The organism is Rhodococcus sp. P4_F3_2, assembly GCF_056401335.1.
This window is the reverse complement of record NZ_JBFUJN010000005.1, coordinates 287,687-403,029: the sequence shown is the minus strand read 5'-3', so window position 1 is coordinate 403,029 and position 115,343 is coordinate 287,687. Positions and strand designations below refer to the sequence as shown.

The window sequence follows — 115,343 nt, the reverse complement described above, 5'->3', positions numbered from 1 at the left end:
CCGCCCCGGCGGTCCATCTGTCCACTACCGCTGCCAGAGCGGGGTCGGTGTGTGCAAAGTTCATCAGTGGTCAACGCCTTTCAGGGTGGAAACATCGGTCATGTTCGAGGAGCTCGTCGACTCCAGCCCTTGCGCGTGCAGCGCACTCCTGCGCAAAAGTGCCGTCATACAGACAAGGGAGAGAACGACATACACGAGCCCAAGAGCGACGACCGGCCAGATCGAGTTGGTTCGCGTCAGCAGATACTGGCTGACCATCGGGGCCGTTCCGGCAAATACGGCGGTCGACAATTGGTACGACAGAGAGATGCCGGTATACCGAACATTGGTGGGGAAAACCTGCGCCAGGATGCCGGCCAACGCGGCGTAATACATTGCGTGAGGCGCCGTCGCGAGGACCATACCCAGAATCGCCAAGGGCACGGAGCCCGTCTGAACCAGCACGAACATCAGTGGTAGGAGCACGATCTCCGGAAGCAGCATCCAACGGACCGCTTTCGACGGATCGATCCGCGTGGCCAGCACAGCACCGAAAGGCTGTACGAGCGCCTGGGCTACCAGTGCCACGGTGATCACGAGGAGGAAGTCACTACGCTCGAAGCCGAGATCCGTTGTCGCCCATGAGAGCGCAAAGGTTGTCTTGACGTACGTGATGGCAACACCGGCAACCACAGCGCCGACGCCGAGAGCAAGTTCGACGGGATGCGAACGCAACACTTCGACCAGCGGCATCCGTGTACGTTCCTGTGCCGCAACAGCCTTCTTCATCTCGGGTGTCTCGGAGATGTGCAGTCGGATGTAGAGAGCGACGATCACCAAAGCTGCGGATCCGAGGAACGGCAGACGCCAACCCCACGACTCGAACACGGAATCCGACATCAACGTCAGGCCGAGGAAGGCCAGCGTCGCGAGCAGGTTGCCGACCGGTGAACCCTGCTGCGCAAACGCACCGTAGAGCACCTTTTTCTTCGGGGGAGCGAACTCGGTGGCGATCAATACGGCGCCACCCCATTCGCCGCCCATGGCAATGCCCTGGAGAACACGCAGTGCCACAAGCAGTATCGGTGCCCAGATCCCGATCTGGGAGTACGTAGGGAGGAGACCGACACCGACAGTTCCCAACCCCATGAGCGCGAGGGTGATGATCACGGCGTTCTTGCGACCGAACTTGTCTCCGAAATGACCGAACACCACTCCGCCGACCGGACGAGCCACGAATCCCACGGCAAAAGTCGCGAAGGCTGCGAGTGTTCCCACCGCCGGCGACGCATCCGGGAAGAACAGCGGGCCGAGCACCAAGGCAGATGCGGTTCCGTAGATGTAGAAGTCGAACCACTCGATAGTCGTTCCGACAAACGCCGTGATTCCGGCCTTGCGTGCCTGTTTGGTGTTGTATTCAGGCGGATTGGTGTCTTGACCTGGGTGTTGATCCACGGTTCTCCCTGATTCTCGCGTCGGGCATCACCAAGGGATGCAATGTGAGGCGTGAATCACTATCGTCCGAAATCCATGTAGAGTCCAAGACTTAGTTCGACTCATTTATGTGGAAGAACCACATAATGAAACCCGGGAGGAGCGACATGGAATTGCGTCAGCTGCGCGCGTTTCTCGCAGTCGCCGACGAGCTTCATTTCGGCCGGGCCGCCGAGCGACTCCACATCGGGCAGTCCCCGCTCAGCCAGACCATTCGGGCGCTCGAGCGCGAACTCGGCACCGACCTGTTTGTCCGGACCACCAGATCAGTGCAATTGACCGCAGCCGGCGAAGCCTTGGTCACGCCCGCACGAATCATCGAAGCGCAGATCGCCGTCGTACGAGATATCGCATCAGCGGCGTCAACCGGGGAAACAGGCCGTGTCACGGTGGGTTTCGGCGGAACGGGCGGCTACACGGTGCTGTCGGCCCTCACACGATCGCTGGCCGACTCCCATCCGGGAATCGAACTGGACCTACGGCCGCAGATGTACTCGGGTGAGGTGCTCGACGCTCTCCGACGCGGAACACTCGACATGGGCATAGTCGGCCTGCCCATTCCGCGCGGATTCGAGACTCACACTGTGCGCGAGGAAACCTTGATGGTCGCGGTTCCGGCCAGGCATCACCTCAGTGCCCGGGACTCGGTGTCACCGGAAGACCTGGCAACCGAGCGATTCGTGATGTATCCCGCCGAGCACGGCTCGGTGGTGCGCGATGCGACGTTGTCCGTCTGCGCCACAGCAGGTTTCACGCCCACCGTCGCGCACGAAGCCCCCGATCCGTACAGCCTGTTGGCCATGGTCGGAGCGGGGGTCGGGATCGCCGTCGTCGTGGAGTCGACGGCGCATCTGTCCATGGACGGGGTCGTGTACCTGCCGATCGCCGGGGCCACGCCCACGCTGAAAATCGCGATGGCATGGCGGCCCAACAATCCGACGCCGGCAGTACACACCGTCACCAGGGTACTGAGGGAGCAGCCTTAGGCTCTCGCGAGAATTCCGGCGAAATCTGTTCCCACAGGCAGAGTTCCGTACTCGTGACCACGGTCGGCGCCGAGGCGAGCGGCAATGAACGCATCGGACGAAGCGGCCGGGGAGTGGCGCACCATGAGCGAAGCCTGCAGCGCCAACGCCATTGCCTCGACGACGGTCCGAGCGCGGAGCTGGGCGTCGGCGGGTGCCATCGTGGCGAGCTCACCGAGTTGGCGTCGTACCCGATCGAGGTGATGATCGAGGACCGGGTTGTTGCCGCGAGCGAGGTTGACCTCGTGGTCGAAGGCGGCAACGGAATCGGGTTCACGGGTCATAGCGCGCAGGACATCGAGCGCGATGACGTTGCCCGACCCCTCCCACACGGCCATGACGGGCTGCTCACGGTAGCGACGGGCAAGCGGGAAGTCCTCGGTGTAGCCGTTGCCGCCCAGGCACTCGAGTGCCTCGTAGGAGTGGTGCGGGCCGCGCTTGCAGATCCAGTACTTCGCAACAGCCGTTGCGAGTCGGCGGAACGCCTTTTCCTGCTCGTCCGCGTCCTCGTCCTGCGCGCGAGCCAATCGCAGTGCGGTGATGGTGGCAGCTTCGGATTCAAGAGCCAGATCGGCGAGCACCGACGTCATCGCCGGCTGATCTGCCAGGACGGCACCGAAAGCGCTTCGGTGCCGTGCGTGCCACACCGCTTCGGCGACCGACTGACGCATACCTGCCGTGCTGCCGAGGATGCAGTCGAGTCGCGTCTGGGACACCATTTCGATGATGGTCCGCACGCCACGACCCGGTTCGCCGATCATGGTGCCGACGGTGCCGTCGAGTTCGATCTCGGACGACGCATTGGACTTGTTGCCCAGCTTGTTCTTCAGACGCTGGATGCGGAAGACGTTGCGCGTGCCGTCAGGCAGGATGCGGGGGAGAAGGAAGCAGGAAAGCCCCTCACCGGCTGCACCTTCGGCCTGAGCAAGAACCAGGAACGCGTCGGACATCGGCGCGGAGCAGAACCACTTGTGTCCGGTGAGCAGGTAGTCCGCACCCGGACCGCCACGTCCGGCTGGCTTGGCGATGGTCGTGTTGGCTCGCACGTCGGAGCCGCCCTGCTTTTCCGTCATCGACATTCCGAATATCGCGGATGCCTTTCCGGGAGCATCCAACTCGGGGGTGTAACTCCGAGAAAGGGCTCGCGGCGTCCAGAGAGCGGCCACGTCCGGTTGCAGCTCGAGCGAGGGGATCACGGCGTGCGTCATGGAGATCGGGCACGCGTGGCCCGGTTCGACCTGAGAGAACAGCATGAATGCCGCGGCCCGAGCCACGTTGGCACCCGGCTTCGGGTCAGCCCAGGCAGAGGTGTGAGCACCGTGCGCAACGGCAGCAGAGATGATCCGGTGATACGACGGATGGTATTCGACCTCGTCGATGCGGTTTCCCCAGCGATCGAAGGTCTTCAATTCGGGGATCACCGTGTTGGCCAGCTCGGCGTCGTGCTGGAATCCAGCACTGCCAACCAGTTCACCAATATCGGTGAGTTCGCTTGTGGCCCAATCGGCGTCGTGGCGCGCGACGCCTTCGACCAGGACCGTATCGAGCAGGAACTCGTTGACGTCCGTGCGCGGTACCGACTGGTTGAGCACTGCATGGGTGCGATGCGGAGCCGGGTGGGTGACGGTCTTCTCGGAAATATCAGTCATGACAGGCCTTTCAGCTCGCTGCGCGGATGAGGTGCTTCTGGATCTTGCCGGTCGGTGTACGCGGAAGAATGGTCGCGAACACCACTTCACGCGGAATCTTGTAGCGCGCCAACTTGTCCGAGAGGTAGTCCTTGATGTCGTCGGCGCTGATGACATCCGGTTCACGCCAGACGACGTGCGCGACGACGGTCTCGCCCCATTCTTCGTTGGGTTTTCCGACAACGGCGACGTCGACGACGTCCGGGTGGCCGGAGATCACGTCCTCGACCTCCTTGGAGTAGACGTTCTCACCGCCCGTGATGATCATGTCCTTCGCGCGGTCGACGATGAAGAGGTAACCGTCCGCATCCTTGCGCGCCAGATCGCCGGTGCGGTACCAACCTCCGTCGGCAAAAGCAGCCTTCGTGGCAGCGGGGTCGTCGAGGTACCCCTGCATGACGGTGTCGGCGCGCAGCCAGATCTCACCGATCTGATCGGGCTCCGCGTCGGTGCCGTCATCGGCAACCAGGCGCAGGTCGACGCCGGCCAGCGCGACGCGGCCGATCGAGCCCGCCTTGCTCAACTGCTCCTCTGGGTACAGCACAGTGCCCACCGGCCCGGTCTCGGTCATGCCGTAGACCTGCCGGAATTCGGTGGTGCCGTACGACTCCACCAGTCGCCGAGCGACATCCGCGCCGATCGGTCCGCCGCCGTACAACCACGCACGAACGCTTCCGAGGTTGTAGTCGGCAAAGTTCGGCACGAGGTTGAGTGCAGTGGTGTAGATGACCGGCGGGCCGAAGCAGAGGGTAATACGTTGTTCCTGAACAGTTTCCAGGAATTTGACGGGATGGTACTCGCGCAGCAGCACGACGGTTCCGCCCATGTAGAGCGTGGACATGAACCAGTTGTTGAGCGGGGAAGCGTGCCAGATCGGGACGGCCATGAGCAGGCGCTCGTCCCGAGTCGTCGACACGGCGAGGGCCGCGGTGACGGCAACACCGACGACGTTACGGTGGCTGTGGACGCAGCCCTTGGGTGAGCCGGTAGTCCCCGAGGTGTAGAGGATTTCAGCCGGATCGTTCTCGTCGATGTCGATACCGTCAACGCCCTCCTGGCGGGTGATGGCGTCGTCGAAGAAGTCGAAACCGTCYGCGACAGAGTCCGTGCTGATCAGCTTGGCCGTTGTCTCCAGTCGACCGACAACCGGCGCCAACTCACCGTCGAAGACGCACACCGACACCTTCGCGTGTCCCAGCACGTAGGCAACTTCCGGAGTCTGCATCTTGTGGTTGATGGGGACCACGACGGCGCCCAAGCGCCAGGCACCGAGCATCGCGTACACGAATCCCGGAGTGTTGTAACACATCAGCGCGACGCGGTCGCCCGGCTGCACGCCCAGCGACTGCAAATAGCCTGCGGCGCGTCGACTTCCGTCCTGAACCTGGGAGTACGTGTGATCGTGACCGTCGAATATCAGGAAGGGTTTGTCCGGGGTCTTGGTGACGTTGCTGTCGAATACGCGAACGATGTTCATCGAAGTCCTTGTCGGAGAATCACGCTCGAAGAGAGTTCATTCCATCGAGCTGTTGAGTACGGCGTCGGGTATCTGGAGAGTGGCGAAGATGACGGCGACCGCCTCCTCGAGGGAGTAACCGAAGCTCTCGCCGGTGGCAGTTTTCTGAATGACGAGGCCGAAGATCGCAGACCAGAAGGCCTTGGATTCGACGTCGATGCCCGCGCGCAGCTGCCAGCCGGTGCGGATCAAGGTACGGAGGAGGGCTGTTTCACCCGAGGAATGCAGAGTGCGAAGCGTCTCGGAGATCAGATCGCGGAGTTCACCACGGCGACCCGTCATCATCATCGCTTCCACGAACAGTTCGACACTGGGAGCGCCCGAGCCGAGGAGTGATCCGACCAGCTTCTCGGTGTAGTCGCCCACGGTGTCGGCGTCGGCGGCATCGACCTCGGCACGCTTGCCTGCGCGCAGAACGGCTGCACACGCCACCTCGACGAAGAGCTTCTCTTTTGAGCCGTAGTAGTAGGTCACCTGGTTTGGATGGGCGCCGGCGGCGGTGCAGATCTGCGCGATGGACACGCTGTCGCCATGTTCGAGGAAGAGCTCGGTTGCAGCGTTGAACAGTGCCATGCGCGTCTGCTTGCCCGACTCACGCGTCGCGCGCGCTGCGGGAACTGACTCGGTGACCATCACGAACTCCTACTTGTTTGTATAACAAACAATAACTCGGCGTTGTTTGTATGGCAAACAATTTCTCCCGACGTGATGACATGTCGACTCCTATCGACATGTCCGATGTGCGGGATTACTCTCTGAACATCGAGCACCCGAGAACTTCGGCTTTTCTGCGAGGAGGCGCCCTGCAATGCTCGCGCGATCCGGCTTCTCCCTGCCCACACGCACGACTCTCACGGGCGACTGGGCAGATTTATTGCGTGAGCATTTTGTCGCGCTCGACGTATCCGATATCGAAGACGGCGATGGATTCAGCGGGGCCGTGCACTCGGCCCAACTCGCACACGTTCGGGTGTCCGCAGTTCAATCGATGGAACAACGAATAGTCCGTAGCAGCAGCCTGATCAAGAGCGACGGTGCGGACTATCTGCAAATCGGGATGATCCGCCGCGGTAGCGCGGTAGTGCGGCAAGACGACCGCGAATGCGTCCTGCGACGTGGCGACTACGTCCTGTACGACACCACGCGCCCCTTCGATTGGCAGATCGAGGGACACGCACACGACGGCATCTGGGGACTCGAGGTGTTCACCTGGCCACGGTCATACCTGTCACTCAGCGACGCGGAGGTCACGAGCTTGACCGCCATTGCCTTCGACGGACACGCGGGCCTGAGTGGCCTGCTGGGTCGCTTTCTTCACGATCTTGCCTCCGTCCGCATGACGTCCGACGCGAGCGGAGACGAGGAGGAAGTCGTCAACGAGATCGGCAGCCTGGTCAAGTCGGTTCTTCACGCAACCGCGCGTCCGATCGTCTCCCGGCGAACTGGCCTGTACGAATCCGCTCTGTCGGCCATAGACGCCCGCATCGCTGACCCGGCCCTGTCACCGGTGGACATCGCGGGATCAGTCAAAGTCTCCATTCGCCAGTTGCACCGAGCCTTCGCCGAACACGGCACAACGGTGTCGCGTTCGATTCGCAGCCGTCGACTCGACGGTTGCCGTCGTGAGATCGTGCAACGCCACGGCATAGAGCGGTCGCTGACCCAGATTTCTCACCGCTGGGGATTCACCGACCTGGCCGCCTTCAGTCGCGCATTCAAGGCGGAGTTCGGGATCAGCCCGCGGCAATACCGGTCGCAAGCAGTGGCCCCCACAAGTACTGCTCGCTGATCTGTAACATCCTCGGACACTTACCCATTCAACATGATGTTCAAAACGTTCTGTCGCCGACGCCTATCCACAATTCTCGGCGCGGTAGGCCAAGTATCGGGCGCTGACGGCCAAGTTTGCTCGGCCTCGCGGGCGTAGATTTTCGGCACGGCGTTGCCAAGTGCCAGGCACCCGATCCGACCACCTACATCACAGGGAGCACTCATGGAATCTGCAATCGGTGAACATCTTCAATGCCCGCGCACGCTGACCAGGCGCGTTCCGGATACCTATTCGCCACCATTTCCCATGTGGGTCGGGCGTGCGGACGACACATTGCACCAGGTCGCGATGGGCTATCTCGGCGTGCAGTTCCGCGGCGAGGATCAGCGCTCGGCAGCACTGCAGTCCATGCGGGATATCGTCGCCGGCTTCGACTTGCCGGACGGACCGGCACACCACGATCTGACCCACCACATCGACAACCAGGGCTACGAGAATCTGATCGTGGTCGGGTACTGGAAAGATGTTTCTTCCCAACATCGTTGGAGCACATCAGCTCCGGTGGCCTCCTGGTGGGAGTCCGAGGACCGCTTGTCCGACGGATTGGGGTTCTTCCGGGAGATCGTGGCCCCGAGAGCCGAACAATTCGAAACGCTCTACGCGTTCCAGGACGATCTCCCCGGAGTGGGAGCAGTCATGGACGGTGTCAGCGGCGAGATCAACGAGCACGGCTACTGGGGTTCGATGCGCGAGCGCTTTCCGATCTCTCAGACCGACTGGATGCAGGCCTCGGGCGAACTACGGGTCGTCGCCGGTGACCCCGTCGCAGGTGGACGCGTAGTAGTGCGGGGGCACGACAACATCGCACTGATCAGATCCGGGCAGGACTGGGCCGACGCGGAAGCGGACGAGCGCAGCCTCTACCTGGACGAAATCCTGCCCACTCTCCAATCGGGCATGGACTTCCTCCGCGACAACGGCCCGGCCGTCGGGTGCTACAGCAACCGTTTCGTACGCAATATCGACATCGACGGAAACTTCCTCGACCTGAGCTACAACATCGGTCACTGGGCCTCACTCGACCAACTCGAGCGGTGGTCGGAATYCCACCCGACCCATCTGCGGATCTTCACGACGTTCTTCCGGGTCGCCGAGGGCCTGTCGAAATTACGTCTCTACCATGAGGTCTCGGTATTCGATGCCGCCGATCAGCTGTACGAGTACATCAACTGCCATCCCGGGACCGGGATGCTGCGCGACGCGGTGACCACCGCGCCGCACTGACCGAAGCCACCGGAAATCTTCGGCCACGTTCTTTCCCTCGGAGGCAACTCGAGATATGTTGACGAGTGTCGACATATCTCAGTAGAGGCCATCGAGGAAGCGCGGGCAGCACACAGTGACTACTCAACGAAACGAAGAGTTGGCGTTTGCTGTGCTGGCCGACCAGGTGCGCCGACAGATTCTCGACACTCTGGCTACCCACGGCGAATGCAACGCAGGCTTCATCAGCGATCAAATTTCGACGGTCGGTCGCACCACGGTATCCACACATCTCAAGGCGCTGCGGCTGTCCGGAGTTATCGTCGAACGCCGTCAAGGACGTCATCGCTTGTTTTCGATCGATCCGTCTGGGCCCGCCAACGATGCACTCCAGTTCCTGCGCGACGTCCTCGGGCGAGCGCTGGAAGCAGGTTCGAATACCTCCGAGTTGCCGACCACGGCGACTGAGGATTCCGACGCGGCTTCGGTGCGTCGCCGGGCTTGAGGCCCTGTTTGAGCCCCAGCATCTATTTCAGGCAGGAAGTAGAACGTGCCAGGTCTCTCCGTAACGGCACAGATCGTGACGACGGACCCACCAGGGTCAGCCTTCGAGCGCTTCGAAACGGGGCAACTGCTCGAACTCGAATGTGAGCAACTGACGGTCGGGGCCGCCGTCGCCATCTCCCTTCCCGTCGGCGACGGCGCACGCGCAGATGTAGCCGGAATGCCGATCACTCTGTTGGGGTATGTCGCCGGCGTGAAGCGGGGCCGATCGGTCGTGATCGTGCACCACCAACCGTGGCGCGGCCGTCTGACGATCCGGTTCTTTCCCGACGGCACCGGCACCCGACTCGTTCTCGAGTCCAGCCTCGATCAGGACGGCATTTCCTGGCTTGCCAACAAGCGCGGATTTGCTCCACCCGAACCTCCGCGCTCCGACCGACATCGGATCGGACTGCTGGTCAGCAAATCCGGCTCGGCGGCTGTATTCGCCCAGGCCACAGAAACACTCGCTGCCCTGGCGGTCGAAGAGATCAATGCCGACGGCGGTGTCGGCGGCGTTCTCGTCGACTTGGTGATCGGCGATGACGCTTCCGACTCGGCGGCCGGAGCGGCGACCGCACTGCGATTGGCGAAAAGCGGATGTCGCGCCATTTTTGCGTGCGTGACGTCGTCGACCTTCAATGCCGCTGCATCTGCGTTGCAAAACACCGGTGTGTTGTTGGTGCACACAGTTCTCAACGAAGGAGGCCGATCGCGTCCGGGGATACTTCGATTGGGTGAGCGGCCACTCGACCAGACGCGAGCGGGCATACCGGCAATGATGTCCGAGACCGGTTCTCGCACTTGGTTCCTGGTCGGTCAGCAGTATTCGTGGTCGTTCGGAGCACATTGGGCGGCCCGGCGTGTGATCGCCGAATCCACAGGTTCGGTGGCCGGCGAAGTCTACGTACCGTTGGGAACAACCGACTTCTCACGGATCATCGAGTCGATAGCCGACTCCGGGGCCGAACTGATTCTTTCCACCCTGGTGGGGCATGACGAGGTTTTTTTCGAACGGCAATGCGCCCAGCACGGACTGCGGGCCACCACGCGGACGTTTGCGCTGGTCCTCGACGAGGCCACTCAGCAGCTCATCGGCAATTCCGATGCCGACGGAGTCTGGGCGGCCTTCGGCTACTTTCAATCCGCAGCCGGCGATCACGACCTCGAAAAACGATACAGCGCAAGCTCGAACGAACTCCTGCCTCCGCTCAGTTCCCTGTCGGAGACAACGTACGAAGCGATCGTCGCTTACGCACGCGCAGTCGAACGAACGTCGGCGGACGATCCGGAAACAGTACTCCGGCAGCTTGTCACAACGTCGAAAAGCTCGACGGACACCGGCGTTCCACTGCATCGGCCGATTCTGATCGCTGAATCACGCCATGGGCGCCTGTACCCCCGCTCTCTCTGAGCGCGCGTAACCCGAACTTAACGAGTCAATATGTCGATACCTATTGACGCAATTACTGATCCGGCCCTAGTCTGAAAGACAAGTGAAGCCGATCACATCAGGAGCACACTTCTCATGGCGACAATCCGACCTGACGACAATGCAATAGACACCGCTGCAAGGTATTACGGCATCACTCTCGACCAATCAGCCCGGCTCGAGTGGCCGGCACTGATCGACGGAGCACTGGGCTCCTACGACGTAGTCGACCAGTTGTACGCCGACGAGGCAACCCCGCCGACCACGTCACGCGAGCATGCGGTGCCAACTGCGAACGAAAATCCTTTGAGCGCTTGGTATGTGACCACAAGCATCCCGCCGACGTCGGACGGCGTCCTGACCGGCCGACGCGTGGCGATCAAGGACAACGTGACCGTGGCCGGAGTTCCGATGATGAACGGATCTCGGACGGTAGAGGGATTCACTCCGTCTCGCGACGCAACTGTGGTCACTCGACTACTGGCGGCCGGTGCAACCGTCGCAGGCAAAGCTGTGTGTGAGGACCTGTGTTTCTCCGGTTCGAGCTTCACACCGGCAAGCGGACCGGTCCGCAATCCATGGGACCCACAGCGTGAAGCAGGTGGATCATCCGGTGGCAGTGCAGCTCTCGTTGCAAACGGTGACGTCGATTTTGCCATCGGCGGAGATCAAGGCGGATCGATCCGGATCCCGGCGGCATTCTGCGGCGTCGTCGGACACAAGCCGACGTTCGGGCTCGTCCCGTATACCGGCGCATTTCCCATCGAGCGGACAATCGACCATCTCGGCCCGATCACACGCACGGTCCACGATGCCGCACTGATGCTCTCGGTCATCGCCGGTCGCGACGGTAACGACCCACGCCAAGCCGACTGCGTCGAAGCAGGTGACTATCTGTCCACCCTCGACTCCGATGTGGATGGTCTGCGAATCGGGATCGTTCGAGAAGGTTTCGGGCACGCGGTCTCACAGCCCGAGGTCGACGACGCAGTCCGCGCAGCGGCACACAGTCTGACCGAAATCGGTTGCACGGTAGAGGAAGTAAACATCCCGTGGCACCTGCATGCTTTCCACATCTGGAACGTGATCGCCACGGACGGTGGTGCCTACCAGATGTTGGACGGCAACGGATACGGCATGAACGCCGWAGGTTTGTACGATCCGGAACTGATGGCACACTTTGCTTCTCGACGCATTCAGCACGCCGACGCTCTGTCCGAAACCGTCAAACTAGTGGCCCTGACCGGCCACCACGGCATCACCACCCTCGGCGGCGCGAGCTACGGCAAAGCCCGGAACCTCGTACCGCTCGCCCGCGCCGCCTACGACACTGCCTTGAGACAATTCGACGTCCTGGTGATGCCCACACTGCCCTACGTCGCATCCGAATTGCCGGCGAAGGACGTGGATCGTGCAACCTTCATCACGAAGGCTCTCGGGATGATCGCCAACACGGCACCATTCGACGTGACCGGACATCCGTCCCTGTCCGTTCCGGCCGGCCTGGTAAACGGGCTTCCGGTCGGAATGATGATCACCGGCAAGACCTTCGACGATGCGACGGTCCTCCGAGTCGGGCGCGCATTCGAAAAGCTTCGCGGCGCGTTTCCGACGCCTGCCGACCACATCTCCGACTCTGCACCACAACTCAGCCTCACCTAGTCCTGTATCCGCACTTGCACAAAAAATTCCACCGATTCACACATGATCAGCCCGCATAGAAAAGGTGAACCAGATGTCAGTAACGATCGACCACACAACGGAGAACGCCGCACCGGCCCAGGCGCCGGTCTCCGATCGCGCGTGGGCCCTGTTCCGCGCACTCGACGGTAAGGGATTGGTACCCGACGGTTACGTCGAGGGATGGAAGAAGACCTTCGAGGAGGACTTCAGTCCAAGGCGCGGAGCGGAATTGGTCGCGCGGGCTTGGACCGACCCCGATTTCCGGCAACTGCTTCTCACCGACGGTACCGCCGCGGTTGCCCAGTACGGATATCTGGGCCCCCAGGGCGAATACATCGTGGCAGTCGAAGACACCCCGACCCTCAAGAACGTGATCGTGTGCTCGCTGTGTTCATGCACCGCGTGGCCCATCCTCGGTCTGCCGCCGACCTGGTACAAGAGTTTCGAATACCGTGCACGCGTGGTCCGCGAGCCACGGAAGGTTCTCTCCGAGATGGGAACCGAGATCGCGTCGGACGTCGAGATCCGCGTCTACGACACCACCGCCGAAACTCGGTACATGGTCCTACCGCAACGTCCCGCAGGCACCGAAGGCTGGAGCCAGGAACAACTGCAGGAAATCGTCACCAAGGACTGCCTGATCGGCGTCGCAGTCCCGCAGGTCACCACCGTCTGACCACCCCGACAAGAAAGAAGCACACCATGGATGGAGTACACGATCTTGCCGGAGTTCAAGGCTTCGGCAAAGTCCCGCATACCGTCAACGCCGACATCGGCCCCACCTTCCACGCCGAGTGGGAGCACCTGCCGTACAGCCTGATGTTCGCCGGTGTCGCCGAACTCGGGGCCTTCAGCGTCGACGAAGTTCGATACGTCGTCGAGCGGATGGAGCCCCGCCACTACATGATGACCCCGTACTACGAGCGGTACGTCATCGGCGTCGCGGCACTGATGGTCGAAAAGGGAATCCTGACGCAGGAGGAGCTCGAAAGCCTTGCAGGAGGACCGTTCCCACTCTCACGGCCCAGCGAATCCGAAGGCCGACCGGCTCGCATCGACACAACCACCTTCGAGGTCGGTCAGCGAGTACGTGTGCGAGACGAATACGTTCCCGGGCATATTCGAATGCCTGCTTACTGCCGAGGACGGGTGGGGACCATCGTTCACCGGACCACCGAGAAGTGGCCGTTCCCCGATGCAATCGGTCACGGCCGCAACGACGCCGGCGCACGCGATCGCAGCGGTTCGCGTGACCGCCGCCTGATCACAACGATTCACTCATTCGGAAGGACACTGGAAATCATGGTCGACACACGACTTCCGGTCACGGTGCTGTCAGGTTTCCTGGGCGCCGGGAAGACGACGCTACTCAACGAGATCCTGCGCAATCGGGAGGGCCGCCGGGTTGCGGTGATCGTCAACGACATGAGCGAAATCAACATCGACAGTGCAGAAGTCGAGCGTGAGATCTCGCTCAGTCGCTCCGAGGAGAAACTGGTCGAGATGACCAACGGCTGCATCTGCTGCACTCTGCGAGAGGATCTTCTCTCCGAGATAAGCGCCTTGGCCGCCGATGGCCGATTCGACTACCTTCTCATCGAATCTTCGGGCATCTCCGAACCTCTGCCCGTCGCGGAGACGTTCACCTTCATCGATACCGACGGCCATGCCCTGGCCGACGTCGCCCGACTCGACACCATGGTCACAGTCGTCGACGGCAACAGTTTTCTGCGCGACTACACGGCTGGAGGTCGCGTCGAAGCCGATGCCCCGGAAGATGAACGCGACATCGCGGATCTGCTTGTCGATCAGATCGAATTTGCCGATGTCATCCTGGTGAGCAAGGCCGATCTCGTCTCGCAACAGCACCTGATCGAATTGACCGCGGTCCTACGATCTTTGAACGCAACTGCTGCGATAGTTCCGATGGCTCTCGGCCGTATCCCACTCGACACGATTCTCGATACCGGCTTGTTCTCGCTCGAGAAAGCTGCTCAGGCCCCTGGATGGCTACAAGAACTCCAAGGTGAACACACCCCCGAAACCGAGGAGTACGGAATCGGTTCGGTGGTGTACCGCGAGCGCGCGCCCTTCCACCCACAACGCCTGCATGATTTCCTGAGCAGCGAGTGGACCAACGGAAAGTTACTTCGGGCCAAGGGCTACTACTGGAATGCCGGCCGGTTCACCGAGATCGGGAGTATTTCTCAGGCCGGTCATCTCATTCGCCACGGATACGTCGGCCGTTGGTGGAAGTTTCTACCCCGTGACGAGTGGCCGGCCGACGACTACCGTCGCGACGGAATCCTCGACAAGTGGGAAGAACCTGTCGGTGACTGCCGACAAGAACTCGTCTTCATCGGCCAATCCATCGACCCGTCTCGACTGCACCGAGAACTCGACGCGTGTCTACTCACCACAGCCGAGATCGAACTCGGGCCAGACGTGTGGACCAGCTGGAGCGACCCCCTGGGCGTCGGCTATACCGACCAGACCGTTTGATATTGGTCCGATTTGCCGTAAGTTGTGCGCAATGGGGCTATCACGCAACCGAACTCGGGCGTTGTTGATCGTCGCGGCAATCGCAGCCGGGACCGCTGCCGCGGCAATCGCAGCCGGGACCGCTGCCGCGGCAATCGCAGCCGGGACCGCTGCCGCGGCGACGCCGGCGGAGGCCACCTGGACAACCGCGCCGATGTGCGGCGATTGGCAGGTCGAGACCGTAGCCCAGGGGTTGGAACAGCTCGAAAACCTCGAGACCGATGACAACGGCGGGTTCTACCTCTCCGGCGAGTCGAAGATCTATCACGTCGACGCCGAAGGACAGGACGGCAAGCTGTGGCAACTGGACACCACGACGGATCAGCTGTCCGCACCCGCCGACTTCGCGGGCAACGGCTTGCTCCGACTTCCCGACGGCGATCTTCTGACGACGTGGGTCGGAACGGAGGGCGGCCCGTCGAAGGGCGTGTCGCGCTATCAACATGACTCCCGAACCGTCGTACCCAATTGGGCCGCAGTGCCACGTTCGGAGGGGCTCGCGCTCAGTCCGGATCATCGAGCCGTGTACACCGATGATCTGTTCACAGGTCAGATCATTCGAGTCCCTGTGGATACCCCTGATGCGTGGGCCGTTGTCGCAACCGTCCCGAGCCCGGTACCCGGTCTCGACGATCTGACCGTGTCGCGGGATGGGATGCTCTACGTCGCTGCTCACCTCGAGGGCGCGATCTATCGTGTAGATCCCGAGACCGGGCAGTCCTGCGTCGTCGCTTCGGGTCTGTCGGGTGGGTGGACCGGGCCGAGTTCAGTGCGTATCGGCCGGGACGGCGACGGCTGGGCGCTCTACGTCAGCGGCTTCGACGGGACACTGCGCCGCCTGGTACCTCCGGCGGGCGTCGAACTCGCACCGGTTCGGTAACTCCGTTCCCTTCGAGACGGGATTCTCCGACCTGGCGATACTTAAAATCACGCTGATTTGAAGGCATGCCCGCAGCGCAGCGGCCGCTTGTCCGAAAACTGTCAACAGTTCTACACGGAGAAATGGCTACCCTTAGGTTTACGCTGCTCGCATGTTTTCTTCCGTCGCAGCGAAGATCCGCCTGGTGGTGGCACTGCTCCTCACTACCCTCCTGGCGCTGACTCTGTCATCGTGCTCGAGTGGTTCGGATTCGTCGGCAGCCCCCACAGACCTGTGTGCGCCTCCAGGAGTGGGAGCCGCAACCGCGGCCCCCACAAACCTGGATGCGGCAGCGGGTGCGGGCGCCGAAGACCGCTACACCACGGCCACCGTCACCCCGGTCGATCGGATCGACACCTCGAAGCTGAACTTGATCAAACCCGGGGTCATCACGGTCGGCACGCTCGGTGACGCGCCCCCGAGCATCTGCGTCAACTCCGATAATCAGTACACCGGATACGACAACGAGCTGCTGAAGGCCGTCGCGGACAAGCTGGGCCTGAAGGTCGAGTTCGTCGGCACCGAGTTCGCCGGGCTCCTCGCCCAGGTTGCCGGTCGACGCTTCGACGTCGGCTCGTCGTCCATCACCACCACAGACGACCGTCGCAACACCGTCGGCTTCACCAACGGTTACGACTTCGGATACTTCTCCCTCGTCGTGCCTAACGGCAGCCCGATCACCGGCTTCGGAGACCTGGACGCATCAAAGCGCATCGGCGTCGTGCAGGGAACCGTGCAGGACGACTACGTCGTGAACACGCTCAAGCTCGATCCCGTGAAGTTTCCCGACTACGCCACGGCGTACGCGAACCTCAAATCCGGACAGATCGACGCCTGGGTAGCTCCGTCTCAGCAGGCCGAAGGCGCAATCGCTCCCGGTGACCCGACCTCGATCATCCAGAACACCTTCTCGGTCAACAACTTCGTCGGCTGGGCGGTGAACAAGGAAAACCAGCCGCTGATCGACGCCCTCAACTCCGGCCTCGACGCAGTCATCGACGACGGAACCTGGTCTCAGCTGTACGCCGACTGGGTACCGCGCCAACTCCCTGAAGGCTGGAAGCCCGGATCCAAGGCCGCGGCCACTCCGGAACTGCCCGACTTCGCAGCCATTGCGGCAGAAAACGCAGCAAACGGTGACGGTGGCGATACCGCGTCGTACCAACCGAAGTCGACGCTCGAACAGCTCAAGGACACGTTCTTCGACTGGGATCTGTACAAGAAGGCATTCCCCGATCTCCTCAAGACCGGTCTTCCCAACACCCTGATCCTTGCGCTCGCGTCTGGCATCATCGGCACGGTCCTCGGCATGCTGCTCGCTGTCGCCGGCATCTCGCGCACCCGTTGGCTGCGCTGGCCAGCCCGCGTCTACACCGATATCTTCCGTGGCCTGCCCGCCGTCGTCATCATCTTGATCATCGGGCTCGGCGTCGGACCGATCGTCAAGGGAATCACCGGCAGCAATCCGTACTGGCTGGGCGTCGCGGCGCTGTCACTGCTCGCGTCGGCGTACATCGGTGAGATCTTCAGATCCGGTATCCAGAGCGTCGAGTCCGGGCAGCTCGAGGCTTCACGCGCCCTCGGCTTCAGCTACCGCAAGTCCATGTCGCTTGTCGTCATCCCGCAGGGTGTACGACGCGTTCTGCCGGCGTTGATGAACCAGTTCATCTCGCTGATCAAGGACTCGTCGCTGATCTACTTCCTCGGTCTCCTCGTCACCCAGCGGGAACTCTTTGCCGTCGGACGTGATCTCAACGCCCAGACCGGCAGCCTGTCCCCGCTCGTTGCGGCAGGCTTGTTCTACCTTGCTCTGACCATCCCGCTGACGCACCTCGTCAACTACATCGACAACCGACTCCGGACCGGACGCGCCGACACCTCAGGCACGTTGGATCCGCTCGAGCAGGCCATCGTCGTGGAAAGGGGCTGAGGACATGACCACCAGCTCTCAACTGAAGTCCGTATCGCTCACCGGCAAGGACCTGCATCTGTCCTTCGGCACAAACAAGGTGCTTCGCGGCGTCAACCTGCACGTCGACGCCGGAAACACCGTCACCGTGATCGGGCCCTCCGGTTCGGGCAAGTCGACGCTCCTGCGCGTGCTGAACCGTCTGCACGAGCCTGAGCAGGGTGACGTGCTGCTCGACGGGAAGTCCGTCTTGAAGGACAACCCCGACGAGCTTCGCCAGCGAATCGGCATGGTGTTCCAGCACTTCAACCTGTTCCCACACAAGACCGTCGCCGAGAACATCGCGCTCGGGCCGAACAAGCTCAAGGGGTTGTCCAAGGAACAAGCTCGGGCGCTCGCGCTCGAGCAGCTGGATCTGGTGGGGCTCAAGGAGAAGGCGGACTCGCGGCCCGGCAACCTTTCCGGTGGTCAGCAGCAGCGCGTCGCCATTGCCCGCGCCTTGGCGATGAAGCCCGAGGTCATGTTCTTCGACGAGGCGACGTCAGCTCTCGACCCCGAACTGGTCAAGGGTGTTCTGGCGTTGATGGCCGATCTCGCGAAGTCCGGTATGACCATGGTCGTCGTGACGCACGAAATGGGCTTCGCGCGTTCCGTTTCCGACAAGGTGCTCTTCATGGACCGCGGCGCCGTTGTCGAAACCGGTACTCCGGAACAGCTTTTCGACGATCCCGAGACCGATCGACTGCAGGCGTTCCTGTCACAGGTTCTCTGACCCAGGACGCTTCAGAGATCGACGGGCGTTGATCCTCGACGCCTGAAGCATCAGATGGTCACGTTCGGCGAGGTTGGATGCCTTGTGCGCTGCATCGGCATACAACCTCGCCGCCGTCTCCAGGTCTCCGTCGCGTTCACGGAGATAGGCCTCGACTGCGGCATGGCGCGGAAGTGAATCGTCCAGCGCTGCAAGAGCTGCCAAGCCGGCGCGTGGCCCGTCCGCCTCGCCGACCGCCACCGCTCGGTTGAGCCGGACGATCGGGCTGTCGGTCAGGGCTGCGAGTTCGTCGTACCACTCCACGATCTGCACCCAATCGGTCTCGTCTGCTGTGAGAGCGTCGGCATGAAGTGCGGCAATCGCGGCCTGGGCTTGGAACTCACCCAGTCGGTCGCGAGCGAGGGCTCCCTGAAGGATCACGACCCCTTCCGCGATCGTCTCGGTGTCCCACCGTCCGCGGTCCTGCTCGGCAAGCGGAACCAGGCTGCCGTCTGCGGCAGTGCGCGCGGCGCGGCGAGCGTGATGAAGCAGCATCAGAGCGAGCAACCCCGCCACCTCGGGATGATCGATCGCAGCGGCGAGCTGCCGGGTGAGCCTGATGGCCTCGGCAGCCAGGTCGACGTCGCCGGAGTACCCCTCGTTGAAGACCAGATAAAGGACACGTAGAACGGTGGCGACATCGCCGGGTTGCTCGAACCGCACGCCGGAGACCGTGCGCTTGGCTCGGCTGATGCGCTGAGCCATCGTCGCCTCAGGCACCAGGTAAGCCTGCGCAATCTGGCGAGTGGTCAGCCCGCCGACAGCGCGCAGCGTAAGTGCAACGGCGGACGACGGCGTCAACGACGGGTGAGCGCACAGAAAGTAGAGCTGGAGTGTGTCGTCCACGCCCGGCACCGACCCGCTGACCGGCCGCTCGCCTGGCTGCTCGTCAACCAGAAACTCCCGCTTGCGACGAGCCGCATCCGACCGGATCCCGTCGAGGAACCGCCGCCAGGCCACTGTGACCAGCCAGCCCTTCGGGTCCCGCGGCGGGTTGTCCGGCCAGGTCCTGACCGCCTCGAGCAGAGCATCCTGCACGGCATCCTCGGCCGACGCGAAATCTGCTCCGCGGCGAACGAGGATGCCGAGCACGCTCGGAGTCAGACTTCGAAGCAGCGTGTCGTCCATGAGAGTCGTCAGTCCGTGATGGTCGGCGGCTCGGTCAGGAACGGGCGCAGTTCGAGCCATTCGTGAATCGGCTTCCCGCCTGCGCCGGGCGCGGCCGAGAGCTCCCCGGCCAATTCGACGGCTCGGTCGTAGTTGTCGACGTCGATCACCATCCAGCCGGCAATGAGGTCCTTGGTTTCCGCGAACGGACCGTCGGTGACCGGCGGGCGACCCTCACCGTCGTACCGGACAAAGGTGCCCTCAGGAGCGAGAGCCTGACCGTCGACGAACTCGCCCGCCTTCTCGAGCCGATCCGCGAAGTCCTGCATGTACTTCACGTGGGCCGTGATCTCTTCCGGTGTCCACTGGTCCATCGGCACGTCGTTGACTGCAGCCGGAGCGCCGCGGTAGTGCTTGAGCAGCAAGTACTTGGCCATCGTGAATCTCCTCTGTGTCGGTGCCACCCATTCTGGTCGCACGTCACTACAGGGACGAAGCAAGTCGGGGATTCTCGACATCGCAGGGCCTTCGGCCCTGTGCGCCTTTTTGGTAGTCCCCGCAACCAGAAAGGCGCACGGGGGCCGGAGGCCCTAAATCCACCCCTGCCGGCGGGCGATCACTGCAGCTTCGTGCCGATTGGCCGCACCGAGTTTGGTGACAGCTGACGACAAATAGTTTCGGGTGGTACCCGCAGACAGATGTGCCCGGGAAGCGATCTGCTCGATGGATGCCCCGTCGGCCGCGTATTCGAGTACGTCCGCCTCGCGCGGAGTAAGCGGTGAGTCGCCGGCGCCGATCGCCTCGGCAGCCAACGACGGGTCGACGTACCTCCCGCCGGCATGGACGCTGCGGACCACCTCGGCGAGCGTCGCCGCAGGCGTCGTCTTCGGTAGAAACCCGCGGACACCTGCTGACAGTGCCTTCTTCAGGTACCCAGGACGCCCGTGGCTCGTCACGATGATCGAGACGCACCCCGAGACCGTCTGCGCAATCTGTTGCGCCGTCTCGATGCCGTCGATACCCGCCATCTGAAGGTCGAGCACAGCTACGTCAGGTTGATGCTTTGCAGCAGCGATCACGGCATCCTCGCCGGATTCGGCTTCTGCCACGACAATGATGTCGTCCTCGAGCGACAACATCATGGCCAGAGCCGAGCGGATCAGGTTCTCGTCGTCGGCCAGCAGTACCTTGATCGGCTCGGTCACCGAGACTCCTTCGTTCGGGACGGAAAGTGGGCGGTGAGGGTGAAGCGATCTTCGTCCTGCGCGGTTTCGACAGTTCCTCCGACGGCGCCGACGCGCTCGCGTAAGCCGTTCAGGCCGGTTCCGTTGTTCGGCTCTGCGATCCGTGCGCCGTCGTTGGCAATCACGACGCCGTCCGCGGACACCTCGATGCTGCAATTCTCGGCACTGGAGTGCCGGAGAATGTTGGTCACGCCTTCACGGACGACCCACGCGGCGGCTTCGGCCAGTTCCACCGGCAGTTGATCTGCCGATCCACGTATCGCGGTGGAGATTCCGGCGGCCTCGAGCAGAGACTGCGCACCGGCCAGCTCCGATGCCAAGGCGATGGACCGGTATCCCCGAACCAACTCGCGCGCTTCGTCGAGAGAATCTTGCGCAAGTTCGCGTACTTCGTCCATCTGCGCGGCGGCACGATCGTCGCCGCGTCGTGAAAGAGTGGCTGCAAGTTCGCTTTTCACCGCAATTGCAGACAGTGCCCGCCCGACGACGTCATGGAGATCGCGCGAAAATCGCAATCGCTCCTCGGCGACGGACAGGGCAGCGGCAGCTCCGCGAGCCTCGTCCAATTCGGTGACCATGCGAAGCAGCCACACCGACATGTAGACGGTCAGCCCCATGAAGGCGGCGACGATTCCGACGGACACGCCGCTTTCCGGACCCGCAAGCAGTCCCAGTACAACCCCGGCGGCCACCGAGCCCACGATCAGCCAGCGCAACGACGTCAACCCAGCAAGGGGCACGACAAGGATTGCCGCGAGCCAGAAGTACGGGCCGTTCTCGCCATTGCTTCCCAAGGCGATTCCCGCCGAGCAGAACGCGGACAACGTCATCACGGCAAGAGGAATCTGGACGGGCTTGGCCACGACTCCGCCCAGATCTGACATCCGAGAGACGGCGATGCCGCACGCAACGGCACTGATTCCGAGGAAGACACCCGACAGGTACCGATCCGCAACGATCTCGGTGACCGCACCGAAGCCACCGAAAACCACTGCGACCATGATGAACGATTGCCGCGTGTAGAGGCGAACCTTGTCGACGTTCGACGCGGTTCGCCACGTCCGTCTCGGATTCCAGCGTCCGAAGTTCTGCGCGATCATGCCCACTACCTTCTCAGAGTTCTACGAACGCGGTTCCCAGCGGAAGTGGACGTTCGCGATCAGAACCGAACCGACGATCCACGCCAGCATGACCAACAGCGGTTGCCCAGCCGAACCGAAGGTGTCGACGAATCCGGCCGCCGCACCGGGCGCATCGCCCAGATCAGCCAGTTCGCCAGTGGTCCGCCCCAGCCATCCGAGATTGAGAAGGTCGACTACTGCGGCCAGCGGAGTGAAATCGAGAATGCGAGCAATGTTGTCCGGCACGACATTCCTGATCGAAGACATACCTGCCGTCGCCAGAATCAGAATCGGCATGCAGGTGATCTGCGCCGCCTCTGCATTTCGCGTGACAGCCGAAGTGATCAACGCCAGCGCCGTGAAGAGCGCGGCGCCGCCGATCACCGCGAGCAGCACCAGCACCGGATTGACCGGGGCACTGCCGCCCAGAACCATCACGGCGATTCCGATGACCACCGTCAACAGTGCGGTGAGAACCCACGACGGCACTGCCGGGCCCGCCAGGATCTCGGCGTCGCTGCATTCCCCGGTCCGTAGTCGCTTGAGAACCAACTCGTCACGGCGCGTCGCGTACACCGACAGCAAGTTGTAGAAGACCACGAAGACGAGAAGGAAGAGCGCAAATACCTCGAGGCCTGCGGACACCGACTTGTCCGACAGCCCGCCGTCTCGCGACAGGTACAGCATTCCCACGGGAAAGATCAGCGGGAGGACGATTGCATTGAAGAGCAACAGTCGATTTCGTCCCAGGAGCGTGAACTCCGAACGAGACAGGGTTGCTATGCGGTTCATGCCGACGCTCCTTCGAGAGTTGCGTGATGATCGAATTGGTCTGCAATGGAGAGGAATACTGTCTCCAGGGACGCCGCTCGGGCATCCAAGCCGGTCAGCAAGACATCATTGTGCTGCGCCCACAGCAGCAGTTCCGTCAGCGTCTCCTGGACGGTGCGAGTGGTGATCAGCACCAGATCATTTTCGACGCGCACCTCGGCGCCGGCCAGCGCTGGGAGCGGAAGACCTGGGCGGTGCAGTTTGATCTGGGCGGGATGATCTGCGACGACGTCCGCCACGGTTCCGCTGCGCACGACCGATCCACGGTGCATGATCGCCAATTGGTCGCACAAGGATTCAGCTTCGTCCAGGTAGTGCGTCGTCAACATGATGGTGACGCCCGACGCTTTCAAGTCAGCGATCAATTGCCAAGTGTTACGACGACTTTCGGGATCCAATCCAGTAGTCGGTTCGTCGAGGAACAGTACGAGTGGCCGGCCGATGATCGCGCACGCCAGATCCAGTCGGCGTGCTTCACCGCCCGAGAGGAACTTCACGCGGGTATCGCCACGGTCGCGCATGTCCACGCGCTCGAGCACCTCGTCGACGGGAAGCGGATTCGAGCACGTTCCGGCCCACATCGCCAAACTCTCACGAGCAGTCAGGTCTTGGGGAAGCCCACCCTTCTGGAGCATGATGCCAAGCGACGGTCGAATCTGCTTGCGGTTGCGCACCGGATCCATTCCCAGAACGCGCACCGTACCGGCGCTGGCTCGTGAAAGGCCCTGAATCACTTCGAGAGTGGATGTCTTGCCGGCACCGTTTGTTCCCAGGAGGCCGAACAGCTCGCCTTCCTGAACACTCAGATCCAGATTGCGAACAGCATCGAACGCCTCCTTGCCGGAGCCGTAGCGCCGCGACATTCCGACTACGTCGATCACGGGATCGCCCTTCATCGCTGCGCCTCCTCTCGGTTCCAGCTGCGCAGTCCAATCGCCAATCGAATGCCCGCGTAGACCGCGAGAGCGGCAACAAGAATCCAGGACACCGGATTGGAGCCGATGATCGCGAATACCCCTCCGATGATCGCGATGTTCACCACGATCACAACAAGTTCGCGGCCCATCGTGGGTGCGGGTCCGATGTCCATCAGGTCCGTCAGGAGGCTTCCCTCATGTGGTTCTCTCATGCCTCCAAGCCTCGCGGGAAGTCCGCGACGAAAACAGTGCACAGCGTCATCACCTGCGGTGACACCGTCATGGATCGGCGATGACAAATGTCATGCGACGTCCCCGCGGGGACGCGTCGTAAATTGCAGGTAAGGGTCGCCTCGTTGTTTTGCCGTTCATTTTTACGTTCCTTTACCCTCGCTTAGAGCTTCTACGGTTCCCGAAGTCCGTACATCGAATCTCGGGAGTTCACGGTGGCTATCAAGCCTTTGGCCTTGTTCGTCAAACACGACGGCGTGTCTGCACGCGCGTCGATCACCTGCCAGTACAAGTGCGGAAACGCGTGCTCTCATGAGGTCCCCAACACCTCGGGCGGCGAATACTTCCGCGATATCGCACGCACGGCACTGACTCGTCGCGGCATGCTCCGGGGCAGCGGCATGGCAGTGCTCGCGGTGGGAGCGGGCAGCGCCCTCGTCGCGTGTTCGGACGAATCCGCAAGTGCCGAACCGGGAACCGGATCAACGAGCGGCAGCAGCGGCGGAACCACACCAGCGGGGACGAACTTCAGCGCTGTCGCTCCCAACAAAGAAGACAAGGTCACCGTCCCTGACGGATACGATCAGGCCGTCGTCATCCGTTGGGGTGACGCCGTTCTCGCCGGAGCCCCGGCATTCGACTTCGACAAGCAGACTGCGGCAGCACAGGAACTGCAGTTCGGATTCAACAACGACTTCGCCGGATTGCTCCCGGTCGACGGGCAGCCCAACACCTACCTCCTCGTGGTCAATCACGAATACTCCACCGAACCGGCGATGTTCCGCGGCTACGATGCGGAGAACCCGACCGAGGAGCAGTTCAAGATCGGCCTGGCCAGCCACGGACTGTCGGTCGTCCAGGTCAAGGGCGAATCCGACAACGGCAAGCTGGTACCGGAGATCGGATCGAACAACCGCCGCATCACCGGAACCACGGAGTTTGTCGTGACCGGCCCCGCTGCAGGTAGCGACTTCCTCAAGACGAGTGCCGATCCCACGGGAACCAAAGTGCTCGGCACCCTCAACAATTGCGCTGGCGGCGTCACACCCTGGGGCACAGTGCTTTCCGGCGAAGAGAACTTCAACCAGTACTTCGCGAACGCCGAGGGTGTCACCGATCCCACGGTGGCAGCCCGGCTGAAGCGCTACGGTCTGGCCGGAGCCGCTTCCGAGCGCAAGTGGGAACGCTTCGACAAGCGGTTCGATCTGGTCGCAGAACCCAACGAGGTCAACCGATTCGGATACGTCGTCGAGATCGATCCCTGGGATCCGTCGTCGACTCCGATCAAGCACACAGCGCTCGGACGTTTCAAGCACGAAGCCGCCACCATTTACATCACGTCGGACGGCACCGTCGTTGCATACAGCGGTGACGACGAGCGCTTCGACTACATGTACAAGTTCGTCTCGAGCCGAAAGATGCAGGACGGCAAGAGTCAGGCAGCCATGCGCCACAACATGACTCTGCTCGACGCCGGAACACTGTACGTTGCAAAGCTCAGCGGAAACTCCGCCGGCGAGATCGACGGAACCGGCAAACTCCCGTCGGACGGCAAGTTCGACGGAACCGGCGAGTGGGTAGCCATCCTGCGCACCGGCGAAGACGGCAAGGGCGAATCGCTGGTAGACGGTATGAGCGCCGAAGAGGTCGCCGTCTTCACCCGCCAGGCCGGTGACAAGGTCGGGGCAACGAAGATGGATCGCCCCGAGGACTTCGAGGCAAACCCGAAGAGCGGCAAGGTTTACGTCGCACTGACCAACAACACCAAGCGCGGAGTCGACGGTGGTGCCGCGGCCGACGAGGCGAACCCGAGGAACAACAACAAGAACGGCCAGGTCCTCGAAATCACCGATGACCACGCCGGCACCACCTTCGGCTGGAATCTTCTTCTCGTCTGCGGAGATCCGGCCACAGCCGATACTTACTTCGGCGGGTTCGACAAGAGCAAGGTCAGCCCCATCTCATGCCCGGACAACCTTGCCTTCGACCCGCACGGCAACCTGTGGATCTCCACCGACGGCAACGCACTCAAATCCAACGACGGACTGTTCAGTGTTGTCCTCGAAGGCGAAAACCGCGGTGAAACAAAGCAGTTCCTCACCGTTCCCGTCGGCGCCGAAACCTGCGGCCCCATCGTGGACGAGAAGCGCGTCATCGTCTGCGTCCAGCACCCCGGCGAGACCGACGACGCCAGCATCGAAAGCCCCGCATCCCATTGGCCCGACGGTGGTTCCGCCCAGCCTCCTCTGCGATCTGCCCCACGTCGTTTACCTCAGATTCTCAAGAGAATCAGTTGTCACCATCCTCGCGACGCTTACGCGTCAGGAGAACAACACCCGTTCCCAGCGCCAGCAGCAGAACCAAACCGCCTGCCGCGAGCAACCCGGTGTTCACGCCACTCTCACCAGCGCCACCACCCGAGTTGATCGTTCCACCCTGAGGAGCAGACGTCGGCGGCTTCGGCTGACCCGGCTGACCCGGGTTTGCTGTCGGCGGCTTCGGCTGTCCCGGAACCGTGCTCGGAACCGGCTGACCCGGAACCGTCGGCGGTACGACGATCGGAGGCACAACGACGATCGGGGGAATGATGATCGTCGGTGTAACCGGCACCGTCGTGTTCGGAACCGTCGTGGTCGGCGGAACTGTCGTGACCGGCGGCGTTGTCGTCGGCGGCGTCGTTGTCGTCACGCCACACGGATCCACAATCTCCTCCGCGACAACTTCTTCTGTCGTGGTCTCCTCTGTGGGGGTCTCCTCCGTGGTGGTGGATTCCTCCGTACCGGTCACATCAGCGTCACCGGCAGTGGTCGCGCTAGCCGTCGTCGTCGCAGCCGTTGTGGTCGGAACCATCCGCGTGGTCGTCGTCGTCGGAGGAACACAGGGCTCCGTCGTGACCGGCGGCGTCGTGGTGGTCGTCGGAGGCACCGTGGTGGTGGTCTCCGGCGGGTCCACCGGGTGTTCGGTGCAGAGAGCGTCGCCCGGAACACAGTCCACCGGCGGGTTCTCGCCACCAACCACCAGGTAGTTGTTCAGGACGCCCGGAGTGAATCCGGGACCTGACAACGTTCCGATCTCAGGATTGACCTTGACGGTGTACGTCACCGTCGCGCTCTCACCCTTGGCCAGCTTTCCGGTGACCGTGAAGACGCTGTCGACGACACCCGAAACAACCAGCGTGGAAGTAGTAGCCGGATTCTTCGTCATTACTGCATCGTCGAGAACATCGGTCAGATCGTCGTAGAAGCTGATCTCACCATCCGCGGTGCCCACATTCTTGAACGTGAGCGTGTACGTGATCTCCTGGCCGCCAACCACACGGTTCGTGGTGGACGGGTCAGAGGACTTCAGTACCTCGATTGCGGGAGTGCCATCAACCGGGTGTTCGGTCGTCACCGGCGGAGGRGTGATCTCCGGACCGGTCGGCGGCTTCGCWGTACCGSTGACCTTGTTGTTGACCAGAACGCCGCCGGCAACACCGTCGTTGATCTTCACCTGRTAGGTCAGAACAACCGACTTACCGGCCTCCCTTGAGCGAACCGTCCACCAACGCGGCGTTGTCGAGAACCTTCGACAGATCATCGGTCAACACCACCGGATCAAGGGTCGTGTTACCCGTGTTCGCACCGGTCACCGTGTACGTGATCGTCTGACCAGCAGCAACATTGGTACCCGAGACCGGATCCGCAGTCTTCGCGACCGTGAACCCCGGAACCTGAACCGGATGCGTCGTGCACAGCTGCGTCGCCGGATCACACACCTCCGGAGGATCAACCGGAGGAGTCGTACCCGGAACAACGAAGTTGAGCACCGTGTTGTCGGCATTCGCCGCAACGCGATCGGCATCAGCCTTGACCGTGACGGTGTACGTCACCGTCTTCGTTTCGCCGGCCGCCAGGGTTCCCGTCACCGAGAAACCATCCGTGCCGACCATCGTCGCAGCCAACGGAGCATCAGCACTCAAGCTGCCCGCAACCAGATCAGCATCGTCGAGCAGACCACGCAGATCATCGAAGTGCGCGACCTCACCCGCACCGTTACCGGTGTTCGAGAACGTGAGCGTGTACTTGATGTCCTGACCGGCAACAACATTCGAACCCGACACCGGATCAGAGGACTTCACCACAGCGATCTTCGGAGACACCACCGGATGCGTCGTGCACAGCTGMGTCGCCGGATCACACACCTCCGGAGGATCAACCGGCGGAGTCGTACCCGGAACAACGAAGTTGTTCACGAACACCCCACCGACCACATCGGCATTGACCTTCACCGAATACGTCACCGTCTTCGTTTCGCCGGCCGCCAAGGTCCCCGTCACCGAGAAACCATCSSTGCCGACCATCGTCGCAGCCAACGGAGCATCAGCAGTCAAACCACTCAATGCACCCTTGTCCACAACCTGACGCAGATCGTCGAAGTACGCGACCTCACCCGCACCGTTACCGGTGTTCGAGAACGTGAGCGTGTACTTGATGTCCTGACCGGCAACAACATTCGAACCCGACACCGGATCAGAGGACTTCACCACAGCGATCTTCGGAGACACCACCGGGTGTTCGGTCGTCACCGGCGGAGGAGTGATCTCCGGACCGGTCGGCGGCTTCGCAGTACCGGTGACCTTGTTGCCTTGAGCGAACCGTCCACCAACGCGGCGTTGTCGAGAACCTTCGACAGATCATCGGTCAACACCACCGGATCAAGGGTCGTGTTACCCGTGTTCGCACCGGTCACCGTGTACGTGATCGTCTGACCAGCAGCAACATTGGTACCCGAGGCCGGATCCGCAGTCTTCGCGACCGTGAAACCCGGAACCAAGTGATTCGTCTCCACAGAAGGAGGAGTGATCTCCGGACCGGTCGGCGGCTTCGCAGTACCGGTGACCTTGTTGTTCAAGACTGTGCCCGCGGCAACGCCGTCGTTGACCTTCACCTCATAGGTGAGAACGACGGACTTACCGGCTTCGAGAAAACCAGTCCACGAAAGGGTGGTGCCCGACAGAGTCGGATCAGCAGCAGGAGCACCGTCGACGGTCGCCTTCAGCGAACCGGGAACGACAGCGGCGTTATTGAGAACCGCACCCAGATCATCGTTGATCTTTACCGGATCGAGCTTCGTCTTACCGGTGTTGGTTCCGGTGACGGTGTACTTGATCGACTCGCCGGCCTGAACCGTTGAACCGGAAATCGGATCAGCAGTCTTCTCCAGTTTGAAGCCGGGAACCGAGTGATTCGTCTCCACCGTAGGAGGAGTGATGTCCGGACCGGTGGGTGGCTTCGCAGTACCGGTGACCTTGTTGTTCAGAACCGTGCCCGCGGCAACGCCGGCATTGACCTTCACCTGGTAGGTCAGAACAACAGACTTACCAGCCTGGAGATTGGCGGACCACGACAAAATGCTGCCCGACAGGGTCGGAGCAGCGACAGCAGCACCGTCGACGGTCGCCTTCAGCGAGCCCGGAACGACAGCAGCATTGTTGAGAACCGCACTCAGATCGTCTTTGATCGTCGCGGGAGTTAGGGCGGTCTTGCCGGTGTTAGCACCGGTGACCGTGTACGTAATGGTATCGCCGGCCTGAACCGTCGAACCTGTCGCGGGCACAGCGGTCTTCGCGACCGTGAACCCGGGCATGGGATGCGTCGTGCAGAGATTGGTTGCAGGATCACATGTTGTGGGAGGAGTTGTTGTCCCCGGAACGAGGTAGTTGTTCAGGACTTTGTTACCACCGTCTTTGACCGTGACGGTGTAGGTGACAGTCCCTTTGCCGCCGGCTGGCAATGTGCCCCCGACTTTGATCTTGTCGGTGCCATTCAATGCAGCGGTGAGTCCGCCTGTAGCAGCACCGACCGCAACCGTTCCGTCATCAATGACGTCGGCAAGGAAGTCCGTGTAGTCGATCGTTGCCGGCGCAGTGCCGGGATTCTCGAAATTCAGAGTGTAGGTGATTGTTTGGCCGATATTGACCGTCTCACCGGTAGGTGGTGACGACGACTTCTTCACGAGAACCGGGGTATTGATGATCTTGCAGTACGCGTTGTCACCAGGTGCTAATGCTGTCTGCGCAACTCCACCAGCTTGAAGATTCTTGGCCACACCATTGACCTGGCAGTCCCACTTCGTCGCGTAGTTCGCGGTCTTGGTCGCCGAAGTAGTGGGCTTCTCCCAGAACGTGACGGGGGTAGGCGTCGTGTCAGCGAGGAGCATCCGCCAACCGGTGGACGCGGTGGTATCCGTAGCTCCGGTATCGGTGGTCTTGAGCACCTGTCCGCTCGCGGCATTTGCATCGGCGAAAGTACCGGTGCTTGTTCCGATGGTGAAGTCGTCGCCAGGACTGACTCGCGTAAGTTCCTTGTCGATCTTGACCCTCGGCAACAAGATGCCGAACGCAACACCCTGTCGGGACGTTGAATCCGTGGTGTTTCCGAAAGTGCCCGCGAAGGAAGTCGGCGCTGTCGCAGCCAGTACTACCGCTCCAGGTGAGTAATTCTTGCTGAAATCGTTGTCCCACCACGAGTCGCACCGAACCGAGTTCGTTCCCAACCCGGTCAGTCCATCGGCACCCCCGACCGTGCCGTTGCAGGCCCGAATCGGCGGCCATCCGGCAGTTCCGGGTATACCCATGGTGCGATCGATCTGACGGAAGCTCTTGTCCGACTGGAACGACAGGAATTCCTTGTTGTTTGCGGCAACAGGGTCCGTCGATTCGGCATCCGCCACGACAAGCCCGTAGTTGTTGACGGCTCCGTTGGGCCCATTCATCACGATATTGTCGAGCTTGACTGTTCCGCCGGACTGGACCCTCGTCGACCCGTTCATGTCCGGAACCGTTTGGTACAAAGCAGGCTTGACTGTGTTGGGAACACCCGTATACGCGACAGTGCCGAGCGACGAGAATTTCGCCTCGGCAGGCAAGGGACGCGCAGTGACGCCCGTATGCGGCTTTGTCGTGGATCCGTCGATCGAGTTGACCAGCTTGGCATTGAAGCTGATGGAGTAGATATCCGTCAGCTTGACCGTCATCGGCTGTCCAGCTGCTGAGGTTGCGGCAGCCTGGTTGAACGTCGACATATCGATCCAGCAGATGTTCTGCGAGAGATTGCCGGTGTTGGGCGCACTGAACGCACAGCCCGTGGGCGGTTGCTCGTCCGGCAGGACAGCAGCACGAGCCGGCGTCTGAGCCTGAACGGGACCGCCGAGCGTCGCGGCCGGCTGCGCTGATGCAGCTACTGCCGTCGCGCCGGAGAGGCCGAGAATCATCGCGATGGCGGTCCACACCACCGTCCACGCTCGCACCCAGGGCGGGAGCCCTGCGGTGAATAAGGCCGACCTTGTCGGCGGTATGTCGTTAGGCATTTCTTACTCCCCAGGATGTGCCTGATCGATGTTCGGTGGACGGAGATGCGAGAGCGCTGGCGCGAACTCCCGATTGATCGGTTGGTTCGGGTCGATCCGCCTGTTTTCGGCTGATCGACCTCACACCGGACGCTGTTGCCGGTCCTGTCATTCGAGCTCCTCTTCGGAAACACCTGCGTGTTGGAAGAGCCGCCCTGAACAGGACCTTGGCCCTCGAAATCCGTGCAAATCGAGAGCAACCTTCCAGTTATCTGGTTCAAGATAACAGATAACCGGGAGCTTGCCCATCGAAAGTCAGACAAAGCAGACCGATCGACGTTTTTGTTCGTAGATCGGACAAGCTTCGAGGAGCAGCGTTGTTCAAGCGAACAATTCAGCCCTCGGCGCACGGCACTGCGCCGGACGCGATGGCATTCAGCGTTTCCGCTGACCAGATCGGGTGACGACCAACTTCGAGGCGACCAGGAATCTGGACGAATGCCCAATATGGATAAGGCCTGTTGGATGCGCCACAGCCCCTCGAACCATGAACGGAAACTCCGTACTGAATGGAGTCCAATCGCCCGTGCAAGCACGTAGAAATTTATCGAATTGGTCCAGACCGCACCCGGCGACGGCTGCCGGTAACGAAGCACTCCGGCGCTCCGATAATTGGGTTGCGAGGCGCCATCTTCGACCGAAACCGGGTCGGCGCCTTCGATCCAGACCCAACTTCAAGTCCGTTTTGTAGCTTTTCGGTTGGAGCAGTCCTGCTCATTTTCTGCCATAGCTATTTTCTGATCCTGCTCAGCTAGTCGAAAGTTCAGCGACCGTGGCTACCACTCGGCAGAATTCTCGTAACTGACGAGCAACAACCGGACTAACCAGCCAAGCGTCACAAGAGTGCCAAAAAGGGCCCTTCCGCGTGCCTCGAGGCAAATGCATCGAGGGCGAAAGGGCCCGAACCGGGCACCACGGAGCCAAGGGCCCCCGCCGCAAACTAGCTGCTGCCGAACCCCACACTGTTGGCGTAGCGATCGAAATCGCCCTGCGCCCCGCTGTAAACGTTGATATCAGTGTTTCCGGTGATCCCGGGGATGCGTCCGGTGCTGGTGTACTGCCAGAAGGTCCAGTTGGACCAACCGCCGGGCAGCGGGCCCGGAGCGTTCTGCCCGTTGTAATCGGCGATCCACAGCGGGTAGTGGTTGAACTCGGTGGTGTTGGCCATCTGAGTGCGCCAGAAGTTGGGATACGTGTAAATGATTGGCTGCCGCCCGGTCAGTGCCTGGACTGTATTCAGGTAGCGATGAGTCCAGTCGATGACCTGACCGGCGGGCAGTCCCTTCGCGTCCTCGAGATCCAGGACGGGCGGCAGGTCACCAGGTCCGTTGATACCCAGGACGATCGCCGAATAGAAGGCGGCCTGGGCTTCGGGGGACTGGCGAACATCTGCGTAGTGGTAGGCCCCGCGCGAGACGCCGGCGGCGCGCATGACCAGGCAATCCTGGATGAAGTACGGATTGACGTAGTTGAGCGACTCGGTGGCCTTGACCATCGCGAACTCGTGCCCTGACGCCTTGACCTGGAACCAGTCGATTCCGGTTCCGTCCACGTGCTGCCACGACGAGACGTCCGGGCCGCGGGGAGCGTCGGCAGCGGCGAGGCCAGGTGCCGTGATCGCGATGGCAGCTGCCATCGCGATCGGGGTGAGCTTGCCCAGTGTCCTGACGATCCGTCGCTCGACCATTTCCCGAGAGTAAGGTCGACTAGTCCGTTTTGTCCGCTAATTCAGGGAATGTTCACTCAACCGAGCCAATCGAGAACAGCCGCCGCGGTCCACGACTGTTGCATGCTGCCCAGCGGCTCACCGGTGAAAGGCTCGTAGTATTCGGCAAAGCTGCCATCACTGGCCTGCCGCAACCCCTCCGAACGCAAGACGTGCGATCGCTCGGCCCACCCCCGACGCGCGAACGCCCACGAGAACAACCACGTGATCACCGGCCACACCGGGCCACGCCAATACTCCCGAGGACGGAAATCGCCGGAAACCGGCGACGTCGACGGTGGGACGGCAAATCGCATGTCCGGGTGACCACAGAATTTGGGCCCCTCGAAAGTGCGCAACAGCGCGCGCTCGGCATCACGGCTCAGGCCGCCGCACAGCAACGGCGCAAACATCGCGATGGTCTCGGTATGAACCCATCGTCCGGTGCGAAGATCGAAATCCTTTGCTGCACCCGATCGTTCATCGGTGGTGGCAATTACGCCCTGCCGGAATCGATCTGCCCAACCGCGCAGATCACGGACGTCGGAGTTTGGTCGCGAATGCTCCTCACCGATAGTTGCCAAAACGTCACATGCCATCGAGAAAACCGCACTGACAAACACGTCCTCCACGGCAAAACTCATGGCAGTGGCGAGTTGAGAATCCTCGTACCTCACGGCCTTCATCTCTTCGAGAAGCCAAAGGTAGCGGTCGTATTCGTGATCCGTGGGTCGCTGAGACAAGTCGGTCACCACAGCGAGATCAGCGCGCTGATACGCAGGCACTTGTCCCGCAACAACATTCGCGTACGCCAGATCCCATCGCGGAGAATTGTCCATCCCCGATTCCCACCCGTGATAGAGCGCGATGCGGCCGTTGCCGTCGAGATCGCGGGCCTCCGCCAACCAGCGGTGCCACCGAACCAGATCACTCCAGCGCCGGTCGAGGAACTCTTCCGCGACCGCACGCGTCGTACGTCCGTGCCGACGCGAATGATCGAGAATCCGCTGCACCGCAATCGCGTGAACGGGGGGTTGGGTGATTCCCGACGTAGCGGTACCCAAAGGAGCATGCGCTGCCAACGCATTGACATCCCAACGCGTCGGGCCGGGGAAGTAGCCGTCGACACCGTTCGCGAACACGATGTGCGGAATCATTCCGTTCTTCCACTGAGCCGAAAGCAAGGTATCGAGCTCTACTACCGCCCGTTCGACGCTGAGCGGCGCCAAACCTACCGCGACGAACGCGGCGTCCCAGCTCCACATGTGGGGATACAGCTTCGGGGCAGCGCTGGTCATCGTGCCCAGGTCGTTTCCGCGCAGCAGGTAGGCAGCTCGGGCGGCGAGCTGAGTCGGGGTAAATCCGCGGTCGGCCATAGATGTCTATTTTGCGACGCGCGGCGCCTTTGCGCTCATCGAGCACGAATCGGGCGCCGTAACCGCGATAATGTGGCAACACCGTCAGGCGATCTCGAAGTGGAGGGCTTGTGCGCGAGAAGATCAAAGCACTGCTGTTCGACGTCCAGGGCACAGCGACCGATTTTCACAGCACCCTGTGCCGCGAGGCCCGTCGGATCACCGACGCCGACGTCGACTGGCCAAGATTCGTCAATCTCTGGCGCGCTGAGTACTTCGCGAACACCTCCGAGGCCGACGACTCCACAGGCGAATGGGTGACAGTACATTCGGTGTACCGCGAGGCTCTGCGCAAGCTGTTGGCCCGCGAGAGCATCGAACTTTCCGATGCCGAACAGGAAGAACTCACCACCGCCTGGAAATTCCTGGACCCGTGGCCGGACACCGTCGCAGGCCTGACAACCCTGCGCCAGCAGTACACAATCGCTGCCTTGTCCAACGCCGATGTGAATGCCGCAGTCAGCATCTCCCGGCACGGAAATCTGCCATGGCATGCCGTCTTCACCGCCGAAATGGCCGGTGTCTTCAAACCAGATCCGAAGATCTACCACCTGGCTGCTCGATACCTCGGGTTCGACACGGCCGAGATCATGATGGTTGCCAGCCACAAATATGACATCCGGGCGGCCAAAGCTCTCGGGTTCCGCACAGCCTTCATAGCCCGACCACTCGAATTCGGAGCCAGGGGCAATCCCGATGTGTCATTCTCCGACGAGTTCGACATCAACGCCGAGGACTTTCTCGATCTGGCAGCGCAATTGGTCCACTGATGCCGTGCCTGCGCGTCGTTGCTGGTATTCCTACGTGAAGGAATATCGAAACGGACAGGCGGTTTGGATTTCATGGGCACCAAGGAAGACAGCGCTACCCGCGAACGCAAGGCTCTGCGGTACTCGCTCGTGGTCGCAACGGCGTTGGCTGTGCTCGCCGCATTCTGGGGCTGGATCTCTCAGTCCCAGGTGATCCTGCTCGACGGTGTGTGCGCCCTCATCGGAATGGTGTTGACGGCGCTGTCGCTGCGGGTCTCGCGGGTAGCCGACTCGGGCCCCACCGCACGCTTCCCGTTCGGTAAGGAGGCATTGATCCCGGTAGTCATCGCTGTCCAGGGCATGGCACTACTGGCGACACTCGCGTACGCCGCAGTCGAGGCAGTTCGTGTCATTCTCGCGGGCGGGGCCGACGTCACCGCGGGGTCGCTGGTGGCATACGGCGCTGTCAGCGCAGTGGTGTCGATCATCATCTGGCGCTACGTCGGACAAGTCGACCGCACATCTGATCTGCTCGTCGCCGAAGCCAGGCAATGGGGAGCGTCGGCTGCCTTCAGTGCGCTGGTCGCAGTCGGTGCTGTCGTCGCAATGATCCTGGGCCGCACCGATTTCTCCGACGCCGACCGATATGTCGACTCCGTCTTGGTCCTCCTCGGCTGCGCGATGCTGGTCCCGCAACCGTACGCACTCCTGCGAACCGCACTGATCGAACTCCTCGAAGGTGCTCCCGGCGAAAACGTTCAGGCCCGCGTGCGCGAAGCCATCACCGCAGTCCGCGACGAATTCGGCTTGGACGAACCGACTCTCACCATGAGCAAGGTGGGTCGCAAGCTGTATATCGAAGCGACGTTCATGGTCGCGCCACACAGCTGGGACATCGACGGTGAAGACGCAGTACGACGCTCGTTCGCCACCAGCCTCGCCGATCTCCCCTACGAACCGTGGCTGAACATCGAACTGACTACAGATCCGGCGCTGATGCTCTAGAGGCGGAATCTCCTCTCGAACAATAGAATCGCGACGGCAGGCTCAGCCTCACCTTCCCCCCAAAAAAACCCTTGACTCGAAAGTATGTTCGAGTATGATGGAAGGTGGAACGGGGGGTTCTCATGACGATCGACATCACCGACGACGCTGTCACTGCCGTGGTCAACAGCTCCGCTGTGGGTGTGCGCGGACGATTGTGGCGGCTGCACCCCACCGACGTCCGCGAGATCGCCATCACCGCGTCAGCGGAAATCCTTCGCCTGGAAGCCATTCGAGTGGCCGCCGTCGACACCCTGACGTTGAACCCGGACGAACAAGTACTCTGCTACCGCGGCACCGGACAATGGCTCGCGAACCACACCATGCTGCAAATCTCCACCGGCAGAAGAATCGCAGCCCTGGGAAAAGCCCTACGGTCATTCCCCGAGATCGAAGACCAATTCGACTCCGGCGACCTCACTTTCGAGCACGCGGCACTGATCGTGGCGTTCTGCGAATCCCCACCCAAAACAATGCCCGACGCCGCGCTACCGTACTGCCGCGACACACTCCTCGCCGCAGCATCCGGCGTCGAAGCAACCACCGTCAAACTGCGCTACGCCATCAGCGTCCTCGAGCACATGTTCGAATCCGACGACATACCACCAAGCGAAGACACCGATCGCAACGAACTGCGCATCTCCCCGACCCTCAACGGAAGAGTGGCCGTCCGAGGCGATTTCGACGGAGTGACCGGCGAGATGCTTCTCTCCGCCCTCTCCAGCCTCTCGATGCCCACCCCCGCCAAGGACGGCACACCCGACAAACGACCCGCCGCCACACGCAACGCAGACGCCATGGCAGAACTCATCCGGCGCTACCTCGACAACGCTGCCACCGGTATCGACGGCGGCCAACGCCCACACCTGAACGTGCACATCAACGCCAAAGACCTGGCCTACCACCGTGAATGCGCCTCCACCGCAGGCGACTCAACAGGCCGCACCACGACTACCGACCCGTCCGACCGTGACGACCTCGACACCCTGGACCTTGGCATGCCGGATCTCGACAAACAAGATCTCGATGTCGGCCACATGCCCTGGATGGGACCACTGAGCGTCGGCCGCACCCGCATGATCGCCTGCGACTGCATGCTCGGCGCCGTCCTCCTCGACGAAAACGGTGCCCCACTCGACGTCACCCCACTCAAAAGGCTTGTCACCGCGGCACAACGCACCGCCCTGATCGCCCGCGACAAAGGATGCGCCTTCCCCGGCTGCGACTGCGTCCCTGCCTGGACCGACGCCCACCACATCAAACACTGGGCAAAAGGAGGACCAACCGTCATGGACAACCTGGTCCTGCTCTGCCGAACCCACCACACCCTGATGCACCGAAAACCCGGATTCACCGGACAATGGGAAATCCAGGTAGGCGCTGATCACCTGCCCTGGTTCATCCCACCGCCAGGCATCGACCCCGACCAGAAACCCCGTCGCTCCACCACGCGGATCTGAACCCGGAGGTCACCGAGCAAACGCCTCGGTGACCCATTCCGGCGTGCTTCGATAGCCGGAAAGGGCGGCACGGCGACATCCATCCAACTCCACGCTCACAGGAGTACCGCCCGAACCGTCCACCCGTAGGAGGGTTGATGATGCTGTCGCTGTCGCGATCTGATCACAAGGCGGAGCTATAGGAGCATCGGCTATGGCGGCAACCACGTCTCGACTCTCCGCTTCGGTCAGGCGAATAACGTCCGCGGCTGTCTGAGATTCATGCCGGCACACGGATAGTCCTGCAACATCAGCGACAGGCGTAGCCAGCTCATTGTCGAGCGGGTCATAGACTTCGCCTCTCTCGAACTGCTCGCGCGCCTTGTCGACTTCTCTGGCATCTGTCCGGTCGAATTGAAGGGCAGACGAGCGATCGCAACTCGCCATCGTCGGAGAAAGACTCAACGAAGTTCGGACACGTTCGACTTCATGCAGAGATCGAAGCGAATCGAGAGGCCCGACTTGAAAGCCGCACGGACTCGACGGCCAGGCCGGAAACATCACTTGTCCGGCACTATTGACCATCCACAGTTTGACGGGAACCAGTTCGCTTGTGACACAACTCGCAACGACATTGTCGGGAAAGCGTTTGGAGTCGACACGATATGCATCCTTGACGGCGGCTACGTCACCTTCGAGTCGAACCATGTCGACGGTCAGCGCTCCGGAGGCGTCTTCGCCGACTTCGCAACGAAATACTGCCACTGGTTCGAAATCAGATGGAGGATACCCTGTTTCGTGTTTCGGACGCGAATACAGATCGACACCGAACAGGCCCCATGCGACTTCAATTCCGAGACAGTCGGCAGTCTCGAACACCCGAGCCTCAGGAGGTGTGAAGTACACCGAATCTCGCCAGAAGGGAGCCGAACAAGCGGTGGCCAGGCAAAGCGACGCCACCAACAGCAGCGCGCGTGCCGAGACCGTCAATTGCCCGCCCACTCCAGAAGATTTTCGGCGGTCCACGTATTGATCACCCGATCCGCTTCGACGCCGCACTTTTCGGCCCGGTCACAGCCGTAGCCCTGCCAAGCCAGCTGACCGGGGGCATGGGCGTCTGTATCGATGGAGAAGAGACAATCGAGATCGCGGGCCAACTCGATCAAACGCGAAGGCGGGTCACGACGCTCCGGTCGGGAGTTGATCTCGACGGCGGTCCCTGATTCTCGGCAAGCCTCGAACACTTTCTCCGCATCGAACTGCGACTCGGGCCGGGTTCCGCGAGCACCCTCGACAAGACGCCCGGTGCAATGCCCGAGAATATCGACACGCGGATTTCGCACTGCAGCAAGCATTCTGCGGGTCATCGCCTCGCGTTCGGACCGCAGCTTCGAGTGCACGCTCGCCACCACGATGTCGAGTTCGTCGAGTAGATCGGGATCCTGATCGAGTGAACCGTCCTCGAGGATGTCCACCTCGATTCCCGTGAGGATGCGGAAGGGAGCCAGTTCGGCATTCAACCCGGCTATCACGTCGAGTTGAGAACGTAGGCGCTCCGCGGACAGCCCGTTGGCAACAGTGAGGCGAGGCGAATGATCGGTGAGGGCGCAGTAGTCGTGGCCGAGTGCTGCTGCGCGTCGCATCATCTCTTCGATGGGGCTTCCGCCGTCGGACCAGTCGGAGTGTGTGTGGAGATCGCCGCGCAGCGCTTGGCGCAATGGGCCGTCTCCGATGGGCTCGGCCTGCCCCCGCAGTTCCTCGAGATACTCGGGGACGCCGTCGTACGACTGGGCGATGATCATTGCCGTCTTGGGCCCGATGCCGGTGAGAGCCTTCCAACTGTCGGCCTTCCGGCGAGACTCCTTCTGCTCGTCGGACAATCCAGCAAAGACCTCCGCAGCTCGGCGATAGGCCTTGACGCGGTGCGTTTCAGCGCGTGATCGTTCGAGCCAGTAGGCGATCTCCCGAAGCGCTTCATCCGGTTCCATGAGACCACTGTTCCGTCAGCAGCGGCTCGCGGCAAGCCTTGATCCCCTTACGCTGTGAATATGGACGACCCGAGAGCACGATTTGAAGCCGCGCGGGTGGCTCACCTGGCAACGGCAGATGCGGCCGGCGTTCCGCATATCGTGCCGCTGGTATTCGTTTTGGTCGGCGACACCGTCTATTCCTGCGTCGACCACAAACCGAAGACCACCACCGCTCTTCGCAGGCTCCGGAACATCACCGAGACGGGGCGTGCGAGCCTGCTCGTCGATCATTACGACGACAACTGGTCCGCACTCTGGTGGGTCCGCGTCGACGGACGCGCGGAGGTCCTCGGCCCCGGTACCAAGGAGTCCGAGAGCGCAATCGACGCTTTGGCCGCAAAGTATCCGCAGTACGTAGATCACCGACCGCACGGACAGGTGATAGCCGTCCGCGATGTGGATTGGTCGTCATGGTCCGCCGCAGCCTAAGGTTCTGTCCTAGTGTTCAAGGAGCGAAAGTGATTGCAACACTCTCAATTCGGGCAAATTGGCGGGGGATCGATGAAACGACGACAGTTACTTCAGCGCGCAGCCACAGGCCTGGCGCTGGTAGCGGGGCCTCAGGTGATCGACATGGGTAGCAGTTCCGGAAGCAGCCAAGACGCAACAACCCCGTTGGATGAGCTGTTGCAGGTCGTTTCGCTCTCCCACGTGAACGACCCCGCGACCACGCCGATTTTTCCCGGCGATCCCGCGTTCACTCTCGACACAGCGGCAACCATCGCAGACGACGGCTACTACCTCCAGTACGTCAAGGAGGGTGAACACACGGGCACACATTGGGGCGCACCCGCGCACTTTCAGGAAGGTGGACTCACAGCCGACCAACTCGATCCGGCCGACCTCTTCCTTCCCGCAGTGAAGATCGACATCCGGGACAAGGCTGCCGCCGATTCGGACTATGCGCTCACGGTCTCGGACCTTCAGGAGTGGGAAAGGCGCAACGGCAAGATCCCCGATGGAGCGGCCGTAGTTCTCTGGACCGGTTGGGAATCGCGCTGGGGTAGCGAAGAATATGCCAACGCCGATGCCGAGGGTGTCACCCACCAACCCGGATTCTCGGTGGACGCGGCGCAGTGGCTGATAGACACCGGACGCTTGGGCACCCGCGGAGCATTGGGAACCGACACCTTCGGTCCCGACCTCGGAAACGACGAGACCTACCCCGTCTCGACGCTCCTGTACGACAAGCATCGAATCAGCCTGGAGAACTTGAACAATCTTGCCGCCCTGCCAACCACCGGGGCGAGCATCCTTGTCGGTGGCGCGATCAACAAGGCCGGATCGGGTTCACCGGCAACGATCTTCGCACTCTTACGGCGCTAGTCTTCGCGGCGATCGCAGTAGACGACAACGGCGCCCTTCCCGCTTCTCTTCGCCTCGTACATCGCCGCATCGGCTCGGCGGAGAAGAGCGTGTGCACTCAGCGGCTCGTCCGCCAACTCGAACTTCGCGACACCAACGCTCGCACCCACCGACACCGATGTTTCTGCAGTCTGATCAGAACTGAGCGCGTCGACGATCCGGCGGGCTACGACGACGGCGTCGTCGATCGGGCCCTGCAGAAGCACGGTGAATTCGTCGCCGCCGAATCGAGCGACAAATGCACTCTCGGGAACCGCTTCGCGCAGACGCGCCGTGAGGGCAACCAGTAACCGGTCACCGGCCGGGTGCCCGTAACGATCGTTGACCTGTTTGAAGTCGTCCAGATCGACAAGCATCAGCACCCAATCGGAGTTCGTGAGGCGGTAGTTCTCGATGGCGCTCGCGAAGTGTTCGTCGAACGCGGCCCGGTTGGCGAGCTCGGTGAGTGGGTCGTGATGCGCTCGGTACCGGAGCTCGTCCTGCGCAGCGGAGATCTGTTGGAGGAGCGCGTCGTTCTCGAGGAGCGTGAGTATCTGGCGCACCAGCGCGAGAACCAGCACGCCGACGCCGAGTATCACGACCACGGCATCGAGATTGCCAACGATCAGTGCCTGAACAGACACGATCGTCGCGATCACCGCGATCAACAGATACGGCAGCAGCAACTGAGTCCGATCACTTCGCCACTGCTGTGGCGCGTCGCGGTTCCGAGGCTCGGTTCGCTTCGTCAGCGCCGCCAAGGCGATCAAAGGCGGCCCCGCGATGAACCCGGCATCGGCGATGGTCGGCATACTCTCGGCGCCGATCGCGACCAAGTACGCGTACAAACTGTCCGAAAGGGAGAGCATCACCAACCCGCACCCGAGGAACGTCAGCGGTTCGCGGATCTCGGCAACGGCCTTCGGCCCGATGACCATCAGCAAGACCATCGCGATCAGAACGAAGTCGGTGATCGGATACATCACCGCGACAAGAAACCCGAGAGATCCCGTCGGACCGGTATGAACGACGGCGCCCAGGGCGGTCGTCCACGTGAGGATGAACAATCCACCGACAACGACAAGACCGTCGAGCGTCAGCACGAGCCAGAGATGGATCGGGCCGATCGCCTCACGCCGGGGAGACTCACGTACCAGCGACAGAAGCGCCGGTACGGCAAACACCGGGAACATGAAGAAACCGATGTCCGCGATCGACGGCGACGGAAGTGGTACGTGGAGAACCGAGCGGTAGAACGCCCAGAAGAACATTCCGAGGGTCCAGCCGGCCATACCGAGAGCCATCAGAGTTCGCCAACGACGCTCGACTCCGTGATGGCGCCGCGACGTCCACCAACAGACCACAGTCGCAGTGGCGCCGCCGACGAGCTGGGCGACATCGTCCACCAGAACCGAGGTTCGTGGGCTGAGCAGCCCGGATCCGGCGAGGACGATGACCGCAACAACGACGCCGAGAACCAGCCACGTGCGTCGTGCTCGGAACTGCGTCATCGAAGGGCCCATCGGTGTTCAAGGCGTCACCACCGATTGTCTTGCAGCCGGCATCGTTGCGGCCGGAATGTTTGTGGTGACGAATGCCCGTACGAACCTACCCGATTTGGTAGCGGATTGTTAACTGGACGAACGATCAAGACCGCCCGTCAAGCCACGGCGCTGTATTCCGCTCGGGTCCTACGCCGCTGCGAAGTCCATTTCGCGATGACCCCCTGCGACGGGCTGAACAGGTACACCAGGGCGAATACGATGCCCTGCGTCATCACAACCATGCCCCCGGAAGCTGTGTCGAGGTAGTAGCTGACGTAGATACCCGTAATCGCGCAGATTGCGGAAACCACCGGAGCTATCACCAGCATCCGCGAGAACTTGTCAGTGAGAAGGTAGGCCGTCGCGCCGGGGATGATCAGCATCGCCACCACCAGCACGACTCCGACAGCTTGCAGCGCCACAACGGACGTGAGTGCGAGGACGCCGAGTAGCAGCGCTCCGAGACGCTTAGGCGAAAGACCTATCGCGTTGGCATGGATCGGGTCGAAGGCAAACAACGTCAGATCGCGACGCTTGATCAACAGAATGCTCAACGCCAACGCGCCGAGTATCGCGACCTGCAGAAGATCGGACGAGCTCACCCCCAGCAGGTTGCCGAAAATGATGTGGTTGAGATCGGTCTGGCTGGGGGTCACCGAGATGAGAACCAAACCGAACGCAAAGAGAGTCGTGAAGACGATACCGATCGCGGCGTCTTCCTTGACGCGGCTGGTGTTACGGATCAGTCCGATCMGTGCGACGGCGATCAGCCCGAAGATCAAGGCCCCGATGGCAAATGGAGCGCCGACGACGTAGGCGAGGACAACACCGGGCAGGACAGCGTGCGAGACGGCATCGCCCATCAGTGACCACCCGATGAGCACCAACCAACAACTGAGCACCGCGCAGACAACCGCCGCCACAACCGCAACGGCCAACGCGCGCACCATGAATCCGTACTCGAGAGGATCAAGTAGCAGTTCAACGAGGTTCATCGATCAGGTCCTGTCCATCACGTCGAGACCGAAAGCCAGGGCGAGGTTTTCCGGTTGAAGCACGGTGTCCGGGTCGGCGTGCACCAGAACCTTGCGCATGAGCAGTACCGCCTCGTCGCAGAGTTTCGGCACGGCGTGGAGGTCGTGAGTCGAGACCAAGATCGATCGGCCGTCGGAAGCCAACTCTCGTAGCAGCGTCGAAATCGTTGCCTCGGAACGCTTGTCGACGCCGGCAAAAGGCTCGTCCAGCAACAGTATCGACGCGTCCTGTGCGATACCGCGTGCGACGAAGGCGCGCTTCTTCTGACCACCCGAGAGCTGACCGATCTGACGATCCGCAAATTCGGTGAGTTCTACTCGCTCGAGGGCCTCTGCCACCGCCTCGCGATCTACACGCCGCGGACGTCGCAAGAACCCGAGGTGGCCGTACCTGCCCATCATCACGACGTCACGGACACTGATCGGGAAGGTCCAGTCGACGTCTTCACTCTGCGGCACGTATCCGACGCGCCCGCTCTTGCGCGCAGCGGCTGCGTCGAGACCGGCGATTCTCACAGAGCCGTTGTCCGGCTTGATCATTCCCATGATCACCTTGAACAGGGTCGACTTTCCTGAACCGTTCATACCGATCAGTCCGCAGACGCTTCCGGAATTCAACGTCAGATCGACATGGTCCAGTGCGTGGACCTCGCCGTAGTGAACGCTGACGTTTTCGACGCGAATGGCTTCGTTCATGATTTATCGCCGGTCAGACCGCCGAGGATGACGTCGGTGTCGTGGCGAATCATGTCCAGGTAGGTGGGCACGGGACCGTCGGCTTCGGACAGCGAGTCGACGTACAGCGTCCCACCGAATTTCGCACCGGTCGCCCCGACAACCTGCTGCATGGGGGCATCCGAGACCGTCGACTCGCAGAAGACGGCGGGAACGGAATTGGCCCGGACGAAGTCGATCGCGGCGATGATCTGCTGCGGCGTCGCCTGCTGCTCGGCATTGACCGGCCAGATGTAGGCCTCGCTAAGTCCCGCGTCCCTGGCCAGATAGGAGAACGCACCCTCGCAACTGACGAGTGCACGCTGACCTGCGGGCAATGCCGCCAGCCCACTGACCAGGCCGTCCTGCACTGCTTGCAGTTCCGCCTTGTACTTCGCGCCGTTCTCCGCAAATGCCGAGGCGTTGTCCGGGTCGAGGTCACTGAAAGCAGTCACCATGTTGTCGACGTAGATCTGCGTATTCAACGGAGACATCCACGCATGCGGATTGGGCTTGCCCGCATACGCGTCACCGGCGATCGGAATGCCTTCGACACCGTCGCTGACCACGACGTGTGGCACGTCCAGACCGTTGACGAATTTCGCGAACCACGCCTCGAGGTTCATGCCGTTGTCGAGGATCAGATCGGCTTCGCTCGCCCGCCGAATGTCTCCGGGCGTCGGCTCGTAGCCGTGAATTTCCGCCCCCGCCTTGGTGATCGACTCGACGCGAAGGTGATCGCCGGCAACGTTCTGGGCGATGTCCGACAGCACGGTGAACGTGGTGAGCACCACCGGGCGGTCGTCATCGGAGCCGGAATTCACCGCAGAACAGCTGGAGAGAAGCAGGGCGGCGAGGGCGGCAATTCCCAGGCGGCGGAAGTTCTTCGCGTCGCGAGTCGTCATGGTCGAACTCTAATATGTGGGTAAACAAATACACAAGTTCGTATAGCCAAACAATTCACACTCGATAGGCTCGGACCATGCGTCCTACTGCCTTGATCACCGGTTCCAGTCGCGGCCTCGGAGCTGCCATCGCACGCGAACTGGCGCCGACACACGACCTGCTGCTCGGTGCACGATCCGCGCAGGCCCTCGAACCGATCTGCGCGGAACTACCCGGATCGACGCCCCTACCCCTCGACCTCACGGACTACGACGCCGTCGCGGTCGCTGCCTCGTCCATCACGACGCTCGACGTGCTGGTACACAACGCCGGCGTGGCCGACATCGGAACCATCGAGGAATCCTCGGTCGATCAGTGGCGGCGCACCCTCGAGGCAAACGTCATCGCCGTCGCCGAACTCACTCGTGTCCTCCTTCCTGCCCTCAGGGCAGCCGGTGGCCACGTCGTACTGATCAATTCGGGTGCCGGACTGCGCGCCAACGCCGGCTGGGGCTCGTACGCGGCCAGCAAGTTCGCCCTGCGCGCTTTCGGAGACGCACTTCGCCTGGAAGAGCCCTCCTTGCGGGTCACCTCCATTCACCCCGGTCGGATCGACACCGATATGCAGCGCGACATCGTCGCCGGCGAGGGCGACGAGTACGACCCGGAGCGCTTCCTGAAGGCCTCCACTGTGGCGCGTGCCGTACTCACTGCCGTCGAAACACCGTCCGACGCACACACCACGGAGATCGTGCTTCGACCTACCGGCCGGTAAATCCCCAGTTCGCCGGTAACGGAATGATGACGATGGCCACCCGGATATCGCTTTTCCGGGTACTGGCCCGATACTGACATCAGTTGTCGGACAAAGAGACTGGACTGGTTCTCAGGAGTTCATCGAGAGGTGGTGTGCGATGCATGATCATACGAATACGTGGGGAATTTCCACCGAGGCTTTCCTCGGGTGGTACGTCGCCGCTGCCACCGGAGCTGTGGTGATCGCACTTGTGATCAGAGGCGTCGCCATGCGCAAGCCCACACCTGCATTGCGCACACTCACACCACCGGAGATGGGAGTACTGACCAGCGACGAGCGTGCGGTACGCGCTGCCGTGGCAGAACTCGAGAGTGCTGCACATTCTGCCGGCCAGGGTCAGCATGACCGCTTCACCCGCATCGTCCGCCAGCGGATCGACGACGCCGGTGGAACTGCCGTGCCCTCCCGGCTCGTGCCGACACTTCCGCTGCCCCTGTTGGAGCTTCGTAGTGACCTGGTGCAGGCCGGCTACCTGAACGGCAATCGTGAACACACTTTGACGCGATTGTCCGTGGTACCGGTCGTTATCGTCGCCGTGGTCGGCACGATCAGGACCGGATTCACTGTCGTGAACGAGAACCCGGTGGGATACCTTCCGCTCGTTGTCGTCTGCCTCGCCCTGATAGTCGTAACCCTTCTCCGCCTGAGCCGACGCACTCGTTTCGGCCAGGTCGAATTGAGTCGCTTGAAGGACGAATACTCCTACCTCACACCGAATTTCCAACCGTCGTTTGCCACCTACGGGGCAACGTCTGCGGGTATTGCCGCGGCACTCTTCGGTCCGGGTCGCGACGGCGGTTGGGCACCCGGATGCGGCGGCGGATCTTCACCGTCCAGTTGCTCGACCTTCTCGAGCACCGTGAGCTGTGGGGGGTGAGTGCGGTGAACAACTACTACTCAGCCGACACGTGGGGGATCCCCAGCCAGACTTTCCTTCAGTGGTACCTGGTGGCGGCTGCCGTCGCGATCGGACTCTCGCTGTACAGCCGAATGACTGCGCGCCGGTCGCCCGTGGTCGTCGACTCGGTCCGTCGGCCGCTCACTCCTCCCGAGATCGGTGCCTTGACCAGTGACTACCAAGCGGTGCTGGCGTCGATGGCTATTCTGCGTAGCGCCGAACTGATCAGCACCGAAGGAAAGACCAAGCTGGCACTCACTGCGGAGGACAAGAGTCGTCTCGACTGGTTCACCCGTACCGTGCACAAGCGACTCGGCAACGGAAAGGTCCCGCTGCGGCAGGTGCGTCTGATGGGACGGCTGAACGTCGCACTCGCACAACTACGTACGACGCTGATCGACGAGGGATACTTGCAACGCCCGCAGGACGGGCTGACTGCTGCCTTTCGGACCGTTCCGATCCTGGCGGTAATTGGTCTCGGCGTAGTCCGTCTCGTCGCCGGCATCGCCGGCGGTAAGCCGGTCGGGTTTCTGCTCCTCACCATCATCGTTCTCGCGCTGATGATTCCACTTCTCCGCATCAAGCGTCGTCGGACAGCTTTGGGCGACAGCGAGCTTCGACGCCTCAAGCACGAAAACTCGTACCTCTCACCGAAACTGCGGCCCGCGTACACGAGCTACGGTCCCTCGCTCGCCGGGCTCTCGGCGGCGCTCTTCGGTTCGGGCGCTCTGGTTCTGATCGATCCCGCGCTGGCGGGAGCGGTGGCTGCGGGCGCCGCGTACAGCCCGGGTGGCGGGGGTTCGAGCTACTACAGTTGTGGCTCCTCATCCGGATCGTCCGGCTCGGACGGCGGTGGCGGCAGCGGTAGCAGTTGCGGCGGCGGGGGGTGTGGGGGATGAGCACGCATGCAGCCGACACGTGGGGGATCCCCAGCGAGGATTTCCTCTACGGCTACATAGCCGTATCGGCCACGCTCATGGTTCTCACTCTGGTGTGGCGTCTGATGATCCGGGCACGCCGGCACGGGTACTCAACCGAGCACGGGTATTCCGCCGAACAACTGACGCCTCCGGAAGTCGGAATGCTCACCGGCGAGTCACGCGCCATCGCAGCATCGTTGGCAATCCTGCGTAGCGCTGATCTGATCACCACCGACGGCGCTGTCCTGCGCCCGTTGGGCCCTGGCGACGAAACCCTGGACTGGTACACCCTCACCGTGTACCAGCGCCTGGCCCAGCAGGCTCTACCCCATCGTCGGCGGCAACTCGCCGAGCGCATGACGGTGGAAACAGCTCGCCTACGAAACTCTTTGGCGGACCGGGGATACCTGACCTCCGACAGCACCAGGCGTTCAATCTTTCTCTCCACAGTTCCGTTGAAGATCCTGGTGGCCGTGGGTATCGTCCGCGTTGCTTTCGGACTGCACAACGACAAGCCCGTCTAGTTTCTGATTCTCGCCGTACTCGTCACCGGGTTCAGCATCCCGCTGCTCGGGCTCAACTTCGATCGCACCACCTCGGGCAGTGCGGCACGTTCGGAACTGACCACGGCACACGCCTACCTGTCCCCGCGCAACAAGCCTGCCTTCTCTGCCTACGGACCACGCTTGGCGGGGATGTCCGCCGCTCTCTTCGCCGGTTCGGCAATGCTGATGATCAATCCCGCCTTGGCCTCCGCCGCCGGAATCGGTGCCGACGGCAGCGGAAGTAGCGGGGGTTCGGACGGTGGCGGTTCAGACGGGGGAGGCGGCAGCTGCAGCGGCGGTGGTGGATGTGGCGGCGGCGGTGGTGGATGCGGGGGATAGCCGCGTCCGGGCGAGCAGAAGCGCTGCGGCCTCGGTAGTGATGCCACGTTCCTCGCTCGACGAATACACCTCGTCCAGAGTTCGACCGATCCCTCGGGTTCGTTCGACGACATCGTCTTCGTTCCACCCCAGGACTTCTCGCCCCACGAGGTGAAAGGCTCCGCCTGCGTTCGCGACGAAATCAGGGGCACAGAGAACCCCGCGGCTCCGCAGAACCTCGCCCGCAGCGGCATCGGTCAAGATGTTGTTTGCTGCGCCCGCCACGGCCAGAGTCGGAATCGACGCAGCAGCAGCGGAATCGATGATGCCTCCCATCGCACAGGGAGCAAAGAGGTCACACGACGTTCGAAGTACCTCGTCCGCAGGAACGATCGTGTGCCCCGCAAGAGAAGCCGCCTCGAGGCGCTGCGGGTCCGTATCGGCAACAAGCAGGCGTGCCCCAGCCTGCGCCGCGAGACGCACAACATCTCCGCCGACGGCGCCGAGCCCCTGAACCAGCACCTTTCGGCCGTCGAGTGTTCCGAGTCCACGACGGCGCGCCGTGGCCTTCATCGCTTCGAACACGCCCAGAGCCGTGGCGTGCGCGCTGGAACCGGCGCCACCGTTGTCGACCGAACGCCCGAAGACGTACTTGGTGGTGCGACTGAGCTGATCCATGTCGGAAGAGTTGGTGTTGACGTCAGGACCGGTCCAGTAGTTTCCCTCGAGCTTGTCGATGTTCTCCGCGTGAATGTCGAGGATACGAGACCAAGTCGCCGAGTCGATCCGATTGCGCGGTGCGGGCAGTGCTATCACCGACTTCCCGCCACCCATCGGCAGGTCGGAGACCGCCATCTTCAAAGTCATTGCGCCGGACAACTTCCCGGCGTCCGCCAGCGCGTGACCGATCGAGGGGTAATGCGCCGCCCGCGTGCCACCCGACGCCGGTCCCAAACGGGTGGAGTCGATTCGGATCACAAAGGTCGTGCCGGTCTCCCGATCATGTCGGGTGACGGTCAGTTCACCGTCCCAGCGCAGTTCGTCGTCGATGCTCATTGCAGATCCTCTTCTGGTCATGGTTCAGCTGTGCGCGTGCAGTGGTGTTCCCGCGAGTGCGAGCATGGCCTCGCCCAACGCCTCGTTCTGGCTGGGGTGTGCGTGGATGAAACGCCCCACCTCATCGGGAAGTGCTTCCCAGGCGACGGCCAACTGCGCCTCACCGATCAGTTCACCAACCCGGTCGCCTACCAGGTGGACGCCGACGACGGGACCTCTGGTTCCGCTGCGAATCACTTTGATTCCCCCGGTGGTTCGCAGGATCTGACTCTTGCCGTTACCCGCCAGGTCGTAGACGACGGTGGAGATGTCGCCGTACTGCGTGCGCGCCACCTCTTCGCCGAGTCCGACTGATGCAACTTCGGGATGTGAGTACGTCACGCGAGGAATCAAGTGTTCGGCGACCGGTATCGGATCCTTCCCGGCGATCTGTTCAGCCACAAAGTTTCCTTGTTGGAAACCTCGGTGCGCCAACGCAAGACCGGGCACGATGTCGCCGACCGCGTACACACCGTCCACGGACGTACGGAGGCGTTCGTCGGTGACGACAAAACCCTTGTCGAGGCTGATTCCGTTTTCTTCGAAACCGTTACCGTCCGTGCGGGGTCCGCGGCCGACGGCGACCAACAGTAGGTCGGTATCGACTATCGTTCCGTCACCTAGTTCGATGCGGACCGAATCGGCTGCTTCTTTCGCGGAAACGATCTTTGTGTCTGTCTTACAGACGATTCCGCGTTTCCGGTAAGCCCGCTCCAGCTGCTTCGACGACCACGGGTCCTCGGCGGCGATCAGTCGGGGGAGTGCCTCGACGATCGTGACTTCGGCGCCGAACGAGCGCCAGAGGCTCGCGAACTCGACGCCGATGACACCGCCACCGAGCACTGTCGCGCTGGTGGGCACCCGATCGAGTTCGAGCGCCTGGTCACTGGTGAGGATCCGGCGGCCGAGTTCTATGCCGGGCAGTTCCCGCGGATACGAACCTGTGGCCAGAACGAGTGATGTTCCGGTATAGCGGGTTCCGTCGACGTCGATGCTTCGCCCACCGACGTACGTTCCGTATCCGTTGACGATAGTGATCTTGTGTTGCGCCAACAAACCTTGCAGCCCGCTGTACAGCCGCTCGACTGTTCCGTTCTTGTAGTCGTGCACCTGTGCGATGTCGATGCCGTCAAAAGATGCTCGGACTCCGAATTGCTCACTGGTGCGTGCCGAGTCGGCGACCTCGGCGGAATGCAGCAGCGCCTTGGTCGGGATGCATCCGCGGTGCAGGCACGTTCCGCCGACCTTGTCCGCCTCGATCAGCGTGACCGACAATCCGAGTTGGGCGGCGCGGATGGCGCAGGCATAGCCGCCCGATCCTCCACCGAGGATCACGACATCAATGTGCTGTTCTGCAGTTGTCATCGGAGCCTTGGTCATCGGAGGCTTGGTCATCAGAGCCTTCCCAGGACGCGGATCGGGTTCTCGATGTAGTCACCGAACAGCCTCAGGAATCCGCCGGCTTCGCCTCCGTCACAGACGCGGTGGTCGAAGCTCAACGAGATCTGAGTGACCTTACGGACGGTCAACTCGCCGTTCACCACCCACGGCTTGTCGATGATGCGCCCGATCCCCAGAATTGCCGCCTCGGGGTGATTGATGATCGGAGTCGATCCGTCAACCCCGAATACCCCGTAGTTGTTGAGCGTGAACGTGCCGCCGGTCAGGCGGGCGGGTTCGAGTTTGCCGTCGCGCGCAAGGTCGGTGGTCACCCGAAGTGCTTGTGCGAGTTCGACGGTGCTCAGGGCGTCCGCATTTCGAATGACCGGTACCATCAATCCCTTCGGTGTCTGTGCGGCAATTCCCAGGTGGATGCGGGCGTGTCGAACGATCTCGCCTCGAGCAGTATCGACCGACGAGTTCAGTTCGGGGTACTGCGCCAACGCCGCGATGGTCAGCCGAGCCAGGAGCGCCATCAGGCTGATCTTGTCGGAATCGGGCAGTGACTTGTTGATCTCGGCTCGCGCCGCCAACAGTTCGGTGGCGTCGACGTCGACCCAGGTTGTCGCGTCAGGGATCTCACGGCGGCTGGTGGACAGCTTGTCGGCCACCACCTTGCGAAGCCCCTTGATCGGGATGCGTTGGTCGCTCACGTGCGACGTTTCCGTCTCCGGGCCGGTGTTCGACCCGGCCTCGACGTCAGCGCGCGTTATCACCCCGCCGGCACCGGATCCGGAGAGCAAGGAGAGGTCGATATCGTTGTCAAAGGCCAGTTTACGAACGATTGGTGAGATCACGCGTACCGCCGAAGGAGTCCGACGTCGGCGTCTCGGTGCATCCTCACTGGTGCCGTAGCCGATCAGGACATTGCCCGAACCCGCGCGTTCCTCTTCACGGTAACGCTCGTGGTTGGCCGAAACGACCGCGTCGACACTGCCGCCACCACTCACAGTGATCAACGGCGTGCCCACCTTCAAGGTGTCGCCGTCCTTGCCATGTAATTCGACGACGGTCCCGGCGAACGGGATAGGCACGTCCACAGCAGCTTTCGCGGTCTCGACCTCGACGACGATCTGATCGATGGTGACCACGTCGCCAACCTTGACGTGCCACTCCGCAATATCGGCCTCGGCCAGACCTTCACCCAGGTCGGGGAGCATGAATACCTGATTGCTCATGCCGTCACCGCCCAACGGGTGTCCGGGGCGTCGTTCCACTGCAGACGGTCGACGGCGTCCAGGACACGGTCGACGCTGGGCAGGTGGTGACGCTCGAGCTTCGGCGCGGGGTAGGGGATGTCGAATCCGCTGACCCTGAGCACCGGAGCGTGGAGATGGTGGAAGCATCGCTCCTGCACGCGAGCAGCAATTTCCGCACCAACACCGGCAAAGCCCTGCGCTTCCTGGATGACGATGCAGCGTCCGGTCTTTCGCACCGACGCGGTGACCGTCTCGTCGTCGAACGGCACTATCGACCGGATGTCGATCACCTCGATGTCGCGGCCCTCGGCCGCAGCAGCCTCGGCGGACTTCAGTGCAACCTCCACGGACGGACCGTAGGCAACGAGCGTCGCGTCACGACCGGGGCGCCGGACGACGGCGCGCCCGATCGGCTCCCGTGCGGTCAGTTCGACATCGGCTCGCGAGAAGTACAGCTTCTTGGGTTCGAGGAAGATCACCGGGTCGGGGTCCTCGATCGCCGAACGTAGCAGTGAGTACGCATCTTCCACCGTGGATGGCGCCACGACCTTCAGGCCGGGCGTGTGTGCGTAGTAGCCCTCGCTGGAATCACAGTGATGCTCCACCCCGCCGATACCGCCGGCAAAAGGAACACGGATGACTATCGGAATCGACAGTGCACCCTTGGTACGGTTGCGGAACTTTGCGACGTGGGAGGCGATCTGCTCGAATGCCGGATAGGCAAACGCGTCGAACTGCATTTCCACGACCGGACGAAAACCAGCCATGGCCATGCCGATTGCGAATCCGATGATGCCGGACTCGGCGAGGGGAGTGTCGAAGCATCGGTCGTCGCCGAAGTCGCGGGTGAGGCCGTCGGTGACGCGGAAAACGCCGCCCAGGGTGCCGACGTCCTCACCGAAGACGACAACGTTGTCGTCCGCAGCCAGAGAGTCCCGTAGCGCAGTGTTGAGGGCCTGAGCCATCGTGAGCATGGGCATGGTCAGTGTCCCCCTGTGTCAGCGGCTTCGGCGGCAAGTTCGGTTTCGAGTTGGGCTTGTTGCTCACGCAATTGCGGTGTCTGCTCGGCGAAGACGTACCGGAACAGATCGAGCGGATCGTGCGGGCGGTCGACGTTCATGCCGGCGCGAAGTGTGGCGGCCTCGGTTTCTGCCTCTGCGGTCAGTGATTCCACGAACGCGTCGTCGATCAGATCGTGTGCGCGCAGATACTTTTCGAGACGCGGCAACGGGTCTCGCCCTAGCCAGCTTTCCACCTCGGCGCTGTCGCGGTAGCGGGTGGCGTCGTCGGCGTTGGTGTGTGCGTCGATGCGATAGGTGTGTGCCTCGACGATCACCGGCCCGTTTCCGCTGCGGACGAAGCGCGCCGCCTCGTCCATGACGGCCATCATCGCAACAGGATCGTTGCCGTCGACCTGCTCGCTGCCGATCCCGTAGCCGACACCCTTGTGCGCTAACGTCGGTGCTGCGCTTTGACGTGACAACGGCACGCTGATCGCAAATCCGTTGTTCTGCACCAGAAAGACGACCGGCGCCTTGAAGACGGCGGCGAAGTTCAGCGCTTCGTGGAAATCACCCTCACTGGTGGCCCCGTCGCCGCAGAGCGCCAGCGCGACGGTGTTCAGGCCCCGTCGGGACTCCCCGTAGGCCACCCCCGCTGCATGCAGCAATTGCGTTGCCAGCGGGGTGCACTGCGGCGCACTGCACAGCGCTACCGGGTCGTACCCGCAGTGCCAGTCGCCGGCAAGCATGCTCAGAATCTGCACCGGATCGACACCCCGAGCAGCCAACGCCATCGAATCCCGATAGGTGGGGAAGAGCCAGTCACTCGGCTCCAGACTCATCGCTGCCGCGATCTGGCATGCCTCCTGCCCTCGCGAGGACGGATACACGGCCAAGCGCCCCTGTTTGGTCAGCGCCGTCGCCTGCTGGTCGAAACGTCTGCCCAGGAACATCTTTCGATACATCTCGATCAGGCGATCGTCGCTCGGTTTTGCGTAGCGGGCCTCGCTGCGCGTCAGTTCTCCAGCAGGGTCGAGGTACTGCACCGCGGAATCGGCCGGCAGGAACTTTTGATACCGCAGTTCCCCCAAGGGCTCGACAAGAGTCACTTCTACCTCCAGAAGACGTTGTGTCCATCAGTATTCGCACTTCGGCGACGTAATGGCAGAAGGCGTCGAAGATTCAAGACAAACGGCCTATCATGAGGATTCGGGCAGCAATATGTCCATCAACCGACTCGACTACCGAAGCAGGAATGGACAGATGGCCACCGAACCGCACGCTCTCGATGCGATCGACCGCCGCATCATCGCCGAACTGGTCGCAGACAGTCGCATCTCCATGCGTGCACTGGCCGAGAAGGCGCACATATCTCGCGCTCACGCCTACGTCCGCATCGAAAGGCTCGAGGACGCTGGAATCATCACCGGATTCACGACGCGGATCGCCCATGAGAAGGCCGGACTCGGCTCCTCGGCGTACGTGGCGCTCTCGATCAGGCAGCACTCGTGGCGAGGTCTGGCTGCGTCGTTGAAGGCACTGCCGTTTGTCGAGCACTTCTCCCTCCTCGGCGGCGACTTCGACGTTCTGGTGCTGGTTCGAGCCCCGGACAACCAGGAACTACGCCACACCGTTCTCGAAGAACTCCAGGGACTCGACGGGGTTCTCTCGACCAAAACGTGGCTGATCTTCGAAGAAGGCAACGGTCCGGGACCCAACTGGTTGCCCGGCTGATCCGTCTATAGTCGCCGTTAGCAGTTGCACATGGGAGGTGACTCGAATGACCCTGTACGGCCTGGGAATCGGTTGGCGTCCCGAGGTATCCGGAATCATCGCGCAGCTAGACGGCCTGGCATTCTGCGAAGTCATTGCCGAATCCATCGGAACCGAGATACCGCCGCACCTCGGTTCGCTGGGAGTTCCGGTGGTCCCGCACGGAATCTCGCTCTCCCTTGGCGGGGCCGAGGCGGTAGATCAGGCACGGATCGATCACCTTGCGCATGCAGCCCAGCTACTGGACGCCCCCTTGGCGAGTGAGCACATTGCATTCGTGCGGGCGGGCGGCATAGAGGCCGGGCACCTGCTCCCACTGCCACGCACCTACGAAGCGATCGATGTCTTGGTACGCAACATCACCCGCACTCAGGACGGTCTACCGGTGCCGTTTGCCGTCGAAAACGTTGCCGCCCTTTTCGACTGGCCCGACGACGAGTTGACCGAAGGGGAGTTTCTCTCGGAGATCGTCGAACGCACCGGGGCTCTGCTGGTTCTCGACATCGCGAACGTCTATGCCAATGCCCTCAACCGAGGGCGTGATCCCTGGGCCGAGCTGATCCGGCTACCACTCGAGCGAATCGCATACTGCCACATCGCCGGTGGCAGCATCAGCGACGGCAAATACCACGACACGCATACCGATCCTGTGCCCGAAGCCGTGCTGGAACTCCTTGCGCAGTTCACCGCCGCCGGTCACCATCCCGCGATCATGCTCGAGCGCGACGGAAACTATCCGCCGGCACTGGAATTGCTCGACGAGCTCGATGCCATCGCCGACGCAGCGGGTCTGGATCGCATCACCGCGGGCACCGATTGGTCACGCACATGAGCACGCTCGGTGAGCGTCAAGAAGCGCTTATTCGCGCTCTGGTGGCAGGCGGCGAACTACCCGAAGGCTTCGACAAAGACGATGCTGCCGTTGTCTCGACGGCACTGCTCCGAAAGCGCGCAGGAGAAGTGGCGCACCACCTTCCGGTCGTGCGCCACACTCTCGGCGATCGCTATCTTCGGTTGTTCACAGCGTGGGCCGACGGACGGCCGAAGACGTCTTCGCACGCGGACGCCCAGGCTTTTGTCGCCCACCTCCAGGACATCGGCGAACTGCCTCGCTCGCCCTGGCATCAGAGGTTTCGAAGGCTCTTACGCAAGTGAGACAACGGCTTCGCTGGTGTACATGAGGAACGTCATCGATTCCTGGAAGTACAGCTCGACGGAGTTCGCATCGTGCGAGAGGTAACCGATGGACAGGTCCTGGCCCAGATGCAGTTCGTAGTCACCACCACGCGTCGACAGCAGGAAAGCGCCGTCGATGGCCGGGGCCCAGATGATCTCGCCGTCGAGAACGCGTCGCAGGTGCTCGCGGATGGGGTAGCCGTGATCGGAGGTCTCGTTGATCGCGGTGAACGCGTCGGCGTTCAGGAGCAATGAGTACGGTCCGTTGACACCGGCCAGGCGCAGCGACGTGATCGCCTGGCTGATGGCCTCCGGGTAGTCCTTGGCGTCGATGGGGAGCTTCAATTCCGGGTTGGAACCGCTCGCCCGCACGCCGGTGATGCTGGCTGCGGGGTATCCCTCGAAGATGGCGCGGTCCTCGGCGAACGCGATCTGCTTGGCGGCATCCTTGACCGGCTGCCAGTCGGAGTCCTTGGCGCCGCGTTCGACGTCGTCGATGGCCTGACGGCTGACGGTGAACGGGACCCGCAGTTCGATGACCGGCTGCGACTGACGAGCGTGTGCGATGACGCCGTCGGCCAAGGGATTGATCGGCACCTGATGTCCGAGCGGGATGGCCGCAAGATCGTCACCTGACGGGCCCTCCACGTCCACCACACGACGACCGGCGACGTGGCGCTTGAAGGTACGGCTCGCCTCTTCTTCGATCTCGGCCCAGGCTGCTGCCGAAATGGGTGCTAGGTCGCGGTGCAGGTTTGTCATTGCTGGGCACTCCTTTTGAGGCTGCCGATTCCGAGAGAACCGTCAGAGATGGGCGCTGTGAACGTCGCTTCGGGAACGAGCCTGGTCGGCGCGTCCGGGGGGTCGTCGAGAAAGTCCGCCGTCGGAACGAAGAAATTGATTCCGGTGACGGCGGTGGAGAAATCGAGAATGCGGTCGTAATTGCCGACGGGATTCCCGATGAACATGTTGGTCAGCATCTGCTCGGTGACCGTCGGCGACGCCGAGTAACCGATGAAATAGGTACCCATCTCAGCGGAGCCGACGTGGCCGAACGGCATGTTGTCGCGCAGAATCTGGATCTGCTCACCGGATTCGTCTTCGATGACGGTGAGTGCGGTGTGTGAGTTTGCCGGTTTGGTGTCGTCGTCCATCTCGAGATCTTCGAGCTTGGAGCGTCCGATGACGTTCTCCTGCTCCTCGACGGGCAGTGAGTTCCACTCCGACATGTCGTGGAGGTACTTCTGGACGATGACGTAACTGCTGCCTGCGAAGTCCGGATCCTCGTCACCGACGGTGACCGCAACGTAGGCGGCCTGCCCGGACGGATTCTCGGTGCCGTCGACAAAACCCATGAGGTCGCGTTGCTCGAAATACTTGAACCCGTGGACCTCGTCGATCACCGACGCGGCGCCGGCCAACCTGTTGGTCACAACCGTGGCGAACTCGAAGCACAGGTCCATCTGACGGGCCCGGATGTGGAACAACAGATCGCCCGGTGTGCGGGGAGCGTGGTGTTTGTCACCGGTCAACTCGACAAAAGGATGCAATTCTGCCGGCCGTGGACCCTCGAACAGACGGTCCCACGCATCCGAACCGATGCCGACGACGGCGGCCAAGCCACCGGCGGGAACCCGGAATCCGATCGAGCGTTGCAGTCCGGAAATATCGGCCAGAACGTCGTGAACTGCCTGCTCACCACCCTCGTCGATGGTGAAAACCAGGAAGATCGCAGCTTCGGTGAGCGGGGTCAGCAACGGCTGCGGTATCGCGGGAAGGGCCACTTCGGCCTCGTCGATCTCACTCGTTTCCGCCATGCAGACCAGTATGGACGATTCCGGCAGTCCCGGCATCAGTAGTGGGTAAGACGAGTGAAGGTGTCGCGTTACGGTGTCGCGGCCTGGGCACCCGCATCGAAGCCAGCCGGAATCTCGAAGATCTTTCCGTCGAACCCAGCGCGGTAGAGATGCCCGCTCGCGAATCCGGAATTGCCGCGCCCATAGGTCAACACACTCGACGCCTGCAGTCCGCTGGTGAGCGAGCAGTACTGGCCGGGTCCGTCGATCCGCCACACCTCACCACTGATGTCCGTGGGAACGATTGCGCGATCTCGCGAGTCCAGGGTCAAACCATCTGGGGCAGAGAAGGTTTCGAGACCACCGAGATCGACCAACGATTCCGAATACCCTGGATTGTCGACGGAGATGCGGCTGACACCCGGGTTTGCGAACGTGCGCGAGACGTAGAGCCAGCGATTATCAGCGCTCAGGGCTGCGCCGTTCGCACTCGGGAAAGTCGCCCACGCCGGGTCGACGGCACCGCCTGGACTGACCTTACCGATCAACGAACCGAAATCGTTGGTGGCATAGATCGTTCCGTCGTGCGCGACGGCGAGGCCGTTTGCAGCGCTCAGACCACCGGCGATCGGCGTCACGGCACCCGAGTTCACGTCCACCCGCGCGACCGACGCAGCACGCGTCAGATCGCCGATCAGCACGCCGGCGTTTGCTCCGGTTCCCACCAGCAGTGAACCGTCCGGGCTCCACGCGAGTGCGCCCGCACCGCCGGGAACCGTCGCGATCGGAACTGCGGCCTGACCAGGCGCGTCGACGCGGAAGATTCGACCACTCACCAGGTCTGTCGTGTACAGGCGACCCTGCCCGTCCACGGTGACACCCTCGAGGGCTGCGCCCGGAATCTGGGCGCTGAGGATTGCGGGGGACGATCCAGGGCAGGGCGGCGCGGCCGCGGCACCGGACACACCCAGAGCCAGAAGCGAACCGGCAACAAGAGCACCGGTGATACCTACCCGAATACCGCGATCGAAGATCCTGGTGCGCATCTGCGCAACGCTAGACCTTCGGCCCGATTTCGCCTAGAGCGACCGAAGGAAAGAGATCAAAAGTTCATTGACCTCGGAAGCACGTTCCTGCTGTACGAAGTGCCCCGCGCCGCCGAGAAGGTGCACACCCCGCAGGTCGGGGACGGTGTCCTTCATGCGGTCCAATGCCTTGGGGCCGCTCATCGCGATGACCGGATCCTCGGCGCCCGCGACGAAGAGCGTCGGGACGTTCACGTGCGCGCCGTCCAAATCCGCACTGCGTTCCCAATTGGCGTCGTACGCCCGGTACCAGTTCAAACCACCTGTGAAACCCGTTGCAGTAAAGGTCTTTACATAAACATCCAGATCGTCCTCGGTGAGCCACGACCACGGCAATGCAGGCGCCTCGGGCAGTACGTCGAGGTAGCCGTTTCCTTCGGCCGGGTTCTTCCAGACGTCGAGGTACCGGTAAGCCCCGGAGAGGGCATGGAAAAGCCGTTGAAGGAACTCACGTGGACGGGCGTCGAGTTCGCGCTCCGCGACACCCGGTTCCTGGAAATAGTGAATGTGCAGAAAATGCTTGCGCGCCATCGCGGCGTAGATGGTCGAGGGTTTTGCGGGAAACCTGTCGGGCGCATAGGGGACCGCCAACGAGACAAGCCCCGCAACACGATCGGGATGGCGCAGAGCGGTGGTCCACGCGACGGGCGCGCCGAAATCGTGGCCGACGAACACCGCTTTGTCGATTCCGAGAGCGTCGAGTAGATCGATCAGCCGGTTCGCGACGGCATCGTTGGTGTAGTCCTCGACCACTTCGGGGCGGGTAGTGCCGCCGTAACCGGGCATGTCGAGTGCGATCGCCCGAAAACCCGCTTCCGTCAACGCTGCCGACTGATGCCGATAGCTGTACCCGAGGCCGGGAAAGCCGTGACACATAACCACAGCTGCCCCAGAACCGGAATCGTCAATCTGCCAACGGAATCCGTCGACATCGATCGTCTTGACCGTCATGTCAGGCGGTGATCATGTCTTCCTGGTTCCAGAATGCACGCATCGACAGGATCTTTCCGTCGTCGTCGAAGGTCATGACGTCGATGGGTGCGATGGTCAGGGTCTGCTCGCCGAGCTTGGTGATCAGCGAGAAGTGGAATGCCGCTTCGTTTCCGGCGATGCGGAGGGTCTGAAGGTGAGCTTCCTGGTCGAAATTCTCGATCACGGAGTAGAACTCGAGAATGGACTCGCGGGTGGTGCGAACGTCGGTACCAACCGGGTCTTCAACGGTTGCACCCTCGGCATACAGGGCCACAACCTGGGCGGCAGTGCCCGTGGCAACTGTCTCGATGTAGGCGTCGACGGTCTTGCGGATTACCTCTGCGGACGGTGCCATGGTCTACCCCTCGTAGTTAGAACAGGTTCTAATTCTGAGGATAACCTACGTCTCTGGTCCACGGGTCAGGTTTCGAGCACCTTGCGCAGGCGAGCCTTCTTCCGGTTCTCCCGGACGATCCAGACGACATCGGCGTCATCCGACGCCTCCAGGGAGACGAATGCCGGCAGGGCATTCTCCGGATCAGCCGCGACCGCGACGCTCCAGCAGTATCCGAGCGCCTGCCGGAGAGTACGTGTGTCGGCGTCACGACGGGCATCAGCTGGTTGCGAGACGATCCACTCGGTAGCGTCTCGGCACACCTGGACGGCCAGCGCAGCGTTGGTCCTGTCCTTCAGCAACCGTGGCTCGCAGATCCCGGCAGCCGCTGCGCGCAGCGTCAATGGATGGGTGGAGCGCGCCCACTGCTCGATGATCGCCCGGAACAATTCCGGATCCGTGTCGCCTATCGCTTGAACGGCCATCGCGGCAGCTTCACGTGCACGCCACGAAGCACTGGTGGTCGCCTCCGTCAGACTGTCCAGAGCAGCCTCGTCGCGCGAACGAACAAGAATGAATCCGAGCCCGACGATCCCACAGCAGCGGATGTATTCGTCTTCGGACTCCACCGCCTGCAGGAAGGTTCGCGCGCGGGCCGGGCAATCCTGAACGCTCCTGCAGATAACTCCACAGTTCATCGCCGTCCAGATCCGCGAATGTCATGGGCGTCCTTTCCTCAGTACACCCAATCCTGTCAGCCCGGATCTACACGCGCAGCATTTCCGATCAGTGAGCAGGGAGAAGGGACGTCTCCTGCGCCGCGCCGTCTTCTGCGCCGATCTGGACGATGTTTCGCGGCAGGAATACAGCTGCGATCGCACCGAGAACTGCTGCAGCAGCACCGATCAGGAACGCGATACGCATGCCCTCGTCGGTGTAGAACACAGCGCCCTCCATCGCCATCGCGATGTGCGAGTTCAAGACCGTGAAGGCGATGACGGGAAGCACTGCGGGGAAGATGCTCTGGAAGACCGCGACCATGCTCGCCGTGGTTGCCTGCAACTGCGGCGGCACTGCCTCGATGAGCAGGTTCGGAATGGAGGCGTAACCCATACCCATACCGACACCGAAGATTCCGGCAAAGATGATGAGCAGCGGCTTGTTGTCGTGAATGGTGGCCGTCAAGGTGAATCCGACTGCCATGAGTATCATTCCGATGATCATCAGCAGACGGGGTCGAATGTTGCGGCCGACCAGGAAGCCCACGATCAAGCCGCCGACCACCACCATGCCGCCAAGGGGCGCCTGGAAGATCGCGAATCCCTCTGCTGTCACGCCGAATCCGTATCCCAGGCCGAGAACTGCTGGCGTCATCACCATCATCGGCAGCAAAATCGTGAAGACTCCCGACGCGCCGTAGCAGAACCCGGCACCGACGGCGGTGAGCATCACCGAACGCTTGCCGAAGTAGCGCAGGTCGATCAAGGGCTCACGGATGGCTCGGGCAGAGGCAACCCACGCCGCCAGCAGTGCGACGCCACCGATCAGATAGGCCAGCGTCGAACCGTTCTTCCAGCCCCAGGTCGGTCCGAAGCTGACGCCGATCAGAATTCCGGCGATGCCCGATCCGAGTAGTACCGCACCGATCAGGTCCAGCGAAGAACGCAGTCGTACAGCTGATTCCGCCGTCGAAGCGAAGATCATGCCGCCGAGCAAAACCAAACCGATGACGAAGAACCAGAAGATGCTCCGGAACCCGTGGTTGTCGATCAACCAACCGGTGAGGAACGGCGCCGGAATAGCGATCAGGCCCATGCCGGAGGTTGCAATACTGACAGCCAGCGCAACGGTTTTCGGCGGAAAGACATCTCGAATGAGGGAGTAGCTCAGGAAGAGGCAGGGAACGAGCAGACCAGTCAGGGACCGGCCCAGAATCAAGACTGCATAGCTCGGCGCAATCGCCGAAATGAAGGAACCGACCGCCGCGCCGGCGACCGCAAAGAGCAGGACTTTTCGTTTGCCGTACATATCTGCGAGCTTGCCGAGCAGCGGAGACGCGACCGCCCCCAGCAGCAGGAACGACGTGAGCAGCCAAGCGCCCTGCGTTGTTTGATAATGCACCGAGATGGCGGGCAGCGCCGTGGAAATCATCATGTAGCTCACCGCGAGCATTTCGAGAAGAAGAACGATCGACGCCAGCGAGAACACCAGTCGCGGAGTCCACCGCTCCGGTATCGACGTCGATTCGGGCAGACTGGGAGACGAACCGTCGCTGTGGACATGAGACGCCATGGCTGAAGAATCCTTTCGGGACACCTGCGAATTCGATTGACCCCCTGCCGAATACCGTCGGCCGGGGCCTTGCGGGGAAGTGCAGTGGAACGACAGCTACCGTTCTCGGCAACGTGTTACCTGCATCACAGCCCTCGCGTCGAACGCGCGCTACAGAATGTTCCGCGGAGCGGGACAATCAGGACAACGACTGATTGGCACCCCGGATACAGCCCCAGATACGACTGTGCGCCGTTTCGGTAGCGGTAACTACCAAAACGGCGCACGTGCGCGAAGCGCCTACAGAACTATGTTCACCATCTTGCCCGGCACAACGATCACCTTGCGCGGTGCGTTGCCCTCGAGCAGAGCGACGATCTTCTCGTCGGCCAGGGCGATCTCCTCGACAGCCTTGCGATCGGCATCCGCCGGCACGCTGATGCGGCTACGAACCTTGCCGTTGACCTGGATCGGGTACTCGACGGTGTCCTCGACAAGCCACTTCTCCTCGACAGCGGGGAAGGGGCCGTGTGCAAGAGATTCCGCGTGTCCAAGACGCGACCACAGCTCTTCCGCGAGGTGCGGCGCCAGGGGAGCGAGCATCAGCACCAACGGCTCGACGGCAGCACGGGGCGCGCCACCCGGGAACGCCTTGGTGAGGTGGTTGTTGTACTCGATCAGCTTCGCAGCGGCCGTGTTGTCGCGCAGCGCGGTGTAATCCTCGATGACACCGGAAATCGCCTTGTTGAGCGCACGCAGCGTTTCCTCACCGGGCGCTTCGTCGGTGACACGGGGCTTGCCGGTCTCCTCGTCGATGACGACGCGCCACACTCGCTGCAGGAATCGCGCAGCGCCGACGACATCCTTGGTCGCCCACGGACGCGAGGTGTCCAGCGGGCCCATCGACATCTCGTACACACGCAAGGTGTCTGCACCGAACTCGGCGCAGATCTCGTCCGGCGCAACGGCATTCTTGAGGCTCTTGCCCATCTTGCCGTACTCGCGGTTGACCTCGGCGCCCTCGAAGAAGAACTTGCCGTCACGCTCGACGACCTCTTCTGCCGGCACGTAGACGCCGCGGGCATCGGTGTACGCGAATGCCTGGATGTAGCCCTGGTTGTAGAGGCGACGGTACGGCTCGCTCGAGGACACGTAGCCCAGGTCGAACAGAACCTTGTGCCAGAAGCGCGAGTACAGCAGGTGCAGCACCGCATGCTCGACGCCGCCGACGTACAGGTCGACTCCACCGGGATCGTTGGGGCCGTGCAGTTCCGGACGCGGACCCGTCCAGTACGCCTCGTTCTGCGGATCGCAGAAGGCGTCCTGGTTGGTGGGATCGATGTAGCGCAGCTGGTACCACGAGCTACCTGCCCACTGCGGCATGACGTTGGTGTCGCGGTGGTAGGTCTGCAGACCGTCGCCGAGATCGAGCTCGACGTTGACCCAGTCGGTCGCCTTGTTCAGCGGGGGAGAGGGCTCGGAGTTGGCGTCGTCCGGATCGAAGGACACCGGTGCGTAGTCCTCGACCTCCGGAAGCACAACGGGCAGAGCCGAATCCGGCAGGGCGTGTGCGTTGCCGTCCGCGTCGTAGACGATCGGGAAAGGCTCGCCCCAGTAACGCTGACGCGCGAAGAGCCAGTCGCGCAGCTTGTACTGGATAGTGCCCTTGCCCTGGCCGCTCTCCTCGAGGCGGCTGATGACGGTCGCCTTGGCCTCGGCTACGTCCAAACCGTCGAGGTAGTCGGAGTTCACCAACGGGCCGTCACCGGAGTACGCAGCCTCCGAAACATCGCCACCGGCAATAACTTCGAGAATTTCCAGTCCGAACGCGTTCGCGAACTCCCAGTCACGGTGATCGTGTCCCGGAACTGCCATGATCGCGCCGGTGCCGTAGCCCGTCAGCACGTAGTCGGCGATGAAGATCGGGACCTTGTGGCCGTTGACCGGATTGACGGCGTAGGAACCGAGGAAGACGCCCGTCTTCTCCTTGTTTTCCTGACGCTCCAGGTCGGTCTTGGCGGCAATCGACTTGCGGTATGCAGCAACAGCTTCCGCCGGAGTCGTGGCACCGCCAGTCCAGCGTGCGTCGACACCGTCGGGCCACTCGTCCGCGACGAGCTTGTCCACCAAGTCGTGCTCAGGAGCCAGCGTCACATAGGTGGCGCCGAACAGCGTGTCGGGGCGCGTCGTGAACACATCGACGCCGTACTCGCCTGCGGCAAAAGTAACTTCGGCGCCGTAGGAGCGTCCGATCCAGTTGCGCTGCATAGCCTTGACCTTGTCCGGCCAATCCAGGTACTCGAGATCGTCGACCAGGCGATCGGAGTACGCGGTGATGCGCATCATCCACTGCTGGAGGTGCTTACGGAACACGGGGAAGTTTCCGCGGTCACTACGACCGTCGGCGGTGACTTCCTCGTTGGCCAGCACGGTGCCCAAACCGGGGCACCAGTTGACCATCGAATCCGACTGGTAGACAAGGCGGTACGAGTCGACGACCTTTGCCTTCTCGGCGACTGTCAGCGACGCCCACTCGCGTCCGTCTTCCAGAGCGCGCTCACCGGAATCGAACTCGGCTTCCAGCTCCGCGATACGACGGGCCTTGCCTGCAGCCTTGTCGTACCAGGCGCCGTGGATCTGCAGGAAGATCCACTGCGTCCAGTGGTAGAAGTCGACGTCCGTCGTCGCGAGGCTACGACGCTCGTCGTGCCCCAGACCCAGGCGTCGCAGCTGGCGCTTCATGTTGGCGATGTTGGACTCGGTGGTCGTCCGCGGGTGGGTACCCGTCTGCACGGCGTACTGCTCGGCGGGGAGACCGAACGCGTCGTAGCCGAGGGTGTGCAGGACATTGCGCCCCTGCATGCGATGGAAGCGTGCGAAGACGTCCGTAGCGATGTATCCGAGCGGGTGACCGACGTGCAGGCCCGAACCCGAGGGGTACGGGAACATGTCCTGAACGAAGAGCTTGTCGGCGGGAACACCGTCGGGCGAGGAGAGCGGACCGACCGGATTGGGCGCGTTGAACGTGCCGTCCTCACTCCAGCGGTCCTGCCAGTGCTGCTCGATCTGGCCGGCGAGCTCCGCGGTGTAGCGGTGCTGCGGAGTTGCGTCGGCTGGTGAATCGGGGGACTGCGGAGACTCGGTCACTGTGGTCGCTATCTACTTGGCTGACGGAAATACCGATAACCAGGGTAGAGCCTGTGCGACCCGGGCATACCATCAACTCCACTCGCGCCTATCCTGTATGGGTGATCGTTGTCGCTGTGGTGCTATTCGTGCTCGCTGTCGCCGTCGGTGGAGTTGGTGTCGCCGGACTGATCGGCAAACTCCCGCGCAACCGCTGGGCCGGTGTCCGCACCGAGGATTCCCTGCGGAGCGAGGAGTCGTTCGCCCTCGCCAACAAGGTGGCCGGTCCGACCATGCTCGCGGCCGCTGGAATGTTGGTCATCGGCGGAGTCGCAGCACTGACCATCGGCGGAGTCTTCGGCATTGCCGTCGCGATCATCGCCGTCGTCGTCGCCGTCCTCACTGCCGGTTTCGGTGGAGGCATCGGCACCCGCGCGGCCGCCGCGCTCCCACAGCAGAGCGGATGCGGTAACGACTGCAACTGCGGCGGCCACTCCGAGCCTGCCGCAGACGAGCCGGTGGCGGAGACCCCCGAGGCCAAGGCGAACGCTGCCGCTTGCGGTACCGCTTCCTGCGGTGCCTGCGCGCTCAAGGATGCTTGCCAGCCGGCTCATTGATTCACGTGAAACATCGCGTGGTCGACCCGGCCGGGGTCGTATTCGGGCTAGTGGTTCCGCTGTTGTGTGCGGTCTTCGGCTTCGTCCTGACAAAAATTTGGGAGCCTCGCCTCCCGGAGCAGATCGCGACCCACTGGACCACCACCTCGCCGGACGGCTTCTCCACCCCGTCGGCCAACGCATGGACCATTGCACTTTTGACACTGCTCTTCGGTGGCGGTCTCAGCGCGATTGCCGCTCTTGCTCCCGCGATGTTGATGATGCGTCGATTCATGTTGGTTGTCGGACTGAGCGTGGTCGGGCTCATCACGACAGTGAACTTCGCTTTGCTCTACACCCAACTCGATGTCGCCGATCCGTCCACGACGTCACTCCCGCTGTGGTCTCTCGGTGTCGGCTTTGCAGTCGGCGGGGTGCTGGGGTGGATCGGCGCCTCGTTCCTGCGTGACTACCGCGTCCGCACTCTTGCCACGATCGAACCCTCGGCCGGGTTGCCGCGAAGCAGCTGCCCTCTACCTATCTCCGACGACGTCGGATTCAGCACCAAAGGCTCGGTGATCCTCACTGCGATCACTCTGGCGCCCGGAGTCATCATGGCGTTGGCGATGCGGTCACTCTGGCCGCTGTTCATCTTCGGTGCACTCGGACTGCTCGTCGTCAGCCTGGTTCGCTTCCGGGTGATCGTCGACGAACGGGAAATTCGGGTCATCAACATGGGGATGGCTGCGATGACCTACGGCATCGACGAAGTTGTCGGAGCCGACGTCGCGGAGATCAAACCGTTCGCGGACTTCGGCGGCTGGGGACTCAAGACCAAGGGTCGTCGTAACTACGGCGTCGTCACCCGCACCGGGCCAGCGGTGGTCATCACGTTCGCCGGTGGCGACCGACTCACGATCACGACACCGAAGGCCGAAGACATCGCCGGGTCCCTCAACCGATTGGCCGACGCCCGGACTCGGTAACCGCCGAACCTGACCCGATCGCTTCCTGAGTCTTCTCGAGATACCCGCATGCCGCCGCCCTGGCTTTGGTGACATCGCGCTCGGCGATGGCTTCGGCAACTCCCTGATGATGCGAAGACGTCAGCGACGGCGGATGAACGCCTTCGGTCACCTCGTAGGTGGCGCGGACCGTTTCGAGGATTCCGGCAAACAGATCGGTCAGAACCGGATTGTGAGCGGCATCGACGACGGCAATGTGAAACGCAAGATCGACGTCGACGAAGTTCTCGGCCGGCACGTCACGCTTGGCGGCCAGCTCACGAAGTATCCGAACGTCGTCGTCGCTACGACGCTCACACGCCAACCGGACCGCTTCCATCTCGAGCGCACGACGCACTTCGAAGACGTATTTCATCTCGTCGACGGACGCGTGTTTGCCGAGCAGTCCGCCGATGTCGGTCCGTGCCCGAACGAAGGTCCCTGATCCGCGACGGATCTCCAGGACTCCCGTCGACGTCAGTGTCTTGATCGCTTCGCGCACGGTGTTCCGGCCGACGCCGAGAACACTCATCAGTTCCGGCTCGGTGGGAACACGGTTCCCGACGGTCCAGGCGCCGTCGGAGATCTGCGCGCGCATCCAATCGAGGGATTGCTCGTACGCGGACTCCTTGCGAACAACGGTCATCTACTCATCCTCACAGCATTCGCGACGATCATTCCACTCACCTACGATACGTAGGACGACCCATGTATTTTCGCACTCTGTCATCAGGAGGGGCTTCCCACGTCCGCCACAGCTGTCGCCACCGAAGAACGCACACGCCGCACCAATCGACACTTCTACGGCGTGGGCTACGTCCTCACCGTGATCCTTCTGGGCGCGAACATGCCCACCTCCGTCTACGGGCTGTACCGGACCGAGTTCGGATTCACGCCAACCATCCAGACGCTCATCTACGGCGTCTACGTCGCCGGCCTCGTTCCGGCGTTGCTGTTCTTCGGACCGCTGTCCGACGCCCTCGGCCGACGCACCGTGCTTCTGACTGCACTCGCGCTGAGCGTCGTCGGCACACTCGTTCTGGCATTCGCCGACGCGACGGTGTGGTTGTTCGTCGGACGCGTTGCTCAGGGAATCGCGGTGGGCGCGGCCAGTGCGGCGGGCAGCGCCGCGTTGGTGGAGCAGGAACCGAAGTTCGATCATCGACGGGCAGCGCTCGTATCGACGGTGACGGGCGCGTTGGGCGGTGCACTCGGACCACTCGTGTCCGGTGCGATCGCCCAGTACCTTCCGCAACCGCTGCGGTTGCCGTATCTGATCTTCCTCGTCGCGTTCATCCCGGCACTGATCGTGTTGCTACTACTGCCGCGGATCGGGGACATCACACGCCCGAAGCGGTTCTTCCAGATGCCACATGTTCCCGCCACCATTCGAGAGACGTTCTGGCTCAGCTCGCTCGCCGTCGCGCTGTCGTGGGGCGCAGTCGGACTCTTCCAGTCGGTGGTCCCGTCGTGGATGACCAGCCTGCTGAACATCGACAACCTCCTACTCGGCGGCGGAGCAGCTGCACTGGTCATGATCTGCTCGGTGATCGCGCAGCTCGGCGGGAGTCGTATGGACCCGCGGACGTCCGTCACCGCCGGCCTGGGAATCCTCGCTCTAGGAATGATCGGCCTACTCGTGGTCGACCTCGTCCCCAGCCTTGCGCTGCTGGGCGTCATCACCGTGGTGGTCGGCGCCGGGCACGGTCTGGCGTTTGCCGGCGGCATGAAACGCGTCAACGCCGCCGCCCGAATCCACGCCCGCGAGAGCCACGGCGGAGTCCTGGCGGCATTCTTCACCGTCAGCTACGCGGGACTGGCGATCCCGTCGATCATCGCGGGTATCGCCATCACCATCCAGGGAATGCAGACGGCCATCATCGAACTGTCGATCGTCGGGACGCTGCTGTGCCTGGCCGTGATGGGCTTCAACCTTCGTGGGGCTCGAGAGCCCGTCGACGCACGCCGTTATCCTTAGCCAGGTGAAGTTTCTCAGTAGGTTCTACATCGACGGGTTCATCCTCGGCATCATCATCGCCGGCGTGCTCGGAAGTGTGTTCCCGGTATCGGGTACCGCGGAGAGCATTCTGAACTGGGCCACCAAGATCGCCATCGGCTTCCTGTTCCTGCTCTACGGAGCACGGCTCTCGCCGCAGGAAGCCTGGAAGGGCGTCAAGCACTGGCGACTGCACACTGTCGTCCTTGCCGCGACGTTTGTGCTCTTCCCGCTGATCGGCCTTGCGCTGCGATTCCTGTCGCCGACCCTGATCAGCGACGAGCTCTACACCGGCATCCTCTACATGTGCCTCGTTCCGTCGACGGTTCAGTCGTCGATCGCGTTCACTTCGATCGCAAAGGGAAACGTCGCCGGCGCGATTGTCAGTGCGTCGTTCTCCAACCTGATCGGCGTCTTCGTCACCCCGTTGCTGGTGGTTCTGCTGATGAATACAACGGGCCAGGCGACGGTCGACTTCTCGTCGATCCTCGACATTGTCGTGCAGCTGCTGATCCCGTTCATCGTGGGCCAGCTGATCCGCCCGCTGGTGATCGGATGGCTGCAGAAGTATGCCGAGCCCACCAAGTACGTCGATCGCGGATCGATCCTCCTCGTTGTCTTCGCCGCCTTCAGCGAGAGCATGAAAGAGGGGATCTGGAGCACCATCACGATCTGGCAGATCGTGATCCTCACAATCGTGTGCTGCCTGATCCTCGCGCTGGTTCTCGGCGTGACCACTCTCGCGGGGCGCAAGCTCGGGTTCGACCTTCCCGATCAGATCGTCATCATCTTCTGCGGGTCGAAGAAGTCCTTGGCGACAGGCCTACCGATGGCGGCTGTACTGTTCGCGGGCCAGCCCGTCGGCCTGATCGTGTTGCCGCTGATGATCTTCCATCAGATCCAACTGATCGTCTGTGCTGCGATGGCGCAACGCTTCGCGAATCGGGATCCGGTGAGCGTCAGCTAGCGAGCAACTCGCCTCGGGTCGCGTCGACGCAGCCACAACCGCCCTGCAGTTCAGCACAATCGATGGACAACGCATGGCGACTCGATGCCAGGTCGACGCAGTTCACGCCGGTGCATTCGAGTGATCCGTCCGCATGTCGCAGCAAAGAATCGTGGCAGTGATCGACATCCGAAACACAATCCGCGCACTGGATCTGACGCTCAGCGATCATTGCTGCCACCTCTCTCGAAAACGATGACACAGGAATATCATCGACCTCCGACAGATCAGTTTCGTTCCACTTCGATGGGATGGCTGGCCAGCATTGCCACGGGGAGCGGTTGGCGTCGTAGCACCCGTGCCCAAACATCGACTCGGGGCGGCGTCAGCACATCGGACGGCAGTGAGCTGATCACCATCCAGTCTTCACGCTCGAGTTCCGAATCCAGCTGCCCCAGAGTCCAACCCGAGTAACCGGCAAAAATGCGGATCCCTTCGACCAGAGGAGCGATGACCTCCGGGTCCGAGTCCAGATCCACCATGACAACTTTGCCGTCCACCCGCCGCAGGCCGGCGACGCCGTCGATCCGTGCACCGTTGCGAGCGATACCCAGGCAGAGCGCGGAGTCACGCTTGACGGGTCCACCGATGTACAGGGCGGAAGGATGCGCGGTCAGCGGTGACCACTGCGGCAACACGTTCTGCACGGCCGTCTCACTCGGCCGATTGACGATGACGCCAAGGCTCCCGGCGTCGTTGTGCTCGATCATGTAGATGACGGTGCGGCGAAATGCAGGTTCCGTGAGATCGGTCGACGACACCAACAAACTGCCCGGACGAACCTCCGGTTCTATCCAGGCCATTCGATCCTCGGGTTCTTCTGCGTGCGCCACAAAGACATCATCTCACCGACAACTGCGTGCGGAGGAACGAGACACAGGCGTGTTCAGGTCAGACCCGCCACATCGGCAAGTAGTGCCAGATGCCGCTCGAAAATCTCACTCGCATCGGTGAACGTATCGCTTCCGTACTGCCCGAACACCTCGAAGTTCACCGAACCGAACAGCGATACCCAGACGAGAGTTGCGCGCACCGCAGCATCCGGCGGCAGGTCGGTGCCCAGTTCTTTCCGCACTCCCTCGAGGTCCGTTGCCAGCGTGTCACTCAGGTCCGGGCCCTCTCGCACCGTGAGTGCACCTGCGCGATGGGCGGCGTCGATGATCCCGATCAGCCGGGTCACGACGAGGGTGCCAGGGCCGGTGGTCTGCTCGCCCGGAGCGTCGTAACCGGGGACGGGGCTGCCGAACAGCAGACCGTATCGAGCCGGCTCCCGGATCGCCCAACTCCGGACGGCACGTCCGAGAGCAATGAACTGTCCGCGAAAATCTTCTGCTGCAACGGCATTCACGGCGGAGTCCACTTCCGCGCCCAGTTCCGTGTACCCGTCCACCACCAGCAAGGTCAGCAGTTCGTCACGACTGGCGACGTAGCGGTACACCGCTGAGGACACGACTCCCAGATCACGCGCGACGGCCCTCAAGGACAAAGCGGCGGCGCCGACGGCAGCAAGATGCTCACGCCCGATCCGGGTGATGTCCTGCAGCGTCTGTTCGCGCGCCCGCTCGCGGGGAGTTCCAACCATGAGTCCATCTTGCCCCATGACCGAGAGCAGTATCAACAAAAGAGAGCACTGCTCTTGACAGCCCTGAGGTGCGGGTGCATTCTTGAAAACGAGAGCAGTGCTCTCAGTTCATTCGAAACGAGAAGGAGCACACCATGTCGAACCTCGAAATCGTCACCGGAGCAGGACCCGTCGGATCCGCCGTCGCGCTACAGCTCGCCGAGCGGGGAATCAACGTCCGGCTCCTGACCAGGTCCGGCAGCGGGCCCGAGCACCCGCTGATCGACCGCCGACGCGTCGACGTCTCGGATTCCGAGGCCCTGCGCTCGGTCAGCGAGGGCGCCACGGCCATCTACCACTGCATCCACGCCGCCTACAACGCAGCCGATTGGGAGCGGGAACTCCCGGCGGCCGAGAAGGTTGTGCTCGACGCAGCCGCATCCATCGGAGCCGTCGTGGTCTTCCCCGAAAGCCTCTACGCCTACAACTCCGACACCCTGATGACCGAATCCGATCCACGCAACGCCACCGGCGGCAAGCGCGGAGTGCGCACCGCGCTGCTTCGTGCCCGCGAGGCCTCCGCAACACCCACCGTCAGCGTCGTGGCCTCGGACTTCTTCGGCCCCCGCGTCCGCACCGCCCACGCCGGCGAGCGCATGGTTCCGAAGGTCATGGCAGGTAAGAAGATTCGTGTCATCGGTTCCGCAGACCAGCCGCACTCCTTCACCTACATCCCCGATCTCGCGGCGGCGATGATCGCAGCAGCACACAACCCCGAACTCTGGAACTCCGTCATCCACGCACCCACCGGCCCCGCGCTCACTCAGCGCAAGATCGCCGAGGCCTTCGCTCGAGCCGCCGGGGCGACCCCCGCCAAAGTGGGTGTCCTGCCCGCCTGGGTGCTCGACGCCGTCGGCAAGATCAACACCGACAGCCGCGAACTCGCGGAGATGAACTACCAGTTCACCAAGCCGTTTGTCATGGACTCGAGTGCCAGCGAAGTGCTGCTCGGACTCTCGCCGACGCCGCTCGATCAGGCCGCCGAAGAGACCGTCGCGTGGTGGCGCGCGGAACAGGCTCGCACCGCTGCTGCCTGAACCTGCAGGTGGGGGCTCTTGACGCAAGAACGGAACGGGTGTTCACTTCTTCACATGGCCTATCGCCGCACTCCGGCAGTACAAGAAAGACTGGACGCCCAACGCGCCCGACTGCTCGAGGCCGCCACGTCGGCAGTGGCAACCCACGGTTATGCGGGCTGTTCCATCGCCGCGGTGGCCAAGAACGCCGGCGTCGGCACCGGGACGCTGTATCGACATTTCGACGGCAAGGGTGAACTGTTCGCCGAAGTGTTCCAATCAGTTTGCAGCCGTGAGGTATCCGCGGCCCGGAACGCCGGAGACAATGCCCGAAGTCTGGAAGGCAACCACCGCTCCGCGGTATCGGCATCGGTTCGCACGTTCGCCGAACGTGCCATGTGTGCACCGGTTCTCGCCTATGCACTGCTGGTGGAGCCGGTGGATCCACTCGTCGACGAACAGCGACTCATGTTTCGCGAATCGTTCCGCGATTGCCTGGCCACCGCAATTCGCTCGGCAGTCGACACCGGTGAGATACCGTCGCAGGACGCCACTCTGACGGCAGCGTGCATCGTCGGGGCAATCGGCGAGGCCCTGATTCTTCCGTTGCGCGGCGGCACCACGGATCCCGCTGCGATCGATGCCATCCTCGCCTTCACTCTTCGATCGTTAGGGAGTTTCGATGACACCCACGCATGAAGTCACCAATCAGGTCCCGCCCCTGATCGATTACGACGCAGCCGAATACGCGCCGATCCTCGAGGCACTACACCGCGAGGGAGCTTCGGACGCAGCCGAAGAGGTTCATCGCGTCGGGGTCCGCGCCGGCAGCGCGCAAGCTCAGGAGTGGGGCGACCTGGCCGAGGAGCACCCACCTGTCCTGAGAACCCACGACCGCTACGGCAACCGCATCGACGAGGTCCGCTACGACCCTGCCTATCACCAACTCATGAGCACCGCAGTGGAATTGGGACTGCACGGCGCTCCGTGGGTTGACCCGAATCCACACGCACACCTCGTCCGCGCCGCGAAGATGGCCGTGTGGGGTCAAACCGACGCCGGCCACGGCTGCCCCATCTCCATGACGTACGCCGTGATCCCAGCGCTGCGGCACAACGCGGACCTGGCGGCGCAGTACGAACCCCTCCTGACCACCCGGCACTACGATTCGGCGCTGAAAGCTCCCCTCACCAAACCCGGATTGATCGCCGGTATGTCGATGACGGAAAAACAGGGCGGTTCAGACGTGCGTGCCGGAACCACAAGGGCAGTGCCACAATCCGACGGTAGCTATCTCCTGACAGGCCACAAGTGGTTCACCTCCGCACCGATGTCGGACGTGTTCCTCGTCCTCGCTCAGGCGCCGGGCGGTCTGTCGTGCTTCTTCCTTCCTCGGGTCCTGCCGGACGGCTCGCTCAACAACATGTACCTGCAGCGTCTGAAGGACAAGTTGGGAAATCATTCCAACGCGAGCAGCGAGGTCGAGTACCGCGACGCTCTCGCGTGGATGGTGGGCGAGGAAGGCCGGGGCGTGCGCACCATCATCGAGATGGTCAACATGACCAGGTTGGACTGCACGATCGGCACGGCCACCGGCATGCGCGTCGGCACGCTGCAGGCAGTTCACCATGCGAATCATCGAAGTGCGTTCGGCGCCAACCTGATCGACCAACCTTTGATGCGCAATGTTCTCGCAGATCTGGCGGTGGAATCGGAAGCGTCGACTACCGTCGCGATGTGGCTGGCCGCTCTGACCGACCGCGCAACGTCGGGCGATGCCCACGCGAGCGCCCTACGACGCATTTCATTGGCCGTGAGCAAGTACTTCGTCTGCAAGCGCGGACCGATCCACGCTGCCGAGGCACTCGAGTGTCTGGGCGGAAACGGATACGTGGAGGAATCCCGGATGCCGCGCCTCTATCGCGAGGCTCCGCTGCTCTCGGTGTGGGAAGGGTCGGGCAACGTCGCGGCGCTCGACACACTGCGGGCGATGGCAAAGCAACCCGAAACGCTGCAGCTGTTCTTCGACGAACTGAAACAAGCGAGTGGCGTGGACGCCCGCTTCGATCAGACCGTGCGGGATCTCGAGGTGGCATTCGGCGATTTCGACGACATCGAATACCGGGCGCGAAAGATCGTCGGTGACATGGCACTCGCACTGCAAGCCTCGCTGCTGCTCCGCTACGGGCACCCCGCGGTGGCCGACGCATTCTGCGCGAGTCGGCTCGGAGATAGCTGGGGGAGCGTGTTCGGGACCCTGCCGAGGGGGATCGACATCGCGCCGATCCTCGAGCGGGCCACCGTCAAGATCGGCGCCTGACCCACCCACTACAGTTTCCGCTTATGAACCGAGCCTCGAACCGCCGCGAGGCCTGGCAGCGCGTACTGCACACCCTGCGTGAATCACCCGGCCTGGGAAGGCTGGCGCTCGTCCGCTTTTCCAGCCAGTTCGGCGACGGAATGTTCCAGGCCGCGCTCGGCGGCGCAATCCTCTTCAACCCGGAACGTGAAACCGATCCGGTGGCGATAGCGGCCGGCTTTGCCGTACTGCTCCTTCCCTATTCGGTGATCGGCCCCTTTGCCGGCGCTCTGCTGGATCGTTGGGACCGCCGCCTGGTGCTCCTGTGGGCGAGCGTGCTCCGCGGGCTCTTCATCCTGACCACCGCGGTGCTGCTGGTCGCCGGCGGCGGTGACACTCTGTTGTTGACGTGTGCGCTTGCTGCGATCGGGGTCAGCCGCTTTGTCGGGGCAGGCGTATCCGCAGCCCTGCCGAAGGTCGTTCGACAATCGTGGCTGGTGGCAACCAATTCCGTTCTCACAACGGCTGGTTCGGTGGTAGCCGCTCTTGGTGCTTCGGCAGCGGTGGCGATCATCGGCGTGATCGGCGCGGGGGATCGAGCGTCAGGCGCCGCCGTGGCCATCGCAGCACTGGGATCGGTGATCGCAGCCCTCGCCGCGGCCAGGTTCACCGCCCGCTCACTTGGTCCAGTGGCCGACGAAGTGATTCGTGCCAGCGCCGTCCGTTCGGTAACGGCCGGACTGCGCACCGGGGCAACCGCTGTCTGGGAGGCGCCTGGCGTCACCACGGCAATGATCGGGATCGGAGCGCACCGCATCTGCTTCGGCATCAACACCCTCATCATGGTGCTGGTCCTACGCGACACCTCGAACGGCTCCCAATTACCTGGAGGGATGGCCGGATTCGGCGTCGCCGTCGGTGCAACGGCCATCGGAATGCTGATCGCGGCATTGATCACACCGTTCCTCATCCCGCGGATCGGTCGCTCACGGACGATCACGTACGCCCTGGTGTGCGCGGTGGCCGTCCAGCTCGTCTTCGTAACCACCCTGACGCAGGGATCGCTGCTGATCGCCGCCTTCCTGCTCGGCATCGCCGGGCAGTCCGTGAAACTCAGCGGCGACGCGGCCATGCAGATCGACATCGACGACGACCGTCGTGGCCAGGTATTCGCCTTGCAGGACACCGTGTTCAACGTCGCGTTCATCGGTGCGATCGCGGCAGCGTCGACGGTGATCGCACCCGACGGCAAGAGCGTCGGCCTGGCCCTTGCCGGCGCGGGTGTCTATGCCGCCGGATTGTCAGCGGTGCTGATCAACCGCAAGAAACGAGAAACTAGCCCTGCTGGGTAGCCCACCATTTCAGCAGTTCAGCTTCGGCCTCGTCACGCTCGAGCGGGCCGCGATCCAGACGTAGTTCCTTGAGGAACGTCCATGCCTTGCCCACCTGCGGGCCGGCCGGGATGTTGAGCAGTTCCATGATGGCGTTGCCGTCGAGGTCCGGACGCACGCGAGCGAGGTCTTCCTGCTCCGCGATGCGCGCAATCCGCTCTTCGATGTCGTCGTATGTGGCCTGCAACTGCGCGGCGCGGCGCTTGTTACGCGTGGTGCAGTCGGCCCGGACGAGCTTGTGCAGCCGGGGGAGCAGCTCGCCCGCGTCGGTGACGTACCGCCGCACCGCGGAGTCGGTCCACTGCCCCTTGCCGTAGCCGTGAAAACGCAAGTGCAGGAACACGAGCTGCGAAACGTCGTCGACCATCTGCTTCGAGAATTTCAAGGCACGCATGCGCTTGCGCACCAGCTTGGCGCCAACCACCTCGTGGTGGTGGAAGCTGACGCCACCGCCTGGCTCGTTACGCTTGGTATCCGGCTTGCCGATGTCGTGAAGCAGTGCAGCCCAACGCAATACGAGGTCGGGATCGCCTTCTTCGAGATCGATCGCCTGCTGGAGCACGGTGAGGGAGTGCTGGTAGACGTCCTTGTGTTGGTGATGCTCGTCGATCTCGAGCTTCATCTGCGGAACCTCGGGCAGCACGTATGCAGCCAGTCCGGAGTCGACCATCATGTTGATGCCGTCCACCGGGTACATGCCCAGCATCATTTTGTTCAGCTCCACCTGCACACGCTCGGCGGTGATCCGCTCGATCTGCGACGCCATCTCCTTGATGGCCTCGAAAACGCGATTGTTCAACGTGAAACCAAGCTGCGAGACGAACCTGGCTGCGCGCAGCATCCGCAGCGGATCGTCGTTGAACGAGTTCTCCGGCGCCGACGGCGTATCGAGTTCCCCGGCCAGCAGGGCGTCCATGCCGTTCAGCGGATCGACAAACGTGTAGGAACCGTCCGCGCCGATCTTCATCGCCATCGCGTTGACGGTGAAATCGCGGCGCACCAGATCGTCGGCCAACGTCGTTCCGTACTCGACTATCGGATTACGCGAGACACGGTCGTAAGCGTCGGCCCGGAAGGTCGTGATCTCGATCTCCTGGCCGTGCTTGATGGCGCTGATGGTCCCGAACTCGATGCCGGTGTCCCACTGCTTGTCCACCCAGCCCTTGAGCAGAGCCTGAACCTTCTCCGGCCTGGCGTCCGTCGTGAAGTCCAGATCGCCACTGAAGCGGCCCAGGATCGCGTCGCGAACACTGCCACCCACCAGGAACAGCTCGTGACCGGCCTCGGCAAAACGCCCACCGAGCGGGTTCAACACGTCGGACAACGTGCCGAGCGTTGCAGTGGCGTCGGCAAGCAGTCGTAGGCGGCGATCAGCGTCGGAGGTAGGGACAGTCACGTGAAAGGAGCTTACTTAAGGTGCGCAAATAGCAGAACGCGCATACGAACGCGATAGACCGCTTTGCGCGGGTTACCGGGCAACGCTGCAAGGCCAACTAGTATCGATGAGGTGTCTGGTGCCGAACGAACAAACAGGAGTCGCCGCAACCCGCGGCGTCGACCTGCCGTCGGCAACCCCGATAAACCTTTGATGCGAACCGTCCGTGAAACTTCTGCGGGCGGCTTGGTCGTCGACGGCTGGGGCGGACCTCCCGAACGCCTCTGCGCTGCACTGATCGGCCGAACCGACCGCCGCGGACGCCTGCTCTGGTCGCTACCCAAGGGCCATATCGAGCAGGGTGAGACGGCCGAACAGACCGCAATGCGTGAGGTCGAAGAAGAAACCGGTATCCAGGGAACCGTCCTGGCACCGCTGGGCAGCATCGACTACTGGTTCGTGACCGAAGGTCGACGCGTCCACAAGACCGTGCACCACTATCTCCTCCGCTTTCTCGGCGGTGAACTCTCCGACGAGGACATCGAGGTCACCGAAGTCGCCTGGGTGCCGCTGACGGAACTGCACAAGCGACTCGCATACGCCGACGAGCGCAAGCTGGCCGAACTTGCATCGCAGATGATCGCTGAAATGCCGCGACCTGAAATGCACCGACCTGAAATCCCGCGAGTACAGCACCCGAAGGAACCGGACGCCGGATGAGAATGGCTCTGCGGCGGGCCGGTGTGGCCGCTTTGGTGATGGCCGCTGTCGGTTTCGGGCCCGCGACGACGGCCGTCTCCTGGGCCGCTCCGTCCAGCCAGCCCAGTGAGCGCGCCCCGGCGCGAAACACCAACGATGCCAAATTTCTGCAGCTGACCATCGACTCCACCGCACCGACCACCGTGACGACAACCAGCGACCGCAACGTCGTGGTCAAGGGCACGGTGAAGAACGTCGGTGACCGTCCCGTCGAGGACGTCGGAGTGAGGCTGCAACGCGCTCCCGCGATCGACTCCAGTTCCGACGTGCGCGCAGCACTCGATTTCGACCAGGCTGTTTTCGACACGGTCGGCGAATTCGACACCGTTGCCACCACCCTCGACACCGGCCAGTCCAAGCAGTTCACACTCACCTTGCCGCTCCGGAGCACGACCGGGTTGTCTCTCGACATCACCGAACCGGGCGTCTACCCGATGCTCGTCAACGTGAACGGCACCCCGGAATACGGCGGGGCCGCCCGACTCGACGACGCACGCTTCCTGCTCCCAGTGCTCGGTGTGCCGGCCGCGGCCGAATCGAACGCCACATCCGGAACACCTAGTTCGTCGGCGACGGCCGTCGTTCCCCCCGACACGTCCGCCCCGATCGGCGTCACGCTCATGTGGCCGCTGGCCGACGCGCCACGACTCGTCGGCGGAATCCCGGGCGCGGTCAACGAACCAGTGCGCCTGATCGACGACGAACTTGCCACCGAACTTTCCGACGGCGGGCGCCTGGACGCGTTGGTCGATGCGGTGGAGAACGCCACCAAGCCCGAGAGCGATACCGATCGCCGCGTCACGGATGCGCTCTGCCTGGCAATCGACCCTGACCTTCTGATCACCGTCGAGAACATGACTCGCGGATACCTCGTGGCCGACAACTCGTCAGATCCCACCGGACCGTCGCACGAAGGCCGTGGCAGCGACGCCGCCAACCAATGGCTCGGCCGGGTGAAGACCCTCGCGTCCTCGATGTGCACTACGGCGGTTCCGTTCGCCCAGGCCGATCTCGCCGCGGTCACCTCGGTGGCCAATCCGGAGTTGACGGCTACCGCGCTCGCACGCCCGGCAGACATCGTCGACAACATCCTCGGCGTGACGTCACTGCGAGATTTCGTCTGGCCGGATTCGGGTGTCCTCGACTCGGCCACCGCAGAGGTGCTGAGCGTGAATCCCACCACAGCGATGGTGGCTGACACCTCCGTCGACTCGGCAGCCCCGCAACTGTCGTCGCGGATAACCGGCTCACTCGACGCCCTTGCGTTCGACACCTCGGCAGCCGCAGCCTTGGCCGCCACCGGCTCGGAGCCGCAGGTCCCGTCGTACATTCCCGACGACACCGCGCCGACCATCGACATCGAATCGCGCAGCGCCCGGCGCCAGGACGCGCTGGGAGCGATGGCGTGGGCCGCGCTGACGCCCACGTCATTGCCGCGCAATCAGATCTTCGCGCCGCCGCAACTGTGGACGGCGGACAGCAACGACGCCACCGCCGTGCTCTCGATGCTCGCGACCCTCATTCGCTCTGGCCTCGCCTCACCTCAGGCCCTGCCCGCACTACTCGGCAGACAACCGGGGGCCACTGACGCCGCCACGCTCGACTACCCGGACCGAGCCACCCAGGACGGTCCGCAGACGTCCGTCGTCGAGACCGCAACCACCCAACTTCCGCGTATCGACGGGCTCGAAGCTTCGCTCGTGGACGATCCGGCGGCTTCGCTCACCCCCCGGGGATTCACGGCGCCGCTCCGCGAAGATCTACTTCGCTCGATGACCTTGGCGGATCGCCGCAACGTCGACTCCGCATCGGTCAATCGGGCGGAGCGCGCTGCGACCATCCGCGCCGACAACGTCACCGACGCCGTCGACGGGATGTACCGGGCCGTCAGTGTGGTGTCGCCGGGCGGCGTCTACACCCTCGCGTCGGGGCAGAGTCCGCTCCTGCTGGTGGCGCGCAACGAGTTGCCCATCGCCATCAACGTCGACCTGCGTGTGGAAGCCCCTCCCGAGATGCAGATCAGTGACATCGGTCCCAAACAGCTGCCACCGCGAGGTAGCCGACAGTTGACTGTGCCCGCGGAAATGAACGATTCTCGCAAGCTGGAAGTCAACTTCTCGCTGACCACGACAGATGGCCGCCAATTGGGTACGCCGACCAGCGTGACCGTACGGTCGAATGCGTACGGTCGTCCCCTGGCCGCCGTGACGGCGACAGCGGGAGGGTTGCTGCTGTTCCTGGCAGGGCGACGGCTGTGGCATCGATTCAAGGGTCAGCCGGACCCAGCAGATGAAGGGTACGAACGCTCATGACCGGGAATCCACCCGAGGAGGGTCGCCGCTCGGCGATCACCCGCAAGAGTGCCACGACCCGTTCGCATCCTCGGATGCCACCGTGGGAGCGCGGCTACCCGATTCAGCCGGTCAACCCCGACGCACGTTTCGACGACGCACCCACCATGACCATCCCGGTGATCCGCGACTATCCCAGATATCGCGAAGCCGAGATGGAATTCGCCGATCGGCAGGCGACCAAGTCGGACGAGTTCGACACCGACGCGCACGCCCTGGTCGGTGATCGTAAGGAGACGAACTCCCGCCTCCTCGCGGCGACGGGTTCCATCGCGATCGCGACGCTGACGAGCCGCATCACGGGGTTCGCCAAGCAGTTGATGATCCTGATGGTCCTCGGCCCGGCCATCGCCAGTTCGTTCACCGTGGCCAGCCAGATCCCGAACATGATCGCGGAGCTCGTCTTGGGCGCCGTTCTGACCGCGATCGTCGTCCCCGTGCTGGTCCGCGCCGAGCGGGAGGACGCCGATCACGGCGAAGCGTTTGTCCGACGCCTCTTCACGGCGTCGCTCGTCCTACTGGGCATGGCCGCGCTGCTCGCGACCCTGGCAGCACCCGTACTCACCAAATACGTCTTCCTGTCCGAAGACGGCAAGGTCAGCACCGACCTGACCACGGCGCTGTCGTATCTACTTCTGCCGGCGATCCTGTTCTACGGGCTGTCGGCACTGTTCACAGCGTTTCTGAACACCAGGCAGATCTTCAAGCCCGGAGCCTGGGCTCCCGTACTCAACAACGTCGTCGTCCTCGTGGTGCTCGTGATCTACCGCCTGACTCCGGGCGAGATCTCGCTTGATCCGGTCTCGATGGGCGACGCAAAGCTGCTCACCCTCGGTATCGGCATCACCATCGGCGTCATCGTGCAGGCAGCCAGCCTGATCCCCGCGCTTCGCCGCGAAAAGATCTCGCTCAAGCCGCTGTGGGGTCTCGACGATCGCCTGCGCCAGTTCGGCGGCATGGCCGTCGCCATCGTCTTGTACGTCCTGATCAGCCAGATGGGCATGATCTTCGCGACCAAGATTTCCTCACATGCCGACGAAGCCGGCCCTGCCATCTACAGCCAGGCCTGGTTGCTCCTGCAGCTCCCGTACGGCGTGCTCGGAGTGACGGTTCTGACCGCGATCATGCCGCGCCTGAGCCGCAACGCTGCGGCCGACGACACCCCGGCCGTCGTGGACGATCTGTCGGTCGCGACACGTCTGACCATGATCACGCTGGTTCCGATCATCATGTTCCTGACCTTCATGGGTCCGCAGGTCGGTGAAGCGCTCTACGGTTACGGCCGCTTCGGACCCGAACAGGCCGAACGACTCGGTACTGCCGTGAGCTGGTCGGCATTCACGTTGATTCCGTACGCGCTGGTCCTGATCCAACTTCGTGTGTTCTACGCCCGCGAACAAGCCTGGACGCCGACGTGGATCGTTCTCGGCATCACTGCAGTGAAAATTGCATTCTCGGCGCTCGCTCCGGTCTTCGCCTCCAACAGCGATCAGGTCGTGATCCTGCTCGGTGCGGCCAACGGTCTCGGATACATCACCGGCGCCGTCATCGGCGGATACCTCCTGCACCGCAGCCTCGGAAACCTGCAGATGGCCAACGTGGGCAAGACAGTCTGGTCCGTCGTACTCGCCTCGCTGGCCGGTTCGCTGACCATGCTCGCGGTCGACCGCGTCCTCGGATTCGATCAACTCACCGAGCGTTTCGGCGGACCCGGCTCGATGGTTCGCGTCGCCGTCGGCGGCATCCTGATGCTCGCGATCACCTTCACGATTCTCTACTTCAAGAAGGTTCCGGAAGTTCTGTCGGTAACGGTTGCGGTCTCCCGCAAGATTCGTTCACTGACAGGTCGCGCCGAACCGGACACACGTAACAACACCGACGACGACGTCACCGAGCTGATTCCTGCAATCAGAACGKAATCAAACGAGCAAGAACGACCGGGTGCGCTCCCGTACCCTGGTCATGGGCGTACAGGATCGCAACCCGCGCGTATTCGGGGACGGGCTATCGATGGAGAAGGAGCGAGGGTGAGCGACGACAACGTTTCCGGCAACAAGAGTGCCGGGACTTCTGCCGTGAAAGCGTCCGAACAGAAGTCAACGGCATCGTCGGGCACACCTGCATCCACGAGTTCCTCCGCATCTGCCGGCCAGAAGCCACAGCAGGGCCAGAAGCCACAGCAGGGTCAGAGGCCACAGCAGCCCGCGCAGCGGCCGGTGCAGAAGGCCGCACCGCCGGTGCCTCCGGTCAGTGTGTCGAAGACACCTTCAGCACCTGTGTCGAAGACACCTTCAGCTCCCGTGTCGAAGACACCCGCGTCGAAGACGCCTGCTTCGGACAAGAAGGCACCCGAACCTCAGAAGACGGCTGCAGCTCAGACACCGCCGCCCGCTGCGCCTCGCACACCTGCCGCCGGATCCGCAGCACGACCGGCCCAGCGACCGATGCCCCGTGGACCCAAGCTCATCCCGGGCGCATCTGTCGCCGGCGGACGCTACCGTCTGCTCGCGCCGCACGGCGGAACCCGCGGACTGCAGTTCTGGGAAGCTCTCGACGTCAAGCTCGACCGTGAAGTAGCCCTGACGTTCGTCGACGCCGATCAGCGCGGTGACGACGACAGCCAGTCCGGACCGCAGGCAGTTCTCTCGCGCACACTGCGCCTGGGACGAATCAACTCGCCTGGTCTGGCTCGCGTCCTCGACGTCGTGCGCGGAAGTTCGGGCGGCATCGTCGTCGCCGAATGGACTCCCGGTCGCTCGCTGCGTGAGATGGCCGAGACCACGCCGTCACCGATCGGTGCAGCCCGCGCCATCCGTGCCCTGGCGGCCGCTGCCGAAGCTGCCCACCGCACCGGCGGCGCGTTGTCCATCGATCACCCGGACCGCGTTCGCATCAGCATCAACGGTGACGCCGTACTGGCGTTCCCGGCGACGCTTGCCGACGCCGATTCCACCAGCGACGTCCGCGGTCTCGGCGCCATGCTGTACTCGCTCATCACGGCGCGCTGGCCGCTCGCCGAACCGTCCGCCGGTCCCGCCGGTGGTTTGCTTCCCGCCGGCCGCGGCGCCGACGGCAACATCGTCGAGCCTCGGGTCGTCCGTCCGGAGGTTCCGTTCGACATCTCGGCCGTGGCAGTTCGAGCGTTGCAGTCGGAGAGTGGAATCCGCACTGCTGCCACCGTGCAGCACATTCTCGATCAGGCGTCCGTCGTCAACGACAAGACGGAAATGATTCCGGCACTTCGTCTCGGCCACCGCGAACAGGGAGCGTCGGGTCACGCACTGAACGACCCCGAAGCCATCGAGGCCGAGAAGAAGAAGTCGACGCGGATGCTCGCGGCACTGACGGCGCTCGGTGTCTTCACCGTGATCGTCCTGATTCTCCTTGTGGTGTGGGTAGCGAGCTTCCTCTCGGGCGGCAGTAACGACACCCCGCTCAGCGAGCAGAGTTTCGGCTTGACCACCGAAGCTACTGCGCCCGAGAACAATTCACCTGCCCCCGCACCGGCGGCCGCAACCGTGCCGGTAGCCGCCTCGGCCGTAACGGTGTTCTCGCCCCAGGGCACGCCGGATCAGCCGGCAACGGCGAAGAACGCCATCGACGGCAATCCGGCCACCGCATGGTCGTCGGACTCGTACTTCCAGCCCTTCCCGTCCCTGAAGAACGGCGTCGGCCTGATGGTGACGCTCGCCGATGCGGCCAACCTGAAAAACATTGCGATCACGTCCGATTCGCCCGGAACCGTCGTTGAAATCCGTTCTGCCCCTTCTGCGAACACTTCGCTGGATCAGACCAAGGAAATCGGATCCGGTGTACTGAAGAACGGTGTGACCGACATTCCGCTCTCGTCAGACGGCTCGGGTCAGTATGTCCTGGTTTGGATTACGCAGCTCAGCACCGAATCCGGACAAAACCAGACATCCATCTCGGAGATTGCATTCACTGCTGCAAAGTGATCGCCCTTGGCCCTTCTGAAACCTACCGACTGGGCTAATATCCGCCCGTGCACAGTTATCGGGGGGGCACCGGGGGCGGAGCCGGAAATTTCGAATCCAGAAGTTTCGAGAACAAGAATCTCGAGCCGACGGATTTCGAATTGTTGACCGCTCATGTCGCGGGCGATCGACACGCGTTCCGTGAACTACTGGTCCGGCATCAGGATCATCTGTGGCACGTTGCCCGGCGTACGAGTTACTCGGACGAGGACGCGGCAGACGCACTCCAGGAGGGTCTGCTCTCCGCGCACCGCAAGGCGGCGAAGTTCCGCGGCGATGCGGCGGTGCGTAGTTGGCTCCACACCATCGTGGTCAATGCCTGCCTTGACCGGATCCGACGCAACAAATCGCGGGCCGCGTTCTCTCTGTCTTCCGAGAATGCGGAGGAACCCCGTGATCACCGCGATTACGCGGCGGGAGTGGACATGAGCCTGACCGTCGAACAAGCGCTGGCATCGCTGCCCCCTGAGCAGCGCGCTGCCGTCGTCGCCGTCGATGTCGAGGGGTATCCGGTGGCCGAGGCCGCCGAGAGGTTGGGCGTGCCCGTAGGGACCGTGAAGAGTCGCTGCGCCCGCGCGCGCAAGCGCCTCGCCGCCCAGTTGGAGGACTTTCGCGAAGGCGGGAACCATTCGTGAACCGGCCGCGTCCTATCTTGTAAGCGTCCACACCGACTGCCGAGGGAGGGTTCATGACAGATCCGTCTGTTCGCGTTCCGTCGCCTCCGTTTTCGGAGGACCTCTTGGCGGATCTTCACGCCGGGGTTCTCGATCCCGAAACCAGTGCAGCTCTGTGGCCGCTGGTACACGCAGACGCCGACGCCCACGCATTTGTCACTACTCTCGACAGCGTCACAGCATCACTCGCGACACTGAACTCGCGCGAGGCCTCTCACGAACGGATTCCGAATTCGCTTGCCGAGCGAATCAATTCGGCACTGGATCTACAGTCCGGTCAGGACGAGCTGTCAGCAGAGACTACCGTCGTGCCGTTCCGGCGACGCCCACAAGCGCGGCTGCTCGGTGCCGCAGCAGCCGTGTTGGCGGCCTTCGTGATCGTTGTGATCGGAACCCGAGATTCCGAGCCTGCCGAAAGCGTTGTCGCTCAACCAAGCACATCGGTGACATCTGCTGTCGACGATCCGGATTCGGCGTCCCTGCTTTCACTCATCGGATCCAAAAACCTTGGACCACTGGATGATCCGTCCAAGCTTGCCGGCTGCCTGAGCGCCAATGGCATCGACGAGGGCAGGCCTGTGCTCGGTTCGGGTGAGGTTCGCATCGACGGTGCACCGGCGATAGTCCTACTCTTCACAGGATCGCAGCCGCGTCAGATCACTGCACTCACTGTTGGCATCAGCTGCAGCGACGGGAATCCGAATACGTTGTCGGTCAAAAACATCGGCTGACTTCGACGGTCAGCGCGGTATTGCCGCGGGTAGCAGGAGCTCGAGGATTCTCCCACGCAATGCATCCGTATCGTCCTCGACCGCTATCAGACTCGAAAACATCGCTGCTCCGGCCGCCAATACCAGCACGGCCTTGGCATCGAGCAGTGCCGATTCGGGATCGTCAGCATTTTGAAGGAAGAGTTGTGTGCTCGGCCCACTGAAACCGCGCCACAATTCGTTGCGTAGGTCGTCATGGTCGCGCAGCGCAGCCAGCAGTCCCGGCGACGCGGCGCGAACCTCGGGCCGCGAGAACAGCTGAGCACTTCCCTCCACCACCCAACGGATCCAGCCGTCACGGTCGGTGCCCTCGAACGGTGTCAGGTCTGGTGTCGCACCCAGGATCGACCCGAGAACTAGATGTGCCTTCGACGGCCATCGTCGTGACATCGAGGCTCGGCTGACCCCTGCCCGTGCCGCGATCGCCCGGAGGCTGAGTTGCTCCCATCCGACCTCGAGGAGCATCGCTCGGGTGACCTCGAGGACTGTGTCGTCGATGCGTGGGTCTCGTGGGCGACCTGATCCTGTGGCGTTCATCGTGTCGAATTGTCGGACAGATTGGGAGTAGGCGCTATATCGTCGTAGTTACGAGTCCACTGGCATCGTAAAGATCAGGCCGCCGCAGGAAGTTGAAAATGACCACAGCGCCCACACCGTCGATATTCGAACCCGCACGTCTCGGCCCTCTGACCTTGCGCAACCGCATCGTCAAGGCTGCGACGTTCGAGGGCGTCATGCCGCGGGGAGCGGTCTCGGACGATCTGATCAACTTCCACGCCGAAGTCGCCCGGGGCGGGGCCGCGATGACCACCGTCGCCTACTGCGCCGTCTCACCAGGTGGACGAGTCCACCGCGACACCCTTGTCATGGACGAGCGCGCACTGCCGGGACTACGCAGACTGACCGACGCCGTCCACGCCGAAGGCGCGCTTGCCGCGGCGCAGATCGGCCACGCGGGACTGGTTGCCAACACGCTTTCCAACAAGACGAAGACTCTGGCGCCGTCGACCCGGCTGAGTCCGCCCGCAATGGGCCTCGTCAAAGGCGCGACACTTGCCGAACTCGACGATGTTGTCTCCGACTTCGAACGGACCGCCCGCGTCGCAGTGGACGCAGGATTCGACGCCATCGAGGTCCATCTCGGTCACAACTATCTACTCAGTTCGTTCATGAGCCCCAATCTGAACAAGCGCCACGACCGATACGGTGGCAGCGTCGCCAAGCGCGCCGAGTATCCGCGTCGAGTCATCGAAGCGGTGCGAGTGGCCGCTGGATCCAGCGTGGCGGTCACCGCGAAATTCAACATGTCCGATGGGGTGCCGAAAGGTCTGTGGCTCGACCAGAGCCTGCCGATAGCCCAGATCCTCGAAGCCGACGGCCACCTGGACGCGATGCAATTGACCGGTGGCAGTTCACTTCTCAACGGAATGTACTTCTTCCGCGGCGAGGTCCCACTGGCTGAGTTTGTCGCCTCCCAACCCAAACTCGTCGGGTACGGGCTGAAGTTCTACGGTCCCAAACTCTTTCCGACGTACCCGTTCGAGGAGGGTTTCTTCCTGCCCTTCGCCCGCCAGTTCCGACAGGCGCTGAGGATGCCACTGATCCTGCTCGGCGGCATCAACCGCGTCGACACCATCGAGCACGCACTGGATGAAGGATTCGAGTTCGTCGCCATGGCGCGCGCACTGCTCAGGGACCCACAACTGGTCAACAAATTTCAGGCCGAGAGCGTCGACGAGGGTCTGTGTATCCACTGCAACAAGTGCATGCCCACCATCTACACCGGCACGCGCTGTGTGGTTCGGGACGCGCTGGTGGTTCGGGAGGCACCGCGCCCCACCCAGTGAGTCCCGCGCTGTGAGCTGCCGGCTGTGAGCCACTTTCCAGCGGAGTGCGGGAACAACACCCCTTATCCTGGTGTTGATCGGTACGGCTCTCCAAGAAGCGGAGGGTCTGCACTCACTATTGGAAGGCTCGCATGACCACCCAGCTGGAAACCACGCCCGCGGTCCATGACGTCATCATTGTCGGTTCCGGACCGGCCGGCTACACCGCTGGTGTCTACACCGCGCGCGCTGAGCTCCAGCCCCTGCTCTTCGAGGGAACCCAGTTCGGTGGCGCCCTCATGACCACCACCGAGGTCGAGAACTTCCCCGGATTCCGCGAAGGAATCATGGGCCCCGATCTGATGGAACAGATGCGCGAGCAGGCACTGCGCTTCGACACCGACATCCGCACCGAGGACGTCGAGGAGATCGATCTCAGCGGCCCGATCAAGACGGTCGTCGCGAACGGCGAAACCTACGCCGCGCACGCGATCATCCTCGCCATGGGCGCGGCAGCCCGCTACCTGGGCATTCCCGGTGAAGAACGCCTCCTCGGCCGCGGCGTCAGCGCCTGCGCCACCTGCGACGGCTTCTTCTTCCGTGACCAGGACATCGTCGTGGTCGGCGGCGGCGACTCCGCGATGGAAGAAGCAACCTTCCTCACCCGCTTCGCTCGCTCGGTCACCCTGGTGCACCGCCGCGAGGAGTTCCGCGCCTCACGGATCATGCTCGAGCGCGCCAAGGCCAACGAGAAGATCCGCTTCCTGACCAATGCCGAGCCCGTCGAGGTGCTCGGTGAGAACAGCGTCACCGGCCTCGTCGTGCGCGACACCGTCACCGGCGAGACCTCCACACTCGAGATCACCGGCATGTTCGTCGCCATCGGCCACGACCCGCGCAGTGAACTCGTCAAGGGCCAGGTCGATCTCGACGACGCCGGATACGTGCGCGTCGCTCCCGGTTCCACCGCGACCTCCGTCGACGGCGTCTTCGCTGCCGGTGACCTGGTCGATCACACGTACCGTCAGGCGATCACCGCTGCCGGCACCGGATGCTCCGCAGCAATCGACGCCGAACGCTGGCTGGCCGACCGCGGCGACATCACCGCCAACACGCTCGACGCAGCCGGCCACACGGTCGACGTCGTCGGCGCTCCCTGATTCACCAAGCTGTCGTACCCAACCCTCGAGGAGTAACAGTGTCGAATACCGTCACCATCACCGACGATTCCTTCAAGCAGGACGTCCTGGGCAGCGACAAGCCCGTTCTGGTCGATTTCTGGGCAACCTGGTGCGGCCCGTGCAAGATGGTCGCCCCGGTCCTCGAGGAGATCGCCGGCGAGAACAGCGAGAAGCTGACCGTCGCCAAGCTCGACATCGATGCCAACCCCGCGGCCGCGCGCGATTTCCAGGTCATGTCGATCCCGACGATGATCCTGTTCAAGGACGGCAAGCCGATCAAGACGATCGTCGGCGCCAAGGGCAAGGCCGCGCTGCTCAAGGACCTCGCAGACGTTCTCTGACGGCTGGGTGAGCATCGTGGATTCTCGCAATCCACAGAATTTCTGAGATAATCGATCGATGTGCCTGATCGGGTCTACGACCAGGCACATCGATCGAATTCGTTAACCGATCCGAGAGGCTTTCACGCATGCACAGACTCCGACACGGCGATCACGGCCCGGCCGTCGCCGAGATTCGGGGCACATTGACGAAGCTGGGATACCTCCATCACGGAACTTCCGGCATTCGACGTGAAAGCGCCGACGGTGCCCACTGGGTTGCACCCGACGCCATCTTCGATCATCAACTCGACAGCGCCGTTCGTGCCTTCCAGCAGCAGCGTGGGCTTCTTGTCGACGGCATTGTGGGCCCGGCAACCTATCGGTCACTTCGTGAGGCCTCGTACCGCCTGGGTGCCCGTACGTTGATCTACCAGTTGTCCGCGCCGCTGTACGGCGACGACGTCGCAGCGTTGCAGGCAAAACTGCAAGATCTGGGCTTCTACGCCGGGCGGGTCGACGGTTTCTTCGGTCCGCAAACCCACGAATCTCTCTCGTCTTTCCAGCGTGAAATCGGGATCGCTGCCGACGGTATCTGCGGACCGCAGACACTCCGTTCGCTGGAACTTCTGGGAACCCGCGTCACCGGTGGTTCCCCACATGCGATCAGCGAAGAGGAACTGGTGCGGCGTAAGGGCCCGCAGCTTGGCGGTAAGCGCATCGTCATCGATCCCGGCCTCGGCGGGCCGTCGACGGGCAACATCGTCAACGGCATCTCCGAAGCTGACATCCTCTGGGATCTGGCCATGCGCCTCGAGGGGCGGATGGCTGCAACCGGGATGGAAACTTTCCTCTCCCGCCCGCACAACGCCGATCCCACCGAGGCTGAGCGCGCACTGACATCCAATGCGTTCGACGCGGATCTGATGATCTCCCTGCGTTGCGACAGCAACTCGAGCCCGTCGGCAAACGGCGTCGCGAGCTTCCACTTCGGAAATTCGCACGGTTCGGTCTCGATGATCGGGCAGGTGTTGACCGGTTTCGTTCAGCGCGAGATCGTTGCGCGAACTCCGTTGCGGGACTGCAGAACTCACGGTCGGACGTGGGAGTTATTGCGCCTCACCAACATGCCGACGGTGCAGATCGATCTGGGCTACCTGTCCAACGCGTCTGACGTTGCGGTACTGACGAATCCGCGAATGAGGGACACCATTGCCGAAGCCATCTTGATCTCCGTCAAGCGGCTGTACCTGCTGGGTCAAGACGATCAGCCGACCGGCACCTTCACCTTCGCCGAGCTTCTCGCTGAAGAACTTTCGGTAGCCGACCGCATTTCGTAGGTCCTGCGGTCGGCACCTGCTCACACTCTGGCGAGCTCGCTGATCTCCACCATTTCGAGAGCTGCGGCCTTCAGTAGACGGTCGAGGGCTTCTTCGACGTCGACTTTCCATTCGTGATCTCGATTGAGTTCGAGACGAAGCCGCGGATAGCGATGGTGCGGTGCCACGACCTCGAAACCGTAATCCTCGAGGAACTCGGCACTGATCATGCATTCTGCGGGTGAACATTCCAGAGCGGCCGTTGCGCTGGCCACGTCGGAAGCAGGTCCCAAGTCGTCGCTACGGATACCGAATGCCTCGAGCGCACGAACTCCGCGTCGAACCAGATCTGTCACGACAGCGGCCATCAGGCTTGGCCCTAGTTCTTCCTCTATGCCCGAGGGCTCGAGGCGAAGGCTTGTCAGAAGCACTGCGTCCGAGCTGACCGGGCTGGTCGGAAACAGTTGCGCGCGCGGGATCATGCGGGGAGGGGCGTACAACGCACTTCCAAGCGGCTTTCCGTCGCGGACGGCGACCTGTCCGCACGAACCCCACTCGAGCATGACCATCGACAGCCAGGCTTCCTTCTCGAATTCCTGATCGCAGAATCCTCGGGCGTCGTGAAGCGCGCCCGGGTCCATCTCCCAGAACACGCATCGACGCGCATGGGCGGAAAGCTGATCGAGGCTGTCGAGCGTGAGAGAGGTGATGACGTGAGTCGACACTGACTAACTCACTCTCCGTAGGTCCCCGAAGCGGTTTCGATGCTCGCCCGCCGCTTTTTTCTTCTCCAGGATAGGCCAGCTGTACCGAGTCGGCAGTGGCGCGAGAGTTGATCGCTCTAATGTATTGCTGTTCAACATCTTTCGTCCCGGTTCAAGATTTCGAGAAGCTCGGACCACCTATTTTCGTCACAGTGACGAAAATAGGTGGTGTGCCCGGTCATCGGCATTACGTCACCAAACGGGCATCCGAGTTCACTACGTCGATTTCTGCGCTTCCATCATTCCGACGATGCGTTGTAGGTCGTCGACCGAGCCAAATTCGACCACAATCTTTCCCTTCCGCTTGCCCAGACTGACAGTCACCCGGGTGTCGAACGAGTCCGACAACCGCTCGGCCACATCCTGCAGACCCGGCATCACGATGGGCTTGCGCTTCTGCGGGGGAGCGATCTCATTGTCCGCCCGGTTGGCAAGAGTGACGGCTTCCTCCGTCGCGCGAACCGACATTCCTTCGGCGACGATGCGTGCCGCCATGACTTCCTGAGCGTCGGCACCCGCCTCGAGGGACAGCAGTGCGCGAGCATGGCCGGCCGAAAGTACTCCAGCCGCAACGCGGCGCTGAACCGCCACCGGCAGCTTCAGCAGACGAATCATGTTGGTCACGACGGGACGCGAACGTCCGATCCGATTGGCCAATTCTTCGTGGGTTACTTCGAACTCCTCGAGCAACTGCTGATACGCCGCTGCCTCCTCGAGGGGGTTCAACTGCACTCGATGGATGTTCTCGAGGAGCGCGTCGCGCAACATCGAGTCGTCATCGGTTTCACGAATGATCGCCGGAATCTTCTCCAGCCCGGCTTCCTGGCTCGCGCGCCAGCGACGCTCACCCATGACAAGTTGGTACTTGTCACCGTGACGACGGACCACGATCGGCTGCATCAAGCCGAATTCGCGGATCGAGTGAACCAACTCCGCGAGTGCTTCCTCGTCGAAAACGCTGCGGGGCTGCTTCGGGTTCGTCTCGATCAGGCTCGGTTCGATCTCTAGATAGACCGCGCCGGTCGGCTCGAGTTCGGTCTCCGGCTCAGCTTCCACCGGAGCCTTCGCCGCCGTCGCCTTGGTGGCTTTCGGCGTTTTCGGAGCTGCCTTAGTCGGTGGGGGAGGGGAGGGGTTGCGCTTGTCTACGCCGATTACGACGTCCGCTGCAGCAGATCCCAGACCCGGTGCCGTGGCCGGCCCAGTGGGGATGAGAGCAGCCAAGCCGCGGCCCAATCCACCTTTGCGTGCTTGACTCATCTCACTGCTCCTGGGTCGTCGTGGTGGCAGAGCGGGCGGCAAGTTCGCGTCCGGCGTCGAGGTAACTCATGGCGCCACGTGAACCCGGGTCGTAATCGAGAACTGTCATCCCGTATCCGGGAGCCTCGGAAACCTTCACGCTGCGCGGAATCACAGCGCGCAGGACGGCCTCACCGAAGTGCTTGCGTACTTCTTCGGCGACCTGGTCGGCCAGCTTGGTGCGCCCGTCGTACATCGTCAGTAGGACGGTGGAGACATGCAGATCCGGGTTCAGATGAGCCTGGACGAGTTCGATGTTGCGGAGCAACTGACCGACCCCCTCGAGGGCGTAGTACTCGCACTGGATCGGGATCAGGACTTCCTTGGCAGCGACCATCGCGTTGACGGTCAGCAGCCCCAGCGAGGGCGGGCAGTCGATGAGGACGAAGTCGACGTCGAGCTCTGCGAGCACCTTGTCGTTGAGCGCGCCTTTGAGTCGATTCTCGCGGGCAACCATGGAGACCAATTCGATCTCGGCGCCCGCCAAATCGATCGTTGCCGGGATGCAGAGAAGGCGCTCACTGTGCGGGCTCGTCTGGATCGCCTCCGGGGCCTTCACTTCGCCTATGAGCAACTCGTAACTGGAGGGGGTGCCCGAGGTATGGACGACGCCCAGAGCCGTGCTGGCGTTGCCCTGAGGGTCCAAATCGACCACGAGGACAGTGAGCCCTTGAAGAGCGAGCGCCGACGCAAGGTTCACCGTGGTCGTCGTCTTCCCGACGCCGCCCTTCTGGTTCGCGATGGTGATCACGCGGCGGAACGCCGGCTTCGGCAGTGTCACCGAATGGGGGTGAAGCACCTGGCTCGCTCGATGCGCGGCCGCCCCGATGGGAGTCTCCTCCGAGGAGATCGCCGCGTAGGGGGCGGTGAAATTGTCGTCGTCGTCGTTGACGATCTGATCCGCACCCGCGCTCGTGTGCTGCTTCGGTGTTTCACGTGAAACGGCGGATTCAGATCGACCCGACATTGACTGCTCCTTCGATTGGGAATCGATCACTAGGTGCTCTCATCATCTGTACATTGCTCTCGATTGCATGCGTGTAAATCATCAACGCTGGCGACGCTTCGGGAGACGTTCGGCCTTCACCACCACGGTGGGGGTGCGGAGAATCTTGGCTCCACATTCGAGTATTTCCAACTTACCTGCGCCCAATTTAGTGAGCGCCGTTCGGTCCCGCTCGATCTCCTCGGCGGCGCTCGAACCCTTGAGTGCCAACATCCGGCCGTGCTCGTGAATGAGTGGGAGGGACCAACGTGCGAGCTTCTCGAGAGGCGCCACGGCCCGCGAAGTGACCACGTCCGCACCCCCCGCTTCCTTCACAACACCCGATTCCTCGGCTCGCCCTCGGACAACCAATACGTCCAATCCGTTGGACTCGATGAACTCCGCGAGGTACACAGAGCGTCGAAGCAACGGTTCGACGAGAGTCACCTTCAAGTCCGGGCGGGCGATCGCGAGAGGGATTCCGGGTAGGCCGGCACCGCTTCCTACGTCCACAACCGACTCACCTTCGGCGATCAGTTCACCGATCACTGCGCAATTGAGAAGGTGACGCTCCCACAGTCGGGGAACCTCACGGGGACCAATGAGCCCGCGCTCGACACCATCCGTTGCCAGGGATTGGTAGTACCGTTCCGCGATCTCATATCTGTCACCGAACACTGCGCGCGCAGTCTCTTGTTCGTCCCAGTCAACCGACGCCGCACCATTCTGTTCCACGTGAAACATCCTCCCGCGTAAACCGCGAAATCAACAATCAAGACCGAAATCATTATCCGCTCTGGAGCCGACATGTGTTCGCTTCTGCACACCGACTCGCTGTGAGTCTGCCGACTCGTTCATTCTTTGGGAAGTATTCCGCCCAAAATTCAAGTGGGAGAGGGGAGGGATTCACGTTCCACGTGAAACATTGCGCTGACAAATCTTCCAATTCTGATGCGTTTCACGTGAAACATAGCCGGAAGGTCACATGCAGATAGTAGGTCGATTTTCAATATCATCACAGTGACGAAACTGCCATGGGTAGTTACATGGATGGAATTCATGGCCAAAAAGGGGTAATTATCGACGAAAAGCGAGTTTCAGAAAAGGGCCGGCTTCGGACAGTTTCGGTGTCTCGCCGCCGATTGCCACGAGCTACCCAACCTTCGACTTGACTCTCCTGTTGCGGGAGACCGGAGACTTGGCACCAGAAACCGAAATCAATCCAAGGAGCTTGGCACCACATGATGCGCATCGGAGAGTTCGCCCTCGCCTCTGGACTCACAGTGAAAGCACTCCACCACTACGACGCCATCGATCTACTCAAACCCACACGGCACTCCGCAACATCGGCCTCGCGCTCGACACTGTCGCAGAAGCATTGAGCAACCCGCACTACATAAATTCCTTCATCGAACGGCACCGAGCACATGTCGCTGACGAACGCGCACGACAAGATGCTGACGCGGCGCAAGGGTCCGCGTTGATCGACTCACTTGAACTCGACTACACCGTGCGCCGTCGTTCCATGCCGGCTCAACACTGGGTTGGACTGCAACACGAAATCCGTAACCTCGAACTCGAGCAGGTTGAGTCGCCCCTGGCGACCCTGCGAATGGCCCTGACAGAAGCCGGCCACACGATCTCCGGCCCCTGGTGGACAACACTGCGCCAAACTGCAGAAGCTGAGGTCGTCGAAGTTCTGTTCTGCTGGCCGACTACCCAGATCCCCGCCGAGCCAGTTGGCATCTCCGGAACGATCGTCGAATCTGGCACACTCCCAGCGCGCGACGAACTGTTTGTGACACTCGAAACATCCGACGACGATTCCGATCTCGGCGATCTAGGCGCAGAAGCCGCACAGATCGCGATGATCGAGCAAGCAAACGATGACGGACTGGAGTTAGTTCACGGCAGCATCCGCCAGGTTGGAGTACTCGCTGACGACGGCACACCAGAAGCCATTGAACTCGTGATCGCCATCCAATAGGCGTCCACTACCAATCTGGGATGGAGATCGAGAGCTCGGGGCAACAACCATCGATCCTGTTTCACGTGAAACGAAGGGCTGACCACTCCGGCTGGGGGAGGGGAGGGGCTCACATGTAGTACGCCGTGTTGTCGATCGAATATCCGAACGTGCACAGTGCGCCGCCGACAGCCAATAAGGCAATGATGAAGCTGAGCATGACTGCTCTCCCGGATCCCCATGCCAGTGCAAGTGGAATGAATACGACGGCGACTACTCCCAGCGGCAACAGAAAGGCCCGCGCCGGCGCGATTCGGCGACGAACCTCCGGTTGACGCCCGGCTCAGCCCGCCGGGGCCTCGAACACCATCCTCACCTCGGTCACCTGGTAGTTCGCCCGCTTGAACGCGGCGGCCATGGGCGTGTTGGGTACGTCCGTGGTCGCGGTGATGCGATTGGCGCCATCGGCTGCGTGAACGCGGGTGATCTCGCAGAGGATGTCGTCCACGTAGCGGCACCCGCGCAGCTCGGGCACTACTCCGAGGTATCCGCGTTGCGATGGTAGGGCGTCGCGGACGGGATCGCGAAGCCGACCAGCGTCCCGTCCATGGTCTCCGCCAGCCGCCACCACGATCGTTCGCCAGGGCACGACCGGTAGAACTCGAGATCGTCCCGGGCCTGGCTGACAATGTCTGTGGCCGCAATGCCTCGTTGCGTGGCGACGTCCAGGCTACCGACAGCGACCCGCTGGAACACCGCGAGGAACTCATCATCCGAGGCGGGACGGAACATCAGACGCTCGGAGGGGGCGGGCACACCGGCCGCAGGCGTCCACTCGAAACGCAGCCGCTCGATCATCTCGGTCAGTCCGGCCGCCTGGGCCGCCTCGCGACGCCAGGACACGGCGTCTGCGACGGCGGGATCCGCGTCCTGCCCGGCGGTCGGCACGACCAGCACATACTCAGGTTTCGCGTGGAACTCGGTGTGCGCCCGCGACATGAGTTCGGCGGCAAGCGCAGCACGATCCGGCACGTCAGCCAGCACGTGCAGGAAATCAAGGGCGAGCGGACGCTCGCTGTCCTCACGCCCCCACCACAGGGCACGCGCGACGATCCTGGAGCCGTCAACGGCGAACCAACTCCATTCCGGACGAAGCCGTCCGGCCGCCACCTCTTCCCGGAGCGAGTCAGCGTCGACGAACCCGACCGGATCGTTCATCGCGAACCCCACGGGCTCTTCCAACTCGGCCCGCGTCGCGGGTCGTATCAGCACCATTGCTTCCCTTCACGACGCTTCATTGACGACAGGTTCCGAAATAGAGATAGGACATGTCGACAACGATAGGCACCGGACCTTCACCGTGCCGCCGGATTCGGTTTCACGTGAAACACCTCTCGGACACAAAAGCGGGCCCCCGAAAAACCCGGGCCCCGCGTTCGATCAGGGGGGAGTGTCAGTCCTTGAGGACAACGACTCGGCGAGACGGTTCAGCGCCTTCGCTCTCGCTGGAAACACCGGCAACCTTGGCGACGGCGTCGTGAACGATCTTGCGTTCGAACGGCGTCATCGGAGCAAGCTCTTCGCGTTCGCCGGTCTCGAGAACACGCTGTGCGGCTTCCGCACCGAGAGCACTGAGTGCCTCGCGCCGGCCCGCACGCCAGCCGGCGATGTCGAGCATCAAGCGACTGCGCTCGCCGGTCGACTGCTGAACAGCCAGACGAGTCAGCTCCTGGAGAGCATCCAGAACCTCACCCTTGCGTCCCACAAGCTTGGTCAGGTCGTCGCCGCCGTCGATGCTGACGATCGCCCGATCGCCCTCGACGTCAAGGTCGATGTCTCCGTCGAAATCGAGCACGTCGAGCAACTGCTCGAGGTAGTCGCCGGCGATCTCGCCCTCTTCGATCAAATCGTCATCGGAATCGTCGATGTCTACATCCACATCGGTAACCGGCGCAGTGGTCTCGGTGCTCACGTCTGCGTTCTCTCCATCCACAACGATGTCAGCTTCACTGGACATTGGTCGTTCTCTTTCCTGGATCAGCGCCGTTTATTGCGCTTGGGGGAGTTGCCGCGGTTGCTCTGTGGCCGGTTCTGTTTCGGTTTCGACGTAGAACCACCACTGGAACCCGAGGGCTTCGGCTGAGGCTTCTTGAGCGAAACTTCCGGGGCGTCACCGTCGTCGTCGGCTGAATCCGCGGTCTTCAGCGCAGCCGGGGATCCCTTCTTCTTACCGGGATCGGGACGGGCACCGGGCTTAGGCGCATTGTCGTTGCGGCGAGTGATCGCTTCCTGCTTCTTCGCTTCTTCTTCGGCATCGATCTTGCGGAAGACGAGGTGCTGCTGACCGTAGGTCCAGATGTTGTTCGACACCCAGTACAGGAGGATCGCGATCGGAAGGAACGGTCCACCGACCAGAACGCCGAGCGGGAAGACGTACAGCGCGAGCTTGTTCATGATCGCGGACTGCGGGTTCGCGGCAGCTGCTTCGCTCTGACGGGCAACCGAAGCGCGTGAGTTGAAGTGGGTCGCGATGCTGGCGATGATCATCAACGGAGCGGCCACGAGAATGATGTTCAGGCGTGACGGAAGCTCGGGAACGTTCTCGGTGACATAAGCCTGAAGCTGCGCAACCGGCGTCGTGATCGCGGCCGAGATGGGCGCGCCGAACAGACGAGCATCCAGGAACGACTGGACGTCAGTGGCCGAGAAGACGTAGTTCGGGGTGTTGAGGTTGTCCTCGGCGCTCATGCCCAGCTGGCCCATGCCGGTGCCGGTGCGGTTGAACGAGCGCAGGACGTGGAACAGACCGATGAACACCGGAGCCTGAGCCAAGACCGGGAGACAGCCCATGATCGGGTTGAATCCGTGCTCCTTCTGGAGCTTCTGCATCTCGACGGCCTGACGCTGACGGTCGCCCGAATACTTCTTCTGCAATGCCTTGATCTGCGGCTGCAGTTCCTGCATCTGGCGGGTCGTGCGGACCTGCTTCACGAACGGCTTGTACAGAACCGCACRCAAGGTGAACACCAGGAACACCACGGAGAGCGCCCAGGCTATTCCGTTGTCCGGGCCGAGAATGAACCCGAAGACCTTGTGCCAGACCCACAGAATTGCGGATACCGGATAGTAAATGAAATTGAGCACGGCTCTAAGTACTCCTCTGTTCGTCCGTCGGACTGTGACACGCTGCGCGTGCTTCCGGACAGCTATGGCGGCTACCCGCATCACGGTCACGACGGGCAGGGACAGGGTCCCACCCTCCAGAATGCCAGGGGGCACACTTCGCCAACCGCACCACAGTCAAGAAAAGGCCTTTGATCGCCCCGTGAGTGCGCAGCGCTTCGACCGCGTATTCACTGCAGGTGGGGGTGAACCGGCAGGTCGGCATCCTCAAGGGCGACACATACGTCCGGTACAACTCGATACAGAAGATGAGAACAGTGGCGGGAGCGCGACGCACAGCCTTCAACACCGTGATGACACGGGAGGCTCTGGGAGTCTCGATCTGCTCAGAGAGCGGAGTACTCATGGCTCTTCACTTACCGACACCAATAGGTTCATTTTGGTCAGGCCCCCACGCAACTGCTTGGCCAGTTCGGCTGAACTGGCGGTAGCTGCGCCCGGAAGTGCGCGGATAACCACGTCCGTCTCCGGCGAAACCTGCCCGACGAAATCTGCACAGATATGACGAAGCCGGCGTGCGACTCGATGTCGAATCACCGCCGGCCCGACAGCCTTGCTCACGATCAGCCCGAAACGGGGACCGTGATTTGTTACTACCAGCGCCTCTACTTGCTCGCGATCGAACGCGTGCACGACAAGGTCGCGTCTTCCCATACGACGCCCGCGTCGCACCGCCACGGAGAAATCCGCGTGGCGACGCAACCGAGACGGCTCAGGCAACACCCCGAGCTCCTGAACTCGAAATCAGATCAGGCGGTGAGGGAATCGCGGCCCTTACGGCGACGCGCCGAAACGATTGCACGACCCGCACGGGTACGCATACGAAGACGGAAGCCGTGAACACGCGCGCGGCGGCGATTATTCGGCTGGAACGTCCGCTTGCCCTTGGCCACGGTCAACACTCCTCGAAGTTCATTGACGCCTCCCGGCGTCATTCAGTGATCGACGCCTTACGGCGCCTTTGGATCCAACAGGTACAGAACAATCAACTTCACTCGTTGTGGCTTGGAAGACCGATCCGACCTGACATATGTAGCCAGCACGAAGCGATCACCACCAGCGGGTGACCGTTCGAGGTTACTTACCACCGTTGCCAAGGTCAAACCAGCCCGATTCGGAGCCCTCTCGCGGCAACCGCGACGACACGCCGATACTTCCATCATTCCGCAGATTCCATTCGCGGTGTGCATACGGCCGTGACCTCGAGCGAGGCGGCAAGTGTGACCTTGGCAACAGTTCCGCTACGGACTGCAGGTGACCTGAAGGCAACCCGGACAGTTCCACCGGCGCATGCTCCCGACAAGGCCTCATCAGCACATACGGGCACGAGCGCCGGACGCGACCCCGAATCCCGAGTTTCCACATTCATCCACAGGGCTGTGAGTGTTGACGCATCCCCGACACCAAGTGGCGAACGCCTCGAGTTCCGACAAAGTTGCAGGTAGATCAATTTCTCGATCACTTTGACGAATTTGGTTGACGAAAAAACCGACTCAGTGCAGGTTTGTCCACATCTGTGGATAATTGTGTGGAAACACAGCCCAGGTGGCATATTCGTAGCCTGTTACGGGGTTCTCACCCCGGGTGGTAATCCACCGAATCATTCGACGCCGCAGCCATACGCTCGGCAGCTGCAGCACACCCACTGTCGGCGAAACACGGGAAGGAACCACGTGAACGACGATCCCAACGCGCTCGCACGGGTCTGGGTCGACGTGGTTGCAGAACTCACGAGTGATGACCCCGGAAGTAATCTTCCGGCTTTGAGCAGCAAGCAGAAGGCATTTGTCCGTCTGGTGAGGCCTCTCACACTTGCTCAGGGTTTTGCACTCCTCTCGGTTCCATCGCCATTTGCTCAAGAGACGATCGAGCGCGATCTACGCGAGCCGATCCTGCAGGCACTCGGACGCCACCTCGGCGGCCAGGTCGAGGGACTCGGTGTCCGCATCGCACTCGAAGACGATGCCGACGCACCCGCCGAACCGGTCGAGGAGCGCACGGGCAGCCGTCAGTTCGAGTCGGTCAACTCATCGGGCGCATACCGTCGGCGCAGATTCACCGAAGGCGACGGAGAACCTTCGGACTCCGAGACTGCCGAGACCGAAGAAGTCGACGACGACCGCGAAGCACTCGCGAGCGTTCACGAATCGTGGCCGTCGTACTTCACGAAGCCGCCCGCTACTCCTTCTGCTTCTGGGTCCGGCGCGAACAGTCTCAACGCGAAGTACACCTTCGACACTTTTGTGATCGGATCGTCCAACCGATTCGCTCATGCCGCTGCCGTCGCGATCGCGGAGGCGCCGGCGCGTGCGTACAACCCCTTGTTCATCTGGGGAGCTTCGGGCCTGGGCAAGACGCACCTTCTTCACGCCGCCGGCCACTACGCACAGCGACTGTTCCCCGGCATGCGGGTCAAGTACGTCTCGACCGAAGAATTCACCAACGACTTCATCAACAGTCTTCGTGACGACCGCAAGGTCGCGTTCAAGCGTCGATACCGGGAAACGGACGTCCTGCTGGTCGACGACATCCAGTTCATCGAAGGCAAGGAAGGTATCCAGGAGGAGTTCTTCCATACCTTCAACACCTTGCACAACGCGAACAAGCAGATCGTCGTCTCCTCGGATCGTCCGCCCAAGCAGTTGGCAACCCTTGAGGAGCGTCTGCGGACGCGCTTCGAATGGGGCCTGATCACCGACGTTCAGCCGCCTGAGCTCGAGACGCGTATCGCGATTCTGAGCAAGAAGGCGAGGATGGATCGCCTCGAGGTCCCGCACGACGTCCTCGAGTTGATCGCCAGCCGTATCGAGCGCAACATTCGTGAACTCGAGGGCGCGTTGATCCGCGTCACCGCTTTTGCCTCGCTCAACCGCCAGCCGTTGGATCTGACGTTGGCCGAGGTGGTCCTGCGCGATCTGATGCCCGATTCGTCGAGCCTCGAGATCAACGCGGCGACGATCATGGCGGTGACGGCCGAATACTTCAACATGTCGATCGACGACCTGTGTGGGCCGGGTAAGGCCCGGCCGCTCGCTCAGGCCCGCCAGATCTCGATGTATTTGTGCCGTGAGCTCACTGATTTGTCATTGCCGAAGATCGGTCAGACGTTCGGCCGTGACCACACGACGGTCATGTACGCCGACAAGAAGATCCGTAAGGAAATGACGGAACGCCGCAAGGTGTACGACCAGGTTCAGGAGTTGACCGCAAGGATCAAGCAGCGCTCCAAGCGCTGACCTGCACTTATTTCGATCGATGCCGCTCGAGGCAGAGGTTCCCTCGAGCGGCATCGGTGTATTCGAAGGGTTACACGTGCGGTCCCCTCGAGGGCGGTTGTCCACCTCGAGGGACGACACGCCGGAGTCGGACACGCCGATGAGAACAAACTCTTCGTTTCTTGTGAAAAGTATTCACATCTGTGGATAACTGTGTTGATAACTCCGAAAGTCTGTGGAGTTCTCGAGGAGGAATCCGAAAACTTTCAGAGAGTGCACAGAGGGGGTCGATTGGTCCTCGAGTCTGTCCTCGAGAAGTGCACAGGCCCTCGAGGGGACCTACCAGCGTCGACAACCGTTGCTCCACAGATTGCACAGGACTTATTACTACTACTGAGAATTTCCTAGGAAAAGCTCTTTGAAAATAGTTCTGGGGACAACTCCTGTTGAGAACCTCGCCTCAGGCTGCGCTCGTCCCGGCTTCGGCTTTCCACTTGCGCCCTCGAGGGCATACGGTGGGCATCGCTTGGTCTGTGTCAGACTTCAAGTGAGCTGATGCAGATCCGCAGCAGACGAACATGCCTACCGAGAGGAATAACCCGGCGATGGAGCTTGGAAGCCTGAAGTTTCGCGTTTCCCGGGAAGAGTTCGCTGATTCAGTAGCGTGGGTTGCTCGTAGCCTGCCCTCGAGGCCGCCTGTGCCGGTTCTCGGCGGAGTTCTTCTCGACGCAACCGAAGCCGGCCTCACCGTTTCCGGGTTCGACTACGAGGTATCTGCGCAGGTCCGCGTCTCGGCAGATGTCACGACTGCAGGTCAGGCACTCGTCTCCGGACGCCTCCTTGCCGATATCACCAAGTCGCTTCCCAACAAGCCGGTCGATGTGACCCTCGAGGGCACTCGCGTGCTCATCTCCTGTGGAAGCGCCAAGTTCTCCCTGCCCACGATGCCGGTCGAGGACTACCCCCAGCTTCCGACGCTTCCGCAGCAGTCCGGGTCCATTCCCGTCGACCTGTTCTCCGAAGCCATCAGCCAGGTAGCCGTAGCAGCCGGCAAGGACGACACCCTTCCGATGCTCACGGGTATCCGTGTCGAGATCGAACAGAATTCGATCGTCCTCGCCGCTACCGACCGCTTCCGTCTCGCCGTTCGTGAACTCGAGTGGACTCCGGCAAACCCCGACGTCCAGGCTGCTGTTCTCATCCCTGCCAAGACTCTGTCTGAGTCCGCGAAAACGCTTGCCGGCAATGCAAATTCGCCGGTCGAGTTGGCTCTCGGTTCCGGTACGACCATCGGAAACGACGGACTCCTCGGCATCGTCAACGACGGACGCCGCACCACGACGCGCCTCCTCGACGCCGAGTTCCCGAAGTTCCGTCAGTTGCTGCCTGCTCAGCACACCGCGATGGCAACGGTCGAGGTCACGCCTCTCATCGAGGCCATCAAGCGTGTAGCACTCGTCGCCGAGCGCGGCGCACAGGTTCGCATGCAGTTCTCCGCTGACGGCCTGCTCCTCTCTGCGGGTGGCGACGACGCCGGCCGCGCAGAAGAGACACTCAACGCGTCGTTCCAGGGCGAAGCACTCACCATTGCGTTCAACCCCGGTTACCTGATCGACGGGTTGAACTCGCTTCACAGCGAAAATGTTCTGTTCGGCTTCACCACTCCCAGCCGTCCGGCTGTTCTTCGCCCCGCGGCCGAGGAAGAGCCCACGGCAGACGAGTCCGGTAACTTCGCTGCGCCCTCGAGCGAGTACACGTACCTGCTGATGCCGGTTCGCCTCCCGGGCTGAGTGGTACCCCGCACTTCAGTTCGCGCCTGACCAGGGAGAACAGTATGAAGATCGGACTCGTAGGTCTCGGCAAGATGGGTTTCAACATGCGTGAGCGCTTACGCGCGCATGGCCTCGAGGTGATCGGATACGACCCTCGACCGGAAGTCACCGATGTCGGGTCACTTGCCGAACTCGCTGCTTCCCTCGAGGGACCTCGAGTCGTCTGGGTGATGGTTCCGGCCGGTGAAATCACCCAGAGCACCATTGCCGAGCTGGCGGATGCCCTCGAGGGTGGCGATCTGGTCATCGACGGTGGGAACTCGCGTTACACCGACGATGCTGTCCATGCCGAGCTTCTGGGCGCCCGTGGGATCGGTTTCCTCGACTGCGGTGTCTCCGGTGGCATCTGGGGCCGTGAGAACGGATACGGCCTGATGGTGGGCGGATCCGAGCCCGACGTGGCGAAGGCAATGCCGATCTTCGACGCCCTTCGCCCCGACGGCGACGCTGCAGACGGTTTTGTCCACGCCGGCCCCGTCGGTGCTGGTCATTACGCGAAGATGGTGCACAACGGCATCGAATACGGCCTGATGCAGGCGTATGCCGAGGGGTACGAGCTCCTCGAGGCGGAAAGCCTGATCGCGGACGTTCCCGGTGTGCTTCGAGCCTGGTCGAAGGGGACCGTCGTACGTTCGTGGTTGCTCGATCTGCTTGTCGACGCCCTCGAGGAGGATCCGGAGCTTGCGCAGATCACGGGCTATACCGAGGATTCCGGTGAGGGCCGCTGGACGGTAGAGGAAGCTATCAAGCACGCTGTCCCTGCTCCCGTCATCTCCGCTGCTCTGTTCGCGAGATTTGCTTCACGACAGGATGATTCACCGGCCATGAAGGCGGTGTCGGCCTTGCGTAATCAGTTCGGTGGTCACGCGGTCAAGAGCGCTTCGCCCAAGAATTCGGCTTCTGGAAGCTAAGTGTTCGTTCGTAGATTTTCGCTGCGGGACTTCCGATCCTGGGATTCGCTGACGCTGGACCTCACGCCGGGAACAACTGTCTTCCTCGGTTCGAACGGGCACGGTAAAACCAACGTCCTCGAGTCACTGGGGTATCTGTCCACGCTGTCCTCTCATCGAGTGTCCACGGATGCACCGATGATCCGCAGCGGTTCCGCCAGTGCTTTTGCGGGTGCAACTGTGGTCAACAATGGGCGCGAACTGACCATCGACGTCGAACTGATCGAGGGAAAGTCCAACCGCGCCAGGATAAATCAGTCGCCGACGCGTCGTCCGCGGGAAGTACTGGGAATTCTGCAGTCGGTGATGTTCGCGCCGGAAGACCTGTCGTTGGTTCGCGGAGATCCTGGCGATCGTCGGCGCTATCTCGACGAGTTGTTGACGTCCCGGATACCCCGAATGGCTGCTGTCCGTGCGGATTACGACAAAGTGCTGCGTCAGCGCTCAGCCCTACTCAAAACTGCGGGTGCGGCTTTGCGTCGCGGTTCTCGTGGTGGCGAGTCCGAGAACGTCCTCTCCACCCTCGAGGTGTGGGACGGGCATCTGGCCGCTCACGGCGCACAATTGTTGGCCGGGCGCCTCGAGTTGGTCCATGATCTGGCGCCCCACCTGGCGGAGTCGTATCGTTCCATCGCACCCGAATCCCGGCCGGCGTCGATTCGATACAAGAGCAGCCTGGGTTCCTCGTTGGATCCCGAATTCACCGATCCTGCAAGGATTTCCGGAATCGACGACGTTGCATACCTCGAGGAGAGATTTCATCTCGAGTTGGCACAGATGAGGTCGAAGGAAATCGATCGCGGAGTGTGTCTGGTCGGTCCGCATCGGGACGACCTGGAGCTGGTTCTCGGCGACAGTCCGGCGAAAGGCTTTGCCAGTCATGGTGAATCGTGGTCGTTCGCGCTTTCGCTGAGACTGGCAGGTTTTGCCCTGTTGCGCGCGGACGGCAGCGACCCGGTCCTGATGCTCGACGACGTATTCGCGGAATTGGACCGTCGTAGGCGTCGTGCGCTCGCCACCGTTGCGGCTACCGCAGAACAGGTGCTGATCACGGCCGCCGTTCCCGAGGACGTACCGGACGAACTCGAGGCGGCCAAGTTCGGCGTCGAAGCCTCGGATACCGGAGACGGTCGGATATCCCGGATTGTGCCCGTAGGCTCGACGGATCAGGAGGTCGAGTTCGATGACTGAAGACAGCAGCGCGGCCCCGGAGCCCGAGCTCAAGGGGATCGATCTGGCGCGCCGTGCCCTCGAGGAGGCACGCGCGACAGCCAAAGCCAACGGCAAGGCCGTCGGGCAGGGGCGCTCGTCGCCCAAATACGGAAGTGGCCGCCCGCGTCGACGCAGCGGTTGGTCCGGCCCCGGCCCGGATGCGCGGGACCCTCAGCCGTTCGGTGCTCTCACCAGCGCTATCTCCAAGTCGCGTGGGTGGTCCCCCAAGGTGTCCGAGGGCACGGTCCTCGGTCGGTGGCCGCAGGTCGTCGGAGAAGACATCTCCGCGCACGCCGAGCCGATCTCTCTGAAAGAAGGTGTTCTCAGCATCTCCGCCGAGTCGACGGCTTGGGCTACCCAGTTGCGCATGATGCAGTCCCAGATTCTGGCCAAGATCGCTGCTGCCGTCGGTGACGGCGTCGTGAAGACACTGCGCATCACCGGTCCGAGTGCGCCTAGCTGGCGCAAGGGTGAAAGGCATGTGAAAGGCCGCGGACCTCGCGATACGTACGGCTGAGGAAAACTCAACCAGGACCTGGTTCTACCTATTACTTCGTGTTACAGTTAAAACTCGCTAGTGAGTGAACTGTGTCACAAGGCTGTCGTTCCCTACCGATCGGCAGGCATGAAGGAGTAGCTAGATGTCGCAGAAGATATCGACACCCGCTTCGTCGTTCGCCGAGCCGGATCACATCCTGTTGCAGGCTCGCAATGTCGAGTTCGACTGGTCCGATCTGCCCATGCACTGGATTCCGGGCGATCCGTTCAGCACACACGTTCTCAACGTGCTTCACCTTCTCCTCCCCGCCGGTGAGGAGTGGTTTGTCGAGACTTTCAAGGAAGCTCTTCCTCTGATCGAGGACGAGAAGCTCCGTGAAGACGTCGTCGGATTCATCGGCCAAGAGGCGATGCACTCCAACGCGCACTCGGGTGTCCTCGTCCATCTCAAGGAAAACGGCCTCGATCCGACGCCGTACACCCAGCAGATGGAGTGGGCATTCTCGAAACTGCTCGGCCCGCGCCCGATGACAGGTCTGCGCGCCGAGAATCACCTTGTGGAGCGCTTGGCGATCATCGCGGCCATCGAACACATCACTGCTTTCCTCGGCGACTGGGTGCTCAACGCCAAGGGGCTCGACAAAGCCGGCATGCACCCGACCATGCTTGATCTTCTTCGCTGGCACGGCGCCGAAGAAGTCGAACACCGCGCCGTCGCGTACGACGTGATGCGCTACTTCGACAAGCGTGAGACCCGCCGGATCCGTACCCAGATCCTCGTCACGCCCGCAATCGTGTGGCTGTGGATTCGTGGAACCCGGTTCTTGATGCGCAACGATCCCGAGCTTGCCGCTCAGGCTCCCAGCCGTCGACGACCCCACCTGTCCGATTTCATCGCGGCCGGAAAGCGTGGCACAGTTCCCACGTCGTTCGAGCTGGTCAAGCGGATGTCGACGTACTTCAGCAAGTCCTATCACCCCAGTAACGAGGGCTCGACCGCCCAGGCGGTGCAGTACCTGGCGTCGTCACCCGCAGCTCAGGCGGCTGCACGGTGATTTCACTCTCGAGGGTCAAGGACGTCATCTCCGGGCACGACGGGTTGCCGCGTTTTCCGGTGCCACCCGATTTGTCCGGAAAGAACCGTCCCGACCGTGCCATGCGCATCACGGAGTTATTGGCGGACAAGTACCTTCGGGTGTTGACGGCCTACGACTACAACCCCGAGATCGCGGGCCACAACCCCGACACGGCCATGAACATGGTGGTCAGTACGCGTGAGGTGGTGGCGACCGACGAGAACGTCGTTCGCCTGCGCTTCGAATCCGCCGACGGTTCACCGATTCCGCCGTGGCATCCGGGTTCGCACCTGGACTTCCATCTACCTTCGGGTCTGCGGCGTCAGTATTCGCTGTGCGGCGACCCTGCCGATCGCACGGGATACAGCGTCGCGGTTCGTCGGATCCCCGACGGCGGTGGCGGTTCCATCGAGATGCACGCTCTCAAGCCGGGTGAGCACGTCACGGTACGCGGCCCTCGCAACGGATTTCCCTTTGTGGGTGAAGGCAGTGCACTGTTTGTTGCCGGCGGTATCGGTATCACGCCGATCATCGCAATGGTCCGTGCGGCAAGAGAATTGGGAATGGACTGGTACTTCGTGTACTCGGGCCGCTCTCGTGAATCCATGCCGTTCCTCGACGAGATCGCGAGCTGGGAACCCGAGCGTGTCTTCGTGCGCCCGGACGACGAGTTCGGATTGCCCACCACCGCAGACCTTCTCGGACGAGCGCCGGTCGGCGGCGCCGTGTACTGCTGCGGCCCGACGCCGATGCTCGACGCCGTCCGCCGCGGATTCCGCGATACACCTTCCACTGCTTTGCATTTCGAGCGGTTCGGGGCTCCGCCGGTGATCGACGGCAAGGAATTCGAAGTGCAGCTGGTCAATTCGGGTCAGGTGCTCACCGTGCCCGCCGACGAGTCCGCGCTCGACGTCATCAAGAAGACATTGCCCGGTGTCGGGTACTCGTGTCAGCAGGGTTTCTGCGGAACCTGTCGTGTGAAGGTACTCGCGGGCAAGCCCGATCACCGCGAAAGGCGTCTGACCGACACCGAACAGGAAACGGAGATGCTCATCTGCGTATCCCGTTCCGACGGTGGACGTCTCGTTCTCGATCTCTAGATATTTCCCGACTCCGAAGGGTTCGACAATGTCGAAGCACTCTCCTGTCCATGCCGTGACCGCGCGTCGCGTGACCAACGGTTCCGTCAGCCTGGCAGTGTTCGAGCAGGGCAAGGCAGACGGCGAGACCATCGTCCTGGTGCATGGTTGGCCCGACACCCATGAATTGTGGAACCGCATCGTGCCTTTGCTGGCAGACGACTTCCGCGTCGTCAGCTACGACAGCCGCGGGGCCGGTGAGAGCACGATCCCCTCGAGGGTGCAGGACTACCAACTGAGCGCACTGGCCGGCGATCTTTTTGCCGTCATCGACGCGGTCAGCCCGGGCAAGCCGGTGCACGTCCTGGCACATGACTGGGGATCCGTGGAAACGTGGGAAGCGGTCTGCGAGCCGGGTGCCGAAGAGAAGATCGCGTCGTTCTCGTCCATCTCGGGCCCCAATCTCGATCATCTCGGCAAGTGGATCCGGGCGAGCGTGTCCAAGCGTCGTTTCCTCGGCCCGGCGGCGCAGGGAATTGCGTCGGCCTACACCGTTCTGTTCCAGATTCCCGGGCTGTGCACCCTCCCGTTGCGTCTGTGGTTCTCCAAGCATTGGCCGGCATTTCTGGGCTTCTTCGACGGTCTGGACCCCCGTGTGGTCAACACCGCGCCCACCATCGCCGACGACATGGTGAACGGACTCAAGCTTTATCGCGCGAACATCCGGCCGTCTCTCGGCAAGCCGCGGGATCGGTACACGGACGTGCCTGTTCAGCTCATTCTGAACAAGTACGACAAAGCCGTTCGTCCGGTGGGATACGAAGACACCGAAAAATGGGTCTCCGACCTGCAGCGACGTGAAATTGCCGCGGGACACTGGTCGCCGTTTTCACATCCGAGCGAGGTTGCCGAACATGCGCGGGCATTTATCGCGAGCCTGAGAGAGCGTCGCTCGGAGAAGCAAAGTTCCTAGCGTTTCACCTTCAGGGGATCGTAAAAATTCGTCTGCGGCGCAGCCAGGGGTGTCATTGGCCGCTTCTAGTCGGTGCTTACCAGTAAGATGGTCAACGGTAACTAGCGGCAACATTCTCGAACCCGCTCCGACGACACCCGCAAGGGCTTGCTGACGGCTGCGCTCGAGTATTGACGGAGAAGGAGAGCTACCCACCCGTGGCTGCCCAGAAGTCAGATACAAGCACTTCCAGCAAGGACTACAACGCGTCGTCCATCACCGTCCTCGAAGGACTCGAGGCGGTACGTAAGCGTCCAGGCATGTACATCGGTTCCACCGGTGAACGCGGCCTGCACCACCTCATTTGGGAGGTCGTCGACAACTCGGTCGACGAGGCGATGGCCGGACACGCCACCAAGGTCGAGGTCACCCTCCTCGAAGACGGCGGAATCCGCGTCATCGACGACGGCCGTGGCATCCCGGTCGGCATGCACGCCTCCGGAGTTCCCACCGTCGAGGTCGTGCTGACCCAGCTGCACGCCGGCGGCAAGTTCGACTCCGACTCCTACGCCGTCTCCGGTGGTCTGCACGGCGTCGGTATCTCGGTGGTCAACGCGCTCTCCACCCGGCTCGACGTCGACATCAAGGTCGACGGCTACCGGTGGCAGCAGACGTACACCGATTCCAAGCCGGGAGAGCTCGTACAGGGCGACCCGACGAAGGAGACCGGCACCACCGTCAGTTTCTGGGCTGATCCCGAGATCTTCGAGACCACCCGCTACAACTTCGAGACCGTTGCGCGTCGTCTGCAGGAAATGGCCTTCCTCAACAAGGGCCTGACCATCACGCTGACCGACGAGCGCGCCGAGGTCATCGACGACGAAGCTGCCGAGGTGGCCGAGGCTCCCAAGTCTGCTGCCGAAGAAGCCGAAGAAGCTGCTCAGGCAGCGCCGCGTAAATCCAAGACCCGTATCTACCACTACCCCGGTGGACTCGAGGACTACGTCCGGCACATCAACAAGAGCAAGACCCCGATCCACAACTCGGTCGTGGGATTCACCGCCAAGGGCACCGGCCACGAGCTCGAGGTCGCAATGCAGTGGAACTCCGGCTACTCGGAGTCCGTGCACACCTTCGCCAACACGATCAACACCCACGAGGGTGGTACCCACGAAGAGGGCTTCCGCGCCGCACTGACCGCAACGGTCAACAAGTACGCGCTCGAAAAGAAGCTGCTCAAGGACAAGGATCCCAAGCTCACCGGTGACGACATCCGTGAAGGACTCGCGGCCATCATCTCGGTGAAGGTCGGTGAACCCCAGTTCGAGGGTCAGACCAAGACCAAGCTCGGCAACACCGAGGTCAAGTCCTTCGTACAGAAGGCGTGCAACGAGCACCTCGCGCACTGGTTCGAGGCGAACCCCGCCGACGCGAAAACCATTGTGAACAAGGCTGTTTCGTCGGCGCAGGCCCGCGTTGCCGCACGTAAGGCGCGTGAGCTGGTCCGTCGTAAGAGTGCGACCGACCTCGGTGGCCTGCCAGGCAAGCTCGCCGATTGCCGCTCCAACGATCCGGAGAAGTCCGAGATCTACATCGTGGAGGGCGACTCCGCAGGCGGCTCGGCCAAGTCCGGCCGAGACTCGATGTACCAGGCGATCCTCCCGCTTCGCGGAAAGATCATCAACGTGGAGAAGGCGCGTATCGATCGCGTCCTCAAGAACACCGAAGTCCAGTCGATCATCACCGCGTTCGGCACGGGCATCCACGACGAGTTCGACATCGCCAAGCTGCGCTATCACAAGATCGTGCTCATGGCCGACGCCGACGTCGACGGTCAGCACATCGCAACGCTGCTGCTCACGCTGCTGTTCCGCTTCATGCGGCCGCTCGTCGAGCACGGCAAGGTCTACCTCGCGCAGCCGCCGCTGTACAAGCTCAAGTGGCAGAAGGGTGCGCAACCGGAATTCGCGTACTCCGACCGCGAGCGCGACGCGATGGTCAAGGCAGGCCTCGAGTCCGGCAAGAAGATCAACAAGGACGACGGCATCCAGCGCTACAAAGGCCTCGGCGAGATGAACGCCAAGGAGCTGTGGGAAACCACGATGGACCCGACGGTGCGCGTTCTGCGTCTCGTCACGCTCGACGATGCGGCTGCTGCCGACGAGCTGTTCAGCGTGCTGATGGGCGAAGACGTCGAAGCACGACGCAGCTTCATCACCCGCAATGCCCGGGACGTTCGTTTCCTCGACGTGTAGGCCTGCGGCCCTGTGAGCGGTTGCGGAGTCCCCGGACTCCTTTTCCGCGCACAGGGGCTTGCCCCCTCTTTTAAGAAAGTGAGCTCATGACCGACACCACGTTGCCACCGGACGGTCCGCAACACGACCGGATCGAACCGGTCGACATCCAGCAGGAAATGCAGAACAGCTACATCGACTACGCCATGAGCGTCATCGTCGGTCGCGCTCTGCCGGATGTCCGCGACGGACTCAAGCCGGTGCACCGCCGCGTGCTCTACGCGATGTACGACAACGGATATCGCCCAGACCGCGGATACGTGAAGTCTGCCCGTCCGGTCGCCGAGACCATGGGTAACTACCACCCCCACGGCGACTCCTCGATCTACGACACGTTGGTCCGTATGGCCCAGCCGTGGTCACTGCGTTACCCGCTCGTCGACGGTCAGGGAAACTTCGGATCCCGCGGCAACGACGGCGCAGCCGCCATGCGTTACACCGAGTGCAGGCTCACGCCGCTCGCGATGGAAATGCTGCGCGAAATCGACCACGAGACAGTCGATTTCACCCCGAACTACGACGGTAAGACGCAGGAACCGACGGTTCTGCCCAGCCGTATCCCGAACCTTCTGATCAACGGTTCCAACGGCATCGCCGTCGGTATGGCCACCAACATTCCGCCGCACAACCTGCGTGAAGTTGCCGAGGCCATCTACTGGGCGCTCGAGAACTTCGAGGCGGACGAGGAAGCCACCCTCGCGGCCGTCATGGAGCGCATCAAGGGACCCGACTTCCCGACGCACGGGCTCATCGTCGGTGGACAGGGCATCCAGGATGCCTACACCACCGGCCGTGGCTCCGTCCGTATGCGCGGCGTCGTCGAGATCGAGGAAGATGCCAAGGGCCGCACCACGATCGTCATCACCGAGCTGCCCTACCAGGTCAACCCGGACAACCTGATCACCTCCATCGCGGAGCAGGTTCGTGACGCGAAGATCGGTGGCATCTCCGACATCCACGACGAGTCCTCGGACCGCGTCGGCATGCGCATCGTCGTCACCGTCAAGCGTGACGCCGTTGCCAAGGTCGTGCTGAACAACCTCTACAAGCACACCCAGCTGCAGACCAGCTTCGGCTGCAACATGCTCTCCATCGTCGACGGAGTGCCGCGCACGCTGCGCCTCGACCAGATGATCCGTCTGTACACGACGCATCAGCTCGAGGTCATCGTTCGTCGTACCAGGTACCTGCTTCGCAAGGCACAGGAGCGCGCCCACATCCTGCGCGGTCTGGTCAAGGCCCTCGACGCTCTGGACGAGGTCATCGCCTTGATCCGTGCGTCGCAGACCGTCGACATCGCTCGCGCCGGATTGATGGAACTCCTCGACGTCGACGAGATCCAGGCCGACGCCATCCTCGGCATGCAGCTGCGTCGTCTGGCCGCCCTCGAGCGTCAGAAGATCGTCGACGAGTTGGCCGAGATCGAACTCGAAATCGCGGACCTCGAAGACATTCTGGCTCGCCCGGAGCGTCAGCGCGCGATCGTTCGTGACGAGCTCAAGGAAATCGTCGACAAGTACGGCGACGACCGTCGTACCCGCATCATCGCCGCCGACGGAGACGTCAACGACGAGGATCTGATCGCCCGTGAAGACGTCGTCGTCACGATCACCGAGACCGGTTACGCCAAGCGCACCAAGACTGATCTCTACCGATCGCAGAAGCGCGGCGGCAAGGGTGTTCAGGGTGCCGGCCTCAAGCAGGACGACATCGTCTCGCACTTCTTCGTCACCTCGACGCACGACTGGCTGCTGTTCTTCACCACGAAGGGCCGCGTCTACCGCGCGAAGGCTTACGAGCTGCCCGAGGCGAGCCGTACCGCTCGCGGTCAGCACGTTGCCAACCTCCTGGCCTTCCAGCCGGACGAGCGCATCCAGTCCGTCATCCAGATCAAGACGTACGAAGACGCGCCATACCTGGTGCTCGCCACACGCAACGGTCTGGTCAAGAAGTCCAAGCTCACCGACTTCGACTCCAACCGCAGCGGTGGCATCGTCGCCATCAACCTGCGCGGTGAAGACGAACTGGTCGGCGCTGTTCTCTGCTCCGCCGACGACGACCTGCTCCTTGTCTCGGCACAGGGCCAGTCGATCCGCTTCTCGGCCACCGACGAGGCACTGCGTCCGATGGGCCGCGCCACTTCCGGTGTCCAGGGCATGCGTTTCAACGGTGACGACGAGCTGCTCTCGCTCAACGTCGTTCGTGAAGGAACGTTCCTCCTGGTCGCCACCTCGGGCGGATACTCCAAGCGAACCGGCATGGAGGATTACCCGGTGCAGGGTCGCGGCGGCAAGGGCGTGCTCACGATTCAGTACGACAAGAAACGTGGCACTCTGGTCGGTGCGCTCATCGTCGACGACGACGACGAGCTGTACGCGATCACCTCGGGCGGCGGCGTCATCAGGACGGCTGCCAAGCAGGTTCGTAAGGCGGGACGCCAGACCAAGGGCGTGCGTCTG

Annotated in this window: 105 protein-coding genes and 2 pseudogenes (2 of these 107 running past the window's edge); 54 read left to right on the top strand and 53 right to left on the bottom strand. The window is 62.4% G+C overall.

Annotation, left to right across the window (positions count from 1 at the left end; translation table 11 throughout):
• Both AC1DWA_RS08210 and AC1DWA_RS08205 read right to left on the bottom strand, forming a co-directional pair.
• Positions 1 to 64 carry the 5' end (the start) of an acyl-CoA dehydrogenase family protein gene (locus tag AC1DWA_RS08210; protein WP_477847732.1) on the bottom strand. The gene continues 1,652 nt to the left of window position 1, outside the view, so the window shows 64 of its 1,716 coding nt (coding positions 1–64); the start codon lies at positions 62 to 64; its stop codon lies off the left edge, out of view.
• On the bottom strand, positions 64 to 1,434 hold the full coding sequence (locus AC1DWA_RS08205) for an MFS transporter (protein ID WP_047889988.1): 1,371 nt from the start codon (positions 1,432 to 1,434) through the stop codon (positions 64 to 66). The genes AC1DWA_RS08210 and AC1DWA_RS08205 overlap by 1 nt, the downstream gene beginning before the upstream one ends.
• A 146-nt stretch (positions 1,435 to 1,580) precedes the next feature.
• Between AC1DWA_RS08205 and AC1DWA_RS08200 the strand changes: the two genes are divergently transcribed.
• Positions 1,581 to 2,459 (top strand): LysR family transcriptional regulator, encoded by an 879-nt coding sequence (locus AC1DWA_RS08200; protein ID WP_029537275.1) that lies wholly within the window; start codon positions 1,581 to 1,583, stop codon positions 2,457 to 2,459.
• On the opposite strand, the gene AC1DWA_RS08195 is transcribed toward AC1DWA_RS08200, so the two are convergent.
• From AC1DWA_RS08195 to AC1DWA_RS08185, 3 genes are read right to left on the bottom strand one after another with little or no spacing between them, the layout of a single operon-like run.
• Positions 2,456 to 4,147, bottom strand: coding sequence for an acyl-CoA dehydrogenase family protein (locus AC1DWA_RS08195; RefSeq protein WP_477847730.1), 1,692 nt, complete (start codon positions 4,145 to 4,147; stop codon positions 2,456 to 2,458). The genes AC1DWA_RS08200 and AC1DWA_RS08195 overlap by 4 nt on opposite strands.
• A 10-nt stretch (positions 4,148 to 4,157) precedes the next feature.
• Positions 4,158 to 5,663 (bottom strand): class I adenylate-forming enzyme family protein, encoded by a 1,506-nt coding sequence (locus AC1DWA_RS08190; protein ID WP_020971425.1) that lies wholly within the window; start codon positions 5,661 to 5,663, stop codon positions 4,158 to 4,160.
• Between the two features lie 36 nt (positions 5,664 to 5,699).
• A complete protein-coding gene (locus AC1DWA_RS08185) occupies positions 5,700 to 6,335 on the bottom strand; it encodes a TetR/AcrR family transcriptional regulator C-terminal domain-containing protein (RefSeq protein ID WP_007735239.1) in 636 nt (211 codons plus the stop codon).
• A gap of 175 nt (positions 6,336 to 6,510) precedes the next feature.
• Here AC1DWA_RS08185 and AC1DWA_RS08180 point away from each other — a divergent pair, with 175 nt between their 5' ends.
• From AC1DWA_RS08180 to AC1DWA_RS08130, 11 genes and pseudogenes are all read left to right on the top strand, one after another.
• Positions 6,511 to 7,491, top strand: coding sequence for a helix-turn-helix domain-containing protein (locus tag AC1DWA_RS08180; protein WP_259117908.1), 981 nt, complete (start codon positions 6,511 to 6,513; stop codon positions 7,489 to 7,491).
• Between the two features lie 204 nt (positions 7,492 to 7,695).
• Positions 7,696 to 8,757 carry an aliphatic aldoxime dehydratase gene (oxdA, locus tag AC1DWA_RS08175; protein ID WP_477916580.1) on the top strand — a complete coding sequence of 354 codons (1,062 nt, stop codon included), beginning with the start codon at positions 7,696 to 7,698 and terminating at the stop codon, positions 8,755 to 8,757.
• Between the two features lie 115 nt (positions 8,758 to 8,872).
• Positions 8,873 to 9,241 carry an ArsR/SmtB family transcription factor gene (locus AC1DWA_RS08170; protein ID WP_019746129.1) on the top strand — a complete coding sequence of 123 codons (369 nt, stop codon included), beginning with the start codon at positions 8,873 to 8,875 and terminating at the stop codon, positions 9,239 to 9,241.
• Positions 9,242 to 9,286: 45 nt separating this feature from the next.
• Positions 9,287 to 10,693: a substrate-binding protein gene (locus tag AC1DWA_RS08165; protein ID WP_477847724.1), complete on the top strand. Its 1,407-nt coding sequence runs from the start codon at positions 9,287 to 9,289 to the stop codon at positions 10,691 to 10,693.
• A 114-nt stretch (positions 10,694 to 10,807) separates the two neighbouring features.
• Positions 10,808 to 12,373 carry an amidase gene (locus tag AC1DWA_RS08160; RefSeq protein ID WP_477916578.1) on the top strand — a complete coding sequence of 522 codons (1,566 nt, stop codon included), beginning with the start codon at positions 10,808 to 10,810 and terminating at the stop codon, positions 12,371 to 12,373.
• 73 nt (positions 12,374 to 12,446) lie between these two features.
• A complete protein-coding gene (gene nthA, locus AC1DWA_RS08155) occupies positions 12,447 to 13,070 on the top strand; it encodes a nitrile hydratase subunit alpha (RefSeq protein ID WP_029256769.1) in 624 nt (207 codons plus the stop codon).
• 26 nt (positions 13,071 to 13,096) lie between these two features.
• Positions 13,097 to 13,606 (top strand): annotated as a pseudogene (nthB, locus tag AC1DWA_RS08150) (nitrile hydratase subunit beta); the annotation flags it as partial.
• A gap of 90 nt (positions 13,607 to 13,696) precedes the next feature.
• On the top strand, positions 13,697 to 14,896 hold the full coding sequence (zigA, locus tag AC1DWA_RS08145) for a zinc metallochaperone GTPase ZigA (RefSeq protein WP_477847718.1): 1,200 nt from the start codon (positions 13,697 to 13,699) through the stop codon (positions 14,894 to 14,896).
• A 31-nt stretch (positions 14,897 to 14,927) separates the two neighbouring features.
• Positions 14,928 to 15,815, top strand: coding sequence for an SMP-30/gluconolactonase/LRE family protein (locus AC1DWA_RS08140; RefSeq protein ID WP_477847716.1), 888 nt, complete (start codon positions 14,928 to 14,930; stop codon positions 15,813 to 15,815).
• A 151-nt stretch (positions 15,816 to 15,966) separates the two neighbouring features.
• Positions 15,967 to 17,784, top strand: a complete 1,818-nt coding sequence (locus AC1DWA_RS08135) for an ABC transporter substrate-binding protein/permease (protein ID WP_477847714.1) — start codon at positions 15,967 to 15,969, stop codon at positions 17,782 to 17,784.
• A gap of 4 nt (positions 17,785 to 17,788) precedes the next feature.
• A complete protein-coding gene (locus AC1DWA_RS08130; RefSeq protein WP_046379686.1) occupies positions 17,789 to 18,535 on the top strand; it encodes an amino acid ABC transporter ATP-binding protein in 747 nt (248 codons plus the stop codon).
• Here the strand turns inward: AC1DWA_RS08130 and AC1DWA_RS08125 are convergent.
• The 7 genes from AC1DWA_RS08125 to AC1DWA_RS08095 all read right to left on the bottom strand — a co-directional run bounded on the left by AC1DWA_RS08125 (position 18,521) and on the right by AC1DWA_RS08095 (position 24,006).
• On the bottom strand, positions 18,521 to 19,702 hold the full coding sequence (locus AC1DWA_RS08125) for an RNA polymerase sigma factor (protein WP_477847756.1): 1,182 nt from the start codon (positions 19,700 to 19,702) through the stop codon (positions 18,521 to 18,523). The genes AC1DWA_RS08130 and AC1DWA_RS08125 overlap by 15 nt on opposite strands.
• A gap of 8 nt (positions 19,703 to 19,710) precedes the next feature.
• Positions 19,711 to 20,118: a YciI family protein gene (locus tag AC1DWA_RS08120; RefSeq protein WP_021346141.1), complete on the bottom strand. Its 408-nt coding sequence runs from the start codon at positions 20,116 to 20,118 to the stop codon at positions 19,711 to 19,713.
• A gap of 153 nt (positions 20,119 to 20,271) precedes the next feature.
• Positions 20,272 to 20,886, bottom strand: coding sequence for a response regulator transcription factor (locus AC1DWA_RS08115; RefSeq protein WP_211918891.1), 615 nt, complete (start codon positions 20,884 to 20,886; stop codon positions 20,272 to 20,274).
• The gene (locus tag AC1DWA_RS08110) at positions 20,883 to 22,025 is read right to left on the bottom strand and encodes a sensor histidine kinase (RefSeq protein ID WP_477847711.1); all 1,143 of its coding nucleotides are present in this window, start codon (positions 22,023 to 22,025) and stop codon (positions 20,883 to 20,885) included. The genes AC1DWA_RS08115 and AC1DWA_RS08110 overlap by 4 nt, the downstream gene beginning before the upstream one ends.
• A 21-nt stretch (positions 22,026 to 22,046) precedes the next feature.
• Positions 22,047 to 22,838 carry an ABC transporter permease gene (locus tag AC1DWA_RS08105; RefSeq protein ID WP_477847709.1) on the bottom strand — a complete coding sequence of 264 codons (792 nt, stop codon included), beginning with the start codon at positions 22,836 to 22,838 and terminating at the stop codon, positions 22,047 to 22,049.
• Complete coding sequence (locus tag AC1DWA_RS08100) at positions 22,835 to 23,773, bottom strand: ABC transporter ATP-binding protein (RefSeq protein ID WP_019746143.1); 939 nt, start codon at positions 23,771 to 23,773, stop codon at positions 22,835 to 22,837. The genes AC1DWA_RS08105 and AC1DWA_RS08100 overlap by 4 nt, the downstream gene beginning before the upstream one ends.
• Complete coding sequence (locus AC1DWA_RS08095) at positions 23,770 to 24,006, bottom strand: hypothetical protein (RefSeq protein ID WP_029256775.1); 237 nt, start codon at positions 24,004 to 24,006, stop codon at positions 23,770 to 23,772. The genes AC1DWA_RS08100 and AC1DWA_RS08095 overlap by 4 nt, the downstream gene beginning before the upstream one ends.
• 234 nt (positions 24,007 to 24,240) lie before the next feature.
• Here AC1DWA_RS08095 and AC1DWA_RS08090 point away from each other — a divergent pair.
• Positions 24,241 to 26,268 (top strand): annotated as a pseudogene (locus tag AC1DWA_RS08090) (PhoX family protein); the annotation flags it as partial.
• 46 nt (positions 26,269 to 26,314) lie between these two features.
• Here AC1DWA_RS08090 and AC1DWA_RS08085 read toward each other — a convergent pair.
• The 5 genes from AC1DWA_RS08085 to ggh all read right to left on the bottom strand — a co-directional run bounded on the left by AC1DWA_RS08085 (position 26,315) and on the right by ggh (position 34,495).
• Positions 26,315 to 27,517 carry a DUF7927 domain-containing protein gene (locus AC1DWA_RS08085; protein ID WP_477916576.1) on the bottom strand — a complete coding sequence of 401 codons (1,203 nt, stop codon included), beginning with the start codon at positions 27,515 to 27,517 and terminating at the stop codon, positions 26,315 to 26,317.
• 22 nt (positions 27,518 to 27,539) lie between these two features.
• Positions 27,540 to 28,592, bottom strand: a complete 1,053-nt coding sequence (locus AC1DWA_RS08080; RefSeq protein ID WP_477916574.1) for a DUF7927 domain-containing protein — start codon at positions 28,590 to 28,592, stop codon at positions 27,540 to 27,542.
• Positions 28,589 to 31,375 (bottom strand): DUF7927 domain-containing protein, encoded by a 2,787-nt coding sequence (locus tag AC1DWA_RS08075; RefSeq protein ID WP_477916572.1) that lies wholly within the window; start codon positions 31,373 to 31,375, stop codon positions 28,589 to 28,591. Before AC1DWA_RS08075 ends, AC1DWA_RS08080 begins: the two co-directional genes overlap by 4 nt.
• A gap of 979 nt (positions 31,376 to 32,354) precedes the next feature.
• Positions 32,355 to 33,050: a glycoside hydrolase family 25 protein gene (locus AC1DWA_RS08070; protein WP_370334015.1), complete on the bottom strand. Its 696-nt coding sequence runs from the start codon at positions 33,048 to 33,050 to the stop codon at positions 32,355 to 32,357.
• 107 nt (positions 33,051 to 33,157) lie between these two features.
• Positions 33,158 to 34,495 (bottom strand): glucosylglycerate hydrolase, encoded by a 1,338-nt coding sequence (gene ggh / locus AC1DWA_RS08065; protein ID WP_019746148.1) that lies wholly within the window; start codon positions 34,493 to 34,495, stop codon positions 33,158 to 33,160.
• A 110-nt stretch (positions 34,496 to 34,605) separates the two neighbouring features.
• Between ggh and AC1DWA_RS08060 the strand changes: the two genes are divergently transcribed.
• The 3 genes from AC1DWA_RS08060 (at position 34,606) to AC1DWA_RS08050 (ending at position 37,787) form a co-directional block, all read left to right on the top strand.
• Positions 34,606 to 35,304, top strand: coding sequence for a haloacid dehalogenase type II (locus AC1DWA_RS08060; RefSeq protein WP_020909815.1), 699 nt, complete (start codon positions 34,606 to 34,608; stop codon positions 35,302 to 35,304).
• A gap of 72 nt (positions 35,305 to 35,376) precedes the next feature.
• Positions 35,377 to 36,288 carry a cation efflux transmembrane domain-containing protein gene (locus tag AC1DWA_RS08055; protein ID WP_477846546.1) on the top strand — a complete coding sequence of 304 codons (912 nt, stop codon included), beginning with the start codon at positions 35,377 to 35,379 and terminating at the stop codon, positions 36,286 to 36,288.
• Between the two features lie 122 nt (positions 36,289 to 36,410).
• The gene (locus AC1DWA_RS08050) at positions 36,411 to 37,787 is read left to right on the top strand and encodes an HNH endonuclease signature motif containing protein (RefSeq protein ID WP_477846545.1); all 1,377 of its coding nucleotides are present in this window, start codon (positions 36,411 to 36,413) and stop codon (positions 37,785 to 37,787) included.
• A gap of 9 nt (positions 37,788 to 37,796) precedes the next feature.
• On the opposite strand, the gene AC1DWA_RS08045 is transcribed toward AC1DWA_RS08050, so the two are convergent.
• Together AC1DWA_RS08045 and AC1DWA_RS08040 are read right to left on the bottom strand one after the other, a co-directional pair.
• A complete protein-coding gene (locus AC1DWA_RS08045) occupies positions 37,797 to 38,768 on the bottom strand; it encodes a hypothetical protein (protein ID WP_477916570.1) in 972 nt (323 codons plus the stop codon).
• The gene (locus AC1DWA_RS08040) at positions 38,753 to 39,754 is read right to left on the bottom strand and encodes a PHP domain-containing protein (protein WP_019746152.1); all 1,002 of its coding nucleotides are present in this window, start codon (positions 39,752 to 39,754) and stop codon (positions 38,753 to 38,755) included. The genes AC1DWA_RS08045 and AC1DWA_RS08040 overlap by 16 nt, the downstream gene beginning before the upstream one ends.
• 60 nt (positions 39,755 to 39,814) lie before the next feature.
• Between AC1DWA_RS08040 and AC1DWA_RS08035 the strand changes: the two genes are divergently transcribed.
• Both AC1DWA_RS08035 and AC1DWA_RS08030 read left to right on the top strand, forming a co-directional pair.
• Complete coding sequence (locus tag AC1DWA_RS08035) at positions 39,815 to 40,225, top strand: TIGR03668 family PPOX class F420-dependent oxidoreductase (protein WP_477846544.1); 411 nt, start codon at positions 39,815 to 39,817, stop codon at positions 40,223 to 40,225.
• Positions 40,226 to 40,369: 144 nt separating this feature from the next.
• Positions 40,370 to 41,122, top strand: coding sequence for a cyclase family protein (locus AC1DWA_RS08030; protein WP_192804724.1), 753 nt, complete (start codon positions 40,370 to 40,372; stop codon positions 41,120 to 41,122).
• Here the strand turns inward: AC1DWA_RS08030 and AC1DWA_RS08025 are convergent.
• The 4 genes from AC1DWA_RS08025 to AC1DWA_RS08010 form a co-directional block, all read right to left on the bottom strand.
• Positions 41,119 to 42,651, bottom strand: a complete 1,533-nt coding sequence (locus AC1DWA_RS08025; protein ID WP_477846543.1) for a GGDEF domain-containing protein — start codon at positions 42,649 to 42,651, stop codon at positions 41,119 to 41,121. The genes AC1DWA_RS08030 and AC1DWA_RS08025 overlap by 4 nt on opposite strands.
• A gap of 149 nt (positions 42,652 to 42,800) precedes the next feature.
• Positions 42,801 to 43,679 (bottom strand): metal ABC transporter permease, encoded by an 879-nt coding sequence (locus AC1DWA_RS08020; RefSeq protein WP_477916568.1) that lies wholly within the window; start codon positions 43,677 to 43,679, stop codon positions 42,801 to 42,803.
• Positions 43,680 to 43,682: 3 nt separating this feature from the next.
• Entirely contained in the window at positions 43,683 to 44,414 is a 732-nt protein-coding gene (locus AC1DWA_RS08015; RefSeq protein ID WP_046379695.1) for a metal ABC transporter ATP-binding protein, read from the bottom strand.
• Positions 44,411 to 45,337, bottom strand: coding sequence for a metal ABC transporter substrate-binding protein (locus AC1DWA_RS08010; protein WP_097386612.1), 927 nt, complete (start codon positions 45,335 to 45,337; stop codon positions 44,411 to 44,413). The genes AC1DWA_RS08015 and AC1DWA_RS08010 overlap by 4 nt, the downstream gene beginning before the upstream one ends.
• 77 nt (positions 45,338 to 45,414) lie before the next feature.
• Between AC1DWA_RS08010 and AC1DWA_RS08005 the strand changes: the two genes are divergently transcribed.
• The 4 genes from AC1DWA_RS08005 to AC1DWA_RS07990 all read left to right on the top strand — a co-directional run bounded on the left by AC1DWA_RS08005 (position 45,415) and on the right by AC1DWA_RS07990 (position 48,476).
• Positions 45,415 to 46,092 carry an SDR family oxidoreductase gene (locus tag AC1DWA_RS08005; RefSeq protein ID WP_097386611.1) on the top strand — a complete coding sequence of 226 codons (678 nt, stop codon included), beginning with the start codon at positions 45,415 to 45,417 and terminating at the stop codon, positions 46,090 to 46,092.
• 139 nt (positions 46,093 to 46,231) lie between these two features.
• On the top strand, positions 46,232 to 47,011 hold the full coding sequence (locus tag AC1DWA_RS08000) for a TIGR04222 domain-containing membrane protein (protein ID WP_097386610.1): 780 nt from the start codon (positions 46,232 to 46,234) through the stop codon (positions 47,009 to 47,011).
• A complete protein-coding gene (locus tag AC1DWA_RS07995; protein WP_232816824.1) occupies positions 46,945 to 47,931 on the top strand; it encodes a TIGR04222 domain-containing membrane protein in 987 nt (328 codons plus the stop codon). Before AC1DWA_RS08000 ends, AC1DWA_RS07995 begins: the two co-directional genes overlap by 67 nt.
• Complete coding sequence (locus tag AC1DWA_RS07990) at positions 47,928 to 48,476, top strand: TIGR04222 domain-containing membrane protein (protein ID WP_477846542.1); 549 nt, start codon at positions 47,928 to 47,930, stop codon at positions 48,474 to 48,476. Before AC1DWA_RS07995 ends, AC1DWA_RS07990 begins: the two co-directional genes overlap by 4 nt.
• A 288-nt stretch (positions 48,477 to 48,764) precedes the next feature.
• Here the strand turns inward: AC1DWA_RS07990 and AC1DWA_RS07985 are convergent, their stop codons facing one another.
• Genes AC1DWA_RS07985 through pdhA form a run of 5 tightly spaced genes read right to left on the bottom strand, consistent with a single transcriptional unit; the run spans position 48,765 to position 54,659 of the window.
• Complete coding sequence (locus AC1DWA_RS07985) at positions 48,765 to 49,871, bottom strand: Glu/Leu/Phe/Val dehydrogenase family protein (protein WP_477846541.1); 1,107 nt, start codon at positions 49,869 to 49,871, stop codon at positions 48,765 to 48,767.
• A gap of 24 nt (positions 49,872 to 49,895) precedes the next feature.
• Positions 49,896 to 51,305: a dihydrolipoyl dehydrogenase gene (lpdA, locus tag AC1DWA_RS07980; RefSeq protein ID WP_477846540.1), complete on the bottom strand. Its 1,410-nt coding sequence runs from the start codon at positions 51,303 to 51,305 to the stop codon at positions 49,896 to 49,898.
• Complete coding sequence (locus AC1DWA_RS07975) at positions 51,305 to 52,528, bottom strand: dihydrolipoamide acetyltransferase family protein (RefSeq protein WP_070384794.1); 1,224 nt, start codon at positions 52,526 to 52,528, stop codon at positions 51,305 to 51,307. The genes lpdA and AC1DWA_RS07975 overlap by 1 nt, the downstream gene beginning before the upstream one ends.
• Positions 52,525 to 53,529 (bottom strand): alpha-ketoacid dehydrogenase subunit beta, encoded by a 1,005-nt coding sequence (locus AC1DWA_RS07970; protein WP_477846539.1) that lies wholly within the window; start codon positions 53,527 to 53,529, stop codon positions 52,525 to 52,527. The genes AC1DWA_RS07975 and AC1DWA_RS07970 overlap by 4 nt, the downstream gene beginning before the upstream one ends.
• Positions 53,530 to 53,531: 2 nt before the next feature.
• Positions 53,532 to 54,659, bottom strand: coding sequence for a pyruvate dehydrogenase (acetyl-transferring) E1 component subunit alpha (gene pdhA, locus AC1DWA_RS07965; protein WP_477846538.1), 1,128 nt, complete (start codon positions 54,657 to 54,659; stop codon positions 53,532 to 53,534).
• Positions 54,660 to 54,813: 154 nt separating this feature from the next.
• Between pdhA and AC1DWA_RS07960 the strand changes: the two genes are divergently transcribed.
• The 3 genes from AC1DWA_RS07960 to AC1DWA_RS07950 are packed head-to-tail and all read left to right on the top strand — an operon-like array spanning position 54,814 to position 56,478.
• Entirely contained in the window at positions 54,814 to 55,284 is a 471-nt protein-coding gene (locus tag AC1DWA_RS07960; RefSeq protein WP_020971454.1) for an Lrp/AsnC family transcriptional regulator, read from the top strand.
• Between the two features lie 46 nt (positions 55,285 to 55,330).
• Positions 55,331 to 56,155 carry an MbnB/TglH/ChrH family RiPP precursor modification enzyme gene (locus tag AC1DWA_RS07955; protein ID WP_069146757.1) on the top strand — a complete coding sequence of 275 codons (825 nt, stop codon included), beginning with the start codon at positions 55,331 to 55,333 and terminating at the stop codon, positions 56,153 to 56,155.
• Positions 56,152 to 56,478, top strand: a complete 327-nt coding sequence (locus AC1DWA_RS07950) for an SCO6045 C-terminal-like domain-containing protein (RefSeq protein WP_019746170.1) — start codon at positions 56,152 to 56,154, stop codon at positions 56,476 to 56,478. The genes AC1DWA_RS07955 and AC1DWA_RS07950 overlap by 4 nt, the downstream gene beginning before the upstream one ends.
• On the opposite strand, the gene AC1DWA_RS07945 is transcribed toward AC1DWA_RS07950, so the two are convergent.
• The 8 genes from AC1DWA_RS07945 to leuS form a co-directional block, all read right to left on the bottom strand.
• Positions 56,467 to 57,261: a family 1 encapsulin nanocompartment shell protein gene (locus AC1DWA_RS07945; RefSeq protein ID WP_020909834.1), complete on the bottom strand. Its 795-nt coding sequence runs from the start codon at positions 57,259 to 57,261 to the stop codon at positions 56,467 to 56,469. The genes AC1DWA_RS07950 and AC1DWA_RS07945 overlap by 12 nt on opposite strands.
• Positions 57,258 to 58,316 (bottom strand): Dyp-type peroxidase, encoded by a 1,059-nt coding sequence (locus tag AC1DWA_RS07940; RefSeq protein ID WP_044480584.1) that lies wholly within the window; start codon positions 58,314 to 58,316, stop codon positions 57,258 to 57,260. The genes AC1DWA_RS07945 and AC1DWA_RS07940 overlap by 4 nt, the downstream gene beginning before the upstream one ends.
• 68 nt (positions 58,317 to 58,384) lie before the next feature.
• A complete protein-coding gene (locus AC1DWA_RS07935; protein ID WP_020971457.1) occupies positions 58,385 to 59,341 on the bottom strand; it encodes an SMP-30/gluconolactonase/LRE family protein in 957 nt (318 codons plus the stop codon).
• Between the two features lie 33 nt (positions 59,342 to 59,374).
• The gene (locus tag AC1DWA_RS07930) at positions 59,375 to 60,331 is read right to left on the bottom strand and encodes an alpha/beta fold hydrolase (RefSeq protein WP_020971458.1); all 957 of its coding nucleotides are present in this window, start codon (positions 60,329 to 60,331) and stop codon (positions 59,375 to 59,377) included.
• Position 60,332: 1 nt separating this feature from the next.
• Complete coding sequence (locus AC1DWA_RS07925; RefSeq protein WP_003942502.1) at positions 60,333 to 60,707, bottom strand: nuclear transport factor 2 family protein; 375 nt, start codon at positions 60,705 to 60,707, stop codon at positions 60,333 to 60,335.
• Positions 60,708 to 60,772: 65 nt separating this feature from the next.
• Positions 60,773 to 61,384 (bottom strand): HEAT repeat domain-containing protein, encoded by a 612-nt coding sequence (locus tag AC1DWA_RS07920; protein WP_477916566.1) that lies wholly within the window; start codon positions 61,382 to 61,384, stop codon positions 60,773 to 60,775.
• 88 nt (positions 61,385 to 61,472) lie between these two features.
• Positions 61,473 to 62,978: an MFS transporter gene (locus AC1DWA_RS07915; RefSeq protein ID WP_029256798.1), complete on the bottom strand. Its 1,506-nt coding sequence runs from the start codon at positions 62,976 to 62,978 to the stop codon at positions 61,473 to 61,475.
• 279 nt (positions 62,979 to 63,257) lie between these two features.
• Positions 63,258 to 66,104, bottom strand: a complete 2,847-nt coding sequence (gene leuS / locus AC1DWA_RS07910) for a leucine--tRNA ligase (protein ID WP_477846536.1) — start codon at positions 66,102 to 66,104, stop codon at positions 63,258 to 63,260.
• Positions 66,105 to 66,205: 101 nt separating this feature from the next.
• On the opposite strand from leuS, the gene AC1DWA_RS07905 reads away from it, so the two are divergent.
• Both AC1DWA_RS07905 and AC1DWA_RS07900 read left to right on the top strand, forming a co-directional pair.
• The gene (locus AC1DWA_RS07905) at positions 66,206 to 66,700 is read left to right on the top strand and encodes an SdpI family protein (RefSeq protein WP_029537295.1); all 495 of its coding nucleotides are present in this window, start codon (positions 66,206 to 66,208) and stop codon (positions 66,698 to 66,700) included.
• 5 nt (positions 66,701 to 66,705) lie between these two features.
• Entirely contained in the window at positions 66,706 to 67,665 is a 960-nt protein-coding gene (locus tag AC1DWA_RS07900; protein ID WP_438472714.1) for a DUF1648 domain-containing protein, read from the top strand.
• On the opposite strand, the gene AC1DWA_RS07895 is transcribed toward AC1DWA_RS07900, so the two are convergent.
• Positions 67,634 to 68,329, bottom strand: a complete 696-nt coding sequence (locus AC1DWA_RS07895; RefSeq protein ID WP_020909842.1) for a FadR/GntR family transcriptional regulator — start codon at positions 68,327 to 68,329, stop codon at positions 67,634 to 67,636. The two genes, AC1DWA_RS07900 and AC1DWA_RS07895, sit on opposite strands and share 32 nt — an antisense overlap.
• A gap of 162 nt (positions 68,330 to 68,491) precedes the next feature.
• Here AC1DWA_RS07895 and AC1DWA_RS07890 point away from each other — a divergent pair, with 162 nt between their 5' ends.
• Both AC1DWA_RS07890 and AC1DWA_RS07885 read left to right on the top strand, forming a co-directional pair.
• The gene (locus AC1DWA_RS07890; RefSeq protein ID WP_029256802.1) at positions 68,492 to 69,661 is read left to right on the top strand and encodes an MFS transporter; all 1,170 of its coding nucleotides are present in this window, start codon (positions 68,492 to 68,494) and stop codon (positions 69,659 to 69,661) included.
• 4 nt (positions 69,662 to 69,665) lie between these two features.
• Entirely contained in the window at positions 69,666 to 70,646 is a 981-nt protein-coding gene (locus AC1DWA_RS07885) for a bile acid:sodium symporter family protein (RefSeq protein ID WP_003942582.1), read from the top strand.
• Here the strand turns inward: AC1DWA_RS07885 and AC1DWA_RS07880 are convergent.
• From AC1DWA_RS07880 to AC1DWA_RS07870, 3 genes are read right to left on the bottom strand one after another with little or no spacing between them, the layout of a single operon-like run.
• Positions 70,639 to 70,857, bottom strand: a complete 219-nt coding sequence (locus AC1DWA_RS07880) for a hypothetical protein (protein WP_019746182.1) — start codon at positions 70,855 to 70,857, stop codon at positions 70,639 to 70,641. The genes AC1DWA_RS07885 and AC1DWA_RS07880 overlap by 8 nt on opposite strands.
• A 55-nt stretch (positions 70,858 to 70,912) precedes the next feature.
• Complete coding sequence (locus tag AC1DWA_RS07875; protein WP_020909845.1) at positions 70,913 to 71,518, bottom strand: YqgE/AlgH family protein; 606 nt, start codon at positions 71,516 to 71,518, stop codon at positions 70,913 to 70,915.
• 53 nt (positions 71,519 to 71,571) lie between these two features.
• The gene (locus tag AC1DWA_RS07870) at positions 71,572 to 72,267 is read right to left on the bottom strand and encodes a TetR/AcrR family transcriptional regulator (protein ID WP_020971476.1); all 696 of its coding nucleotides are present in this window, start codon (positions 72,265 to 72,267) and stop codon (positions 71,572 to 71,574) included.
• A 134-nt stretch (positions 72,268 to 72,401) separates the two neighbouring features.
• Here AC1DWA_RS07870 and AC1DWA_RS07865 point away from each other — a divergent pair, with 134 nt between their 5' ends.
• Genes AC1DWA_RS07865 through AC1DWA_RS07850 form a run of 4 tightly spaced genes read left to right on the top strand, consistent with a single transcriptional unit; the run spans position 72,402 to position 76,973 of the window.
• The gene (locus AC1DWA_RS07865) at positions 72,402 to 73,343 is read left to right on the top strand and encodes an NAD-dependent epimerase/dehydratase family protein (protein WP_477846535.1); all 942 of its coding nucleotides are present in this window, start codon (positions 72,402 to 72,404) and stop codon (positions 73,341 to 73,343) included.
• A 54-nt stretch (positions 73,344 to 73,397) separates the two neighbouring features.
• Positions 73,398 to 74,021, top strand: coding sequence for a TetR/AcrR family transcriptional regulator (locus tag AC1DWA_RS07860; RefSeq protein ID WP_477846534.1), 624 nt, complete (start codon positions 73,398 to 73,400; stop codon positions 74,019 to 74,021).
• A complete protein-coding gene (locus AC1DWA_RS07855; RefSeq protein WP_477846533.1) occupies positions 74,005 to 75,642 on the top strand; it encodes an acyl-CoA dehydrogenase family protein in 1,638 nt (545 codons plus the stop codon). The genes AC1DWA_RS07860 and AC1DWA_RS07855 overlap by 17 nt, the downstream gene beginning before the upstream one ends.
• Before the next feature lie 23 nt (positions 75,643 to 75,665).
• Positions 75,666 to 76,973 carry an MFS transporter gene (locus AC1DWA_RS07850; RefSeq protein WP_136473374.1) on the top strand — a complete coding sequence of 436 codons (1,308 nt, stop codon included), beginning with the start codon at positions 75,666 to 75,668 and terminating at the stop codon, positions 76,971 to 76,973.
• Here the strand turns inward: AC1DWA_RS07850 and AC1DWA_RS07845 are convergent.
• Entirely contained in the window at positions 76,957 to 78,408 is a 1,452-nt protein-coding gene (locus tag AC1DWA_RS07845) for a CCA tRNA nucleotidyltransferase (RefSeq protein WP_477846532.1), read from the bottom strand. The genes AC1DWA_RS07850 and AC1DWA_RS07845 overlap by 17 nt on opposite strands.
• A 111-nt stretch (positions 78,409 to 78,519) precedes the next feature.
• On the opposite strand from AC1DWA_RS07845, the gene AC1DWA_RS07840 reads away from it, so the two are divergent.
• The 5 genes from AC1DWA_RS07840 to AC1DWA_RS07820 are packed head-to-tail and all read left to right on the top strand — an operon-like array spanning position 78,520 to position 86,897.
• Entirely contained in the window at positions 78,520 to 79,107 is a 588-nt protein-coding gene (locus AC1DWA_RS07840; RefSeq protein WP_019746192.1) for an NUDIX hydrolase, read from the top strand.
• Positions 79,104 to 81,458: a glycoprotein gene (locus tag AC1DWA_RS07835; protein WP_477846531.1), complete on the top strand. Its 2,355-nt coding sequence runs from the start codon at positions 79,104 to 79,106 to the stop codon at positions 81,456 to 81,458. Before AC1DWA_RS07840 ends, AC1DWA_RS07835 begins: the two co-directional genes overlap by 4 nt.
• Complete coding sequence (locus AC1DWA_RS07830; RefSeq protein ID WP_477916563.1) at positions 81,455 to 85,453, top strand: murein biosynthesis integral membrane protein MurJ; 3,999 nt, start codon at positions 81,455 to 81,457, stop codon at positions 85,451 to 85,453. Before AC1DWA_RS07835 ends, AC1DWA_RS07830 begins: the two co-directional genes overlap by 4 nt.
• Positions 85,454 to 85,500: 47 nt before the next feature.
• Entirely contained in the window at positions 85,501 to 86,127 is a 627-nt protein-coding gene (gene sigM / locus AC1DWA_RS07825) for an RNA polymerase sigma factor SigM (protein WP_019746195.1), read from the top strand.
• A 53-nt stretch (positions 86,128 to 86,180) separates the two neighbouring features.
• Positions 86,181 to 86,897 carry a hypothetical protein gene (locus tag AC1DWA_RS07820; protein WP_477846529.1) on the top strand — a complete coding sequence of 239 codons (717 nt, stop codon included), beginning with the start codon at positions 86,181 to 86,183 and terminating at the stop codon, positions 86,895 to 86,897.
• Positions 86,898 to 86,906: 9 nt separating this feature from the next.
• Here the strand turns inward: AC1DWA_RS07820 and AC1DWA_RS07815 are convergent, their stop codons facing one another.
• A complete protein-coding gene (locus AC1DWA_RS07815) occupies positions 86,907 to 87,473 on the bottom strand; it encodes a helix-turn-helix domain-containing protein (RefSeq protein ID WP_279163282.1) in 567 nt (188 codons plus the stop codon).
• Between the two features lie 98 nt (positions 87,474 to 87,571).
• Here AC1DWA_RS07815 and nox point away from each other — a divergent pair, with 98 nt between their 5' ends.
• From nox to AC1DWA_RS07795, 4 genes are all read left to right on the top strand, one after another.
• Positions 87,572 to 88,783 carry a 4,4'-dithiodibutanoate disulfide reductase gene (gene nox, locus AC1DWA_RS07810; RefSeq protein ID WP_477846528.1) on the top strand — a complete coding sequence of 404 codons (1,212 nt, stop codon included), beginning with the start codon at positions 87,572 to 87,574 and terminating at the stop codon, positions 88,781 to 88,783.
• Between the two features lie 131 nt (positions 88,784 to 88,914).
• On the top strand, positions 88,915 to 89,922 hold the full coding sequence (gene trxB / locus AC1DWA_RS07805) for a thioredoxin-disulfide reductase (protein ID WP_019746199.1): 1,008 nt from the start codon (positions 88,915 to 88,917) through the stop codon (positions 89,920 to 89,922).
• 38 nt (positions 89,923 to 89,960) lie between these two features.
• Positions 89,961 to 90,284, top strand: coding sequence for a thioredoxin (trxA, locus tag AC1DWA_RS07800; protein WP_003942530.1), 324 nt, complete (start codon positions 89,961 to 89,963; stop codon positions 90,282 to 90,284).
• A 128-nt stretch (positions 90,285 to 90,412) separates the two neighbouring features.
• Positions 90,413 to 91,603 carry an N-acetylmuramoyl-L-alanine amidase gene (locus tag AC1DWA_RS07795; RefSeq protein ID WP_020909860.1) on the top strand — a complete coding sequence of 397 codons (1,191 nt, stop codon included), beginning with the start codon at positions 90,413 to 90,415 and terminating at the stop codon, positions 91,601 to 91,603.
• 20 nt (positions 91,604 to 91,623) lie between these two features.
• Here the strand turns inward: AC1DWA_RS07795 and AC1DWA_RS07790 are convergent, their stop codons facing one another.
• The 4 genes from AC1DWA_RS07790 to rsmG form a co-directional block, all read right to left on the bottom strand.
• The gene (locus tag AC1DWA_RS07790) at positions 91,624 to 92,307 is read right to left on the bottom strand and encodes a hypothetical protein (protein WP_019746201.1); all 684 of its coding nucleotides are present in this window, start codon (positions 92,305 to 92,307) and stop codon (positions 91,624 to 91,626) included.
• A gap of 255 nt (positions 92,308 to 92,562) precedes the next feature.
• A complete protein-coding gene (locus AC1DWA_RS07785) occupies positions 92,563 to 93,603 on the bottom strand; it encodes a ParB/RepB/Spo0J family partition protein (protein WP_019746202.1) in 1,041 nt (346 codons plus the stop codon).
• 1 nt (position 93,604) lies between these two features.
• A complete protein-coding gene (locus AC1DWA_RS07780; protein WP_020971488.1) occupies positions 93,605 to 94,609 on the bottom strand; it encodes a ParA family protein in 1,005 nt (334 codons plus the stop codon).
• Positions 94,610 to 94,690: 81 nt separating this feature from the next.
• Complete coding sequence (rsmG, locus tag AC1DWA_RS07775) at positions 94,691 to 95,371, bottom strand: 16S rRNA (guanine(527)-N(7))-methyltransferase RsmG (RefSeq protein WP_019746204.1); 681 nt, start codon at positions 95,369 to 95,371, stop codon at positions 94,691 to 94,693.
• 497 nt (positions 95,372 to 95,868) lie between these two features.
• Between rsmG and AC1DWA_RS07770 the strand changes: the two genes are divergently transcribed.
• Together AC1DWA_RS07770 and AC1DWA_RS07765 are read left to right on the top strand one after the other, a co-directional pair.
• Positions 95,869 to 96,009, top strand: coding sequence for a MerR family DNA-binding transcriptional regulator (locus tag AC1DWA_RS07770; RefSeq protein ID WP_198931675.1), 141 nt, complete (start codon positions 95,869 to 95,871; stop codon positions 96,007 to 96,009).
• Between the two features lie 98 nt (positions 96,010 to 96,107).
• Positions 96,108 to 96,614 carry a hypothetical protein gene (locus AC1DWA_RS07765; protein ID WP_172932914.1) on the top strand — a complete coding sequence of 169 codons (507 nt, stop codon included), beginning with the start codon at positions 96,108 to 96,110 and terminating at the stop codon, positions 96,612 to 96,614.
• Positions 96,615 to 96,936: 322 nt separating this feature from the next.
• Here AC1DWA_RS07765 and AC1DWA_RS07760 read toward each other — a convergent pair whose 3' ends face one another.
• The 7 genes from AC1DWA_RS07760 to rpmH form a co-directional block, all read right to left on the bottom strand.
• Positions 96,937 to 97,101 (bottom strand): hypothetical protein, encoded by a 165-nt coding sequence (locus AC1DWA_RS07760; protein WP_220388533.1) that lies wholly within the window; start codon positions 97,099 to 97,101, stop codon positions 96,937 to 96,939.
• Between the two features lie 26 nt (positions 97,102 to 97,127).
• Complete coding sequence (locus AC1DWA_RS07755) at positions 97,128 to 97,868, bottom strand: GNAT family N-acetyltransferase (RefSeq protein ID WP_477916561.1); 741 nt, start codon at positions 97,866 to 97,868, stop codon at positions 97,128 to 97,130.
• A gap of 178 nt (positions 97,869 to 98,046) precedes the next feature.
• Positions 98,047 to 98,610 (bottom strand): Jag family protein, encoded by a 564-nt coding sequence (locus AC1DWA_RS07750; RefSeq protein WP_003942504.1) that lies wholly within the window; start codon positions 98,608 to 98,610, stop codon positions 98,047 to 98,049.
• A 20-nt stretch (positions 98,611 to 98,630) separates the two neighbouring features.
• Positions 98,631 to 99,737: a membrane protein insertase YidC gene (gene yidC, locus AC1DWA_RS07745; RefSeq protein ID WP_477916559.1), complete on the bottom strand. Its 1,107-nt coding sequence runs from the start codon at positions 99,735 to 99,737 to the stop codon at positions 98,631 to 98,633.
• Between the two features lie 4 nt (positions 99,738 to 99,741).
• Positions 99,742 to 100,122, bottom strand: a complete 381-nt coding sequence (gene yidD / locus AC1DWA_RS07740) for a membrane protein insertion efficiency factor YidD (RefSeq protein WP_007729147.1) — start codon at positions 100,120 to 100,122, stop codon at positions 99,742 to 99,744.
• Positions 100,119 to 100,499, bottom strand: coding sequence for a ribonuclease P protein component (gene rnpA, locus AC1DWA_RS07735; protein ID WP_019746209.1), 381 nt, complete (start codon positions 100,497 to 100,499; stop codon positions 100,119 to 100,121). The genes yidD and rnpA overlap by 4 nt, the downstream gene beginning before the upstream one ends.
• A 26-nt stretch (positions 100,500 to 100,525) precedes the next feature.
• Positions 100,526 to 100,669, bottom strand: a complete 144-nt coding sequence (gene rpmH, locus AC1DWA_RS07730; protein ID WP_003942540.1) for a 50S ribosomal protein L34 — start codon at positions 100,667 to 100,669, stop codon at positions 100,526 to 100,528.
• A gap of 780 nt (positions 100,670 to 101,449) precedes the next feature.
• Here rpmH and dnaA point away from each other — a divergent pair.
• The 10 genes from dnaA to gyrA form a co-directional block, all read left to right on the top strand.
• Complete coding sequence (gene dnaA, locus AC1DWA_RS07725; protein WP_003942491.1) at positions 101,450 to 103,012, top strand: chromosomal replication initiator protein DnaA; 1,563 nt, start codon at positions 101,450 to 101,452, stop codon at positions 103,010 to 103,012.
• 584 nt (positions 103,013 to 103,596) lie between these two features.
• On the top strand, positions 103,597 to 104,781 hold the full coding sequence (gene dnaN / locus AC1DWA_RS07720; protein WP_007729165.1) for a DNA polymerase III subunit beta: 1,185 nt from the start codon (positions 103,597 to 103,599) through the stop codon (positions 104,779 to 104,781).
• A gap of 44 nt (positions 104,782 to 104,825) precedes the next feature.
• Complete coding sequence (gene gnd / locus AC1DWA_RS07715) at positions 104,826 to 105,734, top strand: phosphogluconate dehydrogenase (NAD(+)-dependent, decarboxylating) (protein WP_019746211.1); 909 nt, start codon at positions 104,826 to 104,828, stop codon at positions 105,732 to 105,734.
• Positions 105,735 to 106,964, top strand: coding sequence for a DNA replication/repair protein RecF (gene recF / locus AC1DWA_RS07710; RefSeq protein WP_477846525.1), 1,230 nt, complete (start codon positions 105,735 to 105,737; stop codon positions 106,962 to 106,964).
• Entirely contained in the window at positions 106,957 to 107,502 is a 546-nt protein-coding gene (locus AC1DWA_RS07705) for a DUF721 family protein (RefSeq protein WP_003942471.1), read from the top strand. The genes recF and AC1DWA_RS07705 overlap by 8 nt, the downstream gene beginning before the upstream one ends.
• A gap of 124 nt (positions 107,503 to 107,626) precedes the next feature.
• Complete coding sequence (locus AC1DWA_RS07700; protein ID WP_007729174.1) at positions 107,627 to 108,538, top strand: metal-dependent hydrolase; 912 nt, start codon at positions 107,627 to 107,629, stop codon at positions 108,536 to 108,538.
• On the top strand, positions 108,538 to 109,659 hold the full coding sequence (locus tag AC1DWA_RS07695) for a PDR/VanB family oxidoreductase (RefSeq protein WP_477846549.1): 1,122 nt from the start codon (positions 108,538 to 108,540) through the stop codon (positions 109,657 to 109,659). Before AC1DWA_RS07700 ends, AC1DWA_RS07695 begins: the two co-directional genes overlap by 1 nt.
• Positions 109,660 to 109,687: 28 nt before the next feature.
• On the top strand, positions 109,688 to 110,611 hold the full coding sequence (locus AC1DWA_RS07690) for an alpha/beta fold hydrolase (RefSeq protein WP_020967979.1): 924 nt from the start codon (positions 109,688 to 109,690) through the stop codon (positions 110,609 to 110,611).
• A gap of 197 nt (positions 110,612 to 110,808) precedes the next feature.
• Positions 110,809 to 112,845, top strand: a complete 2,037-nt coding sequence (gene gyrB, locus AC1DWA_RS07685) for a DNA topoisomerase (ATP-hydrolyzing) subunit B (protein WP_003942515.1) — start codon at positions 110,809 to 110,811, stop codon at positions 112,843 to 112,845.
• Positions 112,846 to 112,931: 86 nt separating this feature from the next.
• A protein-coding gene (gene gyrA, locus AC1DWA_RS07680) for a DNA gyrase subunit A (RefSeq protein WP_019746215.1) crosses the window boundary here: on the top strand, positions 112,932 to 115,343 show its 5' portion. 120 nt of this gene lie beyond the right edge of the window; 2,412 of the gene's 2,532 nt are visible here — the first part of the coding sequence; the start codon lies at positions 112,932 to 112,934; its stop codon lies beyond the right edge, outside the window.

Coding starts and splice junctions, on each gene's coding strand:
- AC1DWA_RS08200 (WP_029537275.1), top strand. CDS start 1,581: ATGGAATTGCGTCAGCTGCGCGCGTTTCTCGCAGTCGCCGACGAGCTT.
- AC1DWA_RS08195 (WP_477847730.1), bottom strand. CDS start 4,147: ATGACTGATATTTCCGAGAAGACCGTCACCCACCCGGCTCCGCATCGC.
- AC1DWA_RS08185 (WP_007735239.1), bottom strand. CDS start 6,335: ATGGTCACCGAGTCAGTTCCCGCAGCGCGCGCGACGCGTGAGTCGGGC.
- AC1DWA_RS08180 (WP_259117908.1), top strand. CDS start 6,511: ATGCTCGCGCGATCCGGCTTCTCCCTGCCCACACGCACGACTCTCACG.
- nthA (WP_029256769.1), top strand. CDS start 12,447: ATGTCAGTAACGATCGACCACACAACGGAGAACGCCGCACCGGCCCAG.
- zigA (WP_477847718.1), top strand. CDS start 13,697: ATGGTCGACACACGACTTCCGGTCACGGTGCTGTCAGGTTTCCTGGGC.
- AC1DWA_RS08140 (WP_477847716.1), top strand. CDS start 14,928: ATGGGGCTATCACGCAACCGAACTCGGGCGTTGTTGATCGTCGCGGCA.
- AC1DWA_RS08135 (WP_477847714.1), top strand. CDS start 15,967: ATGTTTTCTTCCGTCGCAGCGAAGATCCGCCTGGTGGTGGCACTGCTC.
- AC1DWA_RS08130 (WP_046379686.1), top strand. CDS start 17,789: ATGACCACCAGCTCTCAACTGAAGTCCGTATCGCTCACCGGCAAGGAC.
- AC1DWA_RS08125 (WP_477847756.1), bottom strand. CDS start 19,702: ATGGACGACACGCTGCTTCGAAGTCTGACTCCGAGCGTGCTCGGCATC.
- AC1DWA_RS08120 (WP_021346141.1), bottom strand. CDS start 20,118: ATGGCCAAGTACTTGCTGCTCAAGCACTACCGCGGCGCTCCGGCTGCA.
- AC1DWA_RS08110 (WP_477847711.1), bottom strand. CDS start 22,025: ATGATCGCGCAGAACTTCGGACGCTGGAATCCGAGACGGACGTGGCGA.
- AC1DWA_RS08105 (WP_477847709.1), bottom strand. CDS start 22,838: ATGAACCGCATAGCAACCCTGTCTCGTTCGGAGTTCACGCTCCTGGGA.
- AC1DWA_RS08100 (WP_019746143.1), bottom strand. CDS start 23,773: ATGAAGGGCGATCCCGTGATCGACGTAGTCGGAATGTCGCGGCGCTAC.
- AC1DWA_RS08095 (WP_029256775.1), bottom strand. CDS start 24,006: ATGAGAGAACCACATGAGGGAAGCCTCCTGACGGACCTGATGGACATC.
- AC1DWA_RS08075 (WP_477916572.1), bottom strand. CDS start 31,375: ATGCCTAACGACATACCGCCGACAAGGTCGGCCTTATTCACCGCAGGG.
- AC1DWA_RS08070 (WP_370334015.1), bottom strand. CDS start 33,050: ATGGCAGCTGCCATCGCGATCACGGCACCTGGCCTCGCCGCTGCCGAC.
- ggh (WP_019746148.1), bottom strand. CDS start 34,495: ATGGCCGACCGCGGATTTACCCCGACTCAGCTCGCCGCCCGAGCTGCC.
- AC1DWA_RS08055 (WP_477846546.1), top strand. CDS start 35,377: ATGGGCACCAAGGAAGACAGCGCTACCCGCGAACGCAAGGCTCTGCGG.
- AC1DWA_RS08050 (WP_477846545.1), top strand. CDS start 36,411: ATGACGATCGACATCACCGACGACGCTGTCACTGCCGTGGTCAACAGC.
- AC1DWA_RS08040 (WP_019746152.1), bottom strand. CDS start 39,754: ATGGAACCGGATGAAGCGCTTCGGGAGATCGCCTACTGGCTCGAACGA.
- AC1DWA_RS08035 (WP_477846544.1), top strand. CDS start 39,815: ATGGACGACCCGAGAGCACGATTTGAAGCCGCGCGGGTGGCTCACCTG.
- AC1DWA_RS08030 (WP_192804724.1), top strand. CDS start 40,370: ATGGGTAGCAGTTCCGGAAGCAGCCAAGACGCAACAACCCCGTTGGAT.
- AC1DWA_RS08025 (WP_477846543.1), bottom strand. CDS start 42,651: ATGACGCAGTTCCGAGCACGACGCACGTGGCTGGTTCTCGGCGTCGTT.
- AC1DWA_RS08015 (WP_046379695.1), bottom strand. CDS start 44,414: ATGAACGAAGCCATTCGCGTCGAAAACGTCAGCGTTCACTACGGCGAG.
- AC1DWA_RS08010 (WP_097386612.1), bottom strand. CDS start 45,337: ATGACGACTCGCGACGCGAAGAACTTCCGCCGCCTGGGAATTGCCGCC.
- AC1DWA_RS08005 (WP_097386611.1), top strand. CDS start 45,415: ATGCGTCCTACTGCCTTGATCACCGGTTCCAGTCGCGGCCTCGGAGCT.
- AC1DWA_RS08000 (WP_097386610.1), top strand. CDS start 46,232: ATGCATGATCATACGAATACGTGGGGAATTTCCACCGAGGCTTTCCTC.
- AC1DWA_RS07995 (WP_232816824.1), top strand. CDS start 46,945: ATGCGGCGGCGGATCTTCACCGTCCAGTTGCTCGACCTTCTCGAGCAC.
- AC1DWA_RS07990 (WP_477846542.1), top strand. CDS start 47,928: ATGAGCACGCATGCAGCCGACACGTGGGGGATCCCCAGCGAGGATTTC.
- AC1DWA_RS07985 (WP_477846541.1), bottom strand. CDS start 49,871: ATGAGCATCGACGACGAACTGCGCTGGGACGGTGAACTGACCGTCACC.
- lpdA (WP_477846540.1), bottom strand. CDS start 51,305: ATGACCAAGCCTCCGATGACCAAGGCTCCGATGACAACTGCAGAACAG.
- AC1DWA_RS07975 (WP_070384794.1), bottom strand. CDS start 52,528: ATGAGCAATCAGGTATTCATGCTCCCCGACCTGGGTGAAGGTCTGGCC.
- AC1DWA_RS07970 (WP_477846539.1), bottom strand. CDS start 53,529: ATGCCCATGCTCACGATGGCTCAGGCCCTCAACACTGCGCTACGGGAC.
- AC1DWA_RS07960 (WP_020971454.1), top strand. CDS start 54,814: ATGGCCACCGAACCGCACGCTCTCGATGCGATCGACCGCCGCATCATC.
- AC1DWA_RS07955 (WP_069146757.1), top strand. CDS start 55,331: ATGACCCTGTACGGCCTGGGAATCGGTTGGCGTCCCGAGGTATCCGGA.
- AC1DWA_RS07950 (WP_019746170.1), top strand. CDS start 56,152: ATGAGCACGCTCGGTGAGCGTCAAGAAGCGCTTATTCGCGCTCTGGTG.
- AC1DWA_RS07945 (WP_020909834.1), bottom strand. CDS start 57,261: ATGACAAACCTGCACCGCGACCTAGCACCCATTTCGGCAGCAGCCTGG.
- AC1DWA_RS07940 (WP_044480584.1), bottom strand. CDS start 58,316: ATGGCGGAAACGAGTGAGATCGACGAGGCCGAAGTGGCCCTTCCCGCG.
- AC1DWA_RS07935 (WP_020971457.1), bottom strand. CDS start 59,341: ATGCGCACCAGGATCTTCGATCGCGGTATTCGGGTAGGTATCACCGGT.
- AC1DWA_RS07930 (WP_020971458.1), bottom strand. CDS start 60,331: ATGACGGTCAAGACGATCGATGTCGACGGATTCCGTTGGCAGATTGAC.
- AC1DWA_RS07925 (WP_003942502.1), bottom strand. CDS start 60,707: ATGGCACCGTCCGCAGAGGTAATCCGCAAGACCGTCGACGCCTACATC.
- AC1DWA_RS07920 (WP_477916566.1), bottom strand. CDS start 61,384: ATGAACTGTGGAGTTATCTGCAGGAGCGTTCAGGATTGCCCGGCCCGC.
- AC1DWA_RS07915 (WP_029256798.1), bottom strand. CDS start 62,978: ATGGCGTCTCATGTCCACAGCGACGGTTCGTCTCCCAGTCTGCCCGAA.
- AC1DWA_RS07895 (WP_020909842.1), bottom strand. CDS start 68,329: ATGACCGTTGTTCGCAAGGAGTCCGCGTACGAGCAATCCCTCGATTGG.
- AC1DWA_RS07880 (WP_019746182.1), bottom strand. CDS start 70,857: ATGATCGCTGAGCGTCAGATCCAGTGCGCGGATTGTGTTTCGGATGTC.
- AC1DWA_RS07870 (WP_020971476.1), bottom strand. CDS start 72,267: ATGGTTGGAACTCCCCGCGAGCGGGCGCGCGAACAGACGCTGCAGGAC.
- AC1DWA_RS07865 (WP_477846535.1), top strand. CDS start 72,402: ATGTCGAACCTCGAAATCGTCACCGGAGCAGGACCCGTCGGATCCGCC.
- AC1DWA_RS07860 (WP_477846534.1), top strand. CDS start 73,398: ATGGCCTATCGCCGCACTCCGGCAGTACAAGAAAGACTGGACGCCCAA.
- AC1DWA_RS07855 (WP_477846533.1), top strand. CDS start 74,005: ATGACACCCACGCATGAAGTCACCAATCAGGTCCCGCCCCTGATCGAT.
- AC1DWA_RS07850 (WP_136473374.1), top strand. CDS start 75,666: ATGAACCGAGCCTCGAACCGCCGCGAGGCCTGGCAGCGCGTACTGCAC.
- AC1DWA_RS07835 (WP_477846531.1), top strand. CDS start 79,104: ATGAGAATGGCTCTGCGGCGGGCCGGTGTGGCCGCTTTGGTGATGGCC.
- AC1DWA_RS07820 (WP_477846529.1), top strand. CDS start 86,181: ATGACAGATCCGTCTGTTCGCGTTCCGTCGCCTCCGTTTTCGGAGGAC.
- AC1DWA_RS07815 (WP_279163282.1), bottom strand. CDS start 87,473: ATGAACGCCACAGGATCAGGTCGCCCACGAGACCCACGCATCGACGAC.
- nox (WP_477846528.1), top strand. CDS start 87,572: ATGACCACAGCGCCCACACCGTCGATATTCGAACCCGCACGTCTCGGC.
- trxB (WP_019746199.1), top strand. CDS start 88,915: ATGACCACCCAGCTGGAAACCACGCCCGCGGTCCATGACGTCATCATT.
- AC1DWA_RS07795 (WP_020909860.1), top strand. CDS start 90,413: ATGCACAGACTCCGACACGGCGATCACGGCCCGGCCGTCGCCGAGATT.
- AC1DWA_RS07785 (WP_019746202.1), bottom strand. CDS start 93,603: ATGAGTCAAGCACGCAAAGGTGGATTGGGCCGCGGCTTGGCTGCTCTC.
- AC1DWA_RS07780 (WP_020971488.1), bottom strand. CDS start 94,609: ATGTCGGGTCGATCTGAATCCGCCGTTTCACGTGAAACACCGAAGCAG.
- rsmG (WP_019746204.1), bottom strand. CDS start 95,371: ATGTTTCACGTGGAACAGAATGGTGCGGCGTCGGTTGACTGGGACGAA.
- AC1DWA_RS07770 (WP_198931675.1), top strand. CDS start 95,869: ATGATGCGCATCGGAGAGTTCGCCCTCGCCTCTGGACTCACAGTGAAA.
- AC1DWA_RS07755 (WP_477916561.1), bottom strand. CDS start 97,868: ATGGTGCTGATACGACCCGCGACGCGGGCCGAGTTGGAAGAGCCCGTG.
- AC1DWA_RS07750 (WP_003942504.1), bottom strand. CDS start 98,610: ATGTCCAGTGAAGCTGACATCGTTGTGGATGGAGAGAACGCAGACGTG.
- yidD (WP_007729147.1), bottom strand. CDS start 100,122: ATGAGTACTCCGCTCTCTGAGCAGATCGAGACTCCCAGAGCCTCCCGT.
- dnaN (WP_007729165.1), top strand. CDS start 103,597: ATGGAGCTTGGAAGCCTGAAGTTTCGCGTTTCCCGGGAAGAGTTCGCT.
- gnd (WP_019746211.1), top strand. CDS start 104,826: ATGAAGATCGGACTCGTAGGTCTCGGCAAGATGGGTTTCAACATGCGT.
- AC1DWA_RS07705 (WP_003942471.1), top strand. CDS start 106,957: ATGACTGAAGACAGCAGCGCGGCCCCGGAGCCCGAGCTCAAGGGGATC.
- AC1DWA_RS07700 (WP_007729174.1), top strand. CDS start 107,627: ATGTCGCAGAAGATATCGACACCCGCTTCGTCGTTCGCCGAGCCGGAT.
- AC1DWA_RS07690 (WP_020967979.1), top strand. CDS start 109,688: ATGTCGAAGCACTCTCCTGTCCATGCCGTGACCGCGCGTCGCGTGACC.